This is a genomic window from Ochrobactrum sp. SFR4 (genome assembly GCF_019730395.1).
Lineage (GTDB): Bacteria > Pseudomonadota > Alphaproteobacteria > Rhizobiales > Rhizobiaceae > Pseudochrobactrum.
Genome location: NZ_JAAPBB010000003.1, coordinates 57,452 through 172,794 on the forward strand (window position 1 = coordinate 57,452; position 115,343 = coordinate 172,794).

Here is a 115,343-nt window from a genome sequence, read left to right on the forward strand (position 1 = left end):
GATTTTTACATCAACAAAAAACGCCGCATCATTTTTTGAAACGATGCGGCGTTTAATTATTTTAGATTAGAGCATTTCCAGTCGGGATACGCTCTGAAATCAGGCTGTCGTGCGTTGTGAAGCCTCAACAACGGCCAATGCTGTCATATTGACAATACCGCGCGATGTAACTGACGGTGTGAGAATATGCGCAGGACGGGCTGCACCCAGCAGGATCGGGCCCACATGCAGGGCATCGGTTACAGTTTTCAGCACATTCATGGTGATATTCGCGGCATCCAGATTAGGGAAGACCAGCAGATTGGCTTCGCCCTTCAGTCGGGAATTCGGGAATACGCGGTCACGCTGGAACTGCGACAGAGCCGCGTCACCATGCATTTCACCGTCCACTTCCAGCTCCGGTGCGCGTTCCTGCAGAATGGCGCAGGCTTCGCGCATTTTGGCAGCGCTTTTTGAATCGCGTGAACCGAAGTTCGAATGCGACAGCAGGGCAGCCTTTGGCTCAATACCGAAACGACGGATTTCCTTGGCCGCCAGAATGGTCATTTCCGCGATTTCTTCGGCGCTCGGATCAACATTTACGTAAGTATCTGTGAAGAACAGCGTACCACGTGAGGAGATCAGCAGGCTGAGCGTTGAAAGATCATGCAGACCGGTCTGAATACCGAGAATCTGCTTAACCAGCGTCAGGTGGCGTTCAAAACGGCCTTCGAGACCACAGATCATCGCATCCGCTTCATTGCGCATCATGGCCAGAGCAGCAATTACCGTCGGGTTGGTGCGCACGATGGAACGGGCGGCTTCCGGTGTCATACCCTGACGGCCGGTCAGCTTATGCATCAGATCAACATAGTCACGGTAACGCGGATCATCTTCCGGATTGATGATCTCAAAATCAACACCCGGTTTGATTTTAAGCGCATAGCGTTGCAGACGGGTTTCGATAACATTCGGACGGCCGATCAGGATCGGCTGTGCAATGCCTTCTTCCAGTACAACCTGAGCGGCACGCAGTACGCGTTCTTCTTCACCATTGGCATAGATAACGCGTTTTTTGTCTGCGGAGCGGCGTGCAGCGGCAAAGACCGGCTTCATAATCAGGCCGGAGCGGAACACGAAGCGGTTGAGGCGGTCGATATAGGCTTCCATATCGGTGATCGGGCGGGTTGCCACACCGGTTTCCATAGCAGCTTCTGCCACTGCCGGGGCAATACGCAGGATCAGACGCGGATCAAACGGCGACGGAATCAGATAATTGGCACCAAAAACCGGTGTGTCACCGGAATAGGCACGGGCTGCCACATCGGATACTTCTTCGCGGGCGAGAGCAGCAATCGCTTTCACCGCAGCCATTTTCATTTCTTCATTAATGGCTGTTGCACCGACATCCAGCGCACCGCGGAAAATATACGGGAAGCAGAGAACATTGTTCACCTGGTTCGGATAGTCCGAACGGCCTGTGCAGATGATTGCATCTTCACGCACAGCACGGGCTTCTTCCGGCATGATTTCCGGCTTCGGATTGGCCAGAGCCATAATCAGCGGGGTAGGCGCCATTTTGGCAACCATTTCCGGCTTCAGAACACCTGCAGCAGATACGCCGAGGAAGACATCCGCATCCGCAATAATGTCATTCAGTGTGCGTGCATCGGTATCCTGAGCATAGACCTCTTTCCAGCGGTCCATCAGCTCGTTACGGCCTTTATAGACAACGCCTTCCAGATCGCTGACCCAGATATTCTTGTGCTGTGCGCCAAGGCTGACCAGCAGGTTGAGGCAGGCAAGTGCTGCCGCACCGGCACCGGAAACAGCAATTTTGGCTTTGGTGATATCTTTGCCGGCCAGTTCCAGACCATTCATGACGGCTGCGGCTACGATAATAGCTGTGCCGTGCTGATCGTCATGGAAAACAGGAATGTTCATTTTAGCGCGGAGCTGTTCTTCAACTTCGAAACATTCCGGCGCTTTGATATCTTCCAGATTGATGCCGCCGAAGGTTGGTTCCAGCGCGGAAATCACATCAACCATACGCTCGACTTTGAGCGAGTCGATTTCAATGTCGAAAACATCAATATCGGCAAATTTCTTGAATAGTACGGCTTTACCTTCCATCACCGGCTTGGAAGCCAGCGGGCCGATATTGCCGAGACCGAGAACGGCTGTACCGTTGGAAATAACCGCAACCAGATTGGCGCGGGCAGTATAATCGGCAGCCAGTGCCGGATCATCCTGAATAGCAAGACAAGGAGCTGCAACACCCGGGGAATAGGCCAGTGCCAGATCGCGCTGGTTACCCAGTGTTTTTGTTGGCTGGATTTCCAGTTTACCCGGCTTTGGTGAGCGATGATAAAAAAGCGCCGCTTCTTCAAAATCCGAGAATTTTCTGTCTGTGCCGGATACCTGTGCGGTGCCGGTGTTATTCGTGTCGTTGGATGATTTTTTTGTCATATAATTCTTGTCCAGTCAGACGATTGGGGTAGTCATCCCCGTGACAGCTAAGCAGTTAAGCAAAAGCGGGATCCGCTTGTGCGGGAAAATCAGTCCGCCGGACTTATTTCTTTTCCCGCAATGGTCTGCCCAAACTACATTAACCAAAAACACTCTGGCGCATTTGTCTCAAAGGGAGGCGCTTCGGACAAGCGTGCCATTTTGTAGGAATAAGGTCGTATATGGGATATTCGGGCAAGTTACAAATCACAGACTGCTCATTCGGCGCTGTAAAAATCAAAAAATACGCTTTTGCGGCCTGTAGCCGAAAGGGGAGCGCGATTATGTCTCAGTCGGAGTGAAATCGCGCTTAACCGAAATCCGGTTAACCCCACAATTCAGGCAGAGGCGGGGAGACAGTTGTCCCGTCATAATGCAATGCCGGTTCACGGTCACGCGCCAGCAAGAGCGGTCCGTCGAGGTCGACGAAATCCGCATCCTGAGCCACCATCAGGGCAGGTGCCATGGCGAGAGACGAACCGACCATACAGCCGACCATCACTTGCAGGCCAAGAGAACGGGCCTTGTCTCGCATGACCAGTGCTTCAGTCAGGCCGCCGGTCTTATCCAGCTTGATATTCACCGCGTCATAGCGGTCTGTCAGCTTTTCCAGACCTTCGGATGTGTGGGCGCTTTCATCGGCGCAAACCGGCACAGGGCGGCTGGCCTGTAACAGATAGCTGTCATCAGAAGACGGTAGCGGCTGCTCAATCAAAGCAATTCCGCATTCTGCGGCCACATTGATATTTTCGGCAAAATTATCCGCATTCCAGCCTTCATTGGCATCCAGAATGATTTGCGCTTTTGGTGCGGCTTCGCGCACGGCACGAATGCGCGCGGCATCATTCTCGCCGCCGATTTTCACTTTAATCAGCGGATGATGTGCCAGTTTGGCGGTGGCTGCCGCCATAGCTTCCGGCGTATCAACGGAGACAGTGATCGCAGTAATCAGCGGGCGTGGTGTAATATTGAGCAAGGCAGCAACTGTCGTGCCGGACTGTTTTGCCTGCAAATCCCACAAGGCGCAGTCCACGGCATTGCGTGCGGCACCGGCAGGCATGGCTGATTGCAGTTTCAGACGCAGGCTTTCTGCCGACCCGCCTTGTTTCAGCAAAGGTTCAATCGTGCGGATATGTTCGCTGACTGATTCGATGCTTTCGCCATAACGGGCATAAGGCACACATTCTCCGTGACCGCTGTAAATACCGTCACTCAATTCACACACTACGATAACAGCTTCGGTTTTGGAGCCGCGCGAGATTGTAAATTTCCCTGCAATCGGGTAGCGCTCAATAAGCAGATTTAGATTATATTGCATTGGTACTGTCCGTAATTATAGAAATTTACGCCTGGTGTAGTGCAGATTGATCATATTGGTGCAGGCGTTCAGGGTTATCAAAAAGCTGATAGACTTGAATATTTGCAGAAGGGATGGAAGTAATCCGGTGCATATCTGATCCGGATATTTCCAAACAGACTCAGGTTTTGGAAGACGCATGTTGACCGATAAAACGGGTAAAACAAGTAGCAGCTCTGCATCCGCACCCGAAATTAATGTGGTGGCGGATGATGGTGTGACTATTATCTCTTTATCCGGCCGCTGGACGTCGCTGACTGTCGCCCGCGTTGATAATCAGATGCGCAAGCTGGAAAGCGGTCTTGCAGATAAAATGCAGGCACCGGTTGTGAAAGTGGATATGGGTGACATATCCGGTCTCGATACGGCCGGAGCATGGCTGATTGAGCGTCTGCGCGTTGCGCTGAGCAAACAGCAGATCAGTGTGCATATTGATAATATCCGCCCGAGCTGGACACCGCTGCTGGAAGAGGTCGGCGCTGCGGTTGAGCGCTATCAGCTGCCTGAAAAGCATCATCGCCCGTTTTTCGCAATTGCTCTGCTCGATAAGCTCGGCCGCTTTATGTATGCGGCACGCGATGATTTTTTGATGTCGATGCATATTCTCGGCGCGACGATCCGCGGTTCGCAGATGAAGTCCGGCCGTGGCAATGGCATCAGCTATGCAGCTATCGTCAATCAGATCGACCGTATGGGGGTCGGTGCGATTCCCGTTGTGTTGCTGATGTCGACGATTATCGGTGCGATTATTGCCCAGCAGGGCGCTTTTCAGTTGCGCTATTTCGGTGCGGAAATTTTTGTTGTCGATCTGGTCGGTATTCTCGTGCTGCGTGAAATCGGGGTGTTGCTCACTGCAATTATGATTGCGGGGCGATCCGGCAGTGCGATCACTGCGGAAATCGGCTCGATGAAAATGCGCGAGGAAACCGATGCGCTGACAGTTATCGGTTTGAACCCTGTCGGTGTACTGGTGTTTCCGAGGCTGGTGGCGCTGGTGATTGTTTTGCCAATGCTGACAATCATTGCCGATCTTGCTGCTTTGGCCGGTGCCGGTTTTGTTGCCTGGGCCTATTCCGGTATTCCGCCTGAAGCATTTCTCAGCCGTCTGCGTGACGCGATTGTGACTTCAACCTATCTTGCAGGTCTGATTAAAGCGCCTTTCATGGCGATGATTATCGGTATTATGGCCTCGGTTGAAGGTATGAAGGTAAAGGGCAGCGCAGAATCACTGGGACGGCGCGTTACCTCATCGGTGGTGAAATCGATTTTTGTGGTGATTGTCGTGGACGGGTTGTTTGCGATTTTCTACGCAGCCATCGAGTTTTAAAAAATTAGCTGCGATAAACATACGGATGAATATGACAAGTAAAGACAACCGGCAGCCATCACAGGGCACAGATGCAGGAGCGGCGCAGGAAGCCGTGATCTCCGTGCGTGATGTCACGGTTGCTTTTGGTCGTAATGTGATTTTGGACAAGCTGGATCTGGATATTCGCCGCGGCGAGGTTCTTGGTTTTATCGGCCCGTCAGGCTCGGGTAAGTCGGTGCTGATGCGCACTATTCTGGGGCTGAACCAGAAGAAATCCGGCCTGATTGATATTTTCGGGCAGGATGTCGACAAGGTTAATGAACGCCAGAAAATGGCGATTGATATGCGTATGGGGGTGCTTTTTCAGCAAGGCGCGCTATTTTCCTCGCTGACAGTGCTGGAAAATATTCAGGTGCCGATGCGCGAATATCTCGACCTGTCGCCAAAGCTGATGAATGAGCTGGCACGGCTCAAAATTGATCTGGTGGGGCTGAAACCGGACACGGCGGAGAAATATCCGTCTGAACTTTCCGGTGGTATGATTAAGCGCGCTGCACTGGCACGTGCTTTGGCGCTGGATCCTGAAGTCGTGTTTCTCGACGAGCCGACATCAGGGCTTGATCCGATCGGTGCGGCAGATTTCGATGATCTGATTGCCAATTTGCGCGATACGATGGGGCTGACCGTTTATATGGTAACCCATGATCTTGATAGCCTTTTTGCAATTTGCGACCGAATTGCTGTATTAGGACAAAAGAAAGTGCTGGTAGATGGCACAGTGGAAGAATTGCTAAAATTTGACGATCCTTGGGTACAGACCTATTTCAACGGTAAGAGAGCACGGCAGATTGATATGAATGCAGCAAACCGCCGGCGCAAAAGCTCAGCAATACCGGTTGAGAAAAAGGGAACGGATTTGAGCGGGACCGAAAACCAGACTACAAATCTTGATACGGGTCCCAATTCGGACCAAATACGGAATTGAATCAGTAATGGAAACAAAAGCCAATTATGTTCTGGTCGGTATTTTCACACTTGCTGTGACACTTGCCGCATTTGGTTTCGTTTATTGGGCTGCGCGTTTCGGTGACGGCAATGATACGTTGCCGCTGGAAATCCGTATTCCCGGTTCGGTTACCGGTCTGTCCAAGGGCAGTCAGGTGCTGTTTAACGGGATTAAGGTTGGTGACGTGCGCCAGATGTTCCTCGATCCGCTCAATCCGAATATGGTGATTGTGCAGTCTGAAGTGAACCGCACAACGCCGATTACCCGTTCCACCAAGGCTGAGCTTTCTTCTCAGGGATTGACAGGTATCGCATTTGTCGAACTCAAAGGCGGCAGCCTGATGGAGCCTAATCTGATGGAAGAGGCGGAGAAGGGCGGCTATGTGGCGCGTATCAATGCTGATCCGTCAATCTTTACCGATCTGATGGCGACTGCGAAAGATATCTTCGGTCGTACCGAGCGCGTGCTTGGCGGGCTGGAGGGCTTTGTCAATGATGCCCGTGGCCCGCTGACAGATACAGTTAATAATGCCAAGACCTTTACCGATGCGCTGGCCAAAAATGCTGATGTTATCAGTGCGATCGGCGATAATGCTGCGGATGTTCAGAAGACGATCCAGGAAGCGCGTGAAATGATGCAGCGCCTGAATGAGGCATCCAAGCGCGTGGACGGCATCATGGCCAAAGTGGACAAGCTGTTGTCGCCGGAAGACCGTGAAGGTGTTGTGGCACAGGCGAAAGCGACGCTCGCTTCTATTCAGAAAACTTCGGACAATCTGGACAAGCGTCTGGCTCCGATTGCGGATAATCTGGCGCGCTTTTCGGGCAAGGGCTTAAGCGATGTACAGTCGGTTGTCGTGGACAGCCGCCGTTCGCTGCAGCGTATTGAACAGGCGATTACCGATCTTGAGCGGGATCCGCAGCGTATTATTTTTGGTGGTTCAGGCACTGTGCCGCAATATGACGGAAGGAAACGTCACTGATGCTGAAGCATATTCTGAACTATAAACTGACAGTTCTCGGTGCCGCAGTGTTGCTGGCCGGCTGTACGACAACACCGCTCGATACATTCAGCCTCAGCTCATCGCCGCAGGTGCAGGTTTCGCAGAAGCGTAAGAATGTGCAGATATTGGTGCCGACACCGGCAGCACTCAAAGCTTTGGACAGTGAGAATATCGTTATTCACGATGCACCGGGCTCCATTACCTATCTGAAAGGGGCACAATGGGGTGACCGTCTGACCAATCTGGTTCAGGCACGTCTGGTGCAGGCATTTGAAAACAGCAATGCTGTTGGTGGTGTCGGACGTCCGGGGGACGGTCTCGCCATCAATTATCAGGTGCAGGCGGAGTTGCGTGATTTCGGTATCAATGCATCGTCCTCACCGCAGACAGCCAAGATAGAACTGGCTGTTCGTGTGCTGAATGACAAGACAGGTGAAGTGCGTGCCACACGGGTCTTCACTTCCTCCGCACCGGTCAGCGGCGCTGGTAACAAAGCCTATATCCGCGCATTGGATGCCGGTTTCAGTGATGTGACCAGACAGATTGTTGCATGGGTGGTTTCTGTTATCTGAGGAAAAACAGATAAACCTTCATATCGCAGATAAATATTTTCGTATTACGATATGAAAACATTGAGATATTTAATTTTTTAAAAGGCGGCATTTATGTCGCCTTTTTTCTCTCCCCAAATCAATAAAAGAAAAATATTCTGTCTGCTGTATAAAAGCTGAAATATGCAGATGCGATTCCCTTTACTCATGACAGAGACGGGAAAAGACAGGGAGAGCAGGCCGTATGACCTTGCATCAGATATTGGCACTCATGGTTATCGCTTTGATGATGGCTGTCTTTATCTGGGATCGGTTTCGCTATGATGTGGTTGCTCTGTGCTTTCTGCTGATCTCTGTCAGTCTCGGTCTGGTTCCCTATGACAAAGCTTTCACCGGTTTTGCGGATGATATTGTTATCATTGTCGGCAGTGCGCTGATTGTCAGTGCCGGTGTGGCACGTTCCGGCCTGATGGAGGCGGCGGTGCAGCGTTTTGTGCCGCATCTTAATGCTGTGCGGCTGCAAATGCTGTTGCTTGTCGGGGTGGTGACAGTTCTCTCGGCTTTCGTAAAAAATGTCGGCGCTCTGGCCATTATGATTCCGGTTGCGCTGCAATTCGCGCGTCGCTCCAATGTATCACCTTCGATTTTCCTGATGCCGATGGCATTTGGTGCGCTGCTTGGCGGATTGATGACGCAGGTCGGCACATCGCCCAATATTGTGGTCTCGCGTGTACGCGCTGAAATGGTGGGCGAGAGTTTCACCATGTTTGATTTCACACCGGTCGGCGCAACGCTGGCGGTGGTAGGGATTATTTATCTGGCACTGTTCTACTGGCTGGTTCCGCAGCGCACGCGCGAAAATGTTAGCGTGGATGAGGCCATTGAAATTCGCAATTATGTTTCGGAAGCGCGGGTGCCGAAAGGTGCGACTGTTATCGGTAAAAAGATTACTGATCTTGTGAAACCGGCTGAAGGCAATGCGATGGTCACATCCATCTTGCGCGATACGAAACGCGTTGCGCCGTTGCCGGATACAGTGATTGCTGAAGGCGATATTATTCTGCTGGAAGGTGATCCGAAAGCGCTGGATGCGATTGTCAGCAACGGTAAGCTCAAACTGTCGGAAGACCGCGTACCCTCGGAGAATTCCGGTTCTGCTGAAATCGAAGCCATTGAGGCGGTGATCGGTAAGGATTCTGCGCTGATCGGCACATCGGCACGCGGGCTTAATCTTTATGAGAATTATGATGTTAATCTGCTGGCGGTAAGCCGTCAGGGTGAGCGTATCAGTGAGCGTTTGCGCGAGGTTATTCTGCATCAGGGCGATGTGGTGGTGTTGCAGGGACGGCAGGGGATTTTGCCGCCATTGCTGCGCGAACTGGGCTGCCTGCCGCTGGCACGGCGCACAATCCTGCTCGGCAGTGTCCGGCGCGGGCTTATCCCGCTGTCGATCCTGCTGGTTGCGATCGGAATAACTGCCTTGGGCGTTGTGCCTGTTTCAATCGCCTTCTTTGCCGCGGCAGTGGCTATGGTCGTCTTTCGGGTTATTCCGGTCAGTGAGGTTTATTCATCCGTTGACGGGCCGATTCTCGTGATGCTGGCTGCGCTTATTCCGGTCAGTGACGCCTTGCGCACAACCGGTGCAACGGATGTGATCGCGCAATGGCTGACAATTTTCGCACATCAAATGCCGCCTGCCGGTGCGCTGGCTCTGATTTTGATTACAGCAATGGCGGTCACACCATTTCTCAATAATGCGGCGACAGTGCTGGTAATGGCGCCGATTGCCACCAGTTTTGCCTCAGGTCTCGGCTTTAAACCCGAAGCATTTCTGATGGCTGTGGCGATTGGTGCCGGTTGTGATTTTCTTTCGCCGATCGGACACCAGTGCAATACGCTGGTGATGGGGCCGGGTGGATATCGTTTCAGTGATTATCCGCGCCTTGGCCTGCCTTTGTCTTTCATTATTATCTGTGTGGCTGTACCGGTTTTGATGTTCTGGTGGCCGTTGCAGTAAATATCAACCGGCCATGAAGCCGGTTGAATCTTTCTGCCAGTAACCGGCAACCAGTGTCTGATCACGGGATTTACCAAGCTGTTTGCGCCAGTAATCACGCATGATTTTGGCACAGTCAGCTTCACCGGCAAACCAGCCGAAACTGTCATTACCGGCCGGCCAGGGCAAAGCGCAGAGCTTGTCTGTCAGCACTGTTGCTGCTGCATCCTGATCGGCATTCACAATCCATTCGATAGCCACGCCTTCAGGATGTGTGAGCGGCTGAATATCAGATTGCGCATCAACGGCAATCAGCACATGGCCGGTAACATCGGGTGCGAATTCTTCCAGCATCCGCCCTACAGCGGGCAGGCCGGTCATATCCGTACCGATCAGATATTGTTTTGCTTGTCGCAGCGGACGGCCAACCGGCCCCATCAGACCGGCAATATCACCTTCGCGGGTATTTTTAGCCCATTGGCTGGCCAGCCCTTCGGTTTCATGAATATAGAAGTCAATTTCCATCCAGCCTTCTTCAATATTGAGATTGCGGATGGTGTAAGCACGCGCTGCCGGTCGCTTTGCTTCATCCGGCCAGAAGGGCAGGCCGTTCGGTCCCATGATCGGCCAGACAGGCCGAGACACATCTTGGGTCGGTAGTAGTAACCGCACATGCATCGCACCGAACAGGGAAAAACGTTTGAGGTCTTCACCGCTAAAACGAATACGCAGCATATGCGGTGTGAAATAGCGGGCAGAGACAACGGTCATCAGCCGGAACTGCGGTAGTGCCTGCTCGCCGGCATGATCGCCTTCCCAGAGAATGTCCGGTGCTTCTTCTTTGGTATAGAGTTTGATGGCAACGGCAGCCAGATCTTTCAGGCGGCTCAGGCCGACAGTTTCACCGGCGCGTAATGAAACCTGATAACCTTCAGGCTGCGATTTTAGTTCGATCTGCCCGAAAGGGTAATAAAATGCGTGCAGTTCTTCATGCACATCATAATGCGCTTCATAGGAATTCAGGCGGTCGATAATCGGTGGCAGGTAGGTTGCTCCGTTGACGAGGCGGATATTGGCATAGCTGTGCAGTGATAATGAATGCTCTGACACGGTGTTCTCGATTTTGGAAACAGGATGAAAGCAAAAAAGACAGGCAGCACAAAATGCCGCCTGCCAGACTGGAGAGGATTGGCGTTTTAACCGCCGAAACGTCCGGTAATGGCTACTTTGAAAGTGCGGCCTTTGCCTTGTTCTATATCTGTGGTTGTTGCCCAGCCGGTTTGTGCGTCGGTATAGGCTTTGTTGAAGACATTATCGATGCCGAAGTCGAGATTCACATTGTCAGTGACCTGCCAGTTGGCAAAGACATTCACCAGATCGGTGCGCGGATAGACAGTCACGCCATTGCTGATCGCACGGGTAACTTTACCAAGGCTCTGATATTCAATGCCGTAAACCAGACGGTCATCCAGTGCTTTAAGACCCAGCGCGGCGCTGAAATTATGCAGCGGCGTGTTGCTCAGGGATTCGCCTTTGTAAATGCCGTCTTTCATTTCCGCATCGGTATAGGAGGCGGCGAGGTTCACATAACCCCACCATGTATCATAGGTGCCCTCCAGCTCTACGCCACGCAGACGGGCAGTGCCGACATTTTCCGATGTCGTGTAATTACTGATTTTAACCGTGTTGATGTAATCTTTCACATCAGTGTGGAAGATATTCAGTTTGGTGCGCAGCTGATCTCCGGCTTCAATCAGATTATCCTGCCGCAGATTGATGCCCGCCTCATAGGTGGTGGCGACTTCCGGTTTGAGAAACAGGTTCGGCTCATAGCCGGAACCGTGAGAACCGTTTTGGCGGAACACATCCTGCATATGCGGAACACGATAACCCTGCGCATAAAGCCCGTAGAACTGAATGCCCTCAACCGGCGTAATACCAACACTCAGGCGCGGCGAGATGCGGTTGCCGTCGAGGCTGACATCTTGAGACGGATTGCCCGGAGAGGCCTTGCTGGTGCCGTCCAGATTATAACCGTCATAGCGCACTGCACCGATCAGTTCGAGCCATTTCTGATACTCGCCCTGCCATTGCACAAAGCCGCCATAGGCCTGCTGCTCACCATTACCGAAATTGTCGGTATCGGAACGTCCGCGTAATTTATAATAATCCATGCCGTAGGTAATAGTGTGTTTCAGGCTCTCGGTTTCAAAACGCGAGCTGTTATGGGCGCGGAAACCGGATGTCGAAACATCATAATAACGGGTTTTTCCATAGTCTTTCAGCTGCCAGACTTGAAACTGGTCATTATCCGTTGCGCTGTGATAGGCATTGACGGACAGGTCCCAGAACGGGTTGTCATCCGGCTTGTAGGTGTAGCTGCCTGTATAGGTGCTCACCACAGTATCAGCATCATAGCGGGACAAGGTTGGAGACGCTGAGCCGCTGCTGCCGGTGATGATGTCCTCATATTTCTGGCGGGAGATGCCGAATTTTAGCTCATGGCCTTCTGCGGGGCGCAGGGTGACTTTACCCATGCCGCTGATGGCCTTTTCACCGGTCCAGCGTACATAATCACCGTCACCATTCTTATATTCATCACTGTCACGGTAATTGAGATTACCGATTACATCGAAGTTTTCATTAAAACGGTAGGCGCCGGTTGTACTGGTGAGGAAGCCTTTGCCATTGCTTTCATAGCGTAGCTTCTCGCTCAAAGCCCATGTCTCACCGTCATAGAGAAAATCGCGCGCATCCTTGGTTTCAAAAGCAACCACGCCGCCAATGGCACCGGAGCCGTAGATGTTGGAAACGGGTCCACGGATAACGGTAACCTGCTTGAGCAGTTCCGGTTCAATATAGAAGGAACCGGAACCGTGGCCGACACGCCAGTAATCCTGTCTTGCGCCGTCCAGCGTCACAGCAACACGGCCATATTGCTGAAGGCCGCGAATATTAATCGAGGTTGCCGGATCATCACCATTGAGCGAGGCGTGAACACCTGGTGTGAAGCGGAAAATATCGGCAGCGGTTGTCGGTTGAATGCGGTCGATCTGCTGGCGGGAGATCAGACTGGTGGAAGCAATCGCATCAATCACCGCCTGATCATTGCTGAGCGGCGAGATGGTGATGGTATCAAGTTCCAGCACCTGTGACTTCGCTTTGTCAGCGTTTTTTTGCTCGTCTGTTTGTTGCTGGGTTTTGACAGGCTTTGTCTGGGCAAGAAGAGGTGTTGCGCTGAATGCGAACAGCCCGATTGTACTGAGCACGGTTGTGCTCAGCAGACGAAAAGCGGAATTCTGAGAGATTTTCATATTGCCCCCGATGATGCTGCCGGTTCACAGCGGGAGGAATTTCCGGCTATTGGCATACATTAAGTTGACTCATTAACTCATATTAATTAGAGGCTATATAAATCATGATAAATAGAGTCAACTTTAATTATGCAAATCAGACGATTGTTCACTAAAGCGAAAAATCATCCCGATTATTACGCGATGAAGGCAATATTTTTGCTCACTATTGCTCTGGTCGTTGTGGTGTTCTGGCTGAATGTGAGTTCTGCCCGTGCTGCGCAGCAACAGGGGACGGCACAACGTATTATTACGCTCGGGCCTGATGTGACCGAAATCGTCTATGCACTCGGCGCGGATGAAAAAATCATCGCTCTTGACCGCAGCAGCAAATATCCGGCGGATACAGCCAGTAAGACCAATGTCGGTTATCGCCGCAGCCTGTCAGCCGAAGGTGTACTGGCTCTGCATCCAGATCTGATTATCGCGTCTGAAGATATCGGCCCTCCGGAAGTGGTGGATGTGCTTAACCAGTCCGGTGTGCCTGTGCTGTATATTCCGGCGGTTAACAGTCGTGAGGGACTGGTTACAAAAATCAGCTTGATTGCCGCACGCCTGCAACTGGAGCCGCAGGGGGACGCGCTGACAAAATCAGTCACTGCAGATTTTGATGCCGCTATGGCGCATGTGCGTAAAGTATCGGAAGGGCGCGGAAAGAAAGTGGTGTTCTTTCACGGACTGGCGAAATTGAGCGGTGCGGGCAGCGACACGGCGGCAGATGCCTTTATCCGTCATGCAGGGGGTGTTAATCCGCTCTCGGTCTATAAGGGCTATAAAGCCGTGTCAGCAGAATGGTTGCTGGAAGCGGAGCCGGAAGTGGTGCTGATGCTGTCCGACGGGGCAGGCGGTCCTAAAGCAGAGGATGTGTTTTCGGACAAAGCGCTGCAAAATACACCCGCAGCCCGAAACAAAGCGCTGATCGTGCTTGACGGGCCATATATGCTTGGTTTCGGCCCGCGTACGGCAGAAGCTGTGCGCATTCTTGCTGATGCACTTTATGATTAATAATTCTGATTAATCATCAGCATCTTTGGGCAGCAGTTTTTCAATATCGTGGAAAATCTGCTGCCATTCTTCTTCATTCAGATCAAAAAGCTGGAAACTGCGCAGCAGAAAAGCACCTTCATTAGCGATGAATGCAAGGCGGGTGTTGCGGCCTTGCCGGGTGGAAACATCCAGCCCGTCCAGTTGTTTGCGATACCATTGCCGTGTTTTATCCAGCTGCTCTGAACTTGGTTCAAGGCTGGCAAGCATAGCTGCAAGACGTGAATCACCAAGAGGGTCACTGTCCCTTGTCACACGAATATGCGCCGCTATATGGGAGAGGGCATCGGTTCTGCCATTCTGCATGGCGGTCACTTGTTTGTCGAAATCAATACCCCAGCGTGTCAGCATGGCATTGACCAGCCCGTCTTTATTGCCAAAACAATATTGCACACCGCCCTTGGTGATGCCGGCAGCCTTGGCCAGCGCATCAATGGTCAAAGCCGGTGCGCCATGCTCCACAACGATCTTTTCGGCCAGATCCAGCAAATGATTGCGGTCAATGGTGCGAGGACGGCCAATTTTTTTGAGTTTTTTACTTTCCATACGTATGGATTTAAATTAACGACCATCAGGTTTCAAGCTTTTTCCGTAAAACGGTGCATTTTGTCGTTCTGCGGGGCAGGTTATAAAAGTGCTGAAACTTCAGCACAGAAGAAGTGGATATTATCAATGACATTGCATAATCGCTGGCTGGTACTGGCCATCGTCTCAAGTGCATTATTCCTGATCGTGATTGATATGACTGTGCTTTACACAGCATTGCCGCGGCTTACCCATGATCTTGCGGCCAGCGCATCAGAGAAACTCTGGATTATTAATGCTTACCCGCTGGTCGTTGCAGGCCTGTTGCCGGGGGTCGGCAGTCTTGGTGATCGTCTGGGGCATAAACGTATGTTCACAGCGGGGCTTGTGGTTTTTGGTGTTGCGTCACTCGCCGCAGCCTATGCACCAAATGCGGAAATGCTGATTGCTGCCCGTGTGCTGCTCGCTGTCGGTGCTGCAATGATGATGCCGGCAACACTCTCGATTATTCGTCTGACTTTTGAGGATGAGCACGAGCGCTCTTTCGCAATCGGTATCTGGGCGGCGGTCGCCTCCGGTGGTGCCGCCTTCGGCCCTGTGGTCGGCGGTATATTGCTGGAATATTTCTGGTGGGGTTCTGTCTTCCTTATCAATGTGCCGGTTGTACTGATTGCGCTGGTTCTGGCCTTGACTGTGCTGGAGACACGTCCGGGCAATACAAGCCGTCAATGGGATCTGATTGGCTCCGTTCAGGTCATGATTGGTCTTGTGGGTGTGACTTTCGCACTGAAAGAACTGGCTAAGCGTGACAGCTCCATGTTGCTCTTTGTCGTCTCTATGATTGTTGGTCTGATTGCGCTGGCAGTGTTCTACCGCAGGCAGCGGGCAACCAATGGTATGCTGGTTGACTTCTCACTGTTTGGTAACCGCAAATTTTCATCGGGCGTGATGGCGGCTTCTGTTTCTTCGGCAGCTCTGATCGGCGTAGAGCTGGTTTTCAGCCAGCGTTTGCAGCTTGTTGCCGGTTATTCACCGCTGCAGGCCGGTCTGCTCATTCTGCCAATTCCGCTGGCTGCCTTTGTTGCGGGGCCGCTGGTTGGCTGGGGGCTGCCAAAAATTGGTGAGGCTCGTGTGCTTTGGGGTGGTATGCTGATTACCGGTCTTGGTACTGCGCTTTATCTGTTCAGCTTCCAGATGCAGCCGCATATCTGGCTGATCGGCCTGATGATTATGGGTTTTGGTGTCGGTGCCGCAATGACCGGTGCTTCAACCGCAATCATGGGCAATGCGCCTGAAGAAAAAGCGGGTATGGCAGCTTCCGTTGAGGAAGTATCCTACGAGCTTGGCGGTGCAACGGGTGTCACCATTTTCGGTAGTCTGATGACGGCGATCTATACGGCTTTCATGATTGTTCCGGAGGGATCGGGTTTTCCGGAAACAATCCGTGACAGTCTGGATGAGGCGCTGTTATTGGCAGAGACCCTGCCTGCGGAACAGGCGCAGCATCTGCGTGAGGTTGGCTTTGTGGCCTTCGATCAGGCCTTTATGTGGGTGATTGCAACGGCCTCATTGCTGATTTTTGCAACAGCATTGCTGATCTACCGGATGAACCGGAAAGCATAAAAAAAGACCGGTTCATTCTGACGGATGAGCCGGTCTTTCTCATTCAGGTGTATTAATCAGTCGTTTTTCATGCGGGCAAAATAATTCGCCAGCAGGGCACCGGAAATATTGTGCCATACGCTGAAGATCGCGCTTGGCACCGCGGCCAGAGGCGAGAAATGCGCATTGGCAAGGGCGGCCCCCAGACCGCTGTTCTGCATACCGACTTCAATCGCAATGGCTTTACGCTTGGTCAGAGACATGCCGGTGAGTTTGGCAGCGGTAAAGCCGAGCAGATAGCCGATACCATTATGCAGCACCACAACAACGAAGATCAGCAGGCCGGACGTTGCAATCGCGCCTTTGCTGCCAGCAACAACGGCGGCAACGATTAGCACAATACCGGTTACGCTCACCAATGGCAGGGCAGGTACGGCAGCTTTAACGACGCCCGGAATAAGCTTCTGCGCCAGTACACCGAGTGCCAGCGGCACAAGGATCACTTTAACAATGCTCATAAACATTGCCATTGCATCAACCGGCAGGAACTGGCTGGCAAAGAACCAGACGAGGAATGGTGTCACCAGTGGTGCGGCCAGTGTGGTAACGCTGGTGCAGGCAACAGACAGTGCCACATCGCCTTTGCCGAGATAAGTCATAACATTACTGGATGTACCACCCGGGCAGCAACCGACGAGGATAACACCGGCAGCCACTTCCGGTGACATCGGAATGATCCTGGTCAGCAGTACAGCAAGCAGCGGCATGATCAGGAACTGGGAGGCAACGCCGATACCTACATCGACCGGACGGCGTACCACTTCGCGGAAATCATCGACGGACAGGGTAAGCCCCATACCGAACATGATGATACCGAGCAGAGTAACAATATAAGGGGCGAATTGTTTAAACGTCTCAGGGAATATAAAGCCGAGGACGGCGAACAGCAAAACCCAGACTGCAAAAGTCTTGCCTACAAAGGCCGAAAAGCTCGCAAGTGCTTTCATTACAGATAGTCCTTATTCAAATAACTGACCCCGCTCTTGAGCGTATCCCGAAAAGTGCGAAGCGGTTTTCGGATAAGATGCGCGTAAAAATAGATAGAGCGGTTCCAACGATTTTATTTTAACTGGAACCGCTCTAGATTTTATGAGGCGGCATAGCAAGTTATTAATGAAATAAAAAAGGTCTTATACGGGTAATAAAATGAGTCTGAGCTGATGACCTATAGGCCTAAAGTTTCATAAGCAAAATGAAAAACACCCGTCGTAAGACTGCTCTCACGACGGGTGCAATGGATGTGTGACTGACAGAACTGTCAGGCTGTCTTTTTATTATCGCCCATTTTGAAAATCGCGAACAATGCGATTACGGCTGCGATACTGACATACCATGCTGGTGCGCTGTAGCCGAGCGAGGTAGTGCCGAGCCATGTCAGCGCTGCCGGAGCAAAGCCACCGAAAATCGTGGTGGAGATGTTGTAGGCCAGCGACATACCGGTTGAACGGATATGGGTCGGGAAGATCTCAGACAGGGCAGAAGGTGCAACACCAACCACACCGGCAACCATAACACAGAAGCAGCTCTGAACAGTGATCAGGGTGCCGAGTGTCGGTGAGTGGTGCAGCCACCACAACAGCGGATGAATGGCAATGAGCAGTACAGTTGTGGTAATCGCCAATGTTATCCGGCGGCCGATCTTGTCGGAAACCGCACCGGCAACGATACAGCCGATAGCCATTAATACGTTACCGATCAGGGCGGCGATAAAAGCCTGCGAACCGGTAAAGCCGAATGCGCGCTGCACATAGACCGGCATATAGATAATCATCACATAAACGCTGGCTGCCCAGAGCACGGAGAAGGCTGTGCCTTTCAGTAATGCGCCGCCATAATTGCTGAAGATTTCTTTGAGTGGTGCATGTTCTGCGGTTTTTCCTTGTTTATCAAATTCAGCTTTGAAAACAGGTGTTTCATCCAGAGAACGACGCAGCCACAGCCCGACAGGAGCAATCAGCAATCCGAGAATAAACGGAATACGCCAGCCCCAGTCTCCTACCTGATCTTCGGTGAGAAGCGAGGTCACGGCAAGCGCAACGAACGCACCGATAATATTGGAAAATGCCATACTGGCCTGCAGCCATGCAGCATATTTTCCTTTCTGGCCTTCCGGTGCATGTTCCACCAGAAATGCCGCCGCACTGCCGACTTCACCGCCGGCTGAGAAACCCTGCAAAACGCGGCCTGCAAGAATAATCATCGGTGCGCCGATACCGATCGCGGCATAGGTCGGCGCAATGGCAATCAGCAGAGTACCGGCTGCCATGATCATGATCGTTAAAAACAGCGCTGCTTTACGGCCGGCTTTGTCGGCGTAAACGCCGAGTACAACCGCGCCCAGCGGACGGATCAGAAAGCCGAGGCCGAAGGCCAGAAACGACTTGATCAGTTCGACAGTATCATTGCCGCCAGGAAAGAAGTTCTTGGCGATATAAACCGCAAACAAGGCGTAGATTGTAAAATCATACCATTCCAGAGCATTACCGATTGAGGCAGCAGCGACAGCCTTTTTGGCATTGGAATTATGCTTTGTATGCGATGTAACAGTTGGATTATGTGTAACGTCCGTCATAGGACTGGCTCTCCCCCAAACATTCCGGCTGTGGTCTTTTATCTCTCATCTCCCACCAGCAATACGAGACAGTAACAATTTAACTTTGTGTCGGCATTTGACAAAAAATGAATGTCTCCATAGCGAAAAACGAAATAGTATTTTCGCAAGACAATGTTTTTGCCTTTGTGGCATATTTCGTTGAAATTTATGATGAATACCGATGATGAAGGTCTGTGCCTATGATTGAGCTGCGGCAGCTTTCTTACTTTGTGGCGGCCTGCCATCAGACCAGTTTCAGCAAGGCGGCTGAAATGCTGGACATTGCGTTGTCAACACTCAGCGTGGCACTGCAGAATCTGGAAGAGGAAGTCGGCGCACAATTGTTCCGTCGCGTACCAGCGGGGCTTACCCCGACTGTGGCCGGACGCTGGCTTTATCGTGCTGCTATTCCGCTTTTGCAGGCCGAAGCTTTTACCCGTCAGGCAGCGATGCGGGAATGTAGCGAAGAGAGCGAATTCAGTCATCTTGTGGTGGAAGTCCAGCTGATGTTCTCGCTCGGCAATGTCTCCAAAGCCATCAGTACGGCGCTTGCCGGTTTGCAGAAAGACTATCCGGATGTGTTTGTTGAGCCGCATTGGGGCAGTGCGGATGGTGATCCGGCTTTACCGCTAACAGAGAGTGCGAAAAGCAGTCGGATTATTTTCAGCTATGAGAAAAAAGGTGTCGCCATTCACGATGATCCGTGGGTGCTGGCGCGCAGTCTTCCGGTGCAATCCGGCGAAGCACCGGCCTTGAAGGATATGCTGGCAGGGCCTGTGATTGTGCCTGCACTGCCGGAACCGCTGTTGCATGATCTCTCTGCCTATTTGATCAAACATCCGGTTAAAAATATCCGCTTTACGCAGGACCATCCGGGAACTCTGGCACGTTTAAGCGGGGAGCACCCTGATACAGCTTTTCTGGTGCCGCAAAGTACGCTGGCAAACCGTATGGGCTTGCATCGTCTCAAACTGGTGCCGCTTGATCCGCCGCTCATCAGTCAGGTACGGGTGCATATTGCCGATCCGCATCCGGTAGCGGAAGAGACTGTGCGCCGTATTCGTGCGGCGCTGATTTCCGGTGAAACGTCGCCGCTTTATCAGCCGCAACTCACCAGACGGCAATTCAGTTATTTCCGATTGATTGACAATAACCGCAATCTCACAGCCGCCGCTCGTATGGCAAAAGTCGCGCAACCGGCCATTACCGGACAATTGCGCAAGATGGAGCAGGTGATCGGCAAGTCGTTGTTCGAGCGCCGCCGTGACGGGCTGGTGCCGACCGAGGCAGGGCGGGTCTTTCGTATCGGCAGTGATCTGATCGATGCGCGTTTGCAATCCATGGCCGTACATAGTGCGGGATCGCTGGGGCGCAACCGGTCGCGTTTACGTATCGGCGTGCTGCCATCTGTCAGTCAGGAAAGCACTTTGCTGGCAGGCATGACCGATGCGGTGCTGCGCTGGCGCAAAAGCCACCCGCAAATTGATCTGCAAATTCTCGAAGCGCCGACCAGTGTCTTGCAGGATTGGGTACAGGCGGGTGTGATCAGCCTTGCCGTGCTGGAAACCGATATGCCGCATATGGCGCGTTTCAGCCTCAATGTTGAGGAACCGCTGTCGTTGATCTGTCATCCCGATCTCGCAGCAGAACTCTCTCAGGGTGCAGCGATTGATCTGGAGGCGCTTCGTCAGGTGCCGCTGGTTTTGCCGACTATGACTTTTGGAATCCGGCAATTGCTTGATGCACAGTTGAGCGAGCAAAACCTGTCCGTTGAGCCGGTGATTGAGATCAATTCTCTACCGATGATGATCGCAATGATCCGGCGTGAAAAGCTTGCCACTCTGCTGCCGGTTTCAGCCGTGCACCGTGATCTGGAACAGGGCACATTGGTAAGCCTTGAGCTGAAACCGCATATTCTGCGCAGGTTGTTTGTGATCTATTCCAATGCCCGTACCCTGACGGTTGCCGAAAGAGAATTGGTGCGTGAATTGCGCGAGGCGCTTACACCATAGTGCGATTAGAAATGAAAACAGGCGAAACCGGAGTTTCGCCTGTTCTCTTTACGGGGGAGGATTATCTAGATTTTACGCCAGATTGAAGTGGCGGATGTTTTTCTTTTCCGCTTCGTCCAGCGCTTCTTCATAACCGGCATCGGCATAACGCATCACACCAAGCGATGTGTCATTGGTCAGCGACAGTTCAACACGGATATCCGCATCATCTGTACCATCGGCCACCACAGTGACACCCGCGCTGGTCATATATCCGGAATAGCCGCCGCCGCCGGAATGGATCGCTACCAGATCGGCCTGCGACGAGCACATTGCCAGACCATTGATCAGCGGCCAGTCGGCAATCGCATCAGAGCCGTCACGCATATTTTCAGTCATGATATTCGGATGCGCCATGGCACCGGCATCAAGATGATCGCGGGTAAAGGCAACAGGGCCGGACAATGTACCATCACGCACCATGCTGTTCACGGCGAGTGCCAGCTGGGTGCGTTCGCCATGACCAAGCCATGCGATACGCGCCGGCAGACCTTCAAACGGCACATTTTTACCGGCGAGATGGATCCAGTTGGTGACAATGTGATTGCCGGCAAAGGCTTTGAGAATGTAATTGTCGATAATGCGGATATCTTCCTGATTATTCGACAAAGCAATCCAGCGGAACGGGCCAATTGCGCGGCAGAACAGCGGGCGCAGGAAGGCTTCAGTGAAGACCGGAATATTGAACGCATCGGCCACACCACCGTCTTTGGCGTGAGTGCGGATCAGGTTACCATTGTCAAAAACCACTGAACCGGCCTTCTGGAAGCCAAGCATTGCTGTGACATGACGAACGATGGAAGCGCGGCTTTCATTCATCAATGTCTGCGGATCGCTTTTACGCATGGCACGAGCTTCATCCAGCGAACGGGTCGCCGGTACATAGCCGTAAACCAGATCATGAGCGGAAGTCTGATCTGTCACGATGTCCGGAATAATATTGCGTTCCAGAATTTGCTCATAAAGATCAGCGGCATTGCCGTGAACGCCGATGGAGACAGCGCGTTTCTCGGCCATTGCTGTTTTGACCTGCGCCAGCGCATCGTCCAGATCTTTGGCAATCACGTCAAGGAAGCCGATATCCTTGCGCTTCTGAATGCGTTCCTGATCGATTTCAACGCAGAGCGTAACCGCACCGGCCATACGGCCTGCCAGCGGCTGCGCGCCGCCCATGCCGCCTAGACCGGCGGTGAGGATCAGACGACCGGCCAGATCATTGTTGAAGCTCTGTTCGGCAATGCGCATGAAGATTTCATAGGTGCCCTGAATAACACCCTGCGAGCCGATATACTGCCAGTCACCGGCGGTAAGACCGCCCCAGCAGATCAGGTTCTGCTTTTCCCATTCGTAGAAATTTTCAGCCTTCGCCCACTGACCAACCATATTACAGTTGGCCATAATCACGACCGGTGCCTGTTTATGGGTTTTCAGAATGCCGATCGGCTTGCCGGACTGTACGACGAGCGTTTCGTCTTCTTCAATCTTGTGCAGGCTTTCAACGATCTTGTCATGGGACGGCCAGTCGCGTGCAGCTTTACCGAGTGCAGCATAGACCACCAGATTGTCAGGGTCTTCACCCACAGCCAGCACGTTTTCCATCAAACGCAGCAGGCCTTCAGCGCGCCAGTTCTTACAGCGCAGCTCGGTGCCGGATGTGACGTTAAATTGTTTCTTGGACATAATAATACTTTCTAAACCGCTAAATCAGGCCAATGCATAATCGGCAAGGGAAATGCCGAGTGCCTTTTCGACGATCGGATATACGCTCGGGTCTTTGACCGAGGCGCTGAGCGGGATTTCTGTCTTGTTGATGTGGAACACCAGAATTTCCATGCCCTCATGGACATTGCCGACACTGACAGGGCTGCCATTGGTACCGAGCGTGGTGATCACATCAGGGAAGGTGGCAAGACGCTGACCGTCACCGTCATCCACGGCCATATATTCGTTCATCACATGCAGGATCACATCACGGTTGCCGTCACGCACGGTGATGGTGCCGATGTCGAAAGCTTCCTGCGTGTAATGCACATTCTTGGCGGTGACTTTGCCCTGCGCGAGAATGCTGCCATTGGTGGTTTTGCAGATTGCATCAATCACCGCAGTTGCGCCTTTGCTTTGAGCTGCGCGAATGGCTTCACCAAGGGTCAGAGCGCGGGAGATACCGCCGAGCGCTGCATTCTTGCGCACATAGGACGCACGCAGCGGATTACGGCAGCTGGCGATGAAGCCGCCGGACATATCGGAGGCTTTGCGCAGGATCGGCGAGATTTTAGCTGTCGCGCCACGTGTCACCAGTTCGATATAAGAGTTGGAATCACGATGACCGCCAACGGCTGTCTGGATCATCTGCTCAGGGCTGTTGGCCATGCCGATGGAGCCCATATCGCCGGTCGGATGCGCACGGATATCGCCCACGGCATCAATCACCTTGGTGCCGAGAACAGCGGAAGGCAGCCATGCATTCATGGTGCTGGACATGCCGTTCTGGCCGATCATCAGGCCGTAGACTTCATCGCCCAGTTCATATTGCAGCAGCTCAACGGCTTTCACATAGTCGATGCCGAGCATTTCCCACTGGGTGGTGCTGGCTGGTGCGCCGATTGCAGCGGCTGTGGCAATCCATGCATCGTCGGATACTTCTTCCATATCCACCAGTTCAGGCCGGCCAATGGTGACCGCAGTGGTGCCCAGCATACGGCCATGCTCGACCCAGCCGCCGCCGCCGGCTGCAAAGACCGAACCGCCTGCAATTGCGGATTCCACGTCATCCAATGTTAAAATACGCCCCATAATGGCCTCCTCTTAAATGCTGTTATGCGTTTGATTGGTAACCGGAGTGCGCTCGTCAAACCGGCGCACTGCCGCAAACATTGCTGCAGCACCTGCTGCAATGTCGTGTTTCTCTGCCCATTCCTCCGGTGTGTGGCTGCGCCCGCCGAGGCATGGCACAAAGACCATTGCCGCCGGTGCCAGCTGGCCGATAAAAGCGGCATCATGCCCCGCACCGCTGGCGAGTTGCAGATGACTGTGGCCGAGCGCATCGGCGCTTTTTGCCAGATTATCCAGCAAGCCTAAGTCACAATCCATCGGCATGGTATCAGACAGGGTTTTGAAGTGGCTGCGTTCCACATTTGCTTTTGCGGCAGCATCTTGTGTCGCCGCATCAATGCTTTCCAGAAAGCGCAGCGTTTTCTCGCGTTTGCCGGTGCGGATATCAACAATCACCTTGGCCTGTTCCGGCACCACATTGGCACCGCCCGGTTCAAGGGTGAGAATACCGACAGTGGCAACAAAATAGCCGTCCGGCTCGGATGCCAAGGCTTCTGCCTGTTCACGGATTGCAGTGACAGCTTGCGCTGCCGCATAAAGCGCATCGCGGCGCATATGCATCGGCGTGGTGCCTGCATGGTCAGCGGCACCCTGAAAAGCAATTTCCAGACGGGTGATGCCGACAATGCCGGTCACCAGACCCAAATCCGTTTTGCTCTGTTCCAGCACAGGGCCTTGCTCAATATGCAGTTCCAGATAGGCGGCAATATCATCCTTGCGTATAGCCTCGGTGAGCTTGGCCGGATTACCGCCGACACGGATCAGCGCATCACCGAGACGCTCATCCTGCGGGCCGGTAAAGTCGAGCATAGCATTGGTGAGCTGACCGCTCATGCCACGACTGCCGACACAGGAGAGGCCGAATTCACTCGGTTCCTCTGCGAGAAAATCCACCACTTCCAGATTGTGCTGCAATTCAATACCGGCATCGCGCAGGGCGCGGGCAACTTCGAGTGCCGCCACCACACCGGCAATGCCGTCAAAGCGTCCGCCGGATGGCACAGTATCACTATGCGACCCCATCATAATGGTTTTAGCGTGCGGCTTGGCACCGGTACGGCGACCGATCAGATTGCCTGCGGAATCAATGCGCACCTCAAGACCGGCGGCTTTGAACTGCTCAATCAGATAGGCGCGGCCAGCCAGAAAACGCGGCGTAAAGGAACGGCGCGTGTAAGGCTTGCCCGGCTCGGTAATATCGGCCAGCGCCATAATATCCTGCCAGAGCCGGTCACCGTCTACGAGCGTGTTGGAGACCACCATTACGCGGCTCCTTTACGCAGAGCAGGGCGTACAAAGCAACCGGAACCAGGTTCAGCTGTGACCACACCTTCAGCCATGGCACATTCACCGCGCACAAATGTATGGGTGATGCGGAATGGCAGTTTAATGCCGTCATAAGGGCTCCAGCCGACGATGTTATTGCCGCTTTCTGCCGCTTTGTAAGTGTATGGATCGCGGCGCGCCAGCACGATATCGGCATCAAGACCGGCACCGAGAGCGCCCTTGGTCTGACCGAGACGGAACAGGTTCGCCGGATTATGCGCCAGCAGGCGGGCAGCATGGCTGAGTGACAGACGTCGTTCATCCAGACCTTTGAGCAGCAGGGCATAGAGCGCTTCCAGTCCCGGAACGCCGGATGCGTTTTTCAGCATATTCTCATCGTTTTTGCGATCAAGCGACCAGCTCACATGATCGGTGGAAACAATGGTCACATTACCGGCGGCTAGTTGCTGCCAGATGGCTTCACGCTCAGCACGGTTGCGTACCGGCGGGTTGATCTTGGCGCGGCCGATCAGGCGGCTCACATCATCTTCTTCACACAATGTCAGATAGTGGATGCAGGCTTCAACCGTTGCCGCATAACCCTGTGCGCGATAGCCCGCAGCCAGTTCATAGCCACGACCAACGGAACAATGCACCACATGGGTGGCACAACCGCTCATCGCGCCGATTTCATAGACTTCTGCCATCGCCAGTGTTTCGGTTACCGGCGGGCGGCTCATGCTGTGGGTCAGATAATCGGTGCGGCCGCTTTTCTCGACCTGATCGATGTAATAGCGCACCATTTCATCATTTTCATTATGAATACCGGCAATCAGACCATGACGGGCAATTGCCGAGAAGCACTCATAAAGCATCTGCGGGGTGATACGCGGAAAGCGTTCGGGATGCGTACCGAAGGTTGAGAATTTGAAGCCCGCCGCACCGGCTTCAACCAGACCGTCAATATGCTTGGTGCCGTCTGCCGGATGCGCCGTGGCATAAAGCGCGAAATCCACGCGCGCTTCCTTGCCAGCGGTTTCCACCTTGCGGGTGAAGCGCTCCGGTGTCGCGATCAGGTCGCCGTCGTCATAGGGCATATCGACAATCGTTGTCACACCGCCTGCAGCGGCCGAGCGGGTAGACCAGATAAATTCTTCCTGATTTTTCTGGCTGCGACTGTGTACCTGACCGTCAATAGCACCCGGCAGCACCAGATAATCCGCTCCGCCGTGGCTTTCACCTGCAGGGGCAGTGCCCTGACCGGTCTGGACAACACGGCCGTCGCTGACCAGCACCCAGCCATTGTCAATGACCTGATCGGGCAGAACCACTTTACCTTTGAAGACTTTATCCTGCATTGCGGCATTTCCTCATTCTGGCTGCCTGCATTGTTTTGTAATGCAGGCAGTTATGCGATTTAAAAATTACTTGGTGGCTGGCTGTGTGAAAGCGTGCAGTACCTGCACACCGGCGGCAAAGTCAGGCGTGTAAATGCGATCCTGATCGACGAATTTGACCTGTGCGCGATAGGTTTCCAGCAGCTTTGCTGAGGTTTTTCCGAGCGCAACTTTGCCACGCAGATCAACCGCCTGCGCCGAATGCAGCAGCTGAATAGATGACAGGCTGTACATATTGTTGAGAATGCGCTGAAGATTGTTCACAGCCAGCGGGGCATTGTTGCCGGTATCTTCAATATTGCCCGCCATGGCGAAAGTGTCGAGCGAGACTGGCATCGCCAACTGACGGTTTTCCGCATAGAGCGCAACAAGCGGCTTCTGCATGGCACCGAAAGCATGGCCTTCATTCTCAGGGCCGGCAAGAAAGCGCGGCAGCTTGGTGAAATCCGGATTTTCCGTGCGGATGGTCTGCATCACAATATTCTGCGCTAAGCGGGTGAGGGCGACATTCAGATTTTCCACACGGGTGGCAACCGGCAGCATATCGAAATTGGCGGTCGGATAAATTGCGCCATGCACATCGCCTGCGACCTGATATTTGTGCAGCTGGTTATGACTGTCAGCCGCTTTTTCCGCAGGCTTGTCGGAAGCCACAGCGGCCGGATTGTCATCGCTGGCATTAATATGGATATGCAAAGCTTCTTCGAGTGCGGCCTGCGCTTCCCATGCATTGCCGAGCGCATAGGCCATCGTGCGGTAGGAGAGCGGATCCTGTAAAGCGCGGCCGTCAGACTGCTGCCAGAGATAGGAGCCGTCCAGTGCTGTACGAATATCTGCTGCCGCCTTCACCATGCCCGGAAACGGGCGCAGTCCGGTTGTCTCGCTCAGGAAAGGCGCGACATTGCCGTTATAGCCTTCAAGCGACAGGGCGAAAACGGCTGTTGCTGCTTCCAGATAATGGCGTGTTTCTTCTGCAAGCAAAACGGCCTGACCGGCAGTCAGTGCATTGGTACTGAGAATGGAGAGGAAGTCTTTGCCGACCGGTTCAATCGGCTTTAATCCGGCCAGTTTCAGGGCTTCTGCCGCAGGCATACGCTTGCCCTGATAATCGACGAACCATTCGCCGATCATCGCCAGTCCGATATGAGAGGCGAGTGTAATATCAGCCTCACCGACAGAACCTTTTTCCGGCACAACGGGGATGATGTCGTGATTGAGGAAATCGCGATAGGCTTCCACCACGCTCAGCTGTGTTCCGGTTTCACCGCCGAGCATTTCATTGAGGCGGATCAGCATACCGGCGCGCACTGCCTGTGCAGGCATAGCCTCGCCAATACCGCCACCATGGGCATGAAGCGAACTGGTGTTGAAGCGGCGGGAAAGCGCCAGTAATTCCTCATCCAGCGTGCGGCGGCCTTTAACCTCTTTGAAAACCGGTTTGTCCTTGTTCCAGCCCACACCGACATTCAGCCCGTAAACGGCGGTGCCTTGCAAAGCTGCTTCCATCACCAGATCAAAACTATGACTGACTTTTTGTGCCGCTTCCGGAGCAATTTCGACTTTTTCGTTTTTGTTCGCTGCGAACTCTGCCACCTGCGCAGTGGTGAGCTGAGTGCCGTTAAGCTGCAAAGCTTGCGCGTAGGCGGCAGAAGTCGACAGTAGGGCAAGTGTCAGAATGCTGAGTTTGGACAGGTGATTGAGCTTTTTCATACTGGGTTCCCGTTTGCCTTTTCCCTCTGGATGAGGGTGCTTATGGATGCGGCAAATTATGGGTCAGTATAGAAACTGCTTGAAAGGCTGAAACGGCGAAAGTTGCGAAACCGGCAATAACAAAAAGCTAAATCCGGCCGGTAACGGAGAATAGTTTTCCGGACAGTTCGATTGTTGCCTTACGCATAGCGACTTTCATTTTGCGGGGTAATGAAAAGGACTGCGTGTAACTGAAAGGCTGATTTTGGGAAATGAAAGTCGATATTCAGTGATTGTTAAAATGACAATAAATACAGTAAAATCAAAAGCTTGTAATTGTTATTATAAGGGTTGTGTATGGCGTTTTTATGATGAATTGTCCGCAGGTAACTATCATAGAATCTCAGGCAAATTCAGTAACGGAGTTATACATGTCTTGTACTCTCTCGTCTAAAATTGCACTCAGCCTTATGATGTCGGCCTCTTTGCTCAGTCAGGCCGCAGCACAAAAATCAGAACAGGATGTCAAAGCCTATAAGCAGCAAGTTACAGCGGGTGTGGAGAGCCGCGCCAAGCTTGCGCAGGAGATGACGGATTCAATTTTCAGCTTTGGTGAGCTGGCCTTTCAGGAAGTTGAAACCTCAAAATACATCACAGATATTCTTGAGAAAAACGGCTTTACCATTGAGCGCGGCGTTGCCGGTCTGCCGACCGGTTGGGTGGCGCGCTGGGGTTCCGGTAAGCCTGTGATTGCATTAGGCAGTGATATTGATGGTCTGCCAAAAACGTCTCAAATGCCTGGTGTTGCCTATCGCAAGCCAATGATTGAGGGCGCACCCGGTCACGGGGAAGGTCATAATTCCGGACAGGCTGTGAATGTGGTTGCAGCCTTGGCGATGAAAGACCTGATGGAGAAGGAAAAACTCTCCGGCACGCTGGTGCTCTGGCCGGGGGTGGCTGAGGAACTGCTGGGCGGCAAAGCCTATATGGTGCGTGACGGCGTGTTCAAAGATGCGGATGTGGTGATGTTCACCCATGTCGGCAATAATCTGCAAACCTCGTGGGGCGCAGCTAACGGCACGGGTATGGTCTCGGTCAAATATACTTTTGCCGGTGAGTCTGCTCATTCCGCCGGTGCACCATGGCGCGGACGCAGTGCGCTTGATGGCGTGGAGCTGATGAATATCGGCTGGAACATGAAACGGGAGCATTTGCGGCCTGAACAGCGCTCGCATTATGTGATCCCTGACGGCGGCGATCAGCCGAATGTTGTGCCGTCTGTTGCCAGTGTCTGGTATTTTATCCGTGAGACGGATTTTGAGAACATTGCCAAGAATTTTGCGATAGCCAATACCATGTCTGAAGCAGCGGCAAAAATGTCTGACACAACAGTGGAACGGCAGATTATCGGCACAGCAGCACCGCGCCATTTCAACAAGCCTATGGCGGAGGCAGCCTATGCCAATATTCTGGAGGTTGGCTTGCCGAAAGGGACTGACGATGAAAACAGCTTTGCCAAAGCGGTGCAGAAGGCTGTGAAAGGCAAGGAAGACGGGCTGGCGACAGAGCTGAAGAAACTGACACCACCACCGGAAAAACTGGAAAGCGGTGGCTCGGATGATATCGGTGATGTGTCATGGATTGTGCCGACAATTACGCTGAATTATCCGTCGAATATTCCGAACCTTCCGGGGCATCACTGGTCAAATGCCATGTCGATGGCCACGCCAATTGCTCATAAAGGTGTTGTCGCCGGATCGAAGGTCATTGCTATGACCGGTGTTGATCTTCTGACTAAGCCGGAACTGGTATCTGCGGCACAGGATTATTTTACCAATGTGCAGCAGAAGGATCAGAAATATCTGCCGATGCTTGGTGCGGATGACAAGCCGCAAATCCAGTTGAATACAGAGATTATGCAGCAGTTCCGTCCTGAAATGCAGAAGCTCTATTACGATGCAGAGAAATACCCGACTTATCTGGACCAGTTGGGTGTGAAATTTCCTGAGCTATCAGCTCCGTAATAATATGCTCGTCTGAATATAACAAAGGCGGCTCGGTATTTTCCGGGTCGCCTTTGTTCTTTTATTGGGTCTCGATAATACGATAGGCGCAGCGTCGTGCGCCCAGAAGAATATGTTCACAGCGCTCGATCGTGCAGCCATCACCAAGAATGGTCTGAAAAATATTGAGCTCGGAGCGGCAAAAATTCTGGCAGGCCGTAGCGGCAGCGCAGATAGGGCAGTGGTTTTCAATCAGCAGCCATGAGCCATCCGGCTGTTTTGCCCATTCTGCCATATAACCTTCCTGACTACGCAATCGGGACAGGCAGTCAATACGTTGCTCAAGCGCAGACATATGCTGCATTTTTGCTTGATAACCCGCCAGCATTTCCTGTTCGCGCAAAGAGATAATCCGGTCAGTAAGTGCCGGATCAATACTGTTCATATGGCGCAACAGAGCCACCGTTAACTCAGCATGTGTATCAGGGAAGTGATTGTTGCCTTTTTCTGTCAGGTGCCAGAGTTGCACCGGTCTGCCTGCTTTCGCTTTTTTTTCTGTGGCATAGGGTTCAATCAGCCCTTCTGTCACAGATCTTTGCAATTGCTGGCGTATGTTCTCCGCGCCGGTGCCTATGATATTCGCTAAAGCAGATATTGTTTGCGGACCGCGGGTTTTGAGAATAAACAACAGTCGTTCAGCTGTGCTTTGTTGTGCAGAGCTATTTATTTCATCTGAAGTGAGAATGTCAGAACTTGACATTTGATCTCCTGCTGAATATTCCAAGTGCTTACTTGCTTAATTAGAGGCTCCCTCAGGGATTTGCAACCCGACTGGTATAATCCGGTTAAAATTGATGAGAAACACAGGCAGATTTCAGCCGAAACTCATGGTTTTTGATAGCTGTTCCGGAGAATAAAATGTCTGACCCGGCATCCCTCACCAGTCACCATAAAGTGGGCTGGGGAGATTTGTTGACTGGCAAAAATGCCATTCGCTCGCTGGCACTTGCTGGCGGCGTCGCGCTCCATGCTATTAATGTTTATATTGCAACAACCATTCTGCCGTCCGTTGTCGCGGATATTGGTGGTCTGGATTATTATGCGTGGAACACAACCCTTTTCGTCGTGGCATCAATTATCGGCTCAACACTGGCTGTGAAATTGCTGCGAAAAACCGGTCCACGCAAAGCCTATGCCATTTCGGCAAGTGTTTTTGCTCTCGGCACCCTGATTTGCGCTATATCACCAACAATGCAGGTTCTGCTGATCGGACGGTTCATTCAGGGCTTTGGCGGTGGTTTCATGCTGGCTTTGTCCTATGCAATGATCCGCATCGTGTTTCCTGAATCGCTGTGGCCGCGAGCTATGGCACTGATTTCCGGTATGTGGGGTGTTGCGACATTGGTTGGTCCCGCAGTTGGCGGGATTTTTGCCGAACTTGGTGAGTGGCGTGCGGCTTTTTGGTCGGTTGTCCCTGCCGCTTTGCTTTTCGCTGTTATGGCGCTGTTTGTATTGCCGGATGTGCGCCATGAAGAGGAAGACGCCAATCGTCTGCCTTTTGCTCAGCTTACTTTGCTTACATTAGCGGTCTTCGCAGTTTCGCTCGGTAGTATCAGCCACGAAGTTATCTGGAACGTAATCGGTATCAGTACGGCAATTGTTCTGATTGCTATTATGATCCGCCTGGATGCAACCAGTGATAAGCGCTTGTTGCCGCGTGGTTCTTTCAGCTTTAGCCAGCCGTTGGGTCCTGTGATTGTCACTATGTCCTTGCTGGCACTGACAGTCACCTCGGTGGAAGTGTTTATTCCGCTGTTTCTGCAGGTGCTGCATAATCAGTCGCCATTGGTTGCCGGTTATCTGGCTGCTCTGATGGGCGCAGGCTGGACACTCGGCTCAATTATGAGTTCGGGGATTTCGTCGCGCCGTGTGCGTGATGTGATTATTATCGGTCCGCTGGCTTCTTTTGCCGGTATGGTGCTTTTGCTGCTTTTGCTGCCATTTTCCAGCGGTGGTACTTATTTGGAATTGCTGCCGCTCTGTGCCGGATTTATCGCCGTGGGCTGTGGCGTGGGTATGACATGGCCACATCTGCTGACACGGGTGCTGAAAGTTGCGCCTGCGGATGAGAAGGATTTGGCATCAACAGCGATTACCACGGTGCAGTTGTTCTCTGCAGGTCTGGGGGCGGCAATGGCCGGTATGGTTACCAGCCTTGGCGGCCTGACAGTGCCGGGCGGCGTTGCCGGTACATCCAGCGCTGCATTCTGGCTTTTCCTCAGCTTTGGTGTAGGGCCGTTACTGGCATTCCTGTGCGCTTCACGTATGGTCAAACGCTGGTAAAATCAGCTGCTTACGATAAAAAAGATAAAGCTGACCGGTTATTGGTCGGTCAGCTTTTTTTATAGGCCAGATAGGGCTTGCGAATGAGGCGCCACAAAACGAGCGCAATGATGATCAGCCCGTAGACCAAAGGTTCTGTCGGCCAGCTTTTGACTGACATCAGAAAATGCAGGCTGCCGGCAAGGGCGATGATGTAAACCAGCCGGTGCAGATTCTGCCAGTTGTTCTTCAATTTGCGGATTGACCACTGGTTTGAAGTTATTGCCAGCGGTATCAGCATGACAAAGCCGATAAACCCGAAAATAATAAACCAGCGTTGTGTTACATCTTTCACGATATCCGGCCAGTTCAGGCCACGGTCGAGAATGATATAAGTCGCGAAATGCATGGCGACATAATAGAATGCCAGCAGGCCGAGGGCACGACGATAGGGCAGAAAATTCAGTCGGAACAAATCACGCAGCGGTGTGACGAGCAAAGTCAGAATTAAAAAACGCAGTGCCCAAAGCCCTAGAAGATGTTCAAATTCTTTGACCGGATTTGCGCCAAGCTGATTGGTGGCAGCCAGCCAGAATGACCAGATGGCCGGCGCGAGACCAACAACATAAATACCCCAACGCAGCCAGAGATTATTCGGTATTTTGATTGGTGCTTTGCGGGCAGTACGAGGCAAAACTGTGCTGTTTACTGTCATTCGGATTGTCTCAGCTTAATAGTTTTTGGTCAGATCCATACCGCTATAGAGTTGGGCAACATGCTCGCCATAGCCGTTAAATGGCAGTGTATCGCGCCTGTCCGGTGAGAAGAAGCTGCCGCTGCCAATCCGTGTCTCGGTCTTCTGGCTCCAGCGCGGATGGTCCACTGCCGGATTAACATTGGCATAGAAGCCATATTCCGAGGCGTTCTGCATCTTCCACGCAGTCAGCGGCTCTTTATCTGTCAGTGTGATTTTGACAATCGACTTGATGCCTTTGAAACCATATTTCCACGGTACAACAAGACGCACCGGTGCGCCGTTCTGATTGGCGAGATTTTCCCCATAGAGACCGGTTGCCAGCAATGTAAGCGGGTTCATCGCTTCATCAAGGCGTAAGCCTTCGCGATATGGCCAGTCGATAACCGGAAAAGCACCGCCGACTCCCGGCATTTCTTTGGGGCGCAGAGCTGTTTCAAAGGCAACATATTTGGCAGACCCCAGCGGCTCAACACGTTTCAGCAGTTCTGAAAGCTGAAAGCCCTGCCATGGAATAACCATCGACCATGCTTCAACACAGCGCATCCGGTAAATACGCTCTTCAATGCTCATTGTCTTGATCAGATCGTCAATGTCAAAAGTCGCAGGTTTCGCCACCATGCCGCCGACTTCGATTGTCCACGGGCGCGGCTTGAAACCACCGGAATAACTGGACGGATCGGATTTGCCTGTGCCGAATTCATAAAAATTATTATAGGTCAGCACTGAGTCTTTCGGTGTCAGTTTTTCATCGGTTTTAAAACCGTCTGCACTATCTTTTGCTGAGGCAATATCCGGTAACAGACCGCCCAGAGATAAACCAATGCCGGCAGCGATGCCGGTTTTGATAAACTCCCGCCGGCGCAGATAAAATGACTGGCTGGTGATTTCTGACGCTGCAATGCCGGATTTGAAAAATGACTTTGACATAAGACTGGTTCCCTGCTGATCGGCAGTTACGCATATCGGACTTGAAACGGATATGTTACAGGCAATTTTATGCTGATGTCTGTGGTTTATTTGCGTTCATATTGCGTGAGAAAAAGGCAAAACTCTATGCGGAAAATAAAAAAGGCTCCCGAAGGAGCCTTTTCATCAGTGTGTTACTGATTATTTGCGTTTTGCCAGCGGTACGAAATCGCGCTGTGCATGACCGGTGTAAAGCTGACGCGGGCGGCCGATTTTCTGCTGCGGATCTTCGACCATTTCTTTCCACTGAGCAACCCAGCCGATGGTACGGGCAACAGCGAACAGAACTGTGAACATTTCTGTCGGGAAGCCGAGAGCCTTCAGAGTGATACCTGAATAGAAGTCGATATTCGGATACAGCTTCTTCTCGATGAAATATTCATCGGTCAGTGCAATATTTTCCAGTTCCATCGCAACGTCGAGCAACGGGTCATCTTTGATGCCGAGTTCGCCAAGAACTTCATGCGTGGTTTTCTGCATGATGCGGGCGCGCGGATCGTAGTTTTTGTAAACGCGGTGACCAAAGCCCATCAGACGGAAAGGATCGTTCTTGTCTTTTGCCTTGGCAACATATTCAGGAATACGATCAACCGAGCCGATTTCAGCCAGCATGTTCAATGCAGCTTCGTTGGCACCGCCATGCGCTGGACCCCAGAGGCAGGCAATACCGGCAGCGATACAGGCAAACGGGTTGGCACCCGAAGAGCCGGCGAGACGAACGGTCGATGTCGAAGCATTCTGCTCGTGGTCAGCATGAAGGATGAAGATACGATCCATAGCGCGGGCCAGAACCGGATTGACCTTATATTCTTCGCAAGGCACAGCAAAGCACATGCGCAGGAAGTTGGAAGCCAGATCAAGATCGTTCTTTGGATATACGAAAGGCTGACCGACATGATATTTATAGGCCATTGCAGCCAGTGTCGGCATTTTCGCCAGCAGGCGGATCGAAGCAACCATACGCTGATGCGGATCAGTAATATCGGTTGAGTCGTGGTAGAAGGCGGACATTGCGCCAACGCAGCCAACCATAATGGCCATCGGATGCGCATCGCGGCGGAAGCCGGTGAAGAATTTGGCCATCTGTTCATGGACCATGGTGTGACGGGTCACACGGTAATCAAAATCTGCTTTCTGGGTCTTGGTTGGCAGTTCGCCGTAGAGAAGCAGGTAGCAGGTATCAAGGAAGTCGCCCTGTTCGGCGAGCTGTTCGATCGGGTAGCCGCGATGCAGGAGAACGCCTTCATCACCATCGATATATGTGATTTTGGATTCGCAGGAAGCTGTTGATGTGAAGCCAGGATCGTATGTGAAGGAATTTGTATTCTTGTAAAGCGGGCCGATTTCAACGACGTCTGGTCCGATTGTACCTTTGCGGACCGGCAATTCGGTGGAATTGCCATGTAGCGTGATTGTCGCTGTCGTATTAGACATACTGGTTCCTTTCATCATCGCGCTCACTGCTCGTGGATAGCAGTAAATTTGGAGCATAATGCCGAAAACTGGTGTTTCAGATTCAACTTATGCATAGAAACATACAGTTAGGGTATTTTTACCGGCGCTGCCAGTTTGAAAAATATCCTAAGCGGGTTGTCACGTAAAATTCATGATATTTTTGAATGACAGCCTGAAAAATTCTTGGCTCAAATTATCGTAAAAACCGGGCGTTGCAATGCAGAAATTCGGGTTTTTATGAACAAATTTCTGTCAATTCGCCATTCTTACGACAGAAGCCGGTCTGTGAAAATCACACTCCTGTGTTCAGGGCGTGTTTGAAGCCGTATTCCGTTGAAAGAACACGGCTTCTGACAGGCTTAAACGGCCTGATCCTGAATGCGTCCGAGCGCTTCTTCACGACCCAGAACCACCAGAACATCAAAAACACCCGGTGAAGTGGCGCGGCCGGTGAGGGCGGCACGCAGAGGCTGGGCAATTTTGCCAAGCTTCAGGCCGGTTGATTCCGCATGAGCACGGACAACGGCATCCAATGCTTCTGCATTCCACTCGGCAGCTTCCAGCTTCGGTAACACATCTTTGAGGATCGCGCGGCCTTCATCATTGAGCAGGCTTGTCGCTTTTTCATCCAGTGGCAGGGGGCGGGAAACGAACAGGAATTTCGCGCCGTCAGCCAGCTCTACCAGTGTTTTTGCACGATCTTTAAGACCCGGCATTGCTGCAACAAGCTGTGCACGACGTTCATCGGTCAGCAGAGCCTGCAGTTCCGCACCGCCTTCAATATAAGGCAGAACATCGATCAGCGCTTTGGTAAGCGTTTCTGAATCACTGGCGCGGATATGATGACCGTTAATGGCTTCCAGTTTCTGGAAATCGAAACGAGATGCGCCTTTGTTGATGTCTTTGGTATCAAACCATTCAATCATCTGCTCGATGGTCATGATTTCATCATCACCATGGCTCCAGCCGAGACGAACCAGATAGTTGCACAGTGCTTCAGGCAGATAGCCCATTGCACGATAGGCCTCAACGCCAAGCGCACCGTGGCGCTTGGAGAGCTTGGCACCATCCGCACCATGGATCAGCGGGATATGGGACATTTTAGGCACATCCCAGCCCATTGCCTGATAAATAACTGTCTGGCGGGCAGCATTGGTCAGATGGTCATCACCACGGATAATATGGGTAACGCCCATATCATGATCGTCGACCACAACCGCATGCATATAGGTTGGCGCGCCGTCGGAACGCAGAATGATGAAATCATCCAGATCTTTGTTCGGGAAACGGACTTCACCCTGCACATCATCCATCACAACAGTTTCGCCTGTCTGAGGCGCTTTAATGCGGATAACCGGCTTCACACCTGCCGGTGCTTCCGACGGATCACGGTCACGCCAGCGGCCGTCATAACGCGGCGGGCGACCTTCAGCACGCGCCAGCTCACGCATCGCATCCAGTTCTTCCGGTGAGGCATAGCAATAATAGGCTTTACCGGCCTTCACCAGTTCTTCAGCAACTTCGCGGTGGCGCGGTGCGCGTTCCCACTGGGAGATAGCATCGCCGTCCCATGTCAGGCCGAGCCATGTCAGGCCTTCAAGAATAGCGGCCGTTGCGGCCTCGGTGGAGCGCTCGCGGTCGGTATCCTCAATGCGCAGCAGCATCTTGCCGCCGGTATGTTTGGAATAAAGCCAGTTAAACAACGCTGTACGTGCGCCGCCGATATGCAGATAGCCGGTCGGGGAAGGCGCAAAGCGGGTAATAACGGGTGATGACATCGGTCGCTCCGTATCTGCGGTAAAGTTACAGGATCTTACGCTTATATCCGAATATATCGCCTAAAGAATGTAACTGACCGCCTCTCGATTTCTTGTGCTGTTCATGTAGCATAGGCAGCACAACGTGCAAGACTTGATGCAAAAATCAAAGCAGAGAACCGGTGTTTAACGCCGCTCAATGCAAGATTCCTGCGTGAAATAGGCTGTTTTGGACGTATAATTGTGCAGCTGTCAGGTGCGGGGGCAATTCAGACAGCATGGCGAATGGTTATGACGGTGAATGTAGTCATCAGGCAGGCAAGACTGAGTCCCGTTATGATGATGACGGGGCGCAGACAAGTGCTGCCCGCAACACTTATTCTCGCAGGCTGACAGTTGAGCAAACCATGCTTGGTTTTGCTCCTGTGCCAGATTCGGAGATTATTCCCGATGATGGTGCTGTTTATAGCGGACGAAAGCGGGCACTGATTATCCGGCTAAATCTGCGGGAATATTGGCAGCGTTTTCTGGATGATATCTGTGATGCTCTGCTGTTTGAATATGAACGCGGAACGGTTTTCCTGTTACTGGCCGTTGCGAGTGGTGCAGGGGCGGTTCATTATTTTTCCCTGAGGGCTGAACCATACTGGATAGAGCTGTTTGTACCGGCATTCTTGTTGATCTGGCTGTTGTTTTTGCTGCGTGATACGCTGATCAGGCGTGTCAGCCTTGTGCTGATATTAGCCTTTATGACTGGTATGCTGGCTGCGAAATGGGAGACGCAGCGCTATGCAACGCAAATGCTTGGCAGTTCTGTGTCAACCACTTTGACAGCGCGGATTGTCTCGCTCGAACAGGAGGCTGAAGACAATGGCAAAGCCGGACGCTGGCGTATTGTTGCCGATGTGCTGACAACGGAAAAACCGCATCTGCGCTATGCGCCGCAGCGATTGCGGCTCTCTGCACGTGATTTACCTGCGCAGGCTGAAACCGGTTCTGTTCTGAAAGGGGCGGTGCGATTGCGTCCCCATGGCGGGCCGGTGCGTTCCGAGCAATATGATTTCGCATTTCATGGATATTTTCGCGGCATTGGCGGTAATGGCTTCTATCTCGGTGTACCGAAACTGGTTGATGGTGAATTTGCCGGTGATGCAGTGTCAAAGAGCTGGACTGCGTCCGTTGAGGCATTGACCGGTCAGTTGCGGGCGATGATAGGCGGGCGGATTATGCAGGCACTGTCCGGTGAAGAAGGGGCGGTGGCCGCAGCGCTGATCTCCGGCCAGCGGGCAGGGATCAGCGAGATAACCAATGAGGCGCTGCGCATTGCAGGGCTGGCGCATATTCTCTCAATTTCCGGCCTGCATCTGGCGCTGGCAGCGGGTATAGTCATGGTAAGCCTGCGAGGTATTGCCGGACTGCTCCCATCTTTAGCGCTCTATTATCCGGTGAAGAAAGCCGCCGCACTGATTTCACTGTTTTCCTCCGGTTTCTATCTGGCTTTATCCGGTGCTGATGTGGCGGCACAGCGTAGTTTTATCATGCTGGCCGTGATGCTTTGTGCCGTGATTTTAGATCGCAAAGCTCTGACCTTGCGTAATCTGGCGATTGCAGCGCTGTTTAGTATTCTTGTGACACCGCATGAAATCTTGGGGCCGAGTTTTCAGATGTCCTATTCTGCAACCGGTGCGCTGATTGCAGGTTTTGCGTGGTGGAAATTACGCAAGAGACAAAACAACGAACGAGTGACGCGACAGACGGGATTGGGGAGCAAGCTCAGGCTTTGGCTGGGCGGAGTTGCGGGGACATCACTCTTGGCCGGCATCGCCAGCGGGCTTTTTGCAGCCTTTCACTTTAACAATATGGCACCGCTTGGAATGCTGGGAAATGCACTGGCATTGCCGGTGATCTCGGTGCTGATCATGCCTTTTGCGGTTCTGTCACTATTGATGATGCCATTGGGGCTTGAATGGCTGCCTTTACAGGTAATGGGCAAAGGCATTGAACTGGTCAAATGGATTGCCCATTTTGTTGCCGGACTTTCCCCTGATCTGATACCCGGTCTGTTACCCGTGCCTGTAGTGTTGTTATGGACGGCTGCTCTGCTTACAGCAATGATCCTCAACAGTCATTTGCGGCTGATATCGTTGTTTTTTTTCATGGCTGGCGGGATCGTGCTGAGTATGAATACTTTGCCGGATATTATTATCTCGGAAGATGCCAGACTGGTTGCTGTGCGTCAGAATAATATTCTCTATGTGAACCGCCAGCGACCAGCTGCGTTCACAACTGATAACTGGCGCAAGGCCTATAGAATTCATGAGATTAAAACGCCTGATAAGAGCAGTGCGGCACATTCCGGAGGTTTTGTCTGTGAGGATGGGTTATGCAGTTTTGATCTGCAAAACGAGCAGGTGCTGGCTTATGCCGAAAACCGGCCTGCTGCAGATATCGCCTGTAATATCGGTGACATTATCGTTCTCGCTTATGCGGGAAACCTATCGTGCCCTGACATAAATGAAAGTCGCATTACACCGGCAGTAACGCGAAAAGAACCAGTTATAATCACCCGCCAGCAACTGGCATTACGAGGTGTGGCGGAGATTTATCTGAAACCGGATAGTCGTAGTAATACAGACATAGCGCAAATTCATACTTCAGATATGTTGCAAAGCTCTGTTTCCGGAATGCGGATACATCAAGCTGGTTCAGCATACCAGCCGGAACAGGATTCGGTCGTGTTTGCAGTGGGAGAGCCGCAACGACCTTGGCATGGCTATCGTCTCTGGTCCCGTGCTGCCCGCAATCTGGAAGATCCGAAATAGGACTGTCACGCCTGTTCAATGAGTGCCGCAATTATGAGTGCATAGTTGTGGTACAAAGATGCACTAAAATATGTAATTTACAGAGTGCGATCTGTATCGCTCTGTTGGTCAGAACACTGTCAAAATGACCTGTCATGTTTCATTCAAAAATGAAATATCTGTAATCAATCGTCTGAAGTCGAAAACCGGCGGTTGGCCGGTTTTCGCTCCGATGCATATTAGTAGCGGCGTACCAGACCAACCAGCTTACCCTGAACACGCACACGGTCAGGACCAAAAATACGGGTTTCATAAGCAGGGTTCGCAGCTTCAAGCGCAACAGATGCGCCTTTGCGGCGGAAGCGTTTCAGTGTCGCTTCTTCATCATCGACCAGAGCCACAACAATTTCACCGGCATTGGCGGTATCACCACGGCGGATAATCACTGTATCGCCATCGAGAATACCGGCTTCGATCATCGAGTCACCTTTGACTTCCAGCGCATAATGCTCACCGCTGCCAAGCATTTCCGGCGGCAGGGTAATCATATGGGTTTGTGATTGAATGGCGGAAATCGGTACACCGGCTGCAATACGTCCCATCACCGGAACACTGATACCGGCAGGTGCTTCCGATTCTGTCGCAGGCGCGGCTTTTTTAGGCAGTTCGGTGACATTCTTTTTGCTGAGATCGCCTTCAATGACACTTGGTGAGAATTTCTTCTGGCTGTTGAGACCCGGCGCAATCGAGTCCGGCAAACGCACAACTTCAAGCGCACGCGCTCTGTTTGGCAGACGGCGGATAAAACCGCGTTCTTCCAGAGCTGTAATCAGACGGTGAATACCGGATTTGGAAGCGAGATTGAGCGCCTCTTTCATCTCGTCAAACGAAGGGGGAATGCCGCTTTCCTTCAGGCGGTCATGGATAAACAGCAATAATTCATGTTGTTTACGCGTCAGCATTATACGCTCCCAAAGCCTTTATATTATCTGCCGGTTACTAAAATTATGGTGGCAGATAATGAAGTCGTGCAGACTAAACGCATAACCGCATGCACGGGGCGCGGTAGCGAGAATCAATTTTTAAAACAAACCCAGAACGAACACTATATGTTCCAGTATTGTTCTGCAAGGCTTTAAAAGTGATTAATCCGATTGTTTAAAGAATTTCAGCGTATCATCAGGATCTGACAGCGATCACCGGCTTTGGCTGCTTCCGCAAAAGGCTCACGGATCAGCAGAGCATCCGCGCAGGTAATGACGGTCAGCATGGAGGAATCCTGCACCGGCAGAGGCGTTGCCAGTAACTCACCGTCGCTGTTGCGGGTCAGAGTTGCACGGGCGTAATCACGGCGGTTACCATTGGCGGCCATGTCCTGTGCCAGTCTGGCGCCGGCAATATATGTGGTCGCGGCTTTACCTGCCAGACGCGCAACCAGAGGTGCCAGAAACACATAGGAGCAGACGAGGCTGGAGACCGGATTGCCGGGAAGTCCAAGAACGAGCAGGGGCGCTTTGCCTTCGCGATCCAGCTGGCCGAACATGAGTGGCTTACCCGGACGCATGGCGATTTTGTAAAAGCCGAGTTCAACGCCGCAATTGGTCAGTGCCTTATGCACCAGATCATGATCACCGACAGATGCGCCGCCCAGCGTAATCAGAATATCGGCCTCCGAAGCAGCGACATTACGAATGGATTGCTCGATAAGGGCCAAATCATCCGGCACAATACCAAGATCATCTGCCGTGCCGCCATTGCGCCGTACAATTTCTGCGACACCATAACTGTTGGAGCTGACGATCTGATCTGCCGCAGGAACAGTGCCTGCAGGTACAAGCTCATTACCTGTAGCAAGAATAGCTGTTTTAGGGCGTTTATAGACCTGCAATTGCGCATGGCCGGACGCTGCCGCTAAAGAGAGCGATGCCGGATCAAGCAGATGACCGGTTTGCAGCAAGCATTCACCGTCTTTAAAATCCAGCCCGCTGAACCGGATATGACGGCTTTTGCTCACATCCCGTAACAGTGTAACCAGATTACCTTCCTGCTGCGTGTCTTCCTGAATGACAATCGTGTCGGCACCGGCAGGCATTGGCGCACCGGTAAAAATACGCACAGCCTCACCGGATTTGAGCATGCCGTCAAAGCCTTTGCCTGCAGCAGATTCGCCGATGACTTTCAATATAACGGGCAGCTGCTCGGCATCGGCAAAGCGTATGGCATAACCGTCCATGGCCGAGGCATCAAAAGGCGGTTGATTGAATGAGGCAAAAATCGAAGTGGCGAGAACACGATCACCGGCTTCATGCAGGGCGACGTGCTCATGGCCGGAAGGCATTTTATCCGCCAGCAAAAGCCGCAAAGCCTCATCAACCGGTAATAATGCCATGAAACCTACCCCGTAAAAAATAAGAGCGATATGCTAAGAACGCTGCCAGTCGCCGGATTTACCGCCGGTTTTGCTGTCGACGGCTATATTGCCTATGACCATGCCTTTATCGGCAGCTTTTGCCATATCATAAATCGTCAGGCAGGCGACGGAGACAGCCGTGAGTGCCTCCATTTCCACGCCGGTTTTGCCGGTCAGTTTGACTGTCGCACTAACCCGCAAGCCAGGCAGTGCCTCATCCGGCTCGATATCAACCGAGACTTTGCTCAGCATCAATGGATGGCAAAGCGGAATCAGATCAGAGGTCTTTTTTGCAGCCATAATACCGGCAAGACGGGCGGTGCCGATAACATCGCCTTTGGCGGCATTGCCGGAAAGGATCAGCTCAAGCGTCTGCTTTTGCATCGTGACACAGCCCGATGCGGTCGCAATGCGCACAGTGTCGGTCTTGTCACCGACATCGACCATATTCGCAGCGCCGCTTTCATCGAGATGTGTCAGCTTGCTCATAACTTACTCTTTGCCGGTCAGGAGTTTGCGGGTTGCTCTGGCCACATCCTGCTGGCGCATTAGGCTTTCACCGATCAGGAAGGTGGAGATGCCGGATTTCTGCAAACGCAGGCAATCATCATGCGTGAAGATACCGCTTTCACCAACCAGAAGACGGTCATCCGGCACCATGGCTGCCAGACGTTCAGATACTGCGAGATCGACTTCGAAAGTGCGTAAATTACGGTTGTTGATGCCGAGCAGACGCGAGGACAGTTTGAGAGCCCGTTCCATTTCAGCTTCATCATGCACTTCGATCAATGCATCCATGCCGAGTGAAAAGGCTGTGTCTTCCAGCTCTTTAGCCAGTTCATCATCAACACTTGCCATGATAATGAGAATGCAATCTGCACCCCAATGACGTGCCTCATAGACCTGATAAGGATCAAACAGAAAGTCCTTGCGCAGGGCAGGAAGGGAACAGGCCGCGCGTGCCTGTTGCAGGAATTCCGGTGCACCCTGAAAACTTGGTGTATCTGTCAGAACTGAAAGACAGGCCGCACCACCATCTTCATAGGCTTTTGCCAATGCAGGCGGATCAAAATCCGGACGGATCAGACCTTTGGACGGGCTGGCTTTTTTGATTTCCGCAATCAGACCGAAAGAACCGGCAGCCTGCTTTGCTTCCAGTGCTTTAAGGAAGCCACGGGCAGGTGACTGATCGGCAGCAGCTTTTTTCACGTCTGCCAATGGCAAACGTGATTTGGCTTCTGCAATTTCAACAAGCTTATAAGCTTCGATCTTTTTGAGGATATCGGTCATTTCATTCACTTGTCTTGCTGTTCGATACAGCAATCAGCTGATCGAGTTTGGCTTTTGCCGCGCCGCTGTCAATCGACTGGGCAGCAAGGGCAATACCTTCTTTAATATCTCTGGCTTTACCGGCAATGACGAGTGCAGCGCCGGCATTGAGCAGCACGATGTCACGATAAGCACCGGCTTCGCCGCCAAGTACGCGCAGCAGGGCTGCCGCATTATGCTGGGCATCGCCGCCCTTGAGAGCGTCAAAAGCTACGCGCTTCAGGCCGGCTTCTTCCGGTGTGATTTCAAATTCGGTGATTTCACCATTTTGCAGTGCTGCAATATTGGTGGTGCCAGCGGTGGTCATTTCATCCAGACCATCACCATAAACAACCCAGACATGATCGGAACCGAGCTCTTTCAGCACTTTGGCAATCGGCAGTACCCAGTCGCGGGAGAAAACGCCGACAAGCTGATGTTTAACACCAGCCGGATTGGCGAGCGGGCCGAGCAGGTTGAAAATTGTGCGGGTGCCAAGCTCTACACGGGCAGGGCCGACATGACGCATTGAAGAATGATGCATCGGCGCGAACATAAAGCCAAGACCTGCATCATGAATGCAGCGGCTGATGGTTGCCGGATCGGCTTCAATATTAATGCCGAGCTCTGCCAGCGTATCTGCCGCACCGGAGCGGGAGGACAGAGCGCGGTTGCCATGTTTGGCAACGACCACACCTGCGCCCGCAGTCACAATGGCTGCACAGCTGGACACGTTATAAGAGCCGGACTGATCGCCGCCGGTGCCGACAATATCAATTGCACCGGCAGGTGCATCAACGGGGATCATTTTCGCCCGCATTGATTCTACAGCACCTGCAATTTCCGCAACGGCTTCACCGCGCATACGCAGAGCCATCAGAAAACCGCCGATCTGGGCAGGGGTGGCGGAACCGGACATCATAATGTCAAACGCTGCTTTGGACTCCGCCTGAGTTAAAGGTGTGCCTGTAACAGCTTTGGCAATGTAGCTTTTGAAATCTGACATAGTGTACTCGAATCTTTAGTGAGGCTCCGCCTGCCTTCAAAGAGAGAAGGCGTTAGAAGGACAGAGCCTGATCCATCAGGGTCTGATTGATTTTAACCGGATATTCGCTCTGCAGACGGCCAACCAGCTGTTCCAGCAGGTCGTCGCCAATGCGTGAGGAAATCGCATCGCGTGTGCCCTGTGGCAGGCTTTCCGCGCTGACACCGGCAGGCTCAGTTGTCTCAATCACTTTGAACAGGATCTGGGTTTCTTTATTGATGCCGCTTGCAACGCCTGTGAGATTGTCCGCGCCGCCGAAGATCTGTGCAACCGCAGCCTCTGACAGTTCAGAATCTGTAGCCGTACGGGTCAGGCCGCGTTTGGTCAGTTTTTCAACGCCGGCTTCCTGAGCAAGAACGTCCAGAGTTTCACCGGCTTCAAGGCGCTTGCGCAGCTCTTCAGCTTTGGTTATCAGGCGCTTTGCTGCTTCATCCTGTTTCCACTCGGCTGCAACCTGATTTTTGACTTCATCAAATGTTTTGTCACGGGCAGGTGTCACGCCATCCAGCTGATACCAGATATAGCCACGGGTCGGGGTTGGCAGTGCATCATTATCAATGCCCTGATCAGACTGATAAACAGAGGTCAGGAAGGACGGCAGCTGCGGCAGATCGGCAACCGGCTTACCGTCCGGAGCATTACCGTTCACATCAACAGCTTCTACGGTTTTAACTTTAAGTTTCAGCTTTTCAGCAGCCTGCGCCAATGTTGCGCCATTACCGCGTTCTTCTTCAAATGAGTCATGAACCGCATTCAATGAGGTCAGCGCCTGTGTCAGAGCCAGAGTTTTGCGGATTTCCGGTGTAACTTCTGCTTCTGTTTTCACAGCTGCAGGCTCAATTGCGCTGACATGCAGCAGCACAGGGCCGAATGCGCCTTTTACAACATCGCTTGTACCATTGGCAGGCAGTGCGAAAGCCGCATCAGCAATCACTGCATCTGGCAGATCGCCTTTTACAAATGTGCCGAGTTTAACATCTTCAGGCTTTTTACCGCTCTGGGTAACGAGATCAGCAAAGCTGGTGCCGGATTTGATTTTATCCGAAGCCGCTTTTGCTTCTTCTTCATTAGCGAAATTCAGCTGCTCAAGAGTACGCTTTTCTTCTGTTGAGAAGCGGGCGATGTTCTTTTTGTAATATTCCTGAATCTCTTCCGGCATAACATCAGCTTCGTTGACAATGTCCTGCGCTTCAAGCGGCACATAGCTGACTTTACGATATTCCGGTGCGCGGTAATTGCCGAGATGGCTGTCATACCATTTTTTCAGTTCAGCATCGTCAGGTGTAGCAATCGTGTCAGCTTTTTCCTGAGTTAGGGTAATGTAATCAACCGTGCGGCTTTCACCGTCATAAAGCGCCAGTGCCTTGAACAATGTGTCCGGCGCGCTCATGCCGTCTGACACAGCTTCAACGATCTGCTGACGCAGCGCATATTTAGTGCGGCTGTTGAAATAGTCCTGTGCGCTCATGCCGGCCTGACGCAGCACTGCGTTAAACTGGGTGTTGGAGAAGCGGCCGCTGGAATCCAGAAATGCCTGATCTTCACCGGTGAGACGGGCGAGGTGGTCTTTCGACATGCCCAGTCCCATCTGGCGCGCCTGTTCATCAAGCAGTACGCCTGCAACCAGCTGACCGGTTACCTGTGACGGAATACCAAGTGCTTTAGCCTGATCGCGGGTAAGCTGCTGGCGGAGCTGGTTGGAAACAGCAATCACCTGACGGTCATAGGCCAGACGATACTCAGTCGGCGATACGGATGAACCTCCGGCTTCCAGAACAGCATTGCCGCCAAAACCTTCACGGAACACATCTGCGATACCCCATGCTGCAAAAGAGAGGACGAGAAGACCGAGAAAGAATTTCGAGACCCATGATTTGGATGCAGTGCGCAAGCTATCAAGCATAGAAGTACCTTTGTGGAGTAAACTCACTTTGTTAAATAAGGGGATAGCCGCCGATGATAATGCAGTCAAACGGAAACCTGCCTTCTGGGCACTAAGAACGAAAAGAATTGTGGCATTATTGCTGTTAAAGCCATGTTGAGCGATGCGTTTGGGATTTGCTTTCAGGTCTGAATTTGCTAGAGCGGTTTCAGTTTTGGGCACGAACCGGCTCTGCCTCACGGGTCTAAACCGGAGAGGCCGTGCCAGAAGCCGCTATGCAATGCGGCTGAAATCATTGGTGAGGAGGGTGTAATGACCCCGGAAATACGTCCGCTTGTTGCGGGTAACTGGAAGATGAACGGCACCGGCGAACAGCTGGGTGAATTGCGCGCAATCGCTGCCAATCTCAGCACGGATATCGGTCGTAAGTTCGATGTTGTGATCTGCGTACCTTCCACTCTTATTTCGCGTGCTGCGGCTACACCGGAAACTGATGCTATCGGCGTTGGCGGTCAGGATTGTCATGCGGCAGAATCAGGTGCGCATACCGGCGATATTTCTGCACTGATGCTGAAAGAAGCAGGCGCAAGCCATGTGATCCTCGGCCATTCTGAGCGCCGTACAGATCATCATGAGACCAGTGAAGCCGTTTGCGCCAAAGTACAGGCCGCTTGGAAAGCCGGCCTGACTACGATCGTTTGCGTTGGCGAAACCGCTGAACAGAAACAGGCCGATCAGACCCTTGAAATCGTTGGCCGGCAGATTGCAGATTCGTTGCCGGAAGGTGTCAAACCGGAAAATACCGTTGTTGCCTATGAGCCTGTCTGGGCAATCGGCACCGGCCTGACACCAACTGTTTCGGATGTGCGCACAGTCCATGCTTTCATCCGCTCGAAGCTGATTGAGCGTTTCGGTGCCAAAGGTGCACATCTGCGTCTGCTCTATGGCGGTTCGGTCAAACCGAATAATGCTGTTGAATTGCTCGGTGTAGCTGATGTGGATGGCGCGCTTGTCGGCGGTGCCAGCCTGAAAGCCACAGATTTTCTCGCAATTTGTGACGCCTATCGCGTGCTCTGAATTTGAATAAATATCAATCCCTTGCAAGCATTCGGTTGCAGGGGGTTGGATTGTCGGATAAATCCGTGTAGAAAGCCGTTTCTATTCCTATAAGAAAGCAGTCCGGAAACCCATGCAAACCGTTCTTATTGTTATACATCTCCTGATCGTTCTCGCACTTGTCGGCGTTGTGTTGATTCAGCGTTCCGAAGGTGGTGGTCTTGGTATCGGTGGTGGTTCAGGTTTCATGACTGCGCGCGGTGCAGCCAATGCTCTGACCCGTACGACAGCAATTCTGGGTGCAGGTTTCTTTGCAACCTCGCTGCTTTTGGGCATTCTCGCCATGAACGGCGAACGCCCGACAGATATTCTCAACCGTATCCCTGCCGGCAGCTCACAGACTGCACCTGCAGGCGGCAACGGTATTCTGGATCAGCTTGGCGGTGGTACAACAACACCGGAAAGCACACCGGCACAGCCTGCCACTCCGGCAAGCCCGGTTCCGAGCTCCCAGTAAGAGCCGGATTTATGAATGATAAAAAGCCTCCTCGCGGAGGCTTTTTTATTTTAAGCATTTCCAGCAAAAGTGGGAACCGCCTTCGCAAGGGAAAACAGTTCGCTGGACTGTTTTCTTTCCTGCTTCGATGCGTAGGATAATGCGTGAAGATGTACATCAGAGTATTTTTGATGACTTTAAATGCTCTGATGTATTTGCAATAAAAGTGTTGCAGGCTTGCCATAGACGACGGGATTAGCTTGTGGGTAACATATTGCCCGTTGAGAGATCAGTGAGTTTGGCCTATCAGCAAGCAACCTGTTTACACCTCATCTTCGGCTCATCGTGCTGATGAGACATAAAAGAGTGTTTTGAGAAAGCCCCATGATTTCATCCCGTGTTCTCATCGCCGGTTTTGCCGGTTTGTGCTTAAGTTTCTCCGCTCTCACCGGTCAGGCTGCGGCCCAGACGGCTGCTGCGGCCGCATCAACGGATACGACGGCTAAAGCCGCCAAGCCGGAGAAGAAGAAAGCCACAACCCAGAAGGCTGCCAAAGGCAAATATAATATTGATCCGAGATATCAGGCACAGACTGTTGCCTTCTCGGGCTATCCGGTAGGGACAATCGTTGTCGATCCGGCAAAATATTTCCTTTATCTGGTAGAAACACCAACCACAGCCCGCCGTTACGGTATTGCTGTCGGTAAAGTCGGTCTGGAATTCAAAGGCAGCGGCACGATCAACGCGAAGCGGGAATGGCCGCGCTGGATTCCGACCGCAGATATGGTCAAGCGCAGTCCTGAACATTACGGACGTTTCAAAAACGGTATGGACGGTGGTCTGGGTAATCCGCTGGGTTCACGCGCGCTCTACCTGTTTCAGGGCAATAAAGACACCTATATCCGTATTCACGGCACTGTTCAGCCTTGGACAATCGGCAGCTCGGCTTCAAATGGCTGCTTCCGCATGACCAATGAAGATGTTATGGAACTCTATGAGCGTGTAAATCTCGGAGCGACTGTCGTCGTTCTCTGATTATACCGACATAAAACAAAAGCCGGCTCAGGCCGGCTTTTTTGTATTTTTGTGAAGTAAATTTAGTTTTACAAAAAGTTTTTCAGGACAAGCGAATAAGCAGTGGCAATTTGTTTGTCGAAGCACTATCTGTTTGCTCAGAGCTGCGGAGCAGATTTCCGTAGCGCGTTTTCAACGCAGGTTTTGTAATTTCAGCACTGTCAGGAAAATTCCTTACGGTGGTGTTGTTGCGTGAATTATGGGTTTTGCCAAAAAATCCTTCATGGATTTTATAGGTAAATGTTAAGAGTAATGAAAAATCCGTTACGAAAGTCATTTTTTAGTGGCGGAATCAATCAGGAGAGTCTAACGACATAAGCCCATGGCGCGATATGTATTCATCACAGGCGGCGTGGTCTCTTCCCTCGGAAAAGGCATAGCTGCAGCAGCACTGGCGGCTCTTCTTCAGGCACGTGGTTACCGCGTGCGGATCAGAAAGCTCGACCCTTATCTCAACATTGATCCGGGCACGATGTCTCCTTACCAGCATGGTGAGGTATTTGTGACCGATGACGGTGCGGAAACCGATCTTGACCTTGGTCATTATGAGCGTTTCACCGGTCGTTCTGCGACAAAGCAGGACAATATCACCACCGGACGCATCTACCAGAACATCATCGAGAAAGAACGCCGCGGCGATTATCTCGGTGCGACGGTTCAGGTAATTCCGCACGTAACGGATGAGATCAAAAACTTCATTACGGAAGGTAATGAGGATTATGATTTCGTGCTTTGCGAAATCGGCGGCACAGTCGGCGATATCGAAGCAATGCCGTTTCTGGAAGCCATCCGTCAGCTCGGCAACGAATTGCCGCGCAACACAGCCGTTTATATTCACCTGACACTGATGCCATATATTCCGGCAGCGGGTGAGCTGAAAACCAAGCCGACACAGCATTCGGTGAAAGAACTGCGTTCGATCGGTATTGCACCGGATGTTCTGCTGATCCGTGCGGATCGTGAAATTCCGGAATCCGAGCGCAAGAAGCTTTCTCTGTTCTGTAATGTCCGCCCTAGCGCGGTTATTCAGGCGCTGGATGTTAAGTCGATTTATGATGTGCCGATGGCCTATCATAATGAAGGATTGGATTCAGAAGTTCTGGCAGCTTTCGGTATTGAACCGGCACCAAAGCCGCAGATGGAACGTTGGGAAGAAATTGCCAACCGTATCCATAATCCGGAAGGTGAGGTTACTATTGCAGTTGTCGGTAAATATACCGGCCTGAAAGAAGCCTATAAATCGCTGATCGAAGCTCTGACCCATGGTGGTATTGCCAACCGCGTGAAAGTCAATCTCGACTGGATCGAAGCGGAAGTCTTCGAGAGCGAAGACGCTGCACCTTATCTCGAAAAAGTTCACGGCATTCTGGTGCCGGGCGGCTTTGGCGAGCGCGGTGCCGAGGGTAAGATTCTCGCGGCAAAATTTGCCCGTGAGCATAAAGTTCCTTATTTCGGTATCTGCTTCGGTATGCAGATGGCATGTATTGAAGCCGCGCGTAATCTGGCCGGCATCAAAGATGCATCTTCCACCGAATTCGGTCCTGCGAAGGAACCGGTTGTCGGTCTGATGACGGAATGGCTCAAAGGCAATATGCTGGAGAAGCGTTCTGCGTCCGGTGATCTCGGCGGTACGATGCGTCTGGGTTCCTATGAATCCATGCTGAAAAGCGGCACCCGTATTGCGGATATTTATGGTTCGACAGATATTCATGAGCGTCATCGCCACCGCTATGAAGTCAATATTGACTACATGGAAAAGCTTGAAAAAGCCGGTCTGACCTTCTCCGGCCTGTCACCTGACGGTGTCCTGCCGGAAACCATCGAATATGCTGATCATCCGTGGTTCATTGGTGTGCAGTATCATCCGGAGCTGAAATCGCGTCCGTTTGAGCCGCATCCGCTGTTTGCTTCCTTTATCGAGGCAGCGGTTACTCAGAGCCGTCTGGTTTAAGATCTGAAGCGGGCACTTTAACAGTGCCCGTTTTGCTTTTATCAAAAGAGACTGGATATTGCGGTCTGCAATGTCCATATGCTGACAATGAAACCGCGTTGCGGTTTTCTGCGCAAATTTACCTGCGCCATTATTTATTGGGAAAAGTCAGGTACTTTTCAAATTTGAGGAACAGAGATGACTGCCAATTCTGTTATTGAGATCAAGGCGCCGTCAGGCAATGTCGTATTTTCCAACACGGGCGCATTGTCTATCATTGCAGGCCCATGCCAGATGGAAAGCCGTGAACACGCCTATGATATGGCTGGCGCCTTGAAGGAAATGACAGATAAACTCGGTATTGGTCTGGTTTATAAATCGAGCTTCGACAAAGCCAATCGTACTTCGCTGAAAGGTCAGCGCGGCATCGGCCTTGAAAAGGCTCTGGAAGTCTTCGCGGATCTTAAAAAAGACTTTGGCTTTCCGGTGCTGACGGACGTGCATACAGAAGAACAATGCGCTCTGGTTAGTGAAGTCGTTGATGTGCTCCAGATTCCGGCATTCCTCTGCCGTCAGACTGATCTGCTGATTGCTGCGGCTAATACCGGCCGTGTGGTTAATATTAAGAAAGGTCAGTTTCTGGCACCTTGGGACATGAAAAATGTCATGGCCAAAGTGGTGGAGAGTGGCAATCCGAATGTGATGCTGACCGAGCGCGGTGCATCCTTCGGCTATAATACACTCGTGTCGGATATGCGCTCTTTGCCGATTATGGCGGGTCTTGGCGCACCGGTAATTTTTGACGCGACTCATTCGGTTCAACAGCCGGGCGGTCAGGGTGAAACCAGTGGTGGTCAGCGTGAGTTTGTTGAAACGCTCGCCCGTGCATCTGTTGCGGTCGGCGTTGCCGGTGTTTTCATTGAGACGCATCAGGATCCGGACAATGCGCCTTCCGACGGTCCTAACATGGTACCTTTGAAAGACATGCCGCGTCTTCTTGAAACACTGATGGCTTTCGACAAGCTGGCAAAATCCCTTTGATTTTGCTGGTTGCCAATTAGCAAAATCTCTCTGAGATATTTACTTAATAAAAAGCCCCGCATTTTGCGGGGCTTTTTTGTGTCTCAGAACTTCTTGCTAAGGCTGACTTTGAAATTGCGTCCAGGCATGGCGGTAATGCCATCGCTCAGATAAGGCTCGTATTTCTTGTCAAAAATATTGTCGAGACCGATATCCAGCTTGGCATCTTTCATCATGCCGCTTTGCGGTGCCCATGTCAGAAACAGATCATGGATACCATAGCCTGCGCTTTCAGGACGGGCATAATCGCCGCCATTCTGATTATGCGGTGTCTTGGACTGTCTGGCGACAAAAGTACCTGTCCAGCCCAGTGTCAGATCATAATCAGGTACTTTCCAGCCCAGCGTTGTCACCAGTGTCGCCGGTGCCAGATCTTTGAGATAGGTGTCGTAGCCATAGATATTATTCAATGCACCATGACGGCTGCCATGCATTGTAGAGAAGGCCGCATCGGCAAACATATAAGTTGTGTCGTAATGGGCTGAAATCTCGATACCGGCAGAGTAATAAGACGGCAAATTCCAGTAAGTATCGCCCTTGTCGCCTTTGGCAGGGGCATTGGCACTGCCAAATCGCCGGTTAATCGGATTGGTGACATGGTTGTAATAGGCCGTTGCCCGCACTTTCAGCTGATCGTCACTGGTGAAAAGCTGGTTGTGGATGGTTTCTACGCCAATCTGGAAGTTGTTGTTGCGCTCCACTTCAAGGTCGCGGCTGGTACGCGGTAAACTTGTGCCTGCGCTTTGCGTGGAATAAAGTTCATCAATATTCGGCATACGCATCGCATAAGCCCAGTCAGCAAACAGACGCAGATTTGAGGTTGCGTCATAGGTCATGCTCAGACCCGGTGTCAGGCCGTCATGGTTGACTGCGCTGTAATCATGACCTGCCTTGATATCATTATAGGTCTTTGCTGCGTTGGGCTTGCCTGTTGATCGCACATAATCATAACGCAGACCCGGAATAATGGTCAGCTGATCGGTCAGAGCAATCTTATCAATCACAAAAGCGCTGAACGTTTCCTGCTTGCCTTCAGGCATATTATACGGAGCAAAATAGCCGTAATTGTAATTAGCATTATTTTTGTAAGTATCGGCATACATGACAATATCACGGTTGTGACGCTGTAGCTGAATGCCGTAATTCAGGCTGTGATTAAAACCGCCGAGCGTGAAATTGGATGTGTTTTCCGCTTCGATCCGCAGGTCTGAATATTTGGATTCGTTCCATTTGCCACCGAGGGATGCAGACGTGCTTACCCCGTCAGGGCGCTCGGCATAAAGTGATGTATAGGCATAGCTGACCATCAGGCGTGTATTGATCAGATCGCTGTCGCCGTTGAATTTATGCTCGACCGATGAGCTGAAATCTTTCAGATCGCGCCAGGCGAGGCGACGACGGATGGCTTCATAATAACCGTATTTTTTGACATCACTGCCAATCGGTTCAACCTGTCCGCGAATAGCCGCAGGAGGGCCCCAATTCTCGCTCATACCGTAGCTTGCAGTCGCTTTCAGCTCATGGCCGTCAGCGCTGGCACTGCCCTTAGCTGAGAAGGAGGTGAGCTTGCTGTCAGAGAAATTATAGCGCTCACCGCCACCGATGCGCATGTCCTCAGTCTTGCGCCATGTGGTCGCTGCAAGCCCGTCAAAATTGATGCCGCTATAATTTGTACGGCCATAAACAGCACCGCTCTGTACCCAGCCTTTATTGGCTGTCTGATAGCCGGTCTTTGACCAGAGTCCCCAGTTCTCACCTTCGCGCAACATATCGGCTGCGTCTTTGGTTTCCATTTTGATGGTGCCGCCAAAGCCGCCATTACCATATTTGATGGAAGTTGCGCCTTTTTCGATCTCAACGCTTTTAAGCAGCTCCGGCTCGATAAAGACTGTGCCCTGATCGTAACGCTCAAAATTCTTCTGCGCACCATCCATAATAATACGCACATCGGTCTGGCGGGCAAAGCCACGGATAGCAATGCTCTGACCCTGAATGCGCACACCGCCGAGCATGGTGACGCCCGGTGTCTGTTTTACCAGTTCCGGCAGACTGGCAGCCTGAACACGGTCAATTGTCTCGCGGTCGATGGTGACAATATTCGGGGCATCTGTGCCGTAGCTGCCGGAGCCGACTGTGCCGGTGCCCACAGTAATTGTGTTCAGCTGCAATGTGCCGGATGTATTATCCGCCTGCTGTTTTTCCGTTTGTTTTTTTGGCTGTGCCGTCTGTGCAAGAGCGGCGGGCGTAAAGTTCAGAAATGCAGCAGTGCTTAAAACCGTACTTGTTAGAAAGAAAAGTGAAAATTTATGCAGGCATGAAAAATTGCGTGCACCGGTGGCAGAACCACCAGCAGCATAAGCAGACATCAGCGCAACTCCTTGGGAGGATGGTTGTTTAAGCTTTGTTAACAGATATGCGCTGCCATAGGAGGATTTATCGCATTTTGCAAATATATAATTTAATAATTGAGTAAATTAATCATATTTAATCAAAATCGGATTAAGACTGTGTCTGTGTGGTTACAGCCGCGCTCTGGTGCTGCGTGGCGTAGCCAGTAAAAGATTGGTTTCACTATTGGTGATACCCGGAACCAGCCGGACACGCCGCAATACACTGTCGAGGTCGGACAGCGTGTTGGCATTGATTTCCGCAATCAGATCCCAGCGGCCATTGGTGGTGTGAATTTCTGAAATCTCGGAGAAACCGCCCAGCGCCTTCACCACGCGTTCTGTCACATGGCCTTCAATTGCGATCATCATAATACCTCGTACAGCCTGCTCAACAGTGTCAGCACGCAGAATAACCGTATAGCCGAGAATATGGCCGTCTTTTTCCAGACGCTCCAGACGGGCGCGGGCTGTAGCACGGGAGACACCGGCATCGAGTGCGAGATCGGAGATGCTGCGGCGCGCATTGTGACGGAGCAGGGTGATGAGTTTCTGATCGAGTTCGTCCACTGTCTTACCATTTTGTTCATTTAACTGCGCAATCTGATAAAGCATCTGTGGAGATTTGCCAATCTTCTCTGTCCACTCTGCCAATGTTTCGTGGTTTTATACGCGAAAATCACTGCTCAAATTGCGCTTGCGGGTGCCGGGTTGTGAAAAAATGATAGTCATGAGGAACATATATGCATTGTAAGCTGATTGGTGCACCTGTGCAGGACGGAACCGGACGCATGGGCTGCGAAATGGGACCGAGCGCGTTTCGCGCCGCCGGACTGACACAGGCTCTGGAAGAGCTGGGTCATGATGTTACCGATCTGGGCAATGTGGAACCGGCTGCAAAACGCAATCTGACCCACTCCAATCCGGTTCTGAAAAATCTGCCGGAAATCGTGGCATGGATTGAAGCACTGGATAAGGCTGCCTATGACGCCAGTGCAGACGGCTTTCCGATTTTCCTCGGCGGTGATCATGCTTTGGCTGCCGGAACTGTTTGCGGCCTGAGCCGTCGTGCCAAAGAGCAGGGTCGCCCGCTTTTTGTGCTGTGGCTTGATGCTCACACAGATTTCCACACGCTGGAAACCACCACAAGCGGCAACCTGCATGGCACACCTGTCGCCTATTATACCGGCCAGAAGGGCTTTGAAGGCACTTTCCCGGAAGTGCTGGCTCCGGTTGATCCGGCCAATGTCTGCATGATCGGTATCCGCTCGGTTGATCCGGCGGAGCGCGCTGCAATCAGCAAGACTGAAGTGACCGTAAACGATATGCGCATGATTGATGAGCATGGCGTTGTCGCGCTGCTCAACCGCTTCCTGCAGCGCGTGAAAGATGCCAATGGTCTGCTGCATGTCAGCCTTGATGTGGATTTCCTTGATCCGAATATCGCACCGGCTGTTGGTACAACTGTACCGGGCGGCGCAACTTTCCGCGAAGCGCATCTGATTATGGAAATGCTGCATGACAGTGAGCTGGTCACCAGCTTCGAAGCTGTCGAGCTTAATCCGTTCCTTGATGAGCGTGGCCGTACGGCCTTTCTGATGGTTGATCTGATCGCCAGTCTGATGGGGCGCAGTGTGATGGATCGCCCGACGCGAAGTTTCGTTTAGAGCAATATAATTTACAACCAAAGCGCTTCAATTGTCTCTGATAGGCATGAAGCGCTTTTCTTAGTTTAACAGGTTCCGGCATGACCGGAGGGAGAAAACCTGATGCGTGACAGAACAACTTTAAACCTCGTACCATTTGTCAGTGTTGACCATATGATGAAACTGGTACTGAAAATCGGTATTGAAGATTTTCTCAAAGAACTCTGCACCTATGTGGAAGAAGATTTTCTGCGTTGGGAAAAGTTTGACAAAACGCCGCGTGTCGCTTCCCATTCTCATGACGGTGTAATCGAGCTGATGCCAACCAGTGACGGCACGCTCTATGGTTTTAAATATGTAAACGGCCATCCGAAGAACATGAAGGACGGTCTGCAGACTGTTGCTGCTTTTGGTATGCTCTCCGATGTGGATACCGGCTATCCGGTTCTGCTGACAGAAATGACCATCCTGACAGCTCTGCGTACTGCTGCGACTTCAGCCGTTGTTGCCAAATATCTGGCACCGGAAAATGCGCAGACCATGGCGATTATCGGCAATGGCGCACAGTCGGAGTTTCAGGCGCTGGCATTCAAGGCACTGCTCGGCATTAAGTCGCTGCGTCTTTATGATATTGATCCGTCTGCCACTGAGAAGTGCAAACAGAATCTCGCCGGCTTCGGTTTTGAAATCGTCACCTGCACCAGTGCGGAAGATGCAGCGCAGGGCGCTCAGATCATCACCACTGTGACTGCAGACAAGCAGAACGCCACGATCCTGACCGACAACATGATCGGCAGCGGCATTCACATCAACGGTGTTGGCGGTGATTGCCCGGGCAAGACAGAAATGCATAAAGACATTCTGCTGCGCTCCGACATCTTTGTTGAATATCCGCCGCAGACCCGTATTGAGGGCGAAATTCAGCAGCTCGATGCCGATCATCCGGTTATTGAAATGTGGCAGGTGATGAACGGTACTGTTCCGGGGCGCCGTGACCAGAATCAGATCACATTGTTTGATTCGGTTGGTTTTGCGACCGAAGATTTCTCGGCACTGCGCTATATTCACGACAAGCTGAAATCCACAGGTCTGTATGAAAATCTAGATCTGCTGGCAGATCCGGATGAGCCGCGTGACCTGTTCGGTATGTTGCTGCGCTGCGAGAAGAAACTCGCAGGCGAAGCTGCGTAATTCGCAAATAAATCACAGAGACGGGCAGGGTTACTCCTGCCCGTTTTTGTTTGTGCCGCCCGATATCGGGTTGCATACCAGAGCATTTCACAGTCAAGTTGGATCAACTTGACGCCCGTGATAATGCGACCAAATAAAGAATTTAGAGTGAGCACTATGATCCAATCTGGACGTAAACCGCTCTGGACATCACCGGAGCAACGGAGTAATTGCCGCTCATGGCACTGCATCTTGTAAAACTCTGTGTGGGATGTGATTCCCTTGAAGATCTGGCAGCGTGGATTGATTTCCGCCTTGAGGAATGCCGTGCAAATGGTGTGGTGCCGGAGCAGTTTCATACAACGCGTATGGTCCCGAAACGACAGGCAGAGTTGCTTGACGGTGGTTCACTCTACTGGGTGATCAAGGGTAATATTCAGGCGCGTCAGCGTCTGCTGGAAGTGCGCACATTTACCGGTGAAGACGGCATCGGTCGTTGTCATCTGGTGTTGGAGCCGAAAGTAGTCCCGACTGTCTGGCAGCCACGCAGAGCGTTTCAGGGCTGGCGTTATATTGCGGATGAAGAAGTGCCGCAGGATGACAGAGCCGGAGCGGGCGGCGGTATGCAGGCTTTGCCTGTGGAACTGCGCCGCGAACTGGCGGCGCTGGGTCTTATTTAATCAATAAAGAATATCAGCGCAGTTTAAGGCGGATTGCTGTGCGTCCGTTCACATTGCCTGTTGCAATGCGCAGGGATGCTTCCGGCAGGCTGATACGACGGCTGCGCTGTGCATTGCAGACCAGAAGCCCTACAAATTCACGCGTATTCAGTGAGGCGCCGTCAGCGCGCAAATCGGCAAGACGGGCAGCAGCACTACGCAGGGCGTGGACGCTGAGCAAAGTGGTTTTGCCTGGCTTTTGTGAGTCGGATTCCACCGGATCAACATTGGTGAAACCAAACAGATTGAGCATATTCGACATTGTAAACCCTTTACACAATACTCATTGGGTTTGCAGATGGCCTGCCTGAATTAAACCGGCGGAACACAAAGCCGGATAATATCGGATATTACGGTCTTAGAGCGCCGTGCGCCCCATTAGGCGTATAAAGGTCGCTCTAACACTTTGAAATTAGAGCATAATTTTAACTTTGACTGATTCAAATTTAAGAAATTATGCTCTAAACGGTGCGAACCGCGCGCATTAACGCGCGATTGCATAGCAGCTGAAGTTCTTTTTCTTCAGGGCGGCACAGGCATCCCATGCGGCAGTTTTGGTGTCAAAACCAACAAAACGTGCACGGTAGAATGTGTTGTTACCCTTGTTGAAAGTCTCAGTCATCGGGGAGGTTGCACGTAGGGTGCTGCCTGCCTGCTGGGCGGCTTTATTCAGCATTTCCTGTGCCTGATTTTCGCTAGGCAGGGAGCCGATCTGAATAGCCCATGCACCGGAAACATCAGATGCGGCAGCCATGGCGACAGCTGTCTGTTCCGGTTGCTGCTGACGGGTATTTTCATGCGGTACAGCAATCGGCTCATTACGCACAGCAGCAACAGGCTTTGGTGCCAGACCCATACGGGAAGCGGCTGTATTGGCGGAAGCTGTGGTAACCGGATCAACATTCGGAATCGATGCTTTAGGTGTCGGAATGGCCACAAGCTGGGAAGATACCGGAGCAGAAGGACGCGGTGTCGGCGCTGCCAGAGCCAGCATTTCAGGCTGCTGAGCAGGAACCGGCTTCTGACGGGCGATAACTGCGCTGATTGCATCCTGTGCGCTGCCTGTTGAGCCGGAGGCATCAGCAACCAGAACAGGCTGGTCGGCACGTTCAGCCGGAAGCGGAATCGCACGTGGCAGAGGAGATGGTGCAGCGGCAACTGCCGGTCCTGCCGGAGCATCATTGCGGGCAATCAGCAGGGCATCACTGCCGCGGCGCGACGGTGTGGCTTTTTCCAGATGAGCCTGAATCAGACGTGTCATGGTGGCATCACGGGAAGCCCCGCTGCTGCCGCCCATAACTACGGCCACGATGCGACGGCCATCACGGTTGACGGAAGTGACAAGATTATAACCGGATGCGTTTACATAGCCGGTTTTAATACCGTCAACGCCTTCAACTCGGCCAAGCAAACGGTTGTGACCATTGATGGTACGGCCACGGAACTGAAAGCTGGAGCGACCGAAATAACCGTAATATTGCGGGTAATGCTGACGCAGGGCGATACCGAGAATCGCCATGTCACGGGCTGTGGTCTGCTGGTTTGGATTTGGCAGACCGGAAGCATTACGGAATGTCGTGGAACGCATGCCGAGACGACGTGCTTTGGCAGTCATCATCTGTGCAAAGCGTGGCTCGGAACCGCCGAGATATTCACCAAGGGCAGCAGCAGCATCATTCGCTGAGCGGGTAATCAGCGCCATAATCGCGTCTTCAACGCTGATTGTCTGGCCTGCCGGTACACCGATTTTTGTTGGCGGACGGGTTGCTGCATATTTGGAGAACGGAATTTTGGTATTTTTATTGATGCGTCCGGCCTGCATTGCCTCGAAGACCATATAAAGGGTCATCATTTTAGTGAGGGACGCGGGAAAACGCTTGGCATCTGCGCTTTCTGCAAACAGGGTTTTGCCGGTATTGGCATCAATCACAATCGCGGCATGGCGCGGGTTCTTTGCTGCCTGAGCAGAACCTGTGGTGATGGTAAGAGTGAGGGCGCCGGCCATTGTTACTGTTAACAATGAGCGGGCCGCAATCTTGATGCCGGATGCGGCGTGACGGAACGCATGATACACGGTGACTTACCTACCTGGACTGCCAATTTTCAGGTGTGGCGTAAAGGACACGCCACGAACATTTCCGCGATCATATTGCCAACAGCCTTACCAATCCGTTTATAGATGGGCAAATCATGATCTTTTTTTGATTTTTGTGATGCTTTTTTAGCTGGCAACTATGTGAATGCCGTCATTCGGTCTGTCTGTATCGTGTTAAGTACCTGCTAATAAATAAAAAATTTACAGAGCATTTCCTTCAGGTGCAGCTTTAAAAAATGTGAGTCTTTCGGAAATTTTGTTCTGTAAAAACGTATTTTCCTGTTCGAAATGCATTTTTTGTCCTGAAACTGTTAATAATCAGAGCTAAGGGACTGACGCATTGCGGGCTGCAATTTACCAGCTGGAGCGGCAGTGATTTGGCTAAACCGGTTATCAGTATTCAGACCGGTATTCAAAATGCAGAAACAGAGGACAAATTTGCGCATTTTATTAATTTGTCCCTGTGCGGTTTGCGGAAATCTTTTCTTAAATGATGTGTTTCATGCTGGTTTTTTCCTGCAGGCGCGATACTCTGGGCGTGAATGAGGACGTGTCGGGCTTTGTGTTCTGCGGGGCTTAACATTGCCGCGTTTCAACCTACATAATAGGTCTACGATGTGTGGTTTTCCGCCATACAGCGTGACTTCAGAAAATACAGATACGATCAGGACGGATACGATCAGGAATGTGTGCAGCAGACCATTTTTTACAGGTTCTCCCTTTGATGCAGGCTATGTCTCCTGTCACGGGGCCTGTGATGGGCAGTGACGATGATGACCCTAAGGACCCAGGTAATGGTACGGCTGTTATTACGCGGACGAAAACCCGCTTAAAACGGCCAAGCCTGTACAGGGTGCTGCTGCTGAATGATGACTATACGCCGATGGACTTCGTTATTCATGTGCTGGAGCGTTTTTTCCAGAAAAACCGTGAAGATGCGACACGTATCATGTTGCATGTCCATAATCACGGGGTCGGTGAATGCGGTATCTATACTTATGAAGTTGCCGAAACCAAAGTGACGCAGGTGATGGATTTCGCCCGTCAACATCAGCATCCGCTGCAATGCGTGATGGAGAAAAAGTGAGGTACAATGCCAACATTCTCCCAAAGCCTTGAAAAAGCACTTCATCAGGCGCTGACCATCGCCAATGAACGTCATCACGAATATGCCACGCTTGAGCATCTTCTGCTTGCTCTGATTGATGACAGAGATGCCGGCGCGGTTATGCGTGCCTGCAATGTCGATATTGCGCAGCTTAAAAAGACTGTCACCGACTATATCGACCGTGAGCTGGATAATCTGGTGACCGGTTATGATGAGGATTCCAAGCCGACAGCTGCTTTCCAGCGGGTGATTCAGCGCTCGGTTATCCATGTGCAGTCGTCAAACCGCGATGAAGTGACGGGCGCCAATGTGCTTGTCGCAATTTTTGCCGAGCGGGAAAGCCATGCGGCTTATTTCCTGCAAGAGCAGCAAATGACCCGCTATGATGCGGTCAATTATATTTCTCATGGTATTTCCAAGCGTTCGGGTGTCAGTGATGACCTGACCGAAGGCAAGGCGCATAGTGCTGAAGATTCAGCGCAGCCTGAGAATGAAGAACAGAGCAAAAAGAAAATTGATGCGCTGACCGCCTATTGCGTCAATCTCAATGAAAAAGCCAAAGCCGGTAAAATCGACCGTCTGGTTGGCCGTGAAAGCGAAATCAACCGTACGATTCAGGTTTTGTGTCGCCGCTCCAAGAATAACCCGCTTTATGTGGGGGATCCGGGAGTGGGTAAAACCGCGATTGCCGAAGGTCTGGCCAAGCGCATTGTTGACGGCGATGTGCCGGAAGTTTTGCTCAATGATACAATCTTCTCGCTCGATATGGGCAGTCTGCTGGCTGGTACCCGATACCGCGGTGACTTTGAAGAGCGTCTGAAGCAGGTCGTCAAGGAGCTGGAAGATTATCCGGGTGCCGTGCTGTTTATCGATGAAATCCACACCGTTATCGGTGCGGGTGCCACATCCGGCGGCTCGATGGATGCATCCAATCTGCTGAAGCCTGCATTGTCTTCAGGGCAGATTCGCTGCATCGGCTCAACGACTTACAAGGAGTTCCGCCAGTTCTTTGAAAAGGACAGGGCACTTGTGCGCCGTTTCCAGAAGATTGATGTGGCCGAGCCGACTATTCCGGATGCCATTGAAATTATGCGCGGTCTGAAACCTTACTTTGAAGACTTCCATAAAGTGAAGTTCTCCAATGATGCGATCACCGCCGCAGTGGAGCTGTCCGCCCGCTATATCACCGACCGTAAATTGCCGGATAAGGCGATTGACGTGATTGATGAAAGCGGTGCCAGCCAGATGCTGCTGCCGGAAGCCAAACGTAAAAAGGTTATCGGCATCAAAGAGATTGAAGCGACCGTGGCGACCATGGCGCGGATTCCGCCGAAAACTGTCTCCAAGGATGACGAGCAGGTGCTTGCCAGCCTGGAGAAAGATCTCAAGCGTGTGGTTTATGGTCAGGAACTGGCGATTGAATCGCTCAGCTCTGCGATCAAACTGGCGCGTGCGGGTCTGCGTGAGCCGGATAAGCCGATTGGTTCTTATCTGTTCTCCGGTCCGACTGGTGTGGGTAAGACGGAAGTTGCCAAGCAGCTTGCCAGCACATTGGGCGTACAACTGCTGCGTTTCGACATGTCCGAATATATGGAGCGTCATACCGTATCGCGTCTGATCGGTGCACCTCCGGGTTATGTCGGCTTTGAGCAGGGTGGTCTGCTAACCGATGGCGTGGATCAGCATCCGCATTGCGTGTTGCTGCTCGACGAAATCGAAAAAGCCCATCCGGATCTGTTCAACATTCTGTTGCAGGTTATGGATCATGGCCGCCTGACAGATCACAATGGCAAGCAGATTGATTTCCGCAATGTCATTCTGATTATGACCACCAATGCCGGTGCGGCAGATATGGCCAAAGCCGCAATCGGCTTTGGCTCCACACGTCGCGAAGGTGACGATATGGAGACGATCAACCGTCTGTTCACGCCGGAATTCCGTAACCGTCTGGATGCGATTATTCCGTTTGGCCCGCTGCCTGTACCGGTTATCCATAAAGTGGTGCAGAAATTCATCATGCAGCTGGAAGCCCAGCTGGCTGATCGCGGCGTGACTTTTGAACTGGATAAGAAGGCTATCAACTGGCTGGCTGACAAAGGCTATGATGAACGCATGGGTGCACGCCCTCTGGGTCGTGTTATTCAGGAATATATCAAGAAGCCGCTGGCCGACGAGTTGCTGTTCGGCAAGCTCAAGAATGGCGGCACGGTCAAAGTCACTACCGGCGAAAAACCGGATGGTAAAACCGGTCTGGTAATGGATGTGGTGAAGGCCAAGCCGGTCAAGCCACAGAAAGAACAGCCTGACGAGGAGGTTGGGGAAGCCGCGGCCAAGCCGGAAAAGAAACCGGCCAAAGTTGCAGCCGATAGCAGCTCTGCTCCGGAGGCAACGGAACCGAAGCGTAAATCGGCTTCAGTGCCGAAGGTTCCAAGAACAAAGGAATAAAATAAAAAGCGCCCGTTTGAAACGGGCGCTTTTTTTTTTGGCAGAACCTATATGCTGAAAGCCGGATCAGCTCTTCAGCATCGTGCCGGTTTTTTCTTTGAGTGCATACCACGAGATGGCTTCTTCAAGAATATGCGGAGTCTGGCCGCCACGCTCACAGGCGCGGGCAAAGTAGTCGCGCAATTGCGGGCGGTAATCCGGATGGGCACAATTCTCGATAATCACGGATGCACGTTCACGCGGAGCAAGGCCACGCAGATCAGCAAGACCGTGTTCGGTCACAAGAATATCCACATCATGTTCCGTATGGTCAACATGTGGCACCATGGGCACGACTGAGGAAATTGCACCATTCTTAGCCACTGATTTGGTGACGAAAACCGAGAGGAAGGCGTTACGTGCAAAGTCACCCGAACCGCCGATGCCGTTCATCATATGTGTACCGGCCACATGCGTAGAGTTCACATTGCCGTAAATGTCGAATTCCAGTGCGGTGTTGATACCGATAATACCGAGGCGGCGGATAACTTCCGGATGATTGCTGATTTCCTGCGGACGCAGCACAAGTTTGTCTTTGTAGCGGTCAAAATTGCCGAAAACGCGCTCGCCGCATGCCTGACTGAGTGTGATTGAGGAGGCCGAGGCAAAGCTCAGTTTGCCTGCATCCATCAGATCAAATGTACTGTCCTGCAAGACTTCACTATACATGCGCAAATGATGGAAAGGACTGTCCACAAGACCGGTCAGAACCGCATTGGCAATCGTGCCGATGCCGGCCTGCAGCGGGTTGAGGGACAGGTCAAGACGGCCTTTTTCCACTTCGCTTTCAAAAAAATGAATCAGGTGACCGGCAATGGCCGAGGTTTCACTGTCCGCCGGCTCAATCAGTGAAGCACTGTCCGACTGTTCCGTGATAACAATCGCAGCGATTTTTTCAGGCGGGATCGGAATATAAGGCGTGCCGATGCGGCTTTCACAGGACACGACCGGAATCGGATCGCGGGACGGGCGCTTGGTCGGAATATAGACATCATGCAGCCCCTCCAGTGCCAGAGAGTGACTGAGATTGATCTCAACAATCACTTTCTTCGCCAGAATGGCGAAACTGGCCGAATTACCAATAGAGGTTGTCGGGATAACACCGCCGTCTTCATTGATGGCAATGGCTTCAATAACTGCATAATCAACCGGCCCGATCTGATTGGAGCGCAATTGCTCAACAGTTTCAGAAAGATGCTGGTCGATAAACATCACTTCACCGCGGTTGATGGCGGCGCGCAAAGTGCGGTCAACCTGAAACGGCATACGACGGGCAAGCACACCGGCTTCGGTGAGGATTTTATCGACATCATGGCCGAGCGATGCACCGGTGAGCAGGGTGATTTTGAATGGTGTGGTCTTAGCCTGTGCAGCCATGGCAACCGGCACGGCTTTGGCATCGCCGGCACGGGTAAAACCGCTCATGCCGATTGTCATCCCGTCTTTGATAAGGGCAGCGGCTTCAGCAGGTGTCACAACTTTATCTTGAAGGGAGGAATTGCGGATACGATCTTCTAGCATGGGAAACCTATATTCGAAGGATCTCTGACAGGGAGGAGCCAGAGAGTTAGTCGCATATACATATGCTTTTAATACGCAGTATCGGCGTAAGAGCAGAAGTTGAAGATTAACCTAAACGTAAACTGCTCTGACAAAAGGGCTTATCTCTTACCGGAGGCTTTTGCCAGCCTTGTCTTTGATAAGGGCATTCTGTCGCGATTTTACATTCATGTGTCTTGAACGGACTATGCATAACAGGCTTGATGATAAGAACTTCATGCCTGTTACGAATGACTGCTTTTGACAGCATTGCAAAGCACATGGGCTGGGTCTAACAATAATGTCATATATGCTGACATTTATATGTAAGATAGTTTCCCATGCCAGATCATCAGCCGCCTGTAAGCCAGTCTGCGTCACAGTTGTCAAAAGCGCATCATAATGCAGATGACTATAATGCGGATGCCGTTTCATCCTTTGCGGAGCGGTTGCAATGGTTCGGACGTGGTGCGCGTAACATATTCAGCATACCCGCACTGCTGCTGATCAGCTCCTTTATCGGCTTTTCCGGTCTGGCGATTGAGAGTGGTATCAGCATGGGGCAGGCGGTGTTTATGACACTGACTATCTGGGCTCTGCCTGCCAAAGTCGTGTTGATCGGTGCGATTTCTGCCGGTAGTTCAATGGCCGCTGCGGCATTGGCTGTGGCACTGTCCTCTGTGCGTCTGATGCCGATGGTTGTGGCCTTGTTGCCTGAACTCAAAGGGCCGCGTTCACGCAAGATCACCTTGCTGTTTCTCTCGCATTTTGTGGCGGTGACCGCATGGGTCATGGCTATGGAGCAGCTGCGCCATATTCCGCGCGATCTGCGCACCAGCTATTTTGCCGGTATCGGCGTGACACTGGTACTGACCAATGCGGCTGTTGTGGCACTGATTTATCTGCTCTCAGCCAGTTTTCCGCCGCTGCTCTTTGCAGCGCTTTTCATGCTGACACCGATGTATTTTCTCACCTCACTCTGGCGCTCATCGCGTGAACAGGCAGGTAAAGCAGCTTTGCTGAGCGGTTTGCTGATCTTTCCGGTGATGCATGCCATTGCGCCGGGTTATGATCTGTTGCTCACCGGCCTGACCGGTGGTGCGGTGGCCTTTGGCTTCCATCTCTATGTGCAGAATTTGCGCCGGAAAGAGGCTCAGAAGGAAGTGCTGTCATGAATTTCACGAGCTTTGATACATGGTGGTGGCCATATTTATTCATCCTGATCGCCGGTGCGCTGGCGACGGATATCTGGCGCTTTCTCGGCGTGCTGGTTGGCGGCAAGATGCGCGAGGATTCGCAAGCTCTGGTGCTGGTGCGCTGTGTGGCCACAGCCTTAGTGGCGGGGGTGATTGCCCAGCTTATTCTATATCCGACGGGTGAACTTGCGAATTCGCCGATGTGGCTGCGGGCTGGTTCTGCCATTCTTGGCTTTGTGGCGTTTCTGTTGGCAGGGCAGCGTATTCTGGTCGGTGTGCTGACCGGTGAAGCCCTGCTGCTCGCAGGACTTCTTATTTTATAACGGTATGGACAGAGATATAAGTCTTATAGATTAAAGGCTTGCGATAATCTTCTGACAATTCTCAGCAAGAACAGCCTGATCTTCCATTTTACCGGTATGACCGGTCAGGGCAACGCCTTCAAAACGCGGAATGACGTGAAAATGCAGATGGAAAACCGTCTGGCCTGCCGCCGGTTCGTTAAACTGCATGACCGTGACACCATCAGCATCAAAGGCTTTCTTCACCGCAATTGCAATTTTTTGCGTTGCTGCAACCAGCTTGGCCAGCACGGCGCTGTCTGCATCGAGAAGGTTGCGTGAACCCTGTTTCGGGATGACAAGGCTGTGGCCTTTGCCCTGCGGCATCACATCCATAAATGCATAGACATCATCATCTTCATAAATTTTATGGCTCGGAATTTCGCCGCGCAGGATCTTGGCGAAAATATTGTCGCTGGCATAAGGCGTGGTCATGGATGGCTCCCTATTCAGATTGATGAAATTTACGGAACGGGCTGTGTTCCGTATAATAGCTGTTGTTCATTTCGACTTCGCGGACCTCGCGGCGCAAATATTGCGCCACGGCATCACGAAAGCCTGAGTGGCTGATATAATGGGCGGAGTGGGTGGTGACTGGCTCATAGCCGCGCGCCAGTTTGTGTTCACCCTGTGCGCCAGCCTCTACCACTGATAATTTATGCGCAATGGCATAATCAATGGCCTGATGATAGCAGACTTCAAAATGCAGAAACGGGTGATCTTCGATACAGCCCCAGTGACGGCCGAACAGCCGGTCACCACCGATGAAATTGATCGCACCGGCAACATAGCGTCCGTCGCGCTTGGCCATGATCAGCACAATATCATCGCCCATGCGTTCGCCTATCAGCGAATAGAATTCACGGTTGAGATATGGACGACCCCATTTACGGCTGCCGGTATCCATATAGAATGCGTAGAACTGATCCCAGATATCTTCGGTCAGATCTTTGCCGGTTAGCCAGTCAATGGAAATGCCATTGCTCAGAGCTTCGCGGCGTTCGCGCTTTAAGGCTTTGCGTTTGCGGGAAATAAGTTCTTCTAGAAAATCATTATATTCCTGAAAGCCGTTGTTTTTAAAATGAAACTGCTGATCTTTGCGATGGAGGAAGCCAGTCTCTGCCAGAACCTGAATGTCCGGCATTTCCGCAAAAGTTACATGGGCGGATGACAGCTGGTTCTGATCAGTGAATTGCGCAACGGCACCGGCAAGCAGGCGGCGTAATTCAGGGTTATTCTCTGCGGTAAGCAGTCGTGCGCCCGTTGCCGGAGTGAACGGAATACCCAGTTGCAGCTTGGGGTAATATTGACCGCCCGCACGCTCAAAGGCTTCAGCCCAGCCGTGGTCGAACACATATTCACCCTGACTATGGGATTTCAGATAGGCAGGAGCTGCGGCCAGCAATACGCCCTGTTGTGTTTCAAGGCGCATATGGCAGGGCAGCCAGCCGGTATTTTCACCGACACAGCCGGAATCTTCCAGCGCAGACAAATAGGCATAGGACAGAAACGGATTATAGGATTTGTTCGCAGTAATGTCGTCTGTGGACAGGAAAGCAGGCTGTTTGCTCGTTTCAGAAAACAGTGCCCATTCATCAGGGCTGAAGCCCTGCATTGAGCTGATGTTACGCAAAATAATGCCGGTTTCTTCCTCTGCTTCCTCACGCATAGCAATCAACCATTCCCACCCGTTTTATCATGTCTGATTTTTACCGGCGCATCACACTATGCGCCGGTAAGATAGTGTTGCCTCAGGCGATAACGCTGTCGGGTACAAAGCCTTCAAATGTAATCTGCTGTGCATGCATATCGCTGACAGCTTTTTCTTCAGTGCTGCGCACCGTCCATGTGATGACAGGGCGGTTGAGCACGGTGCGGAAGAAGCTTATGAACGGGTTTGGCAGATGGTGGAAATTATAGGATACAAAATCCACATCATGCGCGAGCATAGCAAAATGCGCTTCCATATCGGCGGCGCGGGTACCTTCAGCGGTCAGACCAGCAACAACACCCGGTGCATCGCTGCGGAAGCGGCGGATGAGGTGATGATCGAAGGACATAATCGCCGCTTCGCCCTGATAGTTTTTCAGCTCTTTGGCAACGGCGGCAACCAGACCTTCGTCCTGACCTTCAATGCCTTTGAGTTCAATAACCAGCGGCACGCGTCCGGCAACCAGATCAAGCATCTGACGAAGTGACGGGGCGTGATCATGTGTGGTGCCGATGGTCAGTGACTGAGCCTCGGCCAGTGTCAGATCACAAATGCGGCCTTCGCGACCGGCAAGGCGATCCAGCACATCATCATGAAACACGATGACTTCACCGTCTTTGGTCAGATGCACGTCGCATTCAATGGCATAATTGCCTGCAATGGCTGCACTGAAGGCCGGAAAAGTGTTCTCCCAGACCTTTTTATTCATATCGTGCAACCCGCGATGGGCAATCGGCCGGCGGGTAAGCCATTTCAGTTCATCACGAGGCGCAGCGCTCATAATCAGGCAACCTCAATCACGGCTTCGATTTCAACCGGTGCATTCAGCGGCAGACCAGCCATACCAACAGCGGAGCGGGCATGTTTGCCGGCATCGCCGAGAACGTCGATGAACAGCTGTGAGCCGCCATTGGCAACAATGTGCTGATCGGTGAAATCAACAACAGACGCAACAAATACAGTGATTTTAACAATGCGCTTGATGCGGGAAAGATCACCACCCAGAGCCGCTTTTGCCTGTGACAGCACATTGATAGCGCAATATTTTGCAGCTTCCTGTGCTTGTTCAATGGTCAGGTCGCGGCCAACCAGACCGGTGGAAACGAGTTTGCCGTCTTTCAGTGGCAATTGGCCGGAGGTGAACAGCAGATTGCCGCTCTGGGAAAAAGGCAGGTAAGCCGCAGCCGGTGCTGCGGATTCTGGAATGGTGATGCCGAGATCTTTGAGGCGGGTTTCGATTGTCGAGGTCATGGCGCTCTTTCCTGTTTTATTTTACCGTCACATGAGAGTGGACGGCAAACAATAAGGTCATTTTGGGGCGGTTTATGTTCCGCAGGGATTCTTTAACAGTTTGCCCTTCATTGTCGGGCTCTTCATTGTTGGTATGAATGTGTATGCCTGATCTGTGTGTTTTAGGTGTCATGCATATACAAAAATAAAGTTCAAACTGACAGAATCAGTGGAGCATAGCAAAAGCTGTGATTTTTGCCTCGCTTCCGCCATGAGTTATTTTAACATGGCGATAAATTTATCGGAGAATCTTTATGCGTTTTTTGCAGGCCCCCATTTTGCAGGCCCTTGTGTTCGGATCTGGTTTTGTTGTTCCTGCAGTGCTGAGCACAGCAGCTTATGCAGGAAGCACACTTCTGCCGCATCGCGCAGTTTATGATCTGACACTGGAACGCGCCGATGAAAAATCCGGCATTGCCGGTGTAACCGGACGTATGGTCTATGAGTTCAACGGTTCGGCTTGCGAAGGTTATACAACGAATTTCCGTTTCGTGACCCGTATTGATATGGAAGGGCAGGATCAGCGGGTCACAGATCAGCAGACCACCACTTTTGAAGCCGGTGACGGCAGCCGCTTCCGTTTCGTCAATAAAACCTTTGTCGATAAAGAGCTGCTTAAAGAAGTGCGCGGGAATGCGGTGCTAGGCGACAAGCAGATGGATGTGGCGCTGACCAAGCCTGAAAAGCAGGATCTCAAACTGGCACTGTCGCAGTTCCCGACCCGTCATATGGAAGAACTGCTTGTTCGCGCGCAAAAGGGCGACACTTTTTATCAGACGACAATTTTTGACGGTTCCGATGATGCCAATAAGATCATGGCGACCACAGCCGTGATCGGTAAAGGGCAGGTGCTGCCTGAGGACAGTGAGACGAAAGTCATGGGTGAGGTGGCTAAGCAGGAAAGCTGGCCTGTGACCGTCGCTTATTTTGATGATGAAGAAAACGACGAAGGGCTGCCCGTCTATCGCGTGAATTTTAAACTCTACCGCAACGGTGTAACCCGTGATCTGAATATGGATTACGGCGATTTCTCCATGAAAGGCACATTGGTCAATCTGGAAATGTTTAAACCGGCAGCCGCGGCTTCCTGCGAATAATACGGCATAAATTCTACAGGTTTCGATCAAAAGGCGGCATTTCCGGAAACGGATTTGCCGCTTTTTTTATTTTATTGAATTTCCGTGCCTTGTATTCTGTAGTCTTGACTATAAATATCTTTGTAACTGGAGTTGATCTGTGCGTGCTGTGGCAGCGCGGATAATTTTTATAAGCAAAGGTATTATAATGTCCGATCTTTTTTCCTCTTATGATCTTAATGGCGTGCCGCTAAAGAACCGCGTGGTGATGGCGCCTATGACACGCGCACGCGCAATTGATACAGTGCCGAACAGCGACACAGCATTATATTATGCCCAGCGTGCCGGAGCCGGCCTGATCGTTAGTGAAGGAACGCCAATCTCCGATGAGGGGCGCGGCTATCTCTATACACCCGGAGTGTACTCTGCCGAGCAGGTGGTGGGCTGGAGAAAAGTAACAAGTGCTGTTCATGCGCAAGGCGGTAAAATCTTCTCGCAAATCTGGCATGTCGGACGTGTTTCCCATGTTTCGGTACAAAAGAACGGTGTTGCGCCTGTCGCGCCGGTTGCGGAGATTGCAAAAGACTCAAATGTCTTCGCACTTGGTGAGGGCGGTACACCGGGGCTGGTAGCACCCAGCGCGCCGCGTGCACTGAATGCTGATGATATTGCCCGCATTACCGGAGAATTTGCCGATGCTGCGGAGAATGCTGTCAAAGCCGGTTTTGATGGTGTCGAAATTCACGGTGCAAATGGCTATCTGATCGAGCAATTCATCAATGCCGGTTTCAATAAGCGTGAAGATGGCTATGGCGGGGCGACAATTGCCGGACGTATCCGCTTTGCACTGGAGGTTGTTGATGCGGCCGTTGCACGTATCGACTCTGACCGTGTTGGTATTCGCCTGACACCTTTCAGCCGTCTGTTTGATCTTCATGCCTTTGACGGCGAGGAAGAAACATGGCTGACACTGGCTGCCGGGTTGTCTGCCCGCAAACTGGCTTATATTCATATCGGCAATGCCGGTGGCTTGCTGGCAAAAGAAGAAGGCCGCAATTTCCTGAAGAAGTTCCGTGAGGTTTATCAGGGTACATTGATCTTTGCCGGTGGCTACACGCAGGAAACGGCTGAGCGTGTTCTTGATGAAGGACTTACAGATCTGGTTGCTTTCGGCCGGCCATATATCTCAAATCCTGATCTGGCCGAGCGTATGCAACGCGGCTGGCCGCTGGCACCGGCCGATCACACAACTTTCTATGGCGGTGCGCAAAAGGGTTATACCGATTATCCGGCCTATGAAGCTGTTTAAACGCAGATACGGGCAGGGATGTTTCCGCTGCAGAACAAGTGTTCCGGCGGGAATGTCCCTGTGCTATAGTCTTATGGCTGTGTAATATTTGATAATGAGGGCTGCGATCCGGCTCCTGACGGTTTTTGCCTGTGCAGGGCTTGCATTTTCTTCATTCATCGTTTACCAGCCGCATTATTCCACACACGGGATTTGGGTTATGGGCGGGAGAAATCCGCACAACGCCTCCGGTGGCACATTTGTGCCTCAGCCCGTGGAGGTTCAACCGGAAAAGGAAAATACAATGGCATTGCCTGATTTCAGCATGCGCCAGCTTCTGGAAGCTGGTGTTCACTTCGGTCACCAGACACACCGCTGGAACCCGAAAATGGCACCTTTCATCTATGGTGCACGTAACAACATCCACATTCTTGACCTGGCTCAGACCGTTCCTCTGCTGCACAATGCGCTGAAGGTTGTATCAGATACTGTTGCCCGTGGCGGCCGCGTTCTGTTCGTTGGCACCAAGCGTCAGGCTTCGGAAATCATTGCTGACGCTGCTGGCCGTTCGGCTCAGTATTACGTCAACTCCCGCTGGCTCGGCGGCATGATGACCAACTGGAAAACCATTTCCAACTCGATCCAGCGTCTGCGCAAGCTTGACGAACTGCTGTCGGGTGAAGCTCAGGGTTATTCCAAGAAAGAACGCCTGACTCTGGAACGCGAACGCGAAAAGCTGGACCGCGCTCTCGGTGGTATCAAGGATATGGGCGGCGTTCCTGACCTGATGTTCATCGTCGACACCAACAAGGAATCGATTGCAATTCAGGAAGCCAAGCGTCTTGGTATCCCTGTTGTTGCTGTTATCGACAGCAACTGTAATCCAGACCAGATCGATTTCCCGATCCCGGGTAACGATGATGCTGCTCGCGCAATCTCGCTCTATTGCGATCTGATTGCTAAAGCGGCTCTGGACGGCATTATGCGTCAGCAGGGCGCTCTGGGTATCGATATCGGTGCGCAGGCTGAAGCTCCTGTTGAGCCAGCTCTGGAAGCTGCTGAAAACGCTTAATTCGTTTTCTTGTCTGCCGGATTTGTTCTCAGGTCCGGCAGATATTCTGCTTAAAAGACACAATTTGCCGTGTTTGCAGAGCTTCAAAAAACTGAAGTTTTAAACCGGTAAATATCTGAAACGGGTGAGTCGTTTCTGATTCCGTCCGCGAACGGTGAAATCTGTGTCTCATTTAATTGAGCCTTTTCGGCTCCTGCTATCCCGTATGTATACAGTTGACGTTTTGCAGGAATTGCAATGCGGGCTGTAATGATTAATCGGTCATTGGATAAAAGACAGGTCCGCTGTCTGAACAATGATCCATAGCGGGCATGCCGCTTTGCCGGATGTCTGCTGCTTTCTCTGAGAGGCGACAATGAGCATTACCGCAGCAATGGTTAAAGAACTTCGTGAACTCAGCGGCGCAGGCATGATGGACTGCAAGACCGCTCTGAACGAAAATAATGGCGATATGGAAGCTGCCATGGACTGGCTGCGCAAGAAGGGTATCGCTAAAGCTGACAAGAAAGCCGGCCGTACAGCTGCTGAAGGTCTGGTAAGCGTTGCCAGCGAAGGCAAAAAAGCTGTTGTTGTTGAGGTTAACTCCGAAACAGACTTCGTTGCCCGTAATGCTGCTTTCCAGGAAATCGTTCTGAACGTAACCAAGGTTGCTCTGGGCACCGACGGTTCAACTGATGCCGTTGCAAACGCAACCTACCCGGGTTCGGAAAAGACTGTAACTGACACTATTAAAGATGCTGTTGGCACCATCGGTGAAAACATGGCATTCCGTCGTTCCGCAGCTCTGAGCGTGGAAAACGGTGTTGTTGCTTCTTACATCCACAACGGCGTTGCAGATGGTCTCGGCAAGCTGGGCGTTCTGGTTGCTATCGAAACAACCGGTGATGCAGAAGCAGCGAGCGCTATCGGTCGTCAGATCGCTATGCATGTTGCCGCAACCAACCCGCTGGCTCTGACATCTGCGGAAGTTGATGCTGCTGCTGTTGAGCGCGAAAAAGCAATTTTTGCTGATCAGGCTCGTCAGTCCGGCAAGTCGGAAGAAATCATCGCCAAGATGGTTGACGGCCGTATGCGCAAGTTCTTCGAAGAAGTTGTTCTTCTGTCGCAGGCTTTCGTTATCAACCCAGACCTGAGCGTAGAAGCTGCGCTTAAAGAAGCAGAAAAAACAATCGGCGCGCCTGCTAAGGTAACCGGCTTTGTTCGCTTCGCTCTGGGCGATGGCATTGAAAAAGAAGAAACCGACTTCGCTGCTGAAGTTGCTGCCGTAAACAAAGGCTAATATGGCATGATGCGAAGCGATTTTGCTTTGCATAGAGCTGTAATCTATAGAATAGAGCGGTTTCTCCGGAGACCGCTCTATTTTTTTGTGTGTGCATTATAAAAATTGTCAGTTATTGCTGTGCATGACGTGACAATGCTGCGTGCTTCATGTATGCGAAATCAATTCAGCTTTTTCCTGTCATCATGCCGGCCAGTTTCTGGTGCTTCCGGCGGGTTTGTCACGACAGGAGGCAGCCATTTCATTTCCGGCTTAATTCAGGCATGTTGTCTTGCATTCATGTCACTCATAGGGTGTAGCCGCTTTGGCGGTGAAGTCAGTCTGCGGGCTGGTTTTATGACGCGCACGTGATGCAGGTCGGACAAATTCGAGCATAACTCTTCTTACCAGCTGGTAAAGACTGAGCGAACCATAAAAGGGATCCCATGACAGGCAAAACACTTTATAAGCGGGTTCTCCTCAAAGCCTCAGGTGAGGCGCTGATGGGTGAGCAGGGATTTGGCATTGACGTGTCCGTTGCTGACCGCATTGCAAGTGATATTGCCGAAGCGCGTGCGCTCGGCGTTGAGGTTGGCGTGGTTATCGGCGGTGGTAATATTTTCCGCGGGCTGGCTGTTGCCTCCAAAGGCGGCGACCGCGTAACCGGCGATCATATGGGCATGCTGGCAACAGTGATTAACTCGCTGGCTCTTCGCACCTCTCTGGTCAAGCAGGGTGTTGATGCGGTTGTACTTTCGGCTATTGCTATGCCGGAACTGTGCGAGAGCTTTTCGCAGCGTCAGGCAACTGCTTACATGGATCAGGGCAAGGTTGTTATTTTTGCCGGTGGTACCGGTAACCCGTTCTTCACAACCGATTCTGCCGCCGCTCTGCGTGCTGCTGAAATTGGTGCAGACGCTTTGTTCAAGGGCACGCAGGTTGATGGTATTTACAGCGCCGACCCGAAGAAGGATCCGTCTGCCACGCGTTTCGACCGTCTGACACACAAGGAAGTGCTGGATAAAGGTCTGGCCGTGATGGATGTGACAGCAGTGGCTCTGGCACAGGAAAACCGCATTCCGATCGTGGTTTATTCCATTCATGAAGCTGGCGGCTTTGCGCAGATTTTGCAGGGCAAAGGCCGCAGCACGGTTGTGACAGACGCCTGATAAGTAACGGTTCCTGAATTGAATCTGTGTGTGTACACAGATTCAATTCAGCAAAGCTTTGATTTTGTGCTTATCATTTGCGTCAAGCTGTTCTAAACAAAAAGCGAATTGTGTGGTCCGAAACCTGTTTCCGACTATCAGGCAGTATTATGCGCTGTAAAAGCGCAAGATGTTTGGTGTACGCCCAAGGAGAGATATTATGAGCGACGCTCTGGATGTAAACGATCTGAAACGCCGTATGGATGGCGCGATTCAGTCCTTCAAACATGATTTGGGTGGTCTGCGTACCGGACGCGCTTCGGCAAGCCTTCTGGAGCCGCTGACGATTGAAGCTTATGGTTCGACCATGCCGATCAATCAGGTGGCGCAGATTACTGTTCCTGAAGCCCGTATGCTGTCTGTATCCGTTTGGGACAAGAGCATGGTCGGTGCGGTTGAACGTGCAATTCGTGACAGCGGTTTGGGTCTGAACCCGATCACTGACGGTATGACACTGCGTGTGCCGCTGCCGGAACTGAACGAACAGCGCCGTAAGGAACTGGTTAAAATTGCGAACCAATATGCTGAAGGTGCTAAAGTTGCCGTTCGTCATGTGCGCCGCGATGGTATGGATCAGTTGAAGAAACTGGAAAAAGACGGCACCATCAGTCAGGATGACAGCCGCAGCCTGTCTGACAAAGTGCAGAAAATGACCGACGAAACCATTGTAGAAGTTGATAAGCTTCTGGTTTCTAAAGAAGCGGAAATTATGCAGGTCTAAGGCACCATTCGCCCGATCGGGCGCATAAAGGTCGCTCTAAACTGTAAGAACAGGCATCAGAGTGGTTCAGTATCAATTAACCACTCTGATATCTGAGACTGCCGTATATCTCCGGTGAAAAGAATATATCCGCGAATGCGCATAGTGAATGCCGGAGTGGCCGTGCAAAAGACATTTTGCGGATTCTATTGTAGTACAGAATAATTATGCATGTTGTTGCTGGTTGCAGTCTGATGCTGATAATTATCTAAGTTCTTAAACCGGATAAGCATGGCGCCTGACGGCAGCCGTTTTGTCAAAAAAAGGAATATGCCTGAATGTCCGATCCGCGCCACATCGCCATTATTATGGATGGCAATGGTCGTTGGGCTAAAGCGCGCGGTCTGCCGCGTGTTGCCGGTCATAAAGCGGGTGTGGATGCTCTGCGCGGCATTGTGCGTGCTGCAGGGGATAAAGGGCTGGAATTTCTTACCCTCTTTGCATTTTCTTCCGAGAACTGGTCACGTCCGAATTCCGAAGTCACGGAACTGATGGGACTGCTGAAGCTGTTCATCCGCCGTGATCTGAATAAGCTTCACAGTCAGAATGTCCGTGTGCGCATTATCGGCGCGCGTGATGATCTTGCCTCTGATATTTGTGCGCTTCTTAATGAAGCCGAGAAATTAACTGCAGCTAATAGCGGCCTGACCCTTGTGATTGCCTTTAACTACGGGGCGAGGGACGAACTGGCGCGCGCAATGCGTCAGATTGCCGAAGCTGTTGCGGCAGGGCAGATGAAGCCGGATGCGATCACGGCTGAAATGATTTCTGAAAGACTTGATACAGCAGATATTCCGGATCCTGACCTGATTATCCGTACCAGCGGTGAAATGCGGCTGTCTAACTTCCTGCTCTGGCAGGCGGCTTATTCAGAATTTCTGTTCGCCCCGGAATATTGGCCGGATTTCAAGCCTGCGCATTTATTCGCAGCGATTGATGAATATCGGAAGCGGGTTCGCCGTTTCGGCGGGCTGGAAGCTGACGACATGCAAAATCTGTCCGGTGAAACTGAAGTCGTGCCTTTGCGGCATAATGCGGGTTAGGTGCAAGCTGTGCGTATCAGCTTTGCCGGATCATAAATAGACAGGCTTAGGGGCGAGGGTTTTCGTGTCCAATCTTCAATTGCGTATCATGACGGCAGCAGTGCTTGCGCCCGTTACAATTCTGCTGATCTGGCTGGGCGGTATGAGCTTCCGTGTACTGGCTGTCGTGATTGGCTTCGCGATTTTCTATGAGTGGACAACCCTGAGCGCTTCGAAGCAGACACGTTCCGGTCTGACAGCAGGTTGGGCGGTACTCTCGGTGGCTGCGGGGCTTATGCTGATACAGGTTCCGGCAATCCAGATTCTGGCCATTATCGCAGCCGGCGCGGTTTTCCTGATTCAGCGCTCTAACTGGACGGCGGCAGGGCTGATCTATGCCGGTGTGCCGATGGTCTGTCTGGCGGTCCTGCGTGGCGAAACGGCATCGGGTCTGATTGCAATTATTTATCTCTTCGCACTGGTCTGGGCGACAGATATTTTTGCGTATTTCACTGGTCGCAGTCTTGGAGGGCCGAAGCTGGCTCCACGTTTTTCTCCGAATAAAACATGGTCCGGCGCAATTGGCGGCGTCGTTGCGGCAATGATTGCTGCGGCGGCAGTCAGCTATTTCAGTTTTGACCGCGTGAAATATCCGATGGTTATTCTGGCTATTGCACTCTCGGTTGCCTCGCAGATGGGCGATCTCGGAGAATCGTGGGTCAAGCGTCGTTTCGGAGCCAAGGATTCCGGTAAGCTGCTGCCGGGGCATGGCGGAGTGATGGATCGGGTGGATGGTCTGATTGTTGCGGCTGTCATGCTCTATATTATCGGCGCTCTGGTGACAGGGCCGGATTCGCCCTCAGCAATGTTTATCGGCATTGTTTTGCAGCCTTTGTAAGTACCGCTGCGATAAAAGCATATTTTGAGATTTTGAATTACGGGAGTTAGAGTTTTGGGTGATCCCCTTGCATATTTATTCGGCGGCGACAGTCTGCTGGTTGGTACATTACTTCCGTTTATTCTCGTTCTGGCCGTTGTTGTTTTTGTTCATGAGATGGGACATTTTATTGTCGGCCGTTTGTGCGGTATCGGCGTTCAGGCTTTTTCTATCGGCTTCGGGCCGGAGCTGATCGGCTATACGGCACGTAACGGCACACGCTGGAAACTCTGTGCGATTCCTCTTGGCGGCTATGTGAAATTTGCCGGTGATATGAATGCCGCCAGTGCGCCGGACGGCGAGGGTTTGTCCGCTATGACTGAAGCCGAGCGCAAAGTTGCTTTTGCGACGCAACCGGTCTGGAAGCGGGCAGCAACGGTTTTTGCAGGCCCTGCATTCAATTTTCTGCTGACAATTGCCATTCTGAGCTTTTTCTTTGCCAGCTACGGACGCCTTGTTGCTGATCCGACAATTGCAGAGGTTAATGAAGGCAGTCCTGCCGCTGTGGCAGGCTTTAAACCGGGTGACCGTTTCATCAATGTGGAAGGTACGCAGATCAATACTTTTGCCGATGTGCAACGTATTGTGAACGGACGCAGCGGTGATGAGCTGTCTTTTACGGTTGAACGCGACGGGCAGGAAATCAACCTGAAAGCTGTTCCTGAAATTATGGAGCAGACTGATGCACTGGGTAATAAAATCAAGCTCGGTGTGATCGGTGTGACGATCACCAAAGACACAGGCAACTACCGCAAGGTCGAGTATTCATCGCTCGAATCGGTGGGTGAGGCTGTGGCCGAAACAGGGCATATCATCAGCCGTACCGGCACTTTTATGAAGAGACTGGTAATGGGACGTGAAGATAAATGTCAGCTGGGCGGGCCCGTAAAAATTGCTAATATGGCGGGACAAGCGGCGCAACACGGCTTCGAATGGCTGGTTCAGCTGATTGCAATGTTGTCGGTTGGCATTGGATTGTTCAATTTATTTCCACTTCCCCCTCTTGATGGCGGGCATCTGGTGATTTATGCGGGAGAGGCTGTTTTGGGACGTCCTGTTCCGGTAGCAGTACAGGAATTATTCTTCAGGCTTGGTTTCTTTGTCGTTCTCGGCTTTATGGGATTCGTCTTTTACAATGATCTCTTTGGCTGCTAATCTGAACCGGGCAAGGCTCAAGCTGTTGAATTGAAACATTAACGAATTGTGTAAAATACGAGGGGATTATACAAGAAAAGCAATAATCTGTTTACCATGCTATTGGATTTGCGTGGCACCTGTGCCACGTTCGGGAATGAAGTAAACAGATTTTAATAGTGAAGCTTGCTTGTATATGAAAACTGGTTATTACAGTTTGCATTATGCGCTATTTTCCCGGATTACGGCCCGGGGCAACGAAACGAAGGTTAAATAGACCTATGACGGCAAATTCAAAGTTCTTTGGTGCTGCTTCTGCGGTCGCTATGTCGGTAGCAATGGTTGCTGCCGGAACGTCAGCGATCTCATTTGCTACTGTGAGTGTTGCACAGGCAGCAGTCGTTAGTCGTATTGACGTTCGCGGTAACAAGCGGGTTGATGCATCGACAATTCGTGGTGCCATCGGCATTAAGCCTGGCAAGTCATTCACCAATACCGATATTGATGCGGCTGTAAAAAGCCTTTTCAATATGGGCTTGTTCTCTGATGTTCGTATCAGCCAGTCGGGCGGTGCACTTGTTGTCACTGTTTCCGAGTTCTCGGTTGTTAACAACGTACTCTTCCAGGGTAACAAGAAGGTCAAGGATGCTGACCTCGGTCGTGCAGTGGAGCTGAAGGCACGTAGTCCTTTTGATCCTGCACAGATGGAATCAGATCGTCAGGCCATTATTCAGGCTTACCGCAATGTTGGCCGCAGCGACGCTGTTGTGAACGCCCGCACGGTTGATCTCGGTCAGGGTCGTGTAAACGTTGTTTATGAAATCACTGAAGGCGGCCGTACAAAAATCGCCAATATCGATTTCGTAGGTAATGAGGCTTTCGGCGGTCGTCGTCTGCGTGACGTGATCTCCACCAAGCGCACCAATCCTTTGTCATGGCTGACACGCGGCGATATTTACAGCGAAGATCGTCTGCAGGCAGATGAAGAAGCGCTGCGTCGTTTCTACTACAACCGTGGTTATGCTGACTTCCGCGTGATTTCGTCCAATGCGGTTCTGGATCCTGCGACAAACGAATATACAATCACCTTCACTGTTGAAGAAGGTCAGCGTTATACATTCGGCGATGTTCAGGTTGAAAGCTCAATCGCCGGTGTTGATACTGAAGCGCTTAGCGGTATGCTGAAGACCCGCGCAGGTAAAGTTTACAGCGCCAACGACGTTGAAAAGTCGGTTGAAGCTGTAACTGAGCGCGTTGCCGGCAGCGGTTATGCCTTTGCTAAGGTTGAGCCACGCGGCGATCGTAACTTTGAAAACCGCACAATCTCGGTCGTTTATAACGTGGAAGAAGGTCCGCGCGCTTACGTGCAGCGTATCGAAATCCGCGGTAACGATAAGACCCGTGACTACGTTATCCGTCGTGAATTCGACATGGGCGAAGGCGATGCTTTCAACCAGGTTATGATTACACGCGCCAAGCGTCGTCTCGAGGCTCTGGACTTCTTCCAGACAGTTAATATCTCGACCGCTCAGGGTTCTGAGCCGGATCAGGTTGTGCTGATCGTTGATGTTGTTGAAAAGCCTACAGGTGAGTTCTCCATCGGTGCAGGTTATACATCGGGTGGTGAAACACCGGGTGCTTCGGTTGAAGGTTCGGTTGCAGAGCGTAACTTCCTTGGCCGTGGTCAGTATATCCGTATCGGTGCAGGTGCCGGTCAGGATGATGCCCGTAACTATTCGTTCTCGTTCACCGAGCCTTACTTCCTCGGTCAGCGCGTTTCTGCAGGCTTCGATATTTTCCGCAAATCGTACCGTGTTAAAGACCAGTATGACGTAGAACAGACCGGTGGTACGATCCGTTTTGGCCTGCCGATTACTGATAACTTCGGTGCGAGCATCGGTTATAATCTGGTTCAGGAAAAGTATAAGCTGCGTGGTAATGATCTTGATGGTCTTTATGATCCAGCTGATCCGTCCAAGGGCACAAACAAAGAATGGCTTTATGCTCCGGCTTTGATTGAAGCTGCAGACCAGAGCCCATGGATTAGGTCGTCGATTTCTTATGCTCTGACCTATAATACGATCGATAACCCGAACAACCCGCATGATGGTATTTATGCGCGTTTCGGTCAGGAATTTGCTGGTCTCGGCGGTGATGCCAAGTTTATTAAGACAACTGCAAAAGCAAGCTATTATAAGACCTTGCTGCAGGAAGCTGATGTTGTTGGTGTGCTGACTGCCGGTGGTGGTTATATTCATGCCTTCAACGATGATGGTGTTCGTATCTTTGATATGTTCAAAGGTAACACTGACATGATCCGCGGCTTTAAATATAACGGTATCGGTGCTTATCAGGATGCTAAGAACGGTGACCGTTACTGGCTCGGTGGCACAACTTACTTCAACGCCAGCGCTGAAGTTCAGTTCCCGATGCCGGTTGTTCCGGAAAGCCTTGGTATCCGTGGTGCGTTCTTCGCAGATGCTGCAACGCTCTATGGTAACAAGACTGAAGGTGCAATTGGAACCGGCAGTGCACTGCGAGCTTCGGCTGGTGTAAGTCTGATGTGGGCTTCTCCTTTCGGTCCGCTGCGCTTTGACTATGCTATTCCTATTAAGAAAGAAGATTCCGACAAAGTTCAGAACTTCAATTTTGGTATGTCGAGCAAGTTCTGATAAATTTGCTTTTTCCTGAGGCGTAATCTCTGAAAAGAAGATCCGCCTCAGGAGAGAAAGTATGTTGATGGCAGATCCTGTATTTTATACGCTGTCCTGTGCACTCAACGTCGCTGATATTGCTCAATTTACCGGTTCCGAATTGCTGACAAAGCAATATGCCGACCGGAAAATTGAGCATTTGGCGTCTTTGGATAATGCAACACCGGATTCCCTTGTTTTCCTTGAAGGTAAGAAAAACGAAGCTGCTCTGAGATCGCTCAAAGCAGCCGCTGTGCTATGTGCAGAAGCGCAGGCATCTCTGATTCCTGAAGGTATTGCTGTTCTGGTCAGCCGTTCTCCACAAAGAGATTTTGCTGCTGTCGGCCGAAAGCTCTATGAACAGGCTGTGCATCCGCGCTCATTGCTGGGCGTTCCTGGTATTTCTGAAAATGCCACGATTCATCCGACTGCCGAGATTGAAGGCGATGTTACGATCGAGCCGGGCGCTGTTGTTGGCGCCGGTGTATCTATCGGTTCCGGTACAACAATCTGTGCGAATAGTGTAATTGGCGCGGGCTGTAAAATTGGCCGCGATTGTATCATTGCGCCGAATGTTTCCCTGACCTATGCGCTGATCGGTAACCGCGTTTATCTGCATCCGGGTGTGCGCATCGGGCAGGATGGTTTCGGTTATGTGCCGGGTCCTGCAGGACTTGAAAAAGTGCCGCAGCTCGGTCGCGTCATCATTCAGGATGGTGTGGAAATCGGTGCGAATACGACGATTGATCGCGGCTCATTGAGCGATACTGTGATCGGTGAGGGTACCAAGATCGATAATCTGGTGCAGGTTGCTCATAATGTTAAAATCGGGCGGCATTGCGTAATTGCCGCTCATACCGGTATTTCCGGTAGTGTGACCATCGGTGATATGGCAATGATCGGCGGCCGTGTCGGTCTTGCAGATCATATCAATATCGGCTCACGCGTGCAGATTGCTGCCGCGAGTGGTGTGATGAATGATATTCCCGATGGTGAGAGATGGGGTGGTCTGCCTGCCAGACCGCTGAAGCAGTGGTTCCGCGATATTGCGACGTTGCGTAGTATCGGTCAAAGTAAGAAGGAGAAATCCTGATATGAGTGAGAATGTTGAGCAGAACAGCCTTGGTTCAGCAGATATTCAGAAGTTGCTGGCAGTTCTGCCGCATCGTTATCCGTTTCTACTGATTGATCGTATTGTCGATATTGACGGTGACGATTCTGCGACCGGTATCAAAAATGTGACATTCAATGAACCACATTTTACTGGACATTTTCCTGCGACCCCTATTATGCCCGGTGTATTGATTATTGAAGCGATGGCGCAGACCGCCGGTGCGATTTCAATGCTCAAAATGGGCCTTGAAAATGCAGGAACCGTATTTTTGCTGACAATTGATAATGCAAAATTCCGTCGTCCTGTTGTTCCGGGTGATCGGATGTTGCTTCGCGTTAAAAAAGTGAAGCAGCGCGGAAATATTTCAAGATTTGCATGTGTCGCTGAAGTTGACGGCGTTAAGGTTGCCGAAGCGGATGTCTCTGCAATGACCGGTGCATAAGCAGACTGTCTGTTACAGGCGATCCTGCAATACAAATACATTAATTTTCAAAGTCCGGTTCGGGCTTTGATATAACTGAAGAAAAAGCGTGATTTGAATGCGTGAAACCTCTATTCACCCGACAGCCTGCGTTGAACCGGGCGCTAAACTTGGTCAGGGTGTTTCTGTCGGCGCTTTCTGCCATATTGAGGTAGGCGCAGAGATTGGTGATAACAGCGAGCTGATGAGCCACGTTGTTGTTACAGGGTTTACGACTCTTGGTGAAAATGCCAAAGTTTTTCCGCATGCTATTCTCGGTTGTGAGCCGCAAAACGGTAAGCATAAAGGTGGCCACACCAAGCTGCTGGTCGGTAAAAATGCGATGATCCGCGAAGGCGTGACTATGCATCGCGGATCCGATACCAGCCGCGGCTATACCAATGTCGGCGATAATTCCACATTCCTCGCTTATGCCCATGTCGCCCATGATTGCGATGTCGGTAATCACGTTACTTTTGCGAATAATGTGATGATCGGCGGCCATTGTGAAATCGGCGATCATGCAATTCTCGGTGGCGGCGCTGCTGTGCACCAGTTTGTCCGCGTCGGCCATCATGCCTTTGTTGGCGGTATGGCGGCTGTTGTGCAGGATGTTATTCCGTTTGGCATGGCCATTGGCGTTCATGCGCATCTTGGTGGCCTCAATATCATTGGCATGAAGCGTTCCGGTCTGGAACGCAAAGAAATCCATGCTGTGCGCCGTGCAACACGTATGCTGTTTGACCGTACGAAACCGGTGAAAGAGCGTGTGGAAGACGTGCGCATAGAGTTTGCAGATTCACCGGCTGTGGGTGATCTGATTGCTTTCATCACGGCCGATGCCAAGCGCAGCTCGTTCACGACACCGCTTTTGCATGGCAAGCACGGTCATATTGAAGATCATTCATAATATGACGAAGAGTGCTGTTTCTGTCCGGGCCGTAGATGCTGAAGCCAGAACCGCTATTATTGCCGGTAACGGGCTCTTGCCACAGGTTGTGGCAGAAGCTCTTGAAAAGAAAGGCAATCCGCCCTTTGTCATTTGTCTGAAGGGCGAGGCGGATGAAAGCCTCAAACGCTTTGAACATGAAACTGTTTCAGTGGTGGAATTCACCCGTCTGATTAAGGCACTGAAACAAGCCGGTGCGAAGAATGTTATTCTGGCGGGCGGTGTCCGTCAGCGCCCGCATTTAAGCGATATACGTTTAGATATGACAACCATCCGTGCTCTGCCGCGGGTGATTAAGGCATTGGGCAAAGGCGATGATGCCTTGCTTCGTGCTTTTATCGGGCTTCTGGAATCCTACGGTTTCAATATGGTCGGTGCACATCAGATTGTGCCCGATATTCTGGCACCGGCAGCATCTGTGCTGACTGTGGTTAAGCCGGATAAAAAAGAACAGCATAATATCGATATTGCACGCGAAGCCGCCTTCATATTGGGCAAGCTGGATGTCGGGCAGGGTGCCATTGCTACCGGCGGTCGTGTTGTGGCGCTGGAAGGCGCTGAAGGCACCGACAATATGATTGAGCGTGTGCGCCAGTTGCGTCAGGAAGGCCGCATCCCGCGTCAGGGCGGTGTGCTGGTTAAATGCGCCAAGCCTGCGCAGGATGAACGGGCTGATCTGCCGACAATCGGTATTGATACGGTGACCAATATTGCAGCCGCAGGGCTTGCAGGTATCGCTATTGAGGCTGGCCGTACTGTGATGTTGTCCTATCATGACACAGTTCAATCCGCCGATGCTCAGGGCTTGTTTCTTGTTACTTTCGACAGTCCGCGCGAATAATTTTTCAAAACCTGTATAGCTCTGCCGCTGTTCAGCAACTATGCTGCAGCTCTTGCAGCCGAAGCGCATTCGTTTAATCGGGCGTAGGGTAAAGCATTGCACAGTTAAATCGATTCTGTTTGACGATAATGCCAACGCGACCAACTAAAGAGATAATACGGTTCCAATGATTTTGCTCTGACCGGAACCACTTTAATCCAAAGGATGCCGGTTTGAATATGAGTGAAAAACTTCCGTTGAAAATTGCTGTTGTAGCCGGTGAAGAATCCGGAGATTTGCTTGGAGCAGATCTTGTGGATGCGCTGCGTACTAAAACGGATCGTCTGATCAGCCTCGTGGGCGTTGGCGGCACTCATTTGCAACAGCGCGGATTGCAGAGCCTGTTTGATCCTGATGAGATTGCGCTGATGGGGATTGGAGCAGTGCTGGCGCGGTTGCCGAAGCTGATTATGCGGATCAGCCAGACCGCCAAAGCGATTGTAGCTGAAAAGCCGGATTGCCTGCTGATTATCGACAGTCCGGATTTCACCCATCGTGTAGCAAAGAAAGTACGTCAGGCCGATCCGTCGATACCGATCATCAAATATATTGCACCGACGGTCTGGGCATGGCGTCCGCAGCGCGCCAAGGAAATGCGCAAATATATTGATCATGTGCTGACAGTTCTGCCTTTTGAAGTAGAGGTCATGCAGCGTCTCTCAGGTCCGAAATCGACTTATGTCGGGCACAGGCTGAGCAGCTATCAGCCATTGCTGGATATCGCTAAAGCACGGAAAAACCGTAACGCACCGGCAAAAGATGCCGAGAAAACTATTCTGCTTTTACCAGGTTCTCGCCGGTCTGAAATACAGGCTTTGCTCAAAGAATTTGGTACGACACTGCAATTGCTGAATGAACGTAACGGGACTGTTCATGCGATCCTGCCAACACCGGAACGCCATGAAAGCTATGTACAGAACCTGACAAAAGACTGGCCGGTTAAGCCGGTTATTGTTACCGGTGAGGCTGCGAAATGGGATGCCTTTGCCAAAGCCGATGCGGCACTGGCTGCCTCGGGTACCGTATCCCTTGAATTGGCGCTGACCAAAATTCCGGCAGTGATTACTTACAAGGCCGATCTCTTCAGCAGACTATTCATCACGCGGCTGATAACCATCTGGAGCGCATCACTGCCCAATATTATTGATGATACGCCTGTTATTCCCGAATTTTTTAACGAGTTTGTCCGTGCAGGTATGCTGTGCCGCCAGATTGAGGGTTTGCTTGAGGACGGATTGGTGCGGCAGGCACAGATTGATGGCTTCGAGCGGATTATCGCTAAAATGCATACGGATAAGCCCGCCGGTGAAATGGGAGCCGATGTGCTGCTGGAGCTTTTGACGAACAATAACTGATCTGATTTGTTTTACCAATTAAAAAGCCTGCCTCTGAGATCAGAGGCAGGCTTTTTGTTTTCTGTATGTCTTATCTTTTAAAGCATGTCGCGGAAAAGTGGGTACCGGTTTTCCGATAACGACATGCGTAAAAACAAGAAGATAGAGCGAGCGTAGTGGCTATGATTAAACGCGACACGCTCTATCGGATAAGGTGAACAGTGATCCGGCGCTCAATCCATTCAATGATATTACGCAGCACTTCCACAATCGCCAGATAAATGATTGCCGCCCACAGATAGGTCTGGAAATCAAATGTACGGGAATAGGCACGGCGGGTTTCCCCCATCAGGTCATAAACCGTGATGATCGCAACAATAGCGGAGCCTTTAATCATCAGAATGATTTCATTGCCGTAAGGGCGCAGAGCAACAATCAGTGCCTGAGGCAGAATGATCTTGCGGAATGTCTGGAACTTAGACAGGCCGAGCGCATGTGCACCTTCCCACTGGCCTTTTGGCACGCTGATAATTGCACCGCGCAGAATTTCAGCCTGATAGGCGGCTGTATTCAGCGTAAATGCCAGAACCGCGCAATACCATGCTTCGCGGAAGAAACCCCAAAGCCCGATGGTTTCCAGAAACGGGCGGAAGGTTCCCAGGCCGTAATAGATCAGGAAGATCTGCGCCAGCAGCGGTGTACCGCGGAAGAAATACACATAGGCATAGGCGATGCCGCCCAGAATACGGTTATCCGACATGCGGGCGAGTGCAACCGGCAGTGACAGCAAAGCGCCAAGCACAATCGACAGCGCAACCAGAATTAGGGTCGTTTTCAGACCGTTCCAGTAACGCGGCGCATAGGTTTCAACCAGATCAATCTGCCATGAATTATACAGATAGATTGCAAGACCAGCGAAAAGCGCAAGCCAGATAGCAACCAGTATATGACCGGTGATGCGTGCACCTGTCCACGGACGAGGCGGCTCAGCAGGGCGAAAAACGCGATCAGTTTGCATATTGCTTATTGTTGTCATTGACGCACCACGCTTGCTGCCGGCTGTTTGCGGCTGCCTTCAGCCCATTTTTCAATGCGGGCGATAAAGTAAGAAGAGATAATTGCGAGTGCCAGATAGATCAGGCAGGCCACACCGTAGAACAGGAACGGTTCTTTGGTAACGCGCGCAGCAACCGAAGTCTGACGCAGAATATCTGTCAGGCTGATAACCGATACCAGCGATGTATCCTTGAGCAGAACCATCCAGAGATTAGCGAGGCCCGGCAGAGCAATTTTAATCAGCTGCGGGAAGATAATCTTGCGCATGGTCTGAAAATTGGTAAGGCCGATGGCATAAGCGCCTTCATACTGACCTTTAGGAATGGCGCGAAACGCGGACAGGAACACTTCACTGGAGTAGGAAGAGAAAACAAAACCCAGAGCAATCATACCGGCAGCAAAGGCATTGACCTCTACCGAACCCTGAAAGCCGATCAGCGCAAAAACTTTCTGAACCGCAAGAGAGCCGCCGAAATACACCAGAAACAGTGTGAGCAACTCAGGTAATCCGCGGAATATCGTTGTATAAATATTGGAAGCAAGGCGCAGCGATGGCTCAGCCGATTGCTTTCCTAAAGCAACAAGGAAACCGAGTAACAAACCGATTGGCAAAGTGGCAAGCGCCAGTAAAACGGTCGTCAACAGCCCCCATGCTATGCTTAGCCCCCATCCGTCCGGACCAAAGCCAATTAACACAGCATATTTTTCCATTTAGTCTATCCCTGTAAGGACGGGTGGCAAATCCGGTTTGTCACCCGTCAAGATCAGTTTATTAAAATACCGGCCAGACGGGTCTGGCCGGTTTCTTCGGAATTATTCGCCGTAAATGTCGAAATCAAAGTATTTGTCGTTGATTTCTTTATATTTACCGTTGTCACGGATGGCGAGAATAGCTGTGTTGAATTTTTCAACCAGTTCTTCACGACCTTTTTTGATGGCAACACCAACACCCGGACCGTGAATTTCAAGATTCGCCTTCACTGGTCCGACCAGTTTACAGCAGGCGCCTTCCGGTGTTTTCAGCCAGTCAATCAGCGATACGATATTGTCATTCACAGCATCAACACGACCGGCAACCATGTCCATACGGGCTTCATCCGAGCTACCGTAATTGTTGATGGTGCTGTCGGAATAGGTTTGTTCAGAAAACACAGCATGAACAGTTGAGGACTGTACACCGACTGTTTTGCCAGCGAGGTCTTCTTTTGCTGTGCCTTTGATATCAGAATCTTTTGGCACGGCGATTGCTGCAGCAGGATTGTAATATTTATTGCTGAAATCGACCTGTTCTTTACGGGCCGGAGTGATCGACATGGAGGAGATCACAACATCAAGCTTGCCGGACTGAAGGGCGGGGATCATACCATCCCAGTCCTGCACAATGATTTGGCATTTGGCTTTTAATTCTTCGCAAAGCGCGTTGGCGATGTCGATTTCAAAGCCTGCGACCGTGCCGTCAGCCTTGACGAAATTGTAGGGAGGGTAAGCGCCTTCCGAACCGACTTTCAGTGTAAGCTGCTCCTGAGCATGCGCGGATGCGGTCAGTGCTGCAACGGCAGTGATTGTAACCACGCCGGCAGTTGCCAGCCCGCGCAGAGCTTTGCTGAAACGGCGGCTTGCTCCCGTAACTTTATTCATTCTTCAGATACCCCCATAAGACCCATTGTAAGAAGCATTGTTGTTTTTTCTTCTCTTCGCCGGCGTTTTTTTAGCTCATTTTCTTTACGAAGAAAAATTTGTTAACGGTGATATTCCCATCATTCCGGAGTTAAAGGCAAGTATCAAAAATCATGTTTTGCCCGCACGCGGAAAAATAAAGCGCTGGACATGGTTTAAATCATTCTTATGTGCACATAATTTGCCGGTGTCATTGATATAAAATATTAAATATCAATATGTTATGTCGATAGTTTAATATTGTGGATTTTGAAAATTTCTTCCGTCTTTATCAGGTGTATGTTCGCAAAATAGTTGTATTTACGACATGCAGGTGGCGGCTTTCAGATGATTATGCATAGGTTGATGTGGTTTTTGCATTAAATCGGAAACGATAACAAAAAACATATAAAAAAGCTGCATCACGAGGATGCAGCTTTAAGAGAGTTTCAGCCGGTAAACCCGCTGATTTCAGAGCATTTCACAGTCAAGTTGGATCAACTTGACACCCGTGACAATGCGACAAACTAAAGAATCTAGAGCGAGCGTAGAAATCCAATCTGGACGCAAACCGCTCTAGTCTGTTTCGGCGCCATAAGCGTCGAATTCAAAATATTTATCGTTGATTTCTTTATATTTGCCGTTTGCGCGAATGGCTTTAATCGCATCATTGAATTTGGCGATCAGTTCAGGATTGCCTTTTTTGAAGGCTACACCTGCACCCGGGCCGTGAATTTCCAGAACCGGAGCCCATGTGCCAACCATTTTGCAGCAGGCGCCGTCTTCGGTTTTCAGCCACTGGGACAGGGTCACGCTGTCATCGCTTGCGGCATCAAGACGGCCATTGGCCAGATCAAGACGATATTCTTCCGCAGTCGGATAGGCTTTGATGGTGCTGTCCGTGAAGGTTTTTTCTGCGTAATTGGCATGGGTTGTGGAGATCTGTACGCCGATGGTTTTACCGGCCAGATCTTCTTTGCTTGTACCTTTGATATCGGTATCTTTCGGAGCAGCAAGACCCGGAGGGGTGTTGTAATATTTGTTGCTGAAATCAACCTGCTTCTTACGCTCATCGGTGATGGACATAGAAGCGATGAAAGCATCAAATTTACCGGCCTGCAGGCTCGGAATAGCGCCATCCCATTCAATGGTGATGAACTTGCATTCAGCTTTCATTTCTTCGCAGAGCGCGCGGCCGATATCCACGTCAAAACCGGATAGCTCGCCGGAAGCGCTAATGAAGTTAAACGGAGGATAGGCACCTTCGGTTGCAATTGTCAGTTTCAAAGGTTCTTGTGCCTGCACTGCTGTGGCAGTCAGGGAAACTGCACCGGTCATGACCATGGCAGACAGCGCGGTTCCGATAATTCTCTTGTAATTTTTCATGTACTTTTCACCCGTTTAACCCATCCAAAAGTTGCAATTATAATGTCAGAACTACAAAGCCGGCTTATTCTAATCGGTTTATTTTTTGCCGGATTCTGACGTAATAATTGTTCGCTGGATATTCCCACCATTTTCGAGAGAAAGGCAAGGGTAAAAAAGCGTTTTAAAACAATGTGAGCAAATGTGAAAATTACTGCTCAGCGGTTTATAAATGTATTTGAAATTGAATTATCGATTTACTATTTTAAATCAATATTTTAATTGTTAAATTTGATGTTTTAATTTTAGTGATTTTTTCGGTTTTCAACTCTCGTTTTCAGTTTCCTTTTTCCAAACCACAGTAATTTTCTACAAAATCGCTGATGGCTGCAATATTATTCAGATCCAGAACCGGTACGCTCTGATCTCTCAATCCTTCATCAGTTGCGATTGCGACGATCGAATATTGCTCTGCATTGAGGGGGATTTGAGTCGGGCTGTCTTTACGCCGGACTTCAATCTTGGGATGTTTATCGTTCTTGTAGCCCTCAACCAATATCAGATCGCAGGGCGCCATACGGCTGACAATTTCCTCAAGCGCAGGTTCCTGAGCATCGCGCAATTCATGCATCAATGCCCAGCGATTGAAAGAAACAATGGCAACCTCAGCCGCGCCGGCCTGACGGTGGCGATAGGAGTCGGTACCTTCTGTATCAATATCGAAACTATGATGGGCATGTTTGATTGTTGAGATTTTATAGCCGCGTCTGGTCAGCTCGCGCACCACACATTCAGCAAGTGTGGTTTTGCCGGAGTTTTTCCATCCGGTGATACCGAAGATTTTCTGTGTCATGATTCACGCTCCTGCCAGCCGCTCATATCCTGCAATTGCCAGGCTGATCTGGCCAGCGCCAGTTCCGTTTGTGTGTTGATATTAAAAAACGGATCAAGACCACTGATTTTATCATTTTCGCTGAAATCTGCATAGGCAACAGTGTGATTATTCGCGAAAACGCGAATGCTGCGTCTTTTAGTTTCCGAGAGCCAGTTTTCCAGTGAGGCAGCCATATTTGCCGGCCACAGTGCAAAGGTCGGATGCGCACCAAAATCCGAACGGGCGAATATAATTGTGTCATCCATAGCTGAGGCTGTGTCCGCCAGAACCTGCGCAAACCGATGCAAAAGATCGGGCGGAAAAAACGGTGTATCTGCGGCCACACTCATCACATGGCTGCAACCAAGCTGGCTTGCATAATGACAACCGGCGAGAATACCGGCCAGCGGGCCGCTGTTGAGCCATTTCCCGTCATTGATAACGGGATAGCCGAAACTTGCGAAAAAGGCGGGATCGCTATTGGCGCTGATAATAATCTGATCGGTTTGTGGCTTCAAACGCGCACATACCTGATGAAGAATTGTATGGTCACCGAGCGGACGCAGGGATTTGTCACCGCCACCGAGGCGCTGGCTGCTGCCGCCTGCCAGAATAAGTCCCAAAACATTTTTACCTGTCAGCACTTGTTTGCCGGTAGATATGATTGGGACAGACATGACTGACGCACCTTTGACTGAAAAACCGGACTTCAGGGGGAAATACTGCTTCCGGCATTTTGCCGGCGCAACTCTCTGCGCATCCGGTAGCCCGTAATTGCTTCACGATAAAGCATATAGCAACCGCTGGCGACCACGATTGCTGAGCCGATCAGCGTATTTTGATCCGGTATCTGGTTGAATACAATATAGCTCAGCGCGATTGCCCAAAGCAGACTGGTATAACGAAACGGCGAAGCAAAGGACATGTCACCGGCGCGGGTGGCAAGAATAATGCAGTGATAGCCGATAATGAGCAGCACGGCAGCAATGCTGACATGGATAATGTCTGCAGTGGTTGGCTGCACCCAGCCGGTATCTGTCTGCATGATAATGAAGCCGGTAATGGTAATCATAATCGAAGTCATGGCAGAAATCAGAATGGTGGGGATTTGCATATTGATGCGTCGGGTAGAGAGGTCGCGCATGGCAGTAAAGCAAACACCGACAAGCAACAGCAGGGCATAGGCATTTATTCCATTACCGGAGCCATCACCACCGGGGCGGATGATAATCAATACGCCGATAAAACCGATACCTATCGACAACCAGCGTCTCCAGCCGACTTTTTCACCGAGAAACAGTACTGCACCAAGCGTTACTGCTAATGGCACGGCCTGATAGACGGATGAGACAAATGCGAGCGACAGATGTGTGAGCCCCACCAGATAGAAGGTTGTTGCGCCGACTTCGCCAAAACCGCGCAGGATGGTGACTTTGTCCAATGCATCACGCCAACGGCTGAGCACGCCTTGTCGGGCGGCAATAAAGGCTAACAGGAGAATGCATAATAATCCGCGCATAAACATGAACTGCCCGAGATTGAGCGTCTGCGTGGAATATTTGGTCAGAGCATCGCCGATGGCGAAGACTCCCATGCCGAGCATCATATAAAGGCTGGAGCGGATATTAGCTGAAAGTGCCACGGTCATATTCCTGCAGGAAAAGCTGAAGAGCCTTTCATTTAGAGCGACGCCGCTCTAAATTTTTGTTTTGTCGCATTGTCCTTCGCAAAACCGCTTCGCACTTTTGCTGAAATGCATTTATGCCGGACTTATAACAAGTATTTATGCGACATGGTCACCCGTTTGCGTCATGCGCGGCAAAATAATGATATAAAAATCAAGATAATGCCGGTTTGTGGTTTGGGGTGTGTCGTGAGCGCATCGCAGCGGGCGTTCAATGCGTTTATTAAACGCCGGAATGCTTTAACCGCCGGTGACACTCATATGGCGTGAGACGGCAGGGCGGTTATGTCGCCGGTCAATGATGAAGTCATGGCCTTTTGGCTTGCGCAGAATTGCATAGTCGATCGCGTCCGACAGCAGTGCATTGTCAGTGCTTGCCCGCAACGGTTCGCGCAGATCGGCCGCATCTTCCTGACCAAGGCACATATAAAGCGTGCCGGTGCAGGTGATACGCACACGGTTGCAGCTTTCGCAGAAATTATGGGTCATTGGTGTGATGAAGCCGAGGCGACCGCCGGTTTCCGCAATCTGTACATAGCGGGCAGGGCCGCCGGTCTGATAAGGAATGTCGGTCATCGTGAACTGACGGGCAAGTGAAGCGCGCAGCATGGAGAGCGGCAAATATTGATCAGTGCGGTCGAGATCAATCTCGCCCATCGGCATGGTTTCAATCAGCGTCATATCCATACCGCGACCATGCGCCCAGCGCAGCATGTCCGGAACTTCATGGTCATTGAAACCTTTGAGAGCAACAGCATTAAGCTTGATATGCAGACCGGCTTTTTGCGCTGCATCAATTCCGCGCAGAACCTGCGCCAGATCACCCCAGCGGGTAATCGTTTTGAACTTTTCCGCATCCAGCGTGTCGAGAGAAACATTGATGCGTTTGATACCGCAGGCGGCAAGCTCTTCCGCATAACGTGAAAGCTGCGAACCGTTGGTGGTCAGTGTCAGTTCATCAAGCCGGTCAGCCTCAATATGACGCGACAGGCTGCTAATGAGATGCATGATGTTTTTACGTACCAGCGGTTCACCGCCGGTGAGACGAATTTTGCGTACGCCTTTATCAATAAAAGTTGAACAGAGACGGTCGAGTTCTTCCAGCGATAACAGATCTTTCTTCGGCAGAAAGGTCATATGTTCGGCCATGCAATAGGTGCAGCGGAAATCACAGCGGTCAGTCACAGAGACGCGCAAATAGGTAATTGCCCGCCCGAACGGGTCAATCATCGGCGCGTTAGACGTGGTTTTACTGCTGTTTTGTGCTGCTATATTCATATTTCCGTATGCCGGTTCGCTCAAATATCACTTCTATATAAGAGAGATAAGTTCAACATATGGCACTGTCCAGTTGCATTATGTCACGCATGGGGAGAGGTGACGCGCAAACAAGCTCTTGTCCTGATTCTGTTCTGCGATTACCACAGAGTCAGATATGAATATGGTGGATCTTGAAATGAGCGATATCTGGCCGGAAGAACTTCGGGTTTCCCAAGACCGGAAAACCCTGTCTGTGACATTCAACAACGGGCATAATTATTCATTCCCTGCGGAAATGCTGCGCGTATTGTCGCCGTCTGCTGAAGTACAGGGACATTCACCGGAGCAACGCGTGACGGTGCCGGGTAAGATCAATGTTGGTATTATGAAGATTGATCCGGTCGGCAATTATGCGGTGCGCATCACTTTTGATGATATGCATGATACCGGCCTCTTCACATGGATTTATCTGCATCAGCTGGGCGAAGAATATGAAACCCGCTGGCAGGGCTATCTTGATGAGCTGAAAGAGAAAAATCTCAGCCGCGAACCGAAGTTTCACTAAGGCAGTTTTGAGACAAAAGTGGATACCGCCTTCGCGGGAAACATAGTTCGCCGGACTATGTTTTTATTCCCGCTACGATCCGTTCGAAACTGCGTAATACTAAAAACAAAAAAGCCGGAGTTTTCTCCGGCTTTTTTTGTTTGACCTTATGACAGGTTCAGTTCCTTGAAGAAGTCATTGCCCTTGTCATCGATGACGATGAAAGCAGGGAAATCTTCAACTTCAATACGCCAGATGGCTTCCATGCCGAGCTCGGCATATTCAACCACTTCGACTTTCTTGATGCAGTCCTGAGCCAGACGTGCGGCTGGGCCGCCGATGGAGCCGAGATAGAAACCGCCGTGCTTGGCGCAGGCATCACGTACTTGACGGGAGCGGTTGCCTTTAGCCAGCATCACCATGGAGCCGCCGAAAGACTGGAACTGGTCAACATAGGAATCCATGCGGCCGGCAGTTGTCGGGCCGAAGGAACCTGATGCGTAACCGGTTGGGGTCTTGGCAGGGCCTGCATAATAAATCGGATGATTTTTAAAATAATCCGGCATGCTTTCGCCGTTTTCGAGACGCTCGCGGATTTTCGCATGTGCCAGATCGCGTGCCACAATGATGGAGCCGGTCAGTGACAGGCGGGTTTTCACCGGATGCTGCGACAGGGTTTTGAGAATCTCTGCCATTGGCTGGTTGAGATCGATTTTCACCACACTGTCAGAGAGCTTGGCTTCATCAATGTCAGGCATATATTTCGCCGGATTGGTTTCCAGTTTTTCTAGGAAGATACCGTCTTTGGTGATCTTGCCTTTAGCCTGACGGTCAGCCGAGCAGGAAACGCCCAGACCAATCGGCAGCGATGCGCCGTGGCGCGGCAGACGGATAACACGCACATCATGGCAGAAATATTTACCACCAAACTGGGCACCCACGCCGAGAGACTGGGTGAGTTTGTGGATTTCCTGTTCCATTTCCAGATCGCGGAATGCATGGCCGTCTTCCGAGCCTTTGGTTGGCAGACTGTCGAGATAGCGGGTGGAAGCAAGTTTAACAGTCTTGAGATTCTGTTCAGCCGATGTGCCGCCGATGACAATCGCCAGATGGTATGGCGGGCAGGCCGATGTGCCGAGTGTCAGGATTTTCTCTTTGAGAAACTCGATCATGCGGTCATGAGTCAGCAGGGAAGGTGTGCCCTGAAACAGGAATGTCTTATTGGCTGAGCCGCCGCCTTTGGCGACAAACAGGAATTTATAGGCGTCTTCGCCTTCCTGATAAATGTCGATCTGTGCAGGCAGGTTGTTCTTGGTGTTCTGCTCTTTGAACATTTCCAGCGGTGCCAGCTGGGAGTAGCGCAGGTTCTTTTTGAAATAGGCATCCATCACACCGGAACCCAGCGCGCTTTCATCGCCACCCTCAGTCCATACACGGCGGCCTTTTTTACCCATAATGATCGCGGTGCCGGTATCCTGACACATTGGCAGAACACCACCGGCGGCAATATTGGCATTTTTCAGAAGATCATAGGCAACGAAGCGGTCATTATCGGTCGCTTCCGGATCTTCCATAATATTGCTGAGCTGCTGCAGGTGGCCGGGACGCAGCAAATGGTTGATATCGGCAAAAGCAGCCTCGGCCAGCAAGCGCAGACCTTCCGGTTCAACGGTCAGAACTTCCTGACCTTTGAATGTATCAACCGAAACATGCTCGGATGTCAGTTTACGATAGGGGGTTGTATCCTCACCAAGCGGAAACATTCCGGTATTCAATTGCTCAGCCATATATCACCTTGTTCGCCGGTTTTGCCGCTGAGATTTCAGCAGGCAGCCGGTCAGACGTAAGTTATCAGATGACGGGCTTTTAACGCTTGTGACCGCTATTGCCACTGCGGCAGATTGATCTTTTTCTAAGATTTGGCGGGAGAAGAGGCTTTGATCGCTAAAATTATATTTATTGTTAAAAGTTTCTAAATCACAATGGCGCACATTATTGGGAATGAATCATTGCGGTGCCGGATCATTTCGCCGGCGGCTGCCTGCATAGCTTGTTTTGCTCGAGAGCTGACGGACAGATATGACTATTTCACTGAAATCCTTTCCCTTGATCGTAAGTTCCTCCATGCGCAATGCATTTTTTACAACGGCTATCACTGCTGTTGCCGGTATTTCTGTGCTGGCTCCGGTTCAGCAGGCCAATGCGGCCAGCAATCTGATGGACTTGTTCCGTGAGAAGCGCGAGGCGCGTGAAATGCAGCGCCAGCAGTTACAACAGCAGCCTGTTCAGCAGATACCGCAAGCCACAGGAGCAGCACGGACGGTCAAACCTGCCGCTGCCGCGCAACCTGCCAAAACCGTAACTGCGCCCGTTAAGACTGTTGCGGTCAAAGGGCCGCAGACTTACGACTACAAACCTGAAAAGCTGGTGAAAGTGGATTTCACCGCTGTTGATATGCAGTTGACCGCAGCCATTTCTGAAAAAGAAGGTGGCATGCTGCCGTCTGCTCTTTATGCTGAAGCTGCTAACTTTATCAGTACTCTGCCGCAGCGTGCCGGTGGGCTGATTAATCCGGTTGCCAAAAAGACCGTAGCGCAAACAGACACAGCTTTGGTAACTGCTGTTCTGGATGCGATTAAAGCCACGGATGTTAAGGCTGAACAGTCCGTTGCCGAGGCAATTGTGTCCTTCTACGCAACCGAGCAGGCACTTCTGTGGTCTGATGGTCTGAATGTTTCTTCCCGCGCTGAAGATGTGCTGGCGCTGTTCGAACGGGCAGAAGAAGATGGGCTGGTTCCTGCTGAATATGCGGTGAAAGTGCCTGATCTGGAATTTGACGCTGCGCAAAAAGATCAGCGTATTCGTGAAATGGCGGCGTTTGAAATCAATCTGACTGCACGGGCATTGCGCTATGCGCTGGATGCCGGTGAGGGGCGGGTGATCGCCAATCGTCTGAGTGGTTTCCATGATTTGCCGCGCAATCGTATCAAGCCGGAACTGGTACTGAAAACTCTGGAAGATGCATCTGATCCGGCAGAAGTGCTTAGCAGTTTCAATCCGCAAAACAGCTATTATCAGAAGCTGAAAGCGCAGCTGGCTTCGATGAAGCCGGAAACAAAAAACACTGTGCGTATTGCCGCGGATACGCTGATTAAACCGGGGCAGGACAATGCGGAACTGCCTAAAATTTTGGCGCTGATCGTACAAAAAGCACCAGCCGGTTATCTGAATAGCTATCAGGAGATGTTTGACCGTCACAAGGACGGGACACTTTATGATCCTGAATTGGTGGCCGCAGTTAAAGATTATCAGAAACTGATGGGTAAAACGCCGGATGGTGTGATCGGCAGTGCTACAATCTCTGCTTTGCAGGGCGAAACATCTTCAGTCAAACGCGAGCGTATTCTCTATGCAATGGAACGCCTGCGCTGGCTGCCGCGCGATTTCGGTCAGCGCTATGTTTTCGTCAATCAGCCTGCCTATCGTGCGCAATATTTCGATCAGGGCAAAGAGCAGCTGGCAATGGATGTGGTGATCGGTTCACCGCGCAACCAGACGCATTTCTTCTATGATACAATCAGCACTGTGGTGTTTAACCCGTCATGGGGGGTGCCGCGCTCTATTGTGATGAATGAGATGATGCCGCGTATTCTGGCTGATTCCGGCTATCTTGACCGCAATAATTATGAAGTGATTGCCGGTGGCAAGCGCGTGGCTTCATCTTCAGTCAACTGGTCTGCGGTTGCGCAAGGCAAAGCGCATGTTGGTGTACGTCAGAAACCGGGTCCGAATAATGCGCTGGGCGAGTTGAAAATTCTGTTTCCGAACAGCCACGATATCTATCTGCATGACACGCCGTCAAAAGCAGCGTTCAAGCGCGATATGCGGGCGATCAGTCATGGCTGTATCCGTCTGGCCGATCCGCGTGCCATGGCTTCTGCGGTCATGAGTACCGGTGAGGAAAACCTGACCAAATATTTCGGCAAGAATGAGCGCGGTATCAAAGTGCCGTCCGGTGTGCCGATTTATCTGACCTATTTCACCGCATGGCCGGACGAAGCGAGTGGTAAAATCCGTTATTATGACGATGTTTATGCGCGTGATGAAGGTCTGGCAAAGGCTTTCCAGAAAACGGAACAGAGTCGGGTTGCGGCAATGTAAATGTGAAAAAAGGAGCAGTTCATCTGCTCCTTTTTTGTTTTGTGGGCGGGATTTTTGCCGCTGTCGCAAACTCTTCACTTTAATATCGTTTGAAAATCCGGAAATTAACATCTGATTGGCCGAAGCCCTTTGCGTCCGGCAATCTGATTGGTTATCAATAGCGCGAAATTTCTGTAATACCGTTTCGGCTGATGAGGGCGGCATGGTATTGGCTCTACCGGTTTGTTTTATGCATTGTCTTTACGCAAAACCGCTTCGTCATTTTGCCGGACATGCTTTATGGAAGGATACTCCCAATGACTGCGATCATCGATATTGTCGGTCGTGAAATTCTCGACAGCCGCGGCAATCCGACTGTTGAAGTTGACGTGACACTGGAAGACGGTTCTTTCGGCCGTGCGGCTGTACCAAGCGGTGCATCAACCGGCGCTCACGAAGCAGTTGAGTTGCGTGATGGCGGTACCCGTTATCTGGGTAAGGGCGTTGAACAGGCTGTCGAAGCCGTCAATGGCGCGATTTTTGACGCGCTGGCCGGTCATGAAGCGGAATATCAGATCGAAATCGACCAGACCATGATTGATCTGGATGGTACGCCAAACAAAAGCCGCCTCGGTGCCAATGCAATTCTCGGCGTTTCCCTCGCGGTTGCCAAGGCTGCTGCGCAGGCTTCCGGTCAGCCGCTTTACCGCTATGTCGGTGGTGCTAATGCCCATATCCTGCCGGTGCCGATGATGAACATCATCAATGGCGGTGCACATGCGGACAATCCGATTGATTTTCAGGAATTCATGATTCTGCCGGTTGGCGCATCTTCTCTGCGTGAAGCTGTGCGTTATGGTGCGGAAGTGTTCCACACACTGAAATCCCGCCTGAAAGCTGCCGGTCACAACACCAATGTGGGTGATGAAGGCGGTTTTGCACCAAATCTGCTGAGCGCGGAAGCTGCGCTTGATTTCGTTATGGAATCGATTGCTAAAGCCGGTTTCAAGCCAGGCGAAGAAATTGCAATCGGTCTGGATTGCGCTGCAACTGAATTCTTCAAAGGCGGTAATTACGTCTATGAAGGCGAGGGTGTAACCCGTACGCCCCAGCAGCAGGCTGAATATCTGGCCAAGCTGGCCGCAGATTATCCGATCATCAGTATTGAAGATGGTATGTCGGAAGATGATTGGGCAGGCTGGAAAACCCTCACCGATCTGACAGGCAAGAAAACCCAGCTCGTTGGTGATGATCTGTTTGTAACCAACTCCGCACGTTTGCGTGATGGTATCAAAATGGGCGTTGCTAACTCCATTCTGGTTAAAGTCAATCAGATCGGCACGCTGTCTGAAACCATGGATGCCGTGGAAACCGCACATAAGAACGGCTACACCGCTGTAATGTCGCACCGCTCGGGCGAAACTGAAGATTCCACCATTGCTGATCTCGCTGTTGCCACCAATTGCGGCCAGATCAAAACCGGCTCGCTGGCACGTTCAGACCGGTTGGCAAAATACAACCAGTTGATCCGTATTGAGGAAGAGCTGGGCACACAGGCGCGTTATGCCGGTCGTTCGGCTTTTAAAGGCCTGTAAGATCCTGCTTTGAAATAAACTGAGAAGAGGCCTGCATGAAAAATGCAGGCCTTTTTTGTATTAAATGTAGTTTTGCATCGCCTCTGTAAGTCTCTGTTAAGGCTAATATGCTTTAAATAAATATCGGGTGGAATTTATCGTTTCTTGATAAATTCAGTCCTTATTTACGGGCAGATATCCGCGTATCGGATGTGTATTGCTCCAGAGGTGTGAGTATGTGGACAAAGCAAAAGCGTAAAAGCATTAAGGGCCGCCTGATTGTGCCTGTTCTGGCTACGGCTTTTTTGTCCTATTTTGGTTTTCATGCTTATAATGGTGCCTATGGCATCTATTCAAAGGAACAATTGCTGGCGCAAACCGTTTCGCTCAATAAGCAACTGACTGATTTGACCGAGCAGAGAGAGTCTCTGGAACGACAGGTTTTGCAGTTGCGTGACGGTTCAATTGATAAGGATATTCTGGATGAGCAGGCGCGCCGCGCATTGAATCTGTCTCATGCGGATGAGGTTACAATTATTGTCGATCGCGGCAAAAAGACCAATTAACTGAATTGCAGTTAATTGGATGTTTTCTTATTATTTTCAATAACTTAAATAGTGCAAAATTAGCTGTTTAGACATATTGTAAGTTTGGCTGATGAGGTTTATTCTGCGCCCACCATAACAGGGAGCAAAATATGGCACCTAGGGCACAAAAAACTGCTGCGGGTAAATCGCAGGCAGCTCTGTCTAACACTCTCAAGGCACCCCAGCCTAACCAGTTCACCAAAGAAGAAGATCTCCACGCTTACCGTGAGATGCTGCTGATCCGTCGCTTCGAAGAAAAAGCCGGTCAGCTCTATGGTATGGGTTTCATCGGCGGTTTCTGTCACCTGTACATCGGTCAGGAAGCTGTTGTTGTCGGTATGCAGAAAGCTATGCAGGACGGCGATCAGGTTATTACTGCCTATCGCGATCACGGTCACATGCTCGCAGCCGGTATGAGCGCGCGCGGCGTGATGGCTGAGCTGACCGGTCGTCAGGGCGGCTTGTCGAAAGGCAAGGGCGGCTCGATGCATATGTTCTCGAAAGAGAAGCATTTTTACGGCGGCCACGGTATCGTTGGTGCGCAGGTGTCGCTCGGCACCGGTCTGGCCTTTGCAAACCGCTATCGCGGTAATGACAGCGTTTCCATCACCTATTTCGGTGACGGTGCTGCTAACCAGGGTCAGGTTTACGAAAGCTTCAACATGGCGTCGCTGTGGAAGCTGCCTGTTGTTTATGTAATCGAAAACAACCGTTATGCGATGGGTACTGCTGTAACCCGCGCTTCGGCTGAAACCGATTTCTCCCGTCGCGGTCTGTCCTTCAATATTCCTGGTATTCAGGTTGATGGTATGGATGTGCGCGCTGTGAACGCCGCCAGTGAAGAAGCACTGGAATGGGCACGTTCCGGCAAGGGTCCGATCATTCTCGAAATGCAGACCTATCGTTACCGTGGTCACTCGATGTCCGATCCTGCGAAATACCGCAGTAAGGATGAAGTGCAGAAGATGCGCTCCGAGCATGATCCGATCGAGCAGGTTAAATACCGCATGATGGATAATGGCTGGTTCTCGGAAGATGACCTGAAGGCGATTGATAAGGAAGTGCGTGACATTGTTGCTGATTCAGCAGACTTTGCACAGCATGATCCGGAGCCGGATGCATCTGAACTCTACACTGATATTCTGCTGTAAGGTTGGCATATGACGCGAGAAGATCTGGAAGATATTGTGTTTCAGGCTGTTGCTTCATATGGCGGTAGTGCAACCCTTATTGAGGTGGCACGCTATGTCTGGGATAAACACGAAGCCGACCTCCGCAAGAGCGGTAACCTATTTTTTACTTGGCAATATGATGTTCGTTGGGCTGCTCAACAATTGCGAGACGCCGGTAAGTTTAAAGATAGCAAAGCTGTTGTTCGCGGCCGTTGGGAGATAAAATAATGCCTGTTGAAATTCTTATGCCAGCGCTCTCCCCGACAATGGAAGAGGGCAAACTCTCCAAGTGGCTGAAAAAGGAAGGCGATAAAGTCACTTCCGGCGATGTCATTGCAGAGATTGAAACCGATAAAGCGACCATGGAAGTGGAAGCTGTGGACGAAGGCACTATCGGCAAGCTGCTGATTGCTGAAGGTACTGAAGGTGTTAAGGTAAACTCGGTGATCGCTGTATTGATTGCTGACGGCGAAAGCGCCGATAGCATTGGTACAGCTGCTCCGGCTGCAGCGCCTGCCGCTGAACAGCCAACCATGGTCACTTCGGAAGCGCCTGTTGTTGGTGGCGAGAAGCCAGGTGCTTCAACACCTGCGGCACCTGCTGCACCTAAAATCGAAGTTGCCAATGATCCGGATATTCCGGCTGGTACAAAGATGGTGCCTACCACTGTTCGTGACGCTCTGCGTGACGCAATGGCTGAAGAAATGCGCCGTGACCCTGACGTATTCGTCATGGGTGAAGAAGTTGCTGAATATGAAGGTGCCTATAAGGTAACCAAAGGCCTTCTGGCTGAATTCGGTGACAAGCGCGTTGTTGATACACCAATTACCGAACACGGTTTTGCAGGTATCGGTGTCGGTGCTGCTTACACAGGTCTGCGCCCGATTGTTGAGTTCATGACTTTCAACTTCGCCATGCAGGCGATCGATCAGATCATCAACTCTGCTGCCAAGACATTGTATATGTCCGGTGGTCAGATGGGCGCGCCTATGGTGTTCCGTGGTCCTTCGGGTGCCGCTGCCCGCGTTGGTGCACAGCACTCCCAGTGCTATGCTGCATGGTACAGCCATATTCCGGGTCTGAAGGTCATCATGCCTTATTCGGCTGCTGACGCTAAAGGTCTGCTCAAGGCTGCGATCCGTGATCCGAACCCGATCATTTTCCTCGAAAACGAAGTTATGTACGGTCACACATTTGATGTGCCGGATATTGAAGATTTCGTGCTGCCAATCGGCAAAGCCCGCATTCACAAAGTCGGTAAAGATGCGACCATCGTGTCCTTCGGTATCGGCATGACCTATGCGATCAAAGCTGCTGAAGAGCTGGCTGAAATCGGTATCGACGTTGAAATCATCGATCTGCGTACCATCCGTCCGATGGATATGCCGACTGTGATTGAATCGGTCAAAAAGACCGGCCGTCTGGTCACTGTGGAAGAAGGCTACCCGCAGTCTTCCGTGGGTACAGAAATTGCAACCCGCGTGATGCAGCAGGCTTTCGATTATCTCGATGCGCCGATCATGACCATTGCCGGTAAAGATGTGCCAATGCCATATGCTGCCAACCTTGAAAAGCTGGCATTGCCATCGGTTGCGGAAGTTGTTGAGGCTGTTAAAGCTGTCACCTACGCTCGTTAAGGGGAAGGATTAAACATGGCTATCAAAATCACGATGCCGGCTCTTTCTCCGACGATGGAAGAAGGTAATCTGGCAAAATGGCTGGTTAAAGAAGGCGATAAAGTCTCCGCAGGTGACGTTATTGCCGAGATCGAAACCGATAAGGCGACCATGGAAGTGGAAGCTGTTGATGAAGGTATCGTGGCCAAGCTGGTTGTTGCCGGCGGAACTGAAGGCGTGAAGGTCAATGCCCTGATCGCCGTTCTGGCAGAAGACGGTGAAGATGTTGCTGAAGCTGCGAAAGCAGCTTCAGGCGATGCACCTGCCGCAGCGCCAAAAGCTGAAGCCGCTGCACCAGTATCCGCATCGGCACCAGCTGCGCCGGCTCCGGCAGCGACACCTGCGCCTGCTGCTGCTCCGGCTCCGGTTGCTGCACCTGTTACCAAGGGTGAGCGTTTGTTCGCTTCGCCGCTGGCACGTCGCGTTGCTAAGGATGCAGGCGTGGAACTGGCTGCTGTTTCCGGCACCGGTCCGCACGGCCGCATCATCCGCAAGGATGTTGAAGCTGCGATTGCTTCCGGCGTTAAAGCTCCTGCCAAGCCGGTTGCTTCTGCTGCAGCACCTCAGGTTGCCGTATCCGGCGCTTCGGATGAAGCCACTCTCAAAATGTTTGAGGAAGGTTCATACGAGCTGGTACCGCATGACGGTATGCGTAAGGTTATTGCGCGCCGTTTGATGGAATCCAAGCTGACTGTTCCGCATTTCTATCTGACGATTGATTGCGAACTGGATGCTCTGCTGGCGCTGCGTTCACAGCTCAATGCTGCGGCACCAATGATCAAAACCGAAAAAGGCGAAGTGCCTGCTTACAAGCTTTCGGTCAATGATCTTGTGATCAAGGCAACGGCTTTGGCACTGCGCGATATTCCGGAAGCCAATGTTTCCTGGACTGATGCAGGCATGGTCAAGCACAAGCATGCGGATGTCGGCGTTGCCGTTTCCATTCCGGGTGGCCTGATCACACCAATCGTTCGCGGTGCAGAAACCAAGGCTCTGTCTGCCATCTCTAATGAGATGAAAGATCTGGCCAAGCGTGCCCGCGATCGTAAGCTGAAGCCAACAGAATATCAGGGCGGCACCACTTCGGTATCCAACCTCGGTATGTTCGGCGTTAAAGACTTTGCAGCCATCATCAATCCGCCACATGCAACCATCTTTGCAGTTGGTGCCGGTGAACAGCGCGCCGTTGTCAAAAACGGCGAACTGGCTGTAGCAACCGTAATGTCCGTCACGCTTTCCACCGATCACCGCGCCGTTGATGGTGCGCTGGCTGCGGAACTGGCGAAGGTTTTCAAGAACTACATTGAAAACCCGCTCGGCATGCTGGTCTAAGAAAAGACAGGCGCCTCAGATTTCTGGGGCGCCGTTGCTTTCCCGCAAAAGGCGCGAACATGAAATCAGTTTTATGTTTTGGTGATTCACTGACATGGGGCTATCAGGCACCGGATGGTGCACGTCTGCCACTTGAAGATCGCTGGCCGTCTGTTTTGCAGAAGGCGCTCGGTTCTCAGGCGCATGTGATCGCTGAAGGTCTGAACGGCCGCACCACCGCTTTTGACGATTATACCGCACCGGAAGACCGTAACGGTTCACGCATTCTGCCGACATTGCTGGGTACTCATGCGCCGCTTGATCTGGTGATCATTTTGCTCGGCAGCAATGATATGAAGCCGCAGGTTGTTGGTGATGCTTTTTCCAGCCATTGCGGTATGCGCAGGCTGATCCAGCAAATTCGCAGCCATCCGTATCGTGAAGGCTATGCGGTGCCGGATATTCTGATTGTGGCTCCGCCCCATATCACTGAGAGTGCTGATCCGTTTTTTGCTGCGCTCTTTGCCGGTGGTATTACGGAATCGCGCAAGCTGGGGCTGCTGCTGTCGGATTTGGCGGATGAGACGGAATGCAATTTCTTTGATGCATCCGGCGTTGCCAAGACCACACCACTGGATGGCGTGCATCTGGATGCAGAGAATACACGGGCAATCGGGCAGGCGCTGGAGCCTGTTGTGCGCCTGATCTTGGGTTTGTAGTTATAAGAGCGTATCCCGAAAAGTGTGAAGCGGTTTTCGGACAAGATACGCGAAAGCCAATAGATAAAATGAATGATGCGCCGGTAACCGGCATAGAAACCATTCAAGGAGAATGAGCGTGTCCAACAATTACGACGTTATCGTGGTCGGTTCCGGTCCCGGCGGTTATGTAACTGCTATCCGTGCCGCTCAGCTCGGACTTAAAACCGCGATTGTTGAACGTGAGCATCTTGGCGGTATCTGCCTTAACTGGGGCTGTATTCCGACCAAAGCTCTGCTGCGCTCGGCTGAAATTCTGCACTTCGGTGAAAATGCCAAGGATTACGGCCTGATGCTCGAAGGTAAAATCAGCGCGGATGTGAAGGCAGTTGTTGCCCGTTCGCGCGGTGTGTCAGCGCGCCTCAATGGCGGCGTTGCCTTCCTGATGAAGAAGAACAAGATCGATGTGATCTGGGGTGAAGCCAAAGTCACCAAAGGCGCATCCGCCGGTAAGCCTGCTGAAATCGTGGTTTCCAAAACCACCAAACAGCCGATGCTGCCACAGAATCCGGTACCTAAAGGCGTTTTGGGTGAAGGTACTTACACTGCCAAACACATCATTCTGGCAACCGGTGCGCGCCCTCGTGCGCTGCCTGGCATTGAGCCGGATGGCAAGCTGATCTGGACCTATTTCGAAGCAATGGTTCCGCAAGAACTGCCAAAGAGCCTGCTGGTTATGGGTTCCGGTGCTATTGGTATCGAATTTGCTTCCTTCTACCGCACCATGGGCGTTGACGTGACTGTTGTTGAAGTCATGAAAAACATTATGCCGGTTGAAGATGCGGAAATCTCGACTTTTGCCCGTAAGCTGCTTGAAAAGCAGGGCATGAAGATCATCACCGAAGCCAAAGTGACCAAAGTGGTCAAAGGCGCGAATTCAGTCACCGCCAGAGTTGAAACCAATGACGGCAAGGTGCAGGAAATCACGGCTGACCGCATGATCTCGGCTGTCGGTGTTGTCGGCAATATTGAAAATCTTGGTCTTGAAGCACTCGGCGTTAAAACTGATCGCGGTTGCGTGGTGATTGACGGCTACGGTAAAACCAATGTCGAAAGTATTTATGCAATCGGCGACGTTGCCGGTCCTCCGATGCTGGCGCATAAAGCCGAGCACGAAGGCGTTATCTGTGTTGAGAAGATTGCCGGTGTGCCGAATGTTCATACACTGGATAAGGGCAAAATTCCGGGCTGCACCTATTGTAACCCGCAGGTTGCTTCCGTTGGTCTGACGGAAGCCAAGGCCAAAGAGCAGGGCTTTGATATCCGTGTTGGCCGCTACCAGTTTGCTGCAAACGGCAAGGCAATTGCTCTTGGTGAAGATCAGGGTCTGGTTAAGACCATTTTCGACAAGAAGACCGGTCAGCTGCTCGGCGCACACATGGTTGGCGCTGAAGTGACCGAACTTATTCAGGGCTTCGTGATTGCAATGAATCTCGAAACCACCGAAGAAGAACTGATGCATTCCGTATTCCCGCATCCTACCTTGTCAGAAATGATGAAGGAAAGCGTGCTGGATGCTTATGGTAAAGTTCTGAACGCCTGATAATGATTTCCGGCCTGATGATAAAATTCAGGCCGGTTTCACTCTTGAGAAGGATTGCAATTGCCGCTGATTAAAGACGGATCACCCTATCGCAAAGCCGCGCTGACAGTGCTGAAATATTCAACACTGATCGGTCTGGGGCTTGGTTTTGGTGTGTCGACACTCAGCTTTCTGTCCGGCAATGTGATTTCAATCAATGGCTATGCACTCTCGGGCTGGTATGGCGTATGGAGTGTAACATTGGCGCTGGGGCTGGCCGGATTTTGTTTCGGCCTGATCTGGGCACTGGTGTTCAAGGCAATCGGTGAAGCGGCGCGACGTTGAGACCGGTTGTATATAAAAGCTGACGGCTTATATGAGCTGTTATCAGTTTTGATAAGAGCAGGGTTTGAAGCTTGTAGTTTACCTTGTTCATCCTGCCTGCTATGCAAGCGCAATATTCTGGCCGGACTTTCCGGTGTTACGAAATCTGAAGGCCGCAACGGCCGTTTTGGGAAAGACATATGGTTACGCTTCTGGACACCGTTAACGACGACAGAAAACGCCTTCGTCATCCTGAGAAGGCCAACCGGCCCGACACAGCACTTTTGAAAAAGCCTGACTGGATTCGCGTGAAAGCTCCGACTTCGCGCGGCTATGGCGAGACCCGCGATATTGTGCGCTCTAACAAGCTTGTCACAGTATGCGAGGAAGCCGGTTGCCCGAATATCGGCGAGTGCTGGGATAAGAAACACGCGACATTCATGATCATGGGTGAAATCTGCACCCGTGCCTGCGCGTTCTGTAACGTATCGACCGGTATTCCGACCACTCTTGACCCGAATGAACCGGAAAATGTGGCCAAGGCCGTGAAGCAGATGGGGCTGACCCATGTGGTTATCACCTCCGTTGACCGCGATGATCTGGCCGATGGCGGCGCACAGCATTTTGCTGAAGTGATTCATGCAATCCGTGCAGCCAGCCCGCAGACTACGATTGAAATTCTGACACCGGACTTCCTGCGTAAGGAAGGTGCTCTGGAGATCGTTGTTAAGGCGCGTCCGGATGTGTTCAACCACAATCTGGAAACAGTGCCGTCCAACTATCTGAAAGTGCGTCCGGGTGCCCGTTACTTCCACTCCCTGCGTCTGTTGCAGCGCGTGAAAGAACTCGATCCGACCATTTTCACCAAATCCGGTATCATGGTTGGTCTGGGTGAAGAGCGCAATGAAGTGCTCCAGCTGATGGATGATCTGCGCTCGGCTGATGTGGATTTCATGACCATTGGTCAGTATCTGCAGCCAACCCGTAAGCACCATGCGGTTATTCGCTATGTGACACCGGATGAGTTCAAATCTTTTGCAACGATTGGTAAAACCAAAGGCTTCCTGCTGGTTGCTTCCAGCCCGCTGACACGCTCTTCGCACCATGCGGGTGATGATTTTGCCAAGCTGCGTGCCGCCCGTGAAGCGCTGATCGCCAGCCGTAACTAAAACTTATAGATCATGCCGCAATTTACTGCCACACGTCAGGTTCAGCACCGCGCGGAGCAAATGTTTGCTCTCGTCGCGGATGTTGAAACTTATCCGCAATTTGTACCGATGTGTGAAGCATTGACCATCCGTTCGCGTAAAGAGCGCGATGGCAAGACATTACTGGTGGCCGACATGACTGTCGGCTACAAATTGATCCGTGAGACATTCACCACACAGGTGCTGCTCAAGCCGGACGAGCGGGTGATTGAAGTCAAATATATTGACGGCCCGTTCCGCTATCTCGACAACCGCTGGACATTTGTACCGGTCGGTGACGGTACGCATAGCGATGTGGATTTCTTCATTGATTATGAATTTAAGAGCCGCACGCTTGGTCTGGTAATGGGCTCAATGTTTGATCTGGCTTTCCGCAAATTTGCGGAAGCTTTTGAAAAACGCGCCGATCAGATTTATGGCGTACAAGCCTGATATGAACGACCTTATTTAACGCCTGCAGGCAATATGGCAAACCAACGAATTAAAGTGGCCAAAGCCAACAATATTATTGTTTACGGCCGTTTATAAAAGAAAAGACCCTTCCGTCGATTGCCAGTAATGCAGCTGCAATGAGCATCATTCCGGCGTAATGGCGCATTGCCAAAGATTCATCTAAAAATAATACTCCGAGTAAAATGGCACTGACCGGAATAAGCAAGGTAACAAGTGCGGTATTGACGGCTCCTGCAGATGCCAGAAGTCGAAAGAAGATTATATAGGCCAAAGCTGTTGATACGATAGCCAGCATTAGAATAGCCGCGATAACGGAAAGACTTGGCATTTGCAAACTCCAGGGCTTGTCGAACATGAAAACAACGGGAACCATCATGAATGTTGTTGCTGTAAGTTGACCAAACGCTACTTGTGTCGCGGAAAAGCCCATTGTTTTGAAACGACGGCCATATGTTGCTGCAAATCCATAAGAGAGTGCAGCGCCGAGACAGGCGAGCATACCTGTTAAAGCAAATCCTTGGTTGTTGAGAAGATTTCCGCCAAGCAGGATTATAACGCCCACAAACCCAAAGACGATACCTATTACCTTATTCAGAGCCATACGTTCATCTGTTAAAAGAAAATGCGCGACAATGATGGAAAAGATCGGCGTGGTAGCATTCAGGATTGAAGCAAGACCGCTGGGGATCATAGTCTGGGCCCAGAAAAGCAGGCTGAATGGCAGAAGATTGTTCAGAAGCCCCATGATAAAGAAAGTGTGAAACATACGTCCCGTGAACGGCCAGCCTTCACTGCGCAAACGAAGTATGACGGCAAGTACCAAAGCCGCAATAGCTGTACGGGATATCACGACTGTCAAAGGCGGTAGCTCTCTTACTGCTACGGCAGCAAAAAAGAACGCTCCGCCCCAGAGGATAGACAACAGAAACAATAGCCCCCAATCCTGATATGTCATTCGCATCGTGCAATCCTCTCATGATAATTTTGCCAGCATATTTATTTGTTTTTGTCGTATAGTGCTGGCGGTTTTCAGACTTCATCATCTGCAAAGTCTCACTTCTGTTGCTGATAGAGTGGTAGAGTTGGATTATGTTTGATTTCGATACTTGTAATGAAGCGCGCTTACGGCGTGATCCGGCTTATGACGGGCTGTTTTTTACTGCTGTTCGCACCACCGGCATTTATTGTCGCCCTGTTTGTCCGGTGAAACATCCGCTGACAAAAAATGTTAGTTATTATCCCTCAGCCGCAGCAGCTGAACGGGCAGGGTATCGGCCTTGTTTGAGGTGCCGGCCTGAAACAGCGCCATTCTGTCCCGCATGGAAAGGAACACGAACAACCGTGGAGCGGGCTTTGAAAATGATTGAGAGTGGTGCGCTTGACAGCGGTTCTGTGCATGAGCTTGCAGCGTCACTCGGTATTGGTACGCGGCATCTTTCACGATTATTCGCCCGCCATATTGGTGCTTCACCGGTTCAGATGGCACAAACTCTTCGCATAGGACGCGCCAAACGTTTGCTCGATGAGACGGACTTTCATCTGTCTGAGATCGCGTTTCAGGCAGGATTTGGTAGTATCAGGAGCTTTAATGCTGCATTTCTAACTCTATATGGACGTCCTCCGTCCTCAATACGCAGGCAGAGGATTCTTTGAGAGAAAAAGGTCACCGGCATCCGTCGTCAGGCTATAATGCTTGCATCCGTATTGGCGTCAGCAATTTACGAGCATTCAGATAAATTATTATATGTTTTCTTCTGTTTCGCCGGCCAATGCCCCGAGAATAAGAGCAAAAGCAGCATGCACTGTGGCTAACCGGATAGCGTCGCGCGATTGGTCGCCGAAGCGGCATTCCAGATGCAGTGTTTCAAAATTTTGTCCGGCGCAGGCAATATGTACCAACCCGACCGGCTTTTCAGCGCTACCACCGGAAGGACCTGCAACGCCGGTCACTGCAACTGAGATACCAGCCTGAGGGGCATGTTTCAGCGCACCTTCGGCCATGGCGATGGCGACTGGTTTGGATACGGCACCAAATTCAAGCAATAGGCTGTGAGAAACACCGATCAGTGAAGCTTTGGCTTCATTGCTATAGGTGACAAAACCACAATCCACCACATCGGAGGAACCGGCAATGTCGGTCAGTGCGGCGGCAATCATGCCGCCGGTGCAGGATTCGGCCGTGGTAATCATGAGCTGAGCCTTGCGGCAGGCATCAAGAACGGCGAGGGCCTGCTCTTCTGCAATCAAACTCATGATCTTCTTCCTTTATGCGGGCACTTCACCCGGATAGATGACGCTGACGGTTACGATTGAAGCAATGCCTTCCTTGCGGCCGACAAAGCCCATTTTCTCATTGGTCGTGGCTTTGACCGAAACGCGGTCAGCGCTGACGCCGAGCATATCGCTGAGTTCTGCGGTCATGGCTTCACGATGCGGGCCGATTTTCGGCTCTTCGGCAATCAGTGTAATATCGGCATTAGCAATACGTCCACCGGCTTCGCGCACGGTTTTAACTGCAAACTCAACAAACTGCCGTGAAGCTGCGCCTTTCCACTGCGGATCAGACGGTGGGAAATGCGTGCCGATGTCACCTGCGCCGCGAGTGGCAAGTAGGGCATCCGTCAGTGCATGCAGCGCCACATCGGCATCAGAGTGACCATTGAGCTTATGTGTATGCGGAATTTTCACGCCGCAAAGCCACACATGGTCACCTGCCTCGAAACTGTGCACGTCATAACCATTGCCCGTGCGAATGTCCGGAAAAGCAACCATATCCTGACGCAAGCGCTGATCAGCCATTTCAATATCCTTTGCCCATGTAATTTTAGTATTGTCGGCTGAGCCTTCGACAACACGAACAGGAATGCTCTGCCATTCTGCAATGGCGGCATCATCGGTGAAATCAGTGCGCCCTAATGCAAATGCTGAATTATGCGCATCGAGAATTGGCACGAACGGAAAACTCTGCGGTGTCTGCGCAGCAAATAGTCCTGCGCGCTGTACGGTTTTGGTGACCAATGCATCGCCGCCGGCCTGTTTCAGCGTGTCGGAAACGGCAAGCGCAGGTAGCACACCGGTTTGCGGGTGCAGGGTTATCATAATGCGCTTGAGCAAATCTTGGGTGATAAAAGGGCGCACACCATCATGGATCATCACATAATCCGGCGTATCATCGCACAAAGCGAGCAGGCCGAGGCGGGTGGATTCCTGTCGTGTCGGGCCGCCGGTCACAAGCTTCAGGCGCGAGGCATCAATCTCAGCGCGTTTCAGTGCAGCATGATAAAGATCGTGATCGTCGGTATGGATGACCACAACAACGGGCGAAATCTGCTCGCAAGCCAGAAAGGTACGTAAAGTATGCGCCAGCACGGCCTGACCGCCGATGCGGCGATATTGTTTAGGGCCTTCGGTGCTCTGACCGGCGCGTTCTCCGCGTCCTGCGGCGACTATAACTGCTGCTGTGCGAATGAGAAAAGCCTTTCCGAGCTGTCACACCTCTGTTTATAGCGAATACCGCCTCATGGTGTTAAATACCAGTGATGTTTTTTTGATAATCGTATGATCTTTAAAGCTCTTTGGAAAATATCCGCTTTTTCTTGCATGAAGATGATAAAACCTATAAATCTGCTTAAAGTTTGAGCGTTTTTAATATTGCACAATTTTTAGGCTAATGATGACGACTGCAACCCTGCCATTGAAGATCGGAAACGTGGAAATCCGTAATCGCGTATTTCTGGCGCCGATGTCCGGTGTGTCCGACTTGCCGTTTCGCCGTCGGGCGTGGGAGGCCGGTGCGGGGCTGGTGGTCTCGGAAATGGTGGCCAGTGCGGAGCTGTGCAATCATCATTCTGAAAGTCGTAAGCGGATGGAGCGCGGTGATCTGCAGACCCATGTGGTGCAGCTCGCTGGGCGCGAAGCACATTGGATGGGCGAGGCCGCCAAGATTGCCGAAGCAGAAGGTGCGGATATTGTCGATATTAATATGGGCTGCCCTGCCAAAAAGGTAACCGGCGGTTATTCCGGCTCAGCATTGATGCGCGATCTGGATCATGCGTTGACGCTGATTGAAGCGACCGTGCAAGCGGTGAAAGTGCCGGTAACGCTGAAAATGCGGCTTGGCTGGGATCACAATTCCATTAATGCACCGGAACTGGCACGACGTGCTGTTGATGCCGGTGTGCAGATGATTACCGTGCATGGCCGCACGCGCTGTCAGTTCTATACCGGTCATGCCGATTGGGATGCTATCCGCGCCGTACGTGATGTGATCTCTGTACCGCTTGTTGCCAATGGCGATGTTGGCAGTGCTGCGGATGTGCAGGAAATTATGCAGCGCTCCGGTGCGGATGCGGTGATGATTGGCCGTGCCGCCTATGGCCAGCCTTGGCTGGCGGGGCAGGTCGCAAGCGAACTGAATGGTTTGCCACATGGTGCCGCACCGCAAAATCTGAGCGATTATATTCTCGCACATTATCACGCCATGCTGGAACATTATGGTGAGAAAACCGGTGCCCGCCATGCCCGCAAACATCTGGGCTGGTATATGGAGCGCCATACTTCCAATGTGCCAGATACAGTCACGAAGGCGCTGATGACCTCAGGCAATGTGCAGGAAGTATCAGCTATTCTCACTGATATTTTTACCGGCCTGTCACCGGTCGCAGGAGCAAAATCCCTGAAGGATGCCGCCTGATGGACGCTATAGCATTTTCTCTGTCCGATCACGTGCTGAATACATTGCCGCAAGCGGTAATAATGGCAGATGCTGCAGGACAGATTATTTATGCGAATGCGCAGGCAGAAGTTTTTTTCCGCTCCAGTGCTGGGATTTTGAAGCGCCATGGT

At 51.5% G+C, this 115,343-nt stretch carries 98 protein-coding genes (1 of these 98 cut by a window edge); 54 read left to right on the forward strand and 44 right to left on the reverse strand.

Translation table 11 applies throughout. From position 1 onward, the window contains the following. Window positions 1-99: 99 nt before the first annotated feature. Together HBA93_RS04435 and dgcA are read right to left on the reverse strand one after the other, a co-directional pair. Window positions 100-2,448: an NADP-dependent malic enzyme gene (locus HBA93_RS04435; RefSeq protein WP_121992701.1), complete on the reverse strand. Its 2,349-nt coding sequence runs from the start codon at window positions 2,446-2,448 to the stop codon at window positions 100-102. A gap of 364 nt (window positions 2,449-2,812) precedes the next feature. Continuing rightward, complete coding sequence (gene dgcA, locus HBA93_RS04440; RefSeq protein WP_121992700.1) at window positions 2,813-3,805, reverse strand: N-acetyl-D-Glu racemase DgcA; 993 nt, start codon at window positions 3,803-3,805, stop codon at window positions 2,813-2,815. 178 nt (window positions 3,806-3,983) lie between these two features. Here dgcA and HBA93_RS04445 point away from each other — a divergent pair, with 178 nt between their 5' ends. The 5 genes from HBA93_RS04445 (at window position 3,984) to HBA93_RS04465 (ending at window position 9,730) form a co-directional block, all read left to right on the forward strand. After that, on the forward strand, window positions 3,984-5,171 hold the full coding sequence (locus HBA93_RS04445; protein WP_221722469.1) for an ABC transporter permease: 1,188 nt from the start codon (window positions 3,984-3,986) through the stop codon (window positions 5,169-5,171). Between the two features lie 31 nt (window positions 5,172-5,202). Beyond that, entirely contained in the window at window positions 5,203-6,138 is a 936-nt protein-coding gene (locus HBA93_RS04450; protein ID WP_121992698.1) for an ABC transporter ATP-binding protein, read from the forward strand. Window positions 6,139-6,145: 7 nt separating this feature from the next. Further along, window positions 6,146-7,141 (forward strand): MlaD family protein, encoded by a 996-nt coding sequence (locus HBA93_RS04455; protein WP_022710368.1) that lies wholly within the window; start codon window positions 6,146-6,148, stop codon window positions 7,139-7,141. After that, window positions 7,141-7,734, forward strand: a complete 594-nt coding sequence (locus HBA93_RS04460) for an ABC-type transport auxiliary lipoprotein family protein (protein WP_022710367.1) — start codon at window positions 7,141-7,143, stop codon at window positions 7,732-7,734. The genes HBA93_RS04455 and HBA93_RS04460 overlap by 1 nt, the downstream gene beginning before the upstream one ends. Before the next feature lie 223 nt (window positions 7,735-7,957). Beyond that, window positions 7,958-9,730 carry an SLC13 family permease gene (locus HBA93_RS04465; RefSeq protein WP_221722470.1) on the forward strand — a complete coding sequence of 591 codons (1,773 nt, stop codon included), beginning with the start codon at window positions 7,958-7,960 and terminating at the stop codon, window positions 9,728-9,730. Between the two features lie 3 nt (window positions 9,731-9,733). On the opposite strand, the gene HBA93_RS04470 is transcribed toward HBA93_RS04465, so the two are convergent. After that, entirely contained in the window at window positions 9,734-10,819 is a 1,086-nt protein-coding gene (locus HBA93_RS04470; RefSeq protein WP_221722471.1) for a siderophore-interacting protein, read from the reverse strand. A gap of 86 nt (window positions 10,820-10,905) precedes the next feature. Beyond that, window positions 10,906-13,023 (reverse strand): TonB-dependent hemoglobin/transferrin/lactoferrin family receptor, encoded by a 2,118-nt coding sequence (locus HBA93_RS04475; RefSeq protein ID WP_221722472.1) that lies wholly within the window; start codon window positions 13,021-13,023, stop codon window positions 10,906-10,908. Window positions 13,024-13,221: 198 nt separating this feature from the next. Here HBA93_RS04475 and HBA93_RS04480 point away from each other — a divergent pair, with 198 nt between their 5' ends. Beyond that, complete coding sequence (locus HBA93_RS04480; protein ID WP_286201752.1) at window positions 13,222-14,067, forward strand: heme/hemin ABC transporter substrate-binding protein; 846 nt, start codon at window positions 13,222-13,224, stop codon at window positions 14,065-14,067. 9 nt (window positions 14,068-14,076) lie between these two features. Here HBA93_RS04480 and HBA93_RS04485 read toward each other — a convergent pair whose 3' ends face one another. Beyond that, on the reverse strand, window positions 14,077-14,652 hold the full coding sequence (locus tag HBA93_RS04485; protein WP_221722473.1) for a TetR/AcrR family transcriptional regulator: 576 nt from the start codon (window positions 14,650-14,652) through the stop codon (window positions 14,077-14,079). 126 nt (window positions 14,653-14,778) lie between these two features. On the opposite strand from HBA93_RS04485, the gene HBA93_RS04490 reads away from it, so the two are divergent. Next, on the forward strand, window positions 14,779-16,254 hold the full coding sequence (locus HBA93_RS04490; RefSeq protein ID WP_221722474.1) for an MFS transporter: 1,476 nt from the start codon (window positions 14,779-14,781) through the stop codon (window positions 16,252-16,254). Between the two features lie 56 nt (window positions 16,255-16,310). Here HBA93_RS04490 and HBA93_RS04495 read toward each other — a convergent pair whose 3' ends face one another. Further along, entirely contained in the window at window positions 16,311-17,240 is a 930-nt protein-coding gene (locus tag HBA93_RS04495; RefSeq protein WP_221722475.1) for a bile acid:sodium symporter family protein, read from the reverse strand. Window positions 17,241-17,551: 311 nt separating this feature from the next. After that, on the reverse strand, window positions 17,552-18,865 hold the full coding sequence (locus HBA93_RS04500; RefSeq protein WP_121992690.1) for an MFS transporter: 1,314 nt from the start codon (window positions 18,863-18,865) through the stop codon (window positions 17,552-17,554). Between the two features lie 221 nt (window positions 18,866-19,086). Here HBA93_RS04500 and HBA93_RS04505 point away from each other — a divergent pair, with 221 nt between their 5' ends. Then, entirely contained in the window at window positions 19,087-20,898 is a 1,812-nt protein-coding gene (locus HBA93_RS04505; protein ID WP_221722476.1) for a LysR family transcriptional regulator, read from the forward strand. A 72-nt stretch (window positions 20,899-20,970) separates the two neighbouring features. On the opposite strand, the gene ertB is transcribed toward HBA93_RS04505, so the two are convergent. The 5 genes from ertB to HBA93_RS04530 all read right to left on the reverse strand — a co-directional run bounded on the left by ertB (window position 20,971) and on the right by HBA93_RS04530 (window position 28,142). After that, window positions 20,971-22,617, reverse strand: a complete 1,647-nt coding sequence (ertB, locus tag HBA93_RS04510; protein ID WP_221722477.1) for a thiourocanate hydratase — start codon at window positions 22,615-22,617, stop codon at window positions 20,971-20,973. A 24-nt stretch (window positions 22,618-22,641) separates the two neighbouring features. Continuing rightward, window positions 22,642-23,730: a thiohydantoin desulfurase gene (gene ertC / locus HBA93_RS04515; protein ID WP_221722478.1), complete on the reverse strand. Its 1,089-nt coding sequence runs from the start codon at window positions 23,728-23,730 to the stop codon at window positions 22,642-22,644. A gap of 12 nt (window positions 23,731-23,742) precedes the next feature. Further along, a complete protein-coding gene (gene ertE, locus HBA93_RS04520) occupies window positions 23,743-25,032 on the reverse strand; it encodes an N-carbamyl-l-glutamate amidohydrolase ErtE (protein ID WP_221722479.1) in 1,290 nt (429 codons plus the stop codon). Beyond that, window positions 25,032-26,393: a hydantoin-5-propionate amidohydrolase gene (ertD, locus tag HBA93_RS04525; protein ID WP_221722480.1), complete on the reverse strand. Its 1,362-nt coding sequence runs from the start codon at window positions 26,391-26,393 to the stop codon at window positions 25,032-25,034. Before ertD ends, ertE begins: the two co-directional genes overlap by 1 nt. A 66-nt stretch (window positions 26,394-26,459) precedes the next feature. Then, window positions 26,460-28,142, reverse strand: a complete 1,683-nt coding sequence (locus HBA93_RS04530; protein WP_221722481.1) for an HAL/PAL/TAL family ammonia-lyase — start codon at window positions 28,140-28,142, stop codon at window positions 26,460-26,462. A 410-nt stretch (window positions 28,143-28,552) separates the two neighbouring features. Between HBA93_RS04530 and HBA93_RS04535 the strand changes: the two genes are divergently transcribed. Next, the gene (locus HBA93_RS04535; RefSeq protein WP_286201753.1) at window positions 28,553-30,145 is read left to right on the forward strand and encodes an amidohydrolase; all 1,593 of its coding nucleotides are present in this window, start codon (window positions 28,553-28,555) and stop codon (window positions 30,143-30,145) included. Between the two features lie 61 nt (window positions 30,146-30,206). On the opposite strand, the gene HBA93_RS04540 is transcribed toward HBA93_RS04535, so the two are convergent. Continuing rightward, window positions 30,207-30,884, reverse strand: coding sequence for a helix-turn-helix transcriptional regulator (locus tag HBA93_RS04540; protein ID WP_221722482.1), 678 nt, complete (start codon window positions 30,882-30,884; stop codon window positions 30,207-30,209). Between the two features lie 158 nt (window positions 30,885-31,042). On the opposite strand from HBA93_RS04540, the gene HBA93_RS04545 reads away from it, so the two are divergent. Continuing rightward, window positions 31,043-32,467: an MFS transporter gene (locus tag HBA93_RS04545; RefSeq protein WP_221722483.1), complete on the forward strand. Its 1,425-nt coding sequence runs from the start codon at window positions 31,043-31,045 to the stop codon at window positions 32,465-32,467. A gap of 49 nt (window positions 32,468-32,516) precedes the next feature. On the opposite strand, the gene msrQ is transcribed toward HBA93_RS04545, so the two are convergent. The 4 genes from msrQ to gltX all read right to left on the reverse strand — a co-directional run bounded on the left by msrQ (window position 32,517) and on the right by gltX (window position 37,402). Continuing rightward, window positions 32,517-33,161 carry a protein-methionine-sulfoxide reductase heme-binding subunit MsrQ gene (gene msrQ, locus HBA93_RS04550; protein WP_221722484.1) on the reverse strand — a complete coding sequence of 215 codons (645 nt, stop codon included), beginning with the start codon at window positions 33,159-33,161 and terminating at the stop codon, window positions 32,517-32,519. 15 nt (window positions 33,162-33,176) lie between these two features. Continuing rightward, window positions 33,177-34,130 (reverse strand): protein-methionine-sulfoxide reductase catalytic subunit MsrP, encoded by a 954-nt coding sequence (gene msrP / locus HBA93_RS04555; RefSeq protein WP_221722485.1) that lies wholly within the window; start codon window positions 34,128-34,130, stop codon window positions 33,177-33,179. 180 nt (window positions 34,131-34,310) lie between these two features. Then, a complete protein-coding gene (gene gltA, locus HBA93_RS04560) occupies window positions 34,311-35,603 on the reverse strand; it encodes a citrate synthase (RefSeq protein WP_121992681.1) in 1,293 nt (430 codons plus the stop codon). Between the two features lie 380 nt (window positions 35,604-35,983). After that, window positions 35,984-37,402 carry a glutamate--tRNA ligase gene (gene gltX / locus HBA93_RS04565; RefSeq protein ID WP_221722486.1) on the reverse strand — a complete coding sequence of 473 codons (1,419 nt, stop codon included), beginning with the start codon at window positions 37,400-37,402 and terminating at the stop codon, window positions 35,984-35,986. Window positions 37,403-37,659: 257 nt separating this feature from the next. Here gltX and HBA93_RS04570 point away from each other — a divergent pair, with 257 nt between their 5' ends. After that, a complete protein-coding gene (locus tag HBA93_RS04570; RefSeq protein WP_221722487.1) occupies window positions 37,660-40,203 on the forward strand; it encodes a ComEC/Rec2 family competence protein in 2,544 nt (847 codons plus the stop codon). Window positions 40,204-40,421: 218 nt separating this feature from the next. Here HBA93_RS04570 and lexA read toward each other — a convergent pair whose 3' ends face one another. From lexA to HBA93_RS04600, 6 genes are all read right to left on the reverse strand, one after another. Further along, window positions 40,422-41,144, reverse strand: coding sequence for a transcriptional repressor LexA (gene lexA, locus HBA93_RS04575; protein ID WP_221722488.1), 723 nt, complete (start codon window positions 41,142-41,144; stop codon window positions 40,422-40,424). A gap of 206 nt (window positions 41,145-41,350) precedes the next feature. Next, window positions 41,351-42,571 (reverse strand): molybdopterin molybdotransferase MoeA, encoded by a 1,221-nt coding sequence (locus HBA93_RS04580; RefSeq protein ID WP_221722489.1) that lies wholly within the window; start codon window positions 42,569-42,571, stop codon window positions 41,351-41,353. A 33-nt stretch (window positions 42,572-42,604) separates the two neighbouring features. Next, window positions 42,605-43,081, reverse strand: a complete 477-nt coding sequence (moaC, locus tag HBA93_RS04585; RefSeq protein WP_221722490.1) for a cyclic pyranopterin monophosphate synthase MoaC — start codon at window positions 43,079-43,081, stop codon at window positions 42,605-42,607. Between the two features lie 3 nt (window positions 43,082-43,084). Next, on the reverse strand, window positions 43,085-43,882 hold the full coding sequence (trpC, locus tag HBA93_RS04590; protein ID WP_221722491.1) for an indole-3-glycerol phosphate synthase TrpC: 798 nt from the start codon (window positions 43,880-43,882) through the stop codon (window positions 43,085-43,087). A 1-nt stretch (window position 43,883) separates the two neighbouring features. After that, the gene (trpD, locus tag HBA93_RS04595; protein ID WP_221722492.1) at window positions 43,884-44,906 is read right to left on the reverse strand and encodes an anthranilate phosphoribosyltransferase; all 1,023 of its coding nucleotides are present in this window, start codon (window positions 44,904-44,906) and stop codon (window positions 43,884-43,886) included. A 52-nt stretch (window positions 44,907-44,958) separates the two neighbouring features. Further along, on the reverse strand, window positions 44,959-46,848 hold the full coding sequence (locus HBA93_RS04600) for a SurA N-terminal domain-containing protein (protein ID WP_221722493.1): 1,890 nt from the start codon (window positions 46,846-46,848) through the stop codon (window positions 44,959-44,961). A gap of 291 nt (window positions 46,849-47,139) precedes the next feature. Between HBA93_RS04600 and tpiA the strand changes: the two genes are divergently transcribed. The 5 genes from tpiA (at window position 47,140) to kdsA (ending at window position 52,424) form a co-directional block, all read left to right on the forward strand. Continuing rightward, window positions 47,140-47,904, forward strand: a complete 765-nt coding sequence (gene tpiA, locus HBA93_RS04605) for a triose-phosphate isomerase (RefSeq protein ID WP_221722494.1) — start codon at window positions 47,140-47,142, stop codon at window positions 47,902-47,904. A gap of 112 nt (window positions 47,905-48,016) precedes the next feature. After that, a complete protein-coding gene (secG, locus tag HBA93_RS04610) occupies window positions 48,017-48,400 on the forward strand; it encodes a preprotein translocase subunit SecG (protein ID WP_221722495.1) in 384 nt (127 codons plus the stop codon). Between the two features lie 363 nt (window positions 48,401-48,763). Beyond that, window positions 48,764-49,414 carry a L,D-transpeptidase gene (locus tag HBA93_RS04615; RefSeq protein ID WP_122093222.1) on the forward strand — a complete coding sequence of 217 codons (651 nt, stop codon included), beginning with the start codon at window positions 48,764-48,766 and terminating at the stop codon, window positions 49,412-49,414. Between the two features lie 361 nt (window positions 49,415-49,775). Next, a complete protein-coding gene (pyrG, locus tag HBA93_RS04620) occupies window positions 49,776-51,404 on the forward strand; it encodes a CTP synthase (RefSeq protein ID WP_022712419.1) in 1,629 nt (542 codons plus the stop codon). A 177-nt stretch (window positions 51,405-51,581) separates the two neighbouring features. Continuing rightward, on the forward strand, window positions 51,582-52,424 hold the full coding sequence (kdsA, locus tag HBA93_RS04625; RefSeq protein WP_221722496.1) for a 3-deoxy-8-phosphooctulonate synthase: 843 nt from the start codon (window positions 51,582-51,584) through the stop codon (window positions 52,422-52,424). Window positions 52,425-52,507: 83 nt separating this feature from the next. Here the strand turns inward: kdsA and HBA93_RS04630 are convergent, their stop codons facing one another. Both HBA93_RS04630 and HBA93_RS04635 read right to left on the reverse strand, forming a co-directional pair. Beyond that, window positions 52,508-54,829, reverse strand: a complete 2,322-nt coding sequence (locus HBA93_RS04630; RefSeq protein ID WP_221722497.1) for a TonB-dependent hemoglobin/transferrin/lactoferrin family receptor — start codon at window positions 54,827-54,829, stop codon at window positions 52,508-52,510. Window positions 54,830-54,982: 153 nt separating this feature from the next. After that, entirely contained in the window at window positions 54,983-55,420 is a 438-nt protein-coding gene (locus HBA93_RS04635; protein WP_221722498.1) for an Lrp/AsnC family transcriptional regulator, read from the reverse strand. Window positions 55,421-55,593: 173 nt separating this feature from the next. Between HBA93_RS04635 and rocF the strand changes: the two genes are divergently transcribed. From rocF to HBA93_RS04650, 3 genes are all read left to right on the forward strand, one after another. Continuing rightward, window positions 55,594-56,517: an arginase gene (gene rocF, locus HBA93_RS04640; RefSeq protein WP_121992666.1), complete on the forward strand. Its 924-nt coding sequence runs from the start codon at window positions 55,594-55,596 to the stop codon at window positions 56,515-56,517. A gap of 102 nt (window positions 56,518-56,619) precedes the next feature. Beyond that, window positions 56,620-57,687, forward strand: coding sequence for an ornithine cyclodeaminase (gene ocd / locus HBA93_RS04645; RefSeq protein ID WP_121992665.1), 1,068 nt, complete (start codon window positions 56,620-56,622; stop codon window positions 57,685-57,687). A gap of 218 nt (window positions 57,688-57,905) precedes the next feature. Further along, complete coding sequence (locus HBA93_RS04650) at window positions 57,906-58,346, forward strand: DUF1489 family protein (RefSeq protein ID WP_221722499.1); 441 nt, start codon at window positions 57,906-57,908, stop codon at window positions 58,344-58,346. A 13-nt stretch (window positions 58,347-58,359) separates the two neighbouring features. On the opposite strand, the gene HBA93_RS04655 is transcribed toward HBA93_RS04650, so the two are convergent. Beyond that, window positions 58,360-58,647 carry a hypothetical protein gene (locus HBA93_RS04655; protein WP_022712411.1) on the reverse strand — a complete coding sequence of 96 codons (288 nt, stop codon included), beginning with the start codon at window positions 58,645-58,647 and terminating at the stop codon, window positions 58,360-58,362. A gap of 222 nt (window positions 58,648-58,869) precedes the next feature. Next, window positions 58,870-60,459 carry a D-alanyl-D-alanine carboxypeptidase gene (locus HBA93_RS04660; protein WP_502910037.1) on the reverse strand — a complete coding sequence of 530 codons (1,590 nt, stop codon included), beginning with the start codon at window positions 60,457-60,459 and terminating at the stop codon, window positions 58,870-58,872. Between the two features lie 754 nt (window positions 60,460-61,213). Between HBA93_RS04660 and clpS the strand changes: the two genes are divergently transcribed. Further along, complete coding sequence (clpS, locus tag HBA93_RS04665) at window positions 61,214-61,567, forward strand: ATP-dependent Clp protease adapter ClpS (protein WP_121992929.1); 354 nt, start codon at window positions 61,214-61,216, stop codon at window positions 61,565-61,567. Between the two features lie 6 nt (window positions 61,568-61,573). Further along, window positions 61,574-64,033, forward strand: a complete 2,460-nt coding sequence (clpA, locus tag HBA93_RS04670; RefSeq protein ID WP_221722500.1) for an ATP-dependent Clp protease ATP-binding subunit ClpA — start codon at window positions 61,574-61,576, stop codon at window positions 64,031-64,033. Between the two features lie 66 nt (window positions 64,034-64,099). On the opposite strand, the gene scpC is transcribed toward clpA, so the two are convergent. Beyond that, entirely contained in the window at window positions 64,100-65,593 is a 1,494-nt protein-coding gene (gene scpC / locus HBA93_RS04675; protein WP_221722501.1) for a succinyl-CoA:acetate CoA-transferase ScpC, read from the reverse strand. 524 nt (window positions 65,594-66,117) lie between these two features. Here scpC and HBA93_RS04680 point away from each other — a divergent pair. After that, complete coding sequence (locus tag HBA93_RS04680) at window positions 66,118-66,786, forward strand: AzlC family ABC transporter permease (RefSeq protein WP_353619323.1); 669 nt, start codon at window positions 66,118-66,120, stop codon at window positions 66,784-66,786. Then, window positions 66,783-67,130 carry an AzlD domain-containing protein gene (locus tag HBA93_RS04685; protein ID WP_221722502.1) on the forward strand — a complete coding sequence of 116 codons (348 nt, stop codon included), beginning with the start codon at window positions 66,783-66,785 and terminating at the stop codon, window positions 67,128-67,130. The genes HBA93_RS04680 and HBA93_RS04685 overlap by 4 nt, the downstream gene beginning before the upstream one ends. A 30-nt stretch (window positions 67,131-67,160) precedes the next feature. On the opposite strand, the gene HBA93_RS04690 is transcribed toward HBA93_RS04685, so the two are convergent. The 4 genes from HBA93_RS04690 to HBA93_RS04705 all read right to left on the reverse strand — a co-directional run bounded on the left by HBA93_RS04690 (window position 67,161) and on the right by HBA93_RS04705 (window position 70,110). Further along, window positions 67,161-67,583, reverse strand: coding sequence for an HIT family protein (locus HBA93_RS04690; RefSeq protein WP_221722503.1), 423 nt, complete (start codon window positions 67,581-67,583; stop codon window positions 67,161-67,163). Between the two features lie 10 nt (window positions 67,584-67,593). Continuing rightward, window positions 67,594-68,817, reverse strand: a complete 1,224-nt coding sequence (locus HBA93_RS04695) for a GNAT family N-acetyltransferase (RefSeq protein ID WP_221722504.1) — start codon at window positions 68,815-68,817, stop codon at window positions 67,594-67,596. An 82-nt stretch (window positions 68,818-68,899) separates the two neighbouring features. Continuing rightward, window positions 68,900-69,640 (reverse strand): glycerophosphodiester phosphodiesterase, encoded by a 741-nt coding sequence (locus tag HBA93_RS04700; protein ID WP_221722505.1) that lies wholly within the window; start codon window positions 69,638-69,640, stop codon window positions 68,900-68,902. A 2-nt stretch (window positions 69,641-69,642) separates the two neighbouring features. Next, the gene (locus tag HBA93_RS04705; protein ID WP_221722506.1) at window positions 69,643-70,110 is read right to left on the reverse strand and encodes a RidA family protein; all 468 of its coding nucleotides are present in this window, start codon (window positions 70,108-70,110) and stop codon (window positions 69,643-69,645) included. A 293-nt stretch (window positions 70,111-70,403) separates the two neighbouring features. Here HBA93_RS04705 and HBA93_RS04710 point away from each other — a divergent pair, with 293 nt between their 5' ends. The 15 genes from HBA93_RS04710 to lpxB all read left to right on the forward strand — a co-directional run bounded on the left by HBA93_RS04710 (window position 70,404) and on the right by lpxB (window position 87,355). Beyond that, the gene (locus tag HBA93_RS04710; RefSeq protein ID WP_121992658.1) at window positions 70,404-71,246 is read left to right on the forward strand and encodes a cell envelope integrity EipB family protein; all 843 of its coding nucleotides are present in this window, start codon (window positions 70,404-70,406) and stop codon (window positions 71,244-71,246) included. A 187-nt stretch (window positions 71,247-71,433) separates the two neighbouring features. Then, window positions 71,434-72,534, forward strand: coding sequence for an alkene reductase (locus HBA93_RS04715; RefSeq protein ID WP_221722507.1), 1,101 nt, complete (start codon window positions 71,434-71,436; stop codon window positions 72,532-72,534). 283 nt (window positions 72,535-72,817) lie between these two features. Next, window positions 72,818-73,585: a 30S ribosomal protein S2 gene (rpsB, locus tag HBA93_RS04720; RefSeq protein WP_122092186.1), complete on the forward strand. Its 768-nt coding sequence runs from the start codon at window positions 72,818-72,820 to the stop codon at window positions 73,583-73,585. 355 nt (window positions 73,586-73,940) lie between these two features. Then, window positions 73,941-74,864: a translation elongation factor Ts gene (gene tsf / locus HBA93_RS04725; RefSeq protein ID WP_122092160.1), complete on the forward strand. Its 924-nt coding sequence runs from the start codon at window positions 73,941-73,943 to the stop codon at window positions 74,862-74,864. 425 nt (window positions 74,865-75,289) lie between these two features. Further along, on the forward strand, window positions 75,290-76,012 hold the full coding sequence (gene pyrH / locus HBA93_RS04730) for a UMP kinase (RefSeq protein ID WP_121992656.1): 723 nt from the start codon (window positions 75,290-75,292) through the stop codon (window positions 76,010-76,012). Window positions 76,013-76,211: 199 nt separating this feature from the next. After that, complete coding sequence (gene frr, locus HBA93_RS04735) at window positions 76,212-76,772, forward strand: ribosome recycling factor (RefSeq protein WP_121992655.1); 561 nt, start codon at window positions 76,212-76,214, stop codon at window positions 76,770-76,772. Between the two features lie 317 nt (window positions 76,773-77,089). Further along, on the forward strand, window positions 77,090-77,854 hold the full coding sequence (locus HBA93_RS04740; RefSeq protein ID WP_121992654.1) for an isoprenyl transferase: 765 nt from the start codon (window positions 77,090-77,092) through the stop codon (window positions 77,852-77,854). 64 nt (window positions 77,855-77,918) lie between these two features. Next, entirely contained in the window at window positions 77,919-78,731 is an 813-nt protein-coding gene (locus HBA93_RS04745; RefSeq protein ID WP_221722508.1) for a phosphatidate cytidylyltransferase, read from the forward strand. Between the two features lie 54 nt (window positions 78,732-78,785). Further along, window positions 78,786-79,925, forward strand: coding sequence for an RIP metalloprotease RseP (gene rseP, locus HBA93_RS04750; RefSeq protein ID WP_221722509.1), 1,140 nt, complete (start codon window positions 78,786-78,788; stop codon window positions 79,923-79,925). Window positions 79,926-80,185: 260 nt separating this feature from the next. Then, window positions 80,186-82,576, forward strand: coding sequence for an outer membrane protein assembly factor BamA (gene bamA / locus HBA93_RS04755; RefSeq protein WP_122092157.1), 2,391 nt, complete (start codon window positions 80,186-80,188; stop codon window positions 82,574-82,576). Between the two features lie 67 nt (window positions 82,577-82,643). Further along, window positions 82,644-83,690, forward strand: coding sequence for a UDP-3-O-(3-hydroxymyristoyl)glucosamine N-acyltransferase (gene lpxD / locus HBA93_RS04760; protein ID WP_221722638.1), 1,047 nt, complete (start codon window positions 82,644-82,646; stop codon window positions 83,688-83,690). Between the two features lies 1 nt (window position 83,691). Beyond that, window positions 83,692-84,153 carry a 3-hydroxyacyl-ACP dehydratase FabZ gene (gene fabZ / locus HBA93_RS04765; protein ID WP_022712388.1) on the forward strand — a complete coding sequence of 154 codons (462 nt, stop codon included), beginning with the start codon at window positions 83,692-83,694 and terminating at the stop codon, window positions 84,151-84,153. A 97-nt stretch (window positions 84,154-84,250) separates the two neighbouring features. Further along, entirely contained in the window at window positions 84,251-85,081 is an 831-nt protein-coding gene (gene lpxA, locus HBA93_RS04770; protein ID WP_221722510.1) for an acyl-ACP--UDP-N-acetylglucosamine O-acyltransferase, read from the forward strand. A 1-nt stretch (window position 85,082) separates the two neighbouring features. After that, on the forward strand, window positions 85,083-85,961 hold the full coding sequence (locus HBA93_RS04775; protein ID WP_121992650.1) for an LpxI family protein: 879 nt from the start codon (window positions 85,083-85,085) through the stop codon (window positions 85,959-85,961). A gap of 218 nt (window positions 85,962-86,179) precedes the next feature. Next, complete coding sequence (lpxB, locus tag HBA93_RS04780) at window positions 86,180-87,355, forward strand: lipid-A-disaccharide synthase (protein WP_221722511.1); 1,176 nt, start codon at window positions 86,180-86,182, stop codon at window positions 87,353-87,355. 181 nt (window positions 87,356-87,536) lie between these two features. Here lpxB and HBA93_RS04785 read toward each other — a convergent pair whose 3' ends face one another. The 8 genes from HBA93_RS04785 to moaA form a co-directional block, all read right to left on the reverse strand. Beyond that, window positions 87,537-88,352 carry an ABC transporter permease gene (locus HBA93_RS04785; protein ID WP_286201755.1) on the reverse strand — a complete coding sequence of 272 codons (816 nt, stop codon included), beginning with the start codon at window positions 88,350-88,352 and terminating at the stop codon, window positions 87,537-87,539. Between the two features lie 14 nt (window positions 88,353-88,366). Continuing rightward, entirely contained in the window at window positions 88,367-89,101 is a 735-nt protein-coding gene (locus HBA93_RS04790; protein WP_121992647.1) for an ABC transporter permease, read from the reverse strand. Between the two features lie 102 nt (window positions 89,102-89,203). Further along, window positions 89,204-89,986 carry a transporter substrate-binding domain-containing protein gene (locus tag HBA93_RS04795; RefSeq protein ID WP_370637810.1) on the reverse strand — a complete coding sequence of 261 codons (783 nt, stop codon included), beginning with the start codon at window positions 89,984-89,986 and terminating at the stop codon, window positions 89,204-89,206. 636 nt (window positions 89,987-90,622) lie between these two features. Beyond that, window positions 90,623-91,432, reverse strand: coding sequence for an ABC transporter substrate-binding protein (locus HBA93_RS04800; RefSeq protein ID WP_221722512.1), 810 nt, complete (start codon window positions 91,430-91,432; stop codon window positions 90,623-90,625). Between the two features lie 316 nt (window positions 91,433-91,748). Beyond that, on the reverse strand, window positions 91,749-92,264 hold the full coding sequence (gene mobB / locus HBA93_RS04805) for a molybdopterin-guanine dinucleotide biosynthesis protein B (RefSeq protein WP_221722513.1): 516 nt from the start codon (window positions 92,262-92,264) through the stop codon (window positions 91,749-91,751). Further along, a complete protein-coding gene (gene mobA / locus HBA93_RS04810; RefSeq protein ID WP_221722514.1) occupies window positions 92,261-92,962 on the reverse strand; it encodes a molybdenum cofactor guanylyltransferase MobA in 702 nt (233 codons plus the stop codon). Before mobA ends, mobB begins: the two co-directional genes overlap by 4 nt. Window positions 92,963-92,994: 32 nt before the next feature. Further along, the gene (locus tag HBA93_RS04815; protein ID WP_221722515.1) at window positions 92,995-93,927 is read right to left on the reverse strand and encodes a DMT family transporter; all 933 of its coding nucleotides are present in this window, start codon (window positions 93,925-93,927) and stop codon (window positions 92,995-92,997) included. 282 nt (window positions 93,928-94,209) lie between these two features. Continuing rightward, on the reverse strand, window positions 94,210-95,247 hold the full coding sequence (gene moaA / locus HBA93_RS04820) for a GTP 3',8-cyclase MoaA (protein WP_353619318.1): 1,038 nt from the start codon (window positions 95,245-95,247) through the stop codon (window positions 94,210-94,212). A gap of 178 nt (window positions 95,248-95,425) precedes the next feature. Between moaA and HBA93_RS04825 the strand changes: the two genes are divergently transcribed. After that, on the forward strand, window positions 95,426-95,794 hold the full coding sequence (locus HBA93_RS04825) for a gamma-butyrobetaine hydroxylase family protein (protein ID WP_028233980.1): 369 nt from the start codon (window positions 95,426-95,428) through the stop codon (window positions 95,792-95,794). A 146-nt stretch (window positions 95,795-95,940) separates the two neighbouring features. On the opposite strand, the gene HBA93_RS04830 is transcribed toward HBA93_RS04825, so the two are convergent. Beyond that, complete coding sequence (locus tag HBA93_RS04830) at window positions 95,941-97,560, reverse strand: fumarate hydratase (RefSeq protein WP_221722516.1); 1,620 nt, start codon at window positions 97,558-97,560, stop codon at window positions 95,941-95,943. A 292-nt stretch (window positions 97,561-97,852) separates the two neighbouring features. Here HBA93_RS04830 and HBA93_RS04835 point away from each other — a divergent pair, with 292 nt between their 5' ends. The 12 genes from HBA93_RS04835 (at window position 97,853) to HBA93_RS04890 (ending at window position 110,477) form a co-directional block, all read left to right on the forward strand. After that, window positions 97,853-99,934: a L,D-transpeptidase family protein gene (locus tag HBA93_RS04835; RefSeq protein WP_286201756.1), complete on the forward strand. Its 2,082-nt coding sequence runs from the start codon at window positions 97,853-97,855 to the stop codon at window positions 99,932-99,934. Window positions 99,935-100,230: 296 nt separating this feature from the next. Continuing rightward, a complete protein-coding gene (gene eno, locus HBA93_RS04840; protein WP_122092151.1) occupies window positions 100,231-101,508 on the forward strand; it encodes a phosphopyruvate hydratase in 1,278 nt (425 codons plus the stop codon). 215 nt (window positions 101,509-101,723) lie between these two features. After that, complete coding sequence (locus HBA93_RS04845) at window positions 101,724-102,053, forward strand: FtsB family cell division protein (RefSeq protein ID WP_022712372.1); 330 nt, start codon at window positions 101,724-101,726, stop codon at window positions 102,051-102,053. Between the two features lie 131 nt (window positions 102,054-102,184). Further along, a complete protein-coding gene (gene pdhA / locus HBA93_RS04850) occupies window positions 102,185-103,225 on the forward strand; it encodes a pyruvate dehydrogenase (acetyl-transferring) E1 component subunit alpha (RefSeq protein ID WP_121992639.1) in 1,041 nt (346 codons plus the stop codon). Window positions 103,226-103,234: 9 nt separating this feature from the next. After that, window positions 103,235-103,474: a hypothetical protein gene (locus HBA93_RS04855; protein WP_221722517.1), complete on the forward strand. Its 240-nt coding sequence runs from the start codon at window positions 103,235-103,237 to the stop codon at window positions 103,472-103,474. Further along, entirely contained in the window at window positions 103,474-104,883 is a 1,410-nt protein-coding gene (locus HBA93_RS04860) for a pyruvate dehydrogenase complex E1 component subunit beta (RefSeq protein WP_221722518.1), read from the forward strand. The genes HBA93_RS04855 and HBA93_RS04860 overlap by 1 nt, the downstream gene beginning before the upstream one ends. A gap of 15 nt (window positions 104,884-104,898) precedes the next feature. After that, the gene (locus tag HBA93_RS04865) at window positions 104,899-106,254 is read left to right on the forward strand and encodes a pyruvate dehydrogenase complex dihydrolipoamide acetyltransferase (RefSeq protein WP_221722519.1); all 1,356 of its coding nucleotides are present in this window, start codon (window positions 104,899-104,901) and stop codon (window positions 106,252-106,254) included. A 59-nt stretch (window positions 106,255-106,313) separates the two neighbouring features. Next, window positions 106,314-106,952 (forward strand): SGNH/GDSL hydrolase family protein, encoded by a 639-nt coding sequence (locus tag HBA93_RS04870; RefSeq protein WP_221722520.1) that lies wholly within the window; start codon window positions 106,314-106,316, stop codon window positions 106,950-106,952. 118 nt (window positions 106,953-107,070) lie between these two features. Beyond that, entirely contained in the window at window positions 107,071-108,534 is a 1,464-nt protein-coding gene (gene lpdA, locus HBA93_RS04875; protein ID WP_221722521.1) for a dihydrolipoyl dehydrogenase, read from the forward strand. A 126-nt stretch (window positions 108,535-108,660) separates the two neighbouring features. Further along, on the forward strand, window positions 108,661-108,858 hold the full coding sequence (locus tag HBA93_RS04880) for a hypothetical protein (RefSeq protein ID WP_028233977.1): 198 nt from the start codon (window positions 108,661-108,663) through the stop codon (window positions 108,856-108,858). A 179-nt stretch (window positions 108,859-109,037) separates the two neighbouring features. Further along, on the forward strand, window positions 109,038-110,006 hold the full coding sequence (lipA, locus tag HBA93_RS04885) for a lipoyl synthase (protein WP_213597690.1): 969 nt from the start codon (window positions 109,038-109,040) through the stop codon (window positions 110,004-110,006). Window positions 110,007-110,018: 12 nt separating this feature from the next. Then, on the forward strand, window positions 110,019-110,477 hold the full coding sequence (locus HBA93_RS04890; RefSeq protein ID WP_121992633.1) for a type II toxin-antitoxin system RatA family toxin: 459 nt from the start codon (window positions 110,019-110,021) through the stop codon (window positions 110,475-110,477). A gap of 73 nt (window positions 110,478-110,550) precedes the next feature. Here HBA93_RS04890 and HBA93_RS04895 read toward each other — a convergent pair whose 3' ends face one another. Next, complete coding sequence (locus HBA93_RS04895; protein ID WP_121992921.1) at window positions 110,551-111,453, reverse strand: DMT family transporter; 903 nt, start codon at window positions 111,451-111,453, stop codon at window positions 110,551-110,553. Between the two features lie 134 nt (window positions 111,454-111,587). Here HBA93_RS04895 and HBA93_RS04900 point away from each other — a divergent pair, with 134 nt between their 5' ends. Further along, entirely contained in the window at window positions 111,588-112,151 is a 564-nt protein-coding gene (locus HBA93_RS04900; protein WP_122092147.1) for a bifunctional transcriptional activator/DNA repair enzyme AdaA, read from the forward strand. 87 nt (window positions 112,152-112,238) lie between these two features. Here the strand turns inward: HBA93_RS04900 and HBA93_RS04905 are convergent, their stop codons facing one another. Next, window positions 112,239-112,754 carry a CinA family protein gene (locus HBA93_RS04905; RefSeq protein WP_221722641.1) on the reverse strand — a complete coding sequence of 172 codons (516 nt, stop codon included), beginning with the start codon at window positions 112,752-112,754 and terminating at the stop codon, window positions 112,239-112,241. A gap of 9 nt (window positions 112,755-112,763) precedes the next feature. Continuing rightward, entirely contained in the window at window positions 112,764-113,966 is a 1,203-nt protein-coding gene (locus HBA93_RS04910) for a bifunctional 2-C-methyl-D-erythritol 4-phosphate cytidylyltransferase/2-C-methyl-D-erythritol 2,4-cyclodiphosphate synthase (RefSeq protein WP_221722642.1), read from the reverse strand. Between the two features lie 205 nt (window positions 113,967-114,171). Here HBA93_RS04910 and dusB point away from each other — a divergent pair, with 205 nt between their 5' ends. Together dusB and HBA93_RS04920 are read left to right on the forward strand one after the other, a co-directional pair. Next, window positions 114,172-115,191 (forward strand): tRNA dihydrouridine synthase DusB, encoded by a 1,020-nt coding sequence (gene dusB, locus HBA93_RS04915; protein ID WP_221722643.1) that lies wholly within the window; start codon window positions 114,172-114,174, stop codon window positions 115,189-115,191. Continuing rightward, window positions 115,191-115,343 carry the beginning of a two-component system sensor histidine kinase NtrB gene (locus HBA93_RS04920; protein WP_221722522.1) on the forward strand. Its footprint extends 969 nt past the window's final position, so 153 of the gene's 1,122 nt are visible here — the first part of the coding sequence; it begins with the start codon at window positions 115,191-115,193; its stop codon lies beyond the right edge, outside the window. The genes dusB and HBA93_RS04920 overlap by 1 nt, the downstream gene beginning before the upstream one ends.

Excerpts from the sequence above, each read along its gene's own strand:
- HBA93_RS04435 (WP_121992701.1), bottom strand. The coding sequence starts at position 2,448 with ATGACAAAAAAATCATCCAACGACACGAATAACACCGGCACCGCACAG.
- dgcA (WP_121992700.1), bottom strand. The coding sequence starts at position 3,805 with ATGCAATATAATCTAAATCTGCTTATTGAGCGCTACCCGATTGCAGGG.
- HBA93_RS04445 (WP_221722469.1), top strand. The coding sequence starts at position 3,984 with ATGTTGACCGATAAAACGGGTAAAACAAGTAGCAGCTCTGCATCCGCA.
- HBA93_RS04450 (WP_121992698.1), top strand. The coding sequence starts at position 5,203 with ATGACAAGTAAAGACAACCGGCAGCCATCACAGGGCACAGATGCAGGA.
- HBA93_RS04455 (WP_022710368.1), top strand. The coding sequence starts at position 6,146 with ATGGAAACAAAAGCCAATTATGTTCTGGTCGGTATTTTCACACTTGCT.
- HBA93_RS04460 (WP_022710367.1), top strand. The coding sequence starts at position 7,141 with ATGCTGAAGCATATTCTGAACTATAAACTGACAGTTCTCGGTGCCGCA.
- HBA93_RS04465 (WP_221722470.1), top strand. The coding sequence starts at position 7,958 with ATGACCTTGCATCAGATATTGGCACTCATGGTTATCGCTTTGATGATG.
- HBA93_RS04475 (WP_221722472.1), bottom strand. The coding sequence starts at position 13,023 with ATGAAAATCTCTCAGAATTCCGCTTTTCGTCTGCTGAGCACAACCGTG.
- HBA93_RS04485 (WP_221722473.1), bottom strand. The coding sequence starts at position 14,652 with ATGGAAAGTAAAAAACTCAAAAAAATTGGCCGTCCTCGCACCATTGAC.
- HBA93_RS04490 (WP_221722474.1), top strand. The coding sequence starts at position 14,779 with ATGACATTGCATAATCGCTGGCTGGTACTGGCCATCGTCTCAAGTGCA.
- HBA93_RS04495 (WP_221722475.1), bottom strand. The coding sequence starts at position 17,240 with ATGAAAGCACTTGCGAGCTTTTCGGCCTTTGTAGGCAAGACTTTTGCA.
- HBA93_RS04500 (WP_121992690.1), bottom strand. The coding sequence starts at position 18,865 with ATGACGGACGTTACACATAATCCAACTGTTACATCGCATACAAAGCAT.
- HBA93_RS04505 (WP_221722476.1), top strand. The coding sequence starts at position 19,087 with ATGATTGAGCTGCGGCAGCTTTCTTACTTTGTGGCGGCCTGCCATCAG.
- ertB (WP_221722477.1), bottom strand. The coding sequence starts at position 22,617 with ATGTCCAAGAAACAATTTAACGTCACATCCGGCACCGAGCTGCGCTGT.
- ertC (WP_221722478.1), bottom strand. The coding sequence starts at position 23,730 with ATGGGGCGTATTTTAACATTGGATGACGTGGAATCCGCAATTGCAGGC.
- ertE (WP_221722479.1), bottom strand. The coding sequence starts at position 25,032 with ATGGTGGTCTCCAACACGCTCGTAGACGGTGACCGGCTCTGGCAGGAT.
- ertD (WP_221722480.1), bottom strand. The coding sequence starts at position 26,393 with ATGCAGGATAAAGTCTTCAAAGGTAAAGTGGTTCTGCCCGATCAGGTC.
- HBA93_RS04530 (WP_221722481.1), bottom strand. The coding sequence starts at position 28,142 with ATGAAAAAGCTCAATCACCTGTCCAAACTCAGCATTCTGACACTTGCC.
- HBA93_RS04535 (WP_286201753.1), top strand. The coding sequence starts at position 28,553 with ATGTCTTGTACTCTCTCGTCTAAAATTGCACTCAGCCTTATGATGTCG.
- HBA93_RS04540 (WP_221722482.1), bottom strand. The coding sequence starts at position 30,884 with ATGTCAAGTTCTGACATTCTCACTTCAGATGAAATAAATAGCTCTGCA.
- HBA93_RS04545 (WP_221722483.1), top strand. The coding sequence starts at position 31,043 with ATGTCTGACCCGGCATCCCTCACCAGTCACCATAAAGTGGGCTGGGGA.
- msrQ (WP_221722484.1), bottom strand. The coding sequence starts at position 33,161 with ATGACAGTAAACAGCACAGTTTTGCCTCGTACTGCCCGCAAAGCACCA.
- msrP (WP_221722485.1), bottom strand. The coding sequence starts at position 34,130 with ATGTCAAAGTCATTTTTCAAATCCGGCATTGCAGCGTCAGAAATCACC.
- gltA (WP_121992681.1), bottom strand. The coding sequence starts at position 35,603 with ATGTCTAATACGACAGCGACAATCACGCTACATGGCAATTCCACCGAA.
- gltX (WP_221722486.1), bottom strand. The coding sequence starts at position 37,402 with ATGTCATCACCCGTTATTACCCGCTTTGCGCCTTCCCCGACCGGCTAT.
- HBA93_RS04570 (WP_221722487.1), top strand. The coding sequence starts at position 37,660 with ATGGCGAATGGTTATGACGGTGAATGTAGTCATCAGGCAGGCAAGACT.
- lexA (WP_221722488.1), bottom strand. The coding sequence starts at position 41,144 with ATGCTGACGCGTAAACAACATGAATTATTGCTGTTTATCCATGACCGC.
- HBA93_RS04580 (WP_221722489.1), bottom strand. The coding sequence starts at position 42,571 with ATGGCATTATTACCGGTTGATGAGGCTTTGCGGCTTTTGCTGGCGGAT.
- moaC (WP_221722490.1), bottom strand. The coding sequence starts at position 43,081 with ATGAGCAAGCTGACACATCTCGATGAAAGCGGCGCTGCGAATATGGTC.
- trpC (WP_221722491.1), bottom strand. The coding sequence starts at position 43,882 with ATGACCGATATCCTCAAAAAGATCGAAGCTTATAAGCTTGTTGAAATT.
- trpD (WP_221722492.1), bottom strand. The coding sequence starts at position 44,906 with ATGTCAGATTTCAAAAGCTACATTGCCAAAGCTGTTACAGGCACACCT.
- HBA93_RS04600 (WP_221722493.1), bottom strand. The coding sequence starts at position 46,848 with ATGCTTGATAGCTTGCGCACTGCATCCAAATCATGGGTCTCGAAATTC.
- tpiA (WP_221722494.1), top strand. The coding sequence starts at position 47,140 with ATGACCCCGGAAATACGTCCGCTTGTTGCGGGTAACTGGAAGATGAAC.
- secG (WP_221722495.1), top strand. The coding sequence starts at position 48,017 with ATGCAAACCGTTCTTATTGTTATACATCTCCTGATCGTTCTCGCACTT.
- HBA93_RS04615 (WP_122093222.1), top strand. The coding sequence starts at position 48,764 with ATGATTTCATCCCGTGTTCTCATCGCCGGTTTTGCCGGTTTGTGCTTA.
- pyrG (WP_022712419.1), top strand. The coding sequence starts at position 49,776 with ATGGCGCGATATGTATTCATCACAGGCGGCGTGGTCTCTTCCCTCGGA.
- kdsA (WP_221722496.1), top strand. The coding sequence starts at position 51,582 with ATGACTGCCAATTCTGTTATTGAGATCAAGGCGCCGTCAGGCAATGTC.
- HBA93_RS04630 (WP_221722497.1), bottom strand. The coding sequence starts at position 54,829 with ATGTCTGCTTATGCTGCTGGTGGTTCTGCCACCGGTGCACGCAATTTT.
- rocF (WP_121992666.1), top strand. The coding sequence starts at position 55,594 with ATGCATTGTAAGCTGATTGGTGCACCTGTGCAGGACGGAACCGGACGC.
- ocd (WP_121992665.1), top strand. The coding sequence starts at position 56,620 with ATGCGTGACAGAACAACTTTAAACCTCGTACCATTTGTCAGTGTTGAC.
- HBA93_RS04650 (WP_221722499.1), top strand. The coding sequence starts at position 57,906 with ATGGCACTGCATCTTGTAAAACTCTGTGTGGGATGTGATTCCCTTGAA.
- HBA93_RS04655 (WP_022712411.1), bottom strand. The coding sequence starts at position 58,647 with ATGTCGAATATGCTCAATCTGTTTGGTTTCACCAATGTTGATCCGGTG.
- clpS (WP_121992929.1), top strand. The coding sequence starts at position 61,214 with ATGTCTCCTGTCACGGGGCCTGTGATGGGCAGTGACGATGATGACCCT.
- clpA (WP_221722500.1), top strand. The coding sequence starts at position 61,574 with ATGCCAACATTCTCCCAAAGCCTTGAAAAAGCACTTCATCAGGCGCTG.
- scpC (WP_221722501.1), bottom strand. The coding sequence starts at position 65,593 with ATGCTAGAAGATCGTATCCGCAATTCCTCCCTTCAAGATAAAGTTGTG.
- HBA93_RS04685 (WP_221722502.1), top strand. The coding sequence starts at position 66,783 with ATGAATTTCACGAGCTTTGATACATGGTGGTGGCCATATTTATTCATC.
- HBA93_RS04690 (WP_221722503.1), bottom strand. The coding sequence starts at position 67,583 with ATGACCACGCCTTATGCCAGCGACAATATTTTCGCCAAGATCCTGCGC.
- HBA93_RS04695 (WP_221722504.1), bottom strand. The coding sequence starts at position 68,817 with ATGCGTGAGGAAGCAGAGGAAGAAACCGGCATTATTTTGCGTAACATC.
- HBA93_RS04700 (WP_221722505.1), bottom strand. The coding sequence starts at position 69,640 with ATGAGCGCTGCGCCTCGTGATGAACTGAAATGGCTTACCCGCCGGCCG.
- HBA93_RS04705 (WP_221722506.1), bottom strand. The coding sequence starts at position 70,110 with ATGACCTCGACAATCGAAACCCGCCTCAAAGATCTCGGCATCACCATT.
- HBA93_RS04710 (WP_121992658.1), top strand. The coding sequence starts at position 70,404 with ATGCGTTTTTTGCAGGCCCCCATTTTGCAGGCCCTTGTGTTCGGATCT.
- HBA93_RS04715 (WP_221722507.1), top strand. The coding sequence starts at position 71,434 with ATGTCCGATCTTTTTTCCTCTTATGATCTTAATGGCGTGCCGCTAAAG.
- rpsB (WP_122092186.1), top strand. The coding sequence starts at position 72,818 with ATGGCATTGCCTGATTTCAGCATGCGCCAGCTTCTGGAAGCTGGTGTT.
- tsf (WP_122092160.1), top strand. The coding sequence starts at position 73,941 with ATGAGCATTACCGCAGCAATGGTTAAAGAACTTCGTGAACTCAGCGGC.
- pyrH (WP_121992656.1), top strand. The coding sequence starts at position 75,290 with ATGACAGGCAAAACACTTTATAAGCGGGTTCTCCTCAAAGCCTCAGGT.
- frr (WP_121992655.1), top strand. The coding sequence starts at position 76,212 with ATGAGCGACGCTCTGGATGTAAACGATCTGAAACGCCGTATGGATGGC.
- HBA93_RS04740 (WP_121992654.1), top strand. The coding sequence starts at position 77,090 with ATGTCCGATCCGCGCCACATCGCCATTATTATGGATGGCAATGGTCGT.
- bamA (WP_122092157.1), top strand. The coding sequence starts at position 80,186 with ATGACGGCAAATTCAAAGTTCTTTGGTGCTGCTTCTGCGGTCGCTATG.
- lpxD (WP_221722638.1), top strand. The coding sequence starts at position 82,644 with ATGGCAGATCCTGTATTTTATACGCTGTCCTGTGCACTCAACGTCGCT.
- fabZ (WP_022712388.1), top strand. The coding sequence starts at position 83,692 with ATGAGTGAGAATGTTGAGCAGAACAGCCTTGGTTCAGCAGATATTCAG.
- lpxA (WP_221722510.1), top strand. The coding sequence starts at position 84,251 with ATGCGTGAAACCTCTATTCACCCGACAGCCTGCGTTGAACCGGGCGCT.
- HBA93_RS04775 (WP_121992650.1), top strand. The coding sequence starts at position 85,083 with ATGACGAAGAGTGCTGTTTCTGTCCGGGCCGTAGATGCTGAAGCCAGA.
- lpxB (WP_221722511.1), top strand. The coding sequence starts at position 86,180 with ATGAGTGAAAAACTTCCGTTGAAAATTGCTGTTGTAGCCGGTGAAGAA.
- HBA93_RS04785 (WP_286201755.1), bottom strand. The coding sequence starts at position 88,352 with ATGCAAACTGATCGCGTTTTTCGCCCTGCTGAGCCGCCTCGTCCGTGG.
- HBA93_RS04790 (WP_121992647.1), bottom strand. The coding sequence starts at position 89,101 with ATGGAAAAATATGCTGTGTTAATTGGCTTTGGTCCGGACGGATGGGGG.
- HBA93_RS04800 (WP_221722512.1), bottom strand. The coding sequence starts at position 91,432 with ATGAAAAATTACAAGAGAATTATCGGAACCGCGCTGTCTGCCATGGTC.
- mobB (WP_221722513.1), bottom strand. The coding sequence starts at position 92,264 with ATGACACAGAAAATCTTCGGTATCACCGGATGGAAAAACTCCGGCAAA.
- mobA (WP_221722514.1), bottom strand. The coding sequence starts at position 92,962 with ATGTCTGTCCCAATCATATCTACCGGCAAACAAGTGCTGACAGGTAAA.
- moaA (WP_353619318.1), bottom strand. The coding sequence starts at position 95,247 with ATGAATATAGCAGCACAAAACAGCAGTAAAACCACGTCTAACGCGCCG.
- HBA93_RS04825 (WP_028233980.1), top strand. The coding sequence starts at position 95,426 with ATGAGCGATATCTGGCCGGAAGAACTTCGGGTTTCCCAAGACCGGAAA.
- HBA93_RS04830 (WP_221722516.1), bottom strand. The coding sequence starts at position 97,560 with ATGGCTGAGCAATTGAATACCGGAATGTTTCCGCTTGGTGAGGATACA.
- HBA93_RS04835 (WP_286201756.1), top strand. The coding sequence starts at position 97,853 with ATGACTATTTCACTGAAATCCTTTCCCTTGATCGTAAGTTCCTCCATG.
- eno (WP_122092151.1), top strand. The coding sequence starts at position 100,231 with ATGACTGCGATCATCGATATTGTCGGTCGTGAAATTCTCGACAGCCGC.
- HBA93_RS04845 (WP_022712372.1), top strand. The coding sequence starts at position 101,724 with ATGTGGACAAAGCAAAAGCGTAAAAGCATTAAGGGCCGCCTGATTGTG.
- pdhA (WP_121992639.1), top strand. The coding sequence starts at position 102,185 with ATGGCACCTAGGGCACAAAAAACTGCTGCGGGTAAATCGCAGGCAGCT.
- HBA93_RS04855 (WP_221722517.1), top strand. The coding sequence starts at position 103,235 with ATGACGCGAGAAGATCTGGAAGATATTGTGTTTCAGGCTGTTGCTTCA.
- HBA93_RS04860 (WP_221722518.1), top strand. The coding sequence starts at position 103,474 with ATGCCTGTTGAAATTCTTATGCCAGCGCTCTCCCCGACAATGGAAGAG.
- HBA93_RS04865 (WP_221722519.1), top strand. The coding sequence starts at position 104,899 with ATGGCTATCAAAATCACGATGCCGGCTCTTTCTCCGACGATGGAAGAA.
- HBA93_RS04870 (WP_221722520.1), top strand. The coding sequence starts at position 106,314 with ATGAAATCAGTTTTATGTTTTGGTGATTCACTGACATGGGGCTATCAG.
- lipA (WP_213597690.1), top strand. The coding sequence starts at position 109,038 with ATGGTTACGCTTCTGGACACCGTTAACGACGACAGAAAACGCCTTCGT.
- HBA93_RS04890 (WP_121992633.1), top strand. The coding sequence starts at position 110,019 with ATGCCGCAATTTACTGCCACACGTCAGGTTCAGCACCGCGCGGAGCAA.
- HBA93_RS04895 (WP_121992921.1), bottom strand. The coding sequence starts at position 111,453 with ATGACATATCAGGATTGGGGGCTATTGTTTCTGTTGTCTATCCTCTGG.
- HBA93_RS04900 (WP_122092147.1), top strand. The coding sequence starts at position 111,588 with ATGTTTGATTTCGATACTTGTAATGAAGCGCGCTTACGGCGTGATCCG.
- dusB (WP_221722643.1), top strand. The coding sequence starts at position 114,172 with ATGACGACTGCAACCCTGCCATTGAAGATCGGAAACGTGGAAATCCGT.